Genomic DNA, 111,037 nt, shown 5'->3' with positions numbered 1-111,037 from the left:
GCCAGGTCGAAACCGCGCCGGCAGTCGGCGGCCACCAGCGCGGTGGCCTCGGCCATCCGGGCGTCCTCGCCGTCGATCCCGGTCAGGTCCGTCACCTGGAAGAAATCGCCGAGATCGGGCCGGATCACCAGTTCCGGGCGGCCGTCGTGCTCGGTGACGTTGCTGCGCAGCACCTCGTGCCGGGCGGCCAGATCCTCCCAGGCCATCCGGACGGCGGCCAGGTCGAGCGGCCCGAGGATCCGGTCGGTGACCGGCAGGTTGTAGAGGGTGGTGCCCGGTTCGAGCTGATGGTGGAACCACATCCGCTCCTGGCCGAACGACAGCACCGGATCAGCGCCCGGCACGATCGGCGGCAGTTCTTCCGGCGCCGTCACCGGGCCGGCCAGCTTCTCGATCAGGACCGCCAGCCGGCCGACCTCGGCGTTCTCGTAGATGTCGATCATCTTCGGCCGGCAGCCGTACCGGTCGGCGATCCGGTTCACCAGCTGCACCGCGATGATCGAGTTGCCGCCCAGCGCGAAGAAGTCGGCGTCCTCGGCGACCGTCCCGGCGTGCAGCAGCTCGCCGAGGGTGTCCCGCAGCCACCCCGACACCGACCGCCCCTGGTGGGGTTCCGGCGCCGGCTCGGGACGGGCCGGAGCCGGGAGCGCGGTGGCCGACTGGATCCAACACCTTCCGCCCTGGAAGGGGTAGCCGGGCAGCGACAGCCGGCCGGCGCCGGGCGGGGCCAGGGCGGCCCAGTCCAGGTCGACGCCACGCCGGTACAGCTCGCCGAGCAGCGCGAGCGGCCCGGAACCAGACAGAACGTTCAGTACATCGGTGCCCGGACGGCCGCGCAGCAGGTCGCTGAGTTCGCCCCGGACGCCCAGCTCGACGAAGACCACCGGACCGGCGGCGGCCAGTTCGTCGGCCGCGGCCCGCAGCCGGGCCGGATCAGCGGCCCGATCCAGATCCCCGGTCCCGTCGAAGGATTCCAGCTCGGCGACGTCGGACGGCGACAGTTGCCCGCGGATCAGCCGCACCGCGTAGCGGGCGATGCCGGAGCTGAGCATCGCCTCGATCCGAACCCCGGCGCGGACGAGCAGGTCATGCGCCCGCAACTGTGCGGCGACCAGGCCCGCGGCCGCGCCGGTGAGCGGCAGCCGGGCGTCGGGTTCGGTGGCTTCGGCCGGTTCGGCGTCCCGCGACAGCAGCAGCACCACCTTGGGCGCTGCGGCCGGGGCCGCCCGATCGGAGTCCAGGCGCAGCCAGGTGACCTGCTCGGCGAGGCGCCCGGCCAGCTCGGCGGTGCCGGAGGCGACCATGGCGACGCGCCACGGGCGGTGGTCGCGGCCTTCGGTGAGGGTACGGGCCACGTCCGGGAACGGAGCCGTCCCGTCCCGGAGCCGCACCGCGAGACGTTCGCACAGCGTGATCAGATCCGCCGGGGTCCGCGCCGACACCCCGACCAGCGCGGGTCCGGTGCCGCCCGCCGGGCTCGGGTCCCGCGGCGGCGCCTGCTCCAGCACGCAGTGCGCGTTGACGCCACCGAGGCTGAACGAACTGACCCCGGCCAGCCGGGGCCGGTCTCCCGCCGGCCACTGCCGTCCCGCGACCAGCACCTCCAGCCCGGCGGCGGCCAGGTCCACCCCGTCGGCCGGCGCCACGAAGTGCAGCGACGGGAACAGCTCGCCGTGGTGCACGCTCAGCACCGCCTTGACCAGGCCGGCGATCCCGGCGGCGTGGTCGAGGTGGCCGATGTTGGACTTCACCGACCCGATCGGCAGCCGGCCTGCCGCCGCGGGCCGGGCCAGCGCGAGCCCTTCGACCTCGATAGCGTCGCCGAGGCGGGTCCCGGAGCCGTGCGCCTCCACGTATCCGGCCAGCGCCGGATCCCGTCCCGCCGCCCGCCACGCCGTGGTGATCACGTCGGCCTGGGCCGCCGGGCTGGGGGTGCTGATCGTGGCGGCGTGGAAGCCGTTGTGCAGGACGGCGCTGCCCCGGATCACGGCGTAGACCGGCAGCCCGTCCCGTACGGCGGTGTCCATGCCGGTCAGCAGCAGCACGGCGCCGCCCTCGCCGCCCGCCGCGCCGTCGGCGGACCGGTCGAACGAGCGGCACCGGCCGGTCGCGGCGACCACCTCGGCGAACGCGGCGGCGGATCGCCGGGACGGCGGCACCGGCCGGATGCTCACTCCCCCGGCCAGCGCGTACGCGGCGTCACCGGCCCGGATCTCGCGGCAGGCGTGGTGCACCGCGACGAGCGCGGCGTTGCAGCCGGTGTCGACGCCGTAGCACGGCCCGGTGAGGCCGAACAGGTGCGCGATCCGGGACGGCAGCGCGGCCGGCGCGTTACCGACCGCGGCGAGGGTGTCCAGTTCCGGCAGCAGGGCGGCATAGCCCGGCATGGGTGAGCTGAACACCACGGCGGTACGGGTGCCGCGCAGCGCCGACGGCCGGTACCCGGCGTCCTCGATCGCGCCCTGCGCCAGCTCCAGGGACACCCGGTGCTGCGGATCCATCACCTCGGCCTCGCGCCGGGACAGCCCGAAGAACTCGTGGTCGAACCGGTCGATGTCGTCCAGGTAGCCGAGCGGCCCGTAGTCGCCGTCCGGGTCCAGGCCGGTGGCGGCGATCCGCCCGGCCGGGATGTCCCGGACCGAGTCCCGGCCGGCGCGCAGGTTCGCCAGGAACGCGCCGAGGTCCGCCGCCTGCGGGAACCTGGCCGCGATCCCCACCACGGCGATGTCGTGTGCCGTTCTGCCCGTCATACGCCCCGTACCCCGCTCTCGTCGCGTGTGGATCACAGTTCGTAGCTGGCGCCGCCGCCGGTCGTCTCCACCGGTTCCAGGCCGGTCCGCCGGGTCAGTGCGGCGGCCTGGGCGCGCACCGTGGTCAGGTCGAACAGCTCGCCGACGCGCAGGACGGCGGGCCAGCGCCGCTGGATCCGCTTGTGCAGCGCGATGATCCGGGCCGAGTCGCCGCCGAGGTCGAAGAAGTCGTCCCCGGGCCCGAAGTCGTGATGTTCCAGGACCGCCGACCACATCGCGGCGACGTCCCGCTCGATGCCGGTCCACCCCGCCGGTGGCGTCTCCCCGGCGACGGAGAGCCCGCGCAGCAGCGCGTCCCGGTCGGCTTTCCCGTTGCGGTCCAGCGGCATCGCGGTCACCCCTTCGAAGCGGCGGGGTACGGCGGGGTCCGCGAGCCGGGACCGGCAGTGCCGGCGCAGCTCCTCCGCCGACGGCGCGGCGATGTCCGCCCGGGCCAGCCAGAACGCGACGAGCGTGAGGTCCCCCTGCGCGTCCGGGGCCGCCACGACGACGGCGGACGCGACGGCCGGATGCTGTTCCAGCGCCGCCCGGACCTCGCCCGGCTCGACCCGGGTGCCGCGGATCTTGACCTGGTCGTCGGCCCGGCCGCGGAAGTGCAGCACCCCGTCCGGCTCGGCCACGACCACGTCCCCGGTGCGGTACATCAGGCTTCCCGGCCGCCCGCTGAACGGGTCGGCGACGAACCGCTCGGCGGTCCGCCCCGGCCGGCCGGCGTAACCGTGGGCCAGGGCCCGCCCGCCGATGTACAGCTCACCGGGGGCGCCGGCCGGAGCCGGGCGCAGCCGTTCGTCCAGGACGTGCGCGGTGAAACCGGGCAGCGCCGCGCCGATCGGCACCGAGGCGCCCGGCGGATCCGGGACCGGATGGGCGGTGCTGGCGATCGTCGTCTCGGTGGGCCCGTACGCGTTCACCAGCCGCACCCCCGGCACCCTCCGGTGGTGCGCGGCGGCCAGCTCGGGCGGGCAGGTCTCGCCGCCGACGATCACCTGGTCCAGGGCGTCCGCCCACGGCCCGTCCTGGTCGAGGAGCAGCCGATGAAAGGCCGGCGTGAGCATCAGATGGGTGGCCCGCCACGTGGTGGCCAGTTCGGCCAGCGCGGTCACGTCGCGCAGCCGCCGGGCGTCCGGCAGAACCAGGGTGCCGCCACGGACGAGCGCTTGGCACAGCGGTTCGAGCGCGCCGTCGAAGGAGAGCCGGAACGCGCTGAGATACACCGGGCGGGACGGCGGGTAGAGGCCGGCCCGGGAGGCGATCGACCGGGTCAGGCTGCTCCGCGGCACCGCCACGAGTTTCGGCTCGCCGGTCGAGCCGGAGGTGGACACCAGATAGGCCACCAGGTCCTCGGAGAGCTCCGCCGGCGGCAGTGGCTCCGGGGCGGCCGGGCCGGGGGTGCCGGCGTCGATCAGGGCGACGCCGGGGATCGGATCGTGGTCCCACCGGCCGGAGTGGATCACCGCGGCGCAGTCGGTGACCTCGGCGAGGGCCCGCAGGCGGGCGAACGGCTGATCCGGCTCGACCACGGCCCAGGCCAGGCCGGTGCGCAGGGCCGCGAGCTGCCCGGCCACCGTGGTCGTGCTCTGTTCGAGGTGCAGGCCGACGGTCATGCCGGGCCGGGCGCCGGCCGCCAGCAGCCGGTGCGCCAGGCGCGCCGAGGCGTGATCCAGGTCCCGGTATGTCAGCATCCGCGTCCCGACGACCAGCGCCGGCGCGTCCGGGGTGCGATCCACGTGGCCGCGGAACGCCTCCCACAGCGGCTGCCCCTCCGGCGGGTTCACGGCGTGACCGTCCGGACCGTGACGTGCCCGGCCCGGGGCGCGGCCGGGCGGGCCGGGTCGACGGCCAGCACCAGGAGGTCGCCGTGCCGGCCGGCCGGCTCGAAACCGGCGAACCGGAGGGTGACGAGCATGACGCGGTTGACGGCGTTCGGCAGGAAGTGGGCCACCGGCCGCCGCCCGGCGGCCACCGCGGTCCGGACCAGGTGGTCCAGCAGCACCGCCCCGACCCCGCGGGACATCACCCGGCAGGACATCAGCAGCAGTTCCAGCACCGCGTCGGCGCCCTCGAACCGGCTGACCGCCAGCCCGATCGTGCCGTAGTCGCCGAACCGGTCCCGGAGGCCGGCCACCAGCACCTCGTGGTCCGGGTCGGCGCACCGGTCGCGCAGTTCGCCGAGGGAGAAGGTCCGGCCGGTGGTGTTGAGCTGATGGGTGCGCACGGTCAGCTCGTGGGCTCGCTCCAGGTCGGCCTCGGTCGCCGGGCGTACCGTCAGCTCCAGGTCCAGGGTCGCCAGGAACGCGGCGGCCGGGCCGTCGAACCCGGCCTCGGCGGCCCGGCGGTCCGACTCGGCGCGGTAGAGGTGCCGGCGCCCGCGGGCCTCGGCGGTGACGACGGCGGGCCGGAACTCGGGCCGCCCGGCGAGGGTGGCGGCGAGGTCGGCCGGGTAGCAGCGCACCTGCGGCAGCGCCTGCCCGACCTCGGCCCGTTCCACCTGGTCGTTGTCGAGGAAGGCGACGGTGTCCAGGCCGATGTTGAGGGTTGCGGCGATACGGCGTACCGCGTCGGATTTGGCACCCCAGTTGATCTCCACGGCGCTGAACAGGTCGTCGAGACCCGCCTCGGCCAGGTGCCGCAGCGCCGTCGCGCGGTCCCCGCGGCTGGCCACGGCGTGCAGGATGCCGCGCTGATCCAGGTCGTGCAGGGCCTGGACCGCGGCCGGGAACGGTGGGGGCCGGTCGCCTTCCAGCACCACGCCGTCCCACAGCGTGTCGTCCAGGTCCCACACCAGGCATTTCACGACGTCCGCGGGCCGGCTCACCCGTCCACCTCCGGCAGCCGGCGCAGCAGGGTGCTGCTCCAGGCCGCGACCGGGCTGCTGTTCAGCGCGAGCACCGTCGCGCCGGCGGGCAGGGTGGGCGCCGCGGACTCCAGGTTCAGCAGGATGTCGATGGAGGCGAGGTGGCCGTACTCGGCGAGGTTGGCCGGGCAGACCGGGTGGATCGCCGTCTCCAGCGCCTCGCGCCAGAAGGCGAACGCGCCGGAGGCGAGGTTCTGGGTCAGCACCGTGGCCAGGTCGCCGCGTGTGAGGCCGTTGCGTTCGAGGAGGTCGCGGTTCATCTCGCCGAACCGCTTGCGGCTCTCCACGGCGAGGCGGAACGAGTACGTCATCTCGTCGGTGCACTCCTCGACCCACCGGGCGCGCGGCGTGTCCTGGTAGTCGATGCGGTAGAGGTCGGCATACCGGCCCTCGCTGCGCAGTTCCGTGTCGATCAGCTCGTACCTGGTGCGCCCGTCGCCGTGACCGGCCCGGGTGAGCAGCACGGCGGCCCCGCCGTCGCCGAGGATCGTCATCGGAGGGCGGTACCGGGCGGGGGCGGCCGTCCGGGAGCCCATGGCCACCAGCACGGTGCGGTAATGCGGGTGGGCCCGCAGCAGCGCCGACCCGACGGTGATGGCCGCCGAGACCGACACGCAGCCCAGCTCCCCGACGCCGAGCGTCAGCGCGCGGCTCGCGCCGAGGCGGGCCTGGAGCAGTGTCGCGTCGGAGGCCAGCAGATAGCGGGGGGCCCGGCCCTGCACCAGGATCAGCGCGTCCAGCTCGGCCGCCGGCACCCCGGCCCGGCGCAGCGCCAGCCGGGCCGCCGGCTCGGCCAGATCCACCTCGGACAGGTCACCGGCGTCCCGGACCCGGTCGACGCCCAGGGAGAGGGCGTGCTGCCGGTGGGCGGCCGGGCAGGACGCCAGCTCCGGCAGGTCGGCCACCCGGTCCACCCGTGGCGGGAACCAGGTCGCCACCGGGCCCAGCTCGGCCAGTGCGGTGCTCATGACACCCCTGTCTCCGGCCGGGCCGCGACGGCCCGGCGCAGCGTGTAATCACCGAGGCGGACCTCGGCGACCTCGTCGGCCCCTTCGATGATCTGCATGACCTTGGCGTCCCGGAAGAAGCGCCCGACCACGCTGTCGGCCAAGCAACCGGCCGCGCCGTGCAGCTGCACCGCGTCCCGGCTCACCACGGCGGCGGCCCGGGCGGCGGCGTACTTGGCCAGCACCGTCTCGCCGATGGCGGCCGGATCACGGTCCGCGCGCATCCGGGCCGCGCGCCGGCACAGTTCCCGGGCGGCGGTGGTCTCGGCGTGGGCTCGGCCCAGCATGGCCCGGACGCTCTGGTGCCCGGCGAGCCGGACGCCGCCCTGGTCACGCCCGGCCACGTGCCGCGCGGACAGGTCGACGCAGGCCGACGCGAGCCCGGCACAGCCCCAGGCCACGGTGAACCGCCCGTGGTCCAGTGCGGTGCCGGCCACGTGGGACAGCCCGAACCCCGGGACCGCGACCAGGTTGCGCCCCGGCACCCGGACCCCGTCGAACCGCAGGTGCGCCACCCCGGCGGCCCGCAGCCCGAGCTGGCCGTGCACCGGCTCGATCGCGACACCGGTCCGGGCCGACTCGACCAGCACGGTCGCCGGCTGCCCGTCCAGCAGCCCGAGCACCAGCAGGACGTCGGCCTGCCTGCCGTAGGTGACCCAGCGCTTGCGGCCGTGGACGACCAGGTGGTCGCCCTGCCGTTCGATGCGGGTCCGCACCGCGGCGAGTTCGGTGCCGGCATCGGCCTCGGTCGCGGCGAACCCGGCCACCACGTCCCCGGCGGCCAGCGCGGGCAGCCAGGAGTCGCGCTGCGCCGCGTCACCCCAGCGGGCCAGGGCGGCGGCCACCATGCCCTGCACCGTCAGCAGGCTGCGGACCGCGGTGCACACGGCGCCCACCCGGGCGCACGACTCGCCCAGCCGCATCGGTGTCAGGCCGGCGCCGCCGTAGCGGGCCGGCAGGTCGGCGGCCAGCAGCCCGGCCCGGCCGGCCTCGGTCACCACGGTGCCGGGCAGCGAGCCGTCCCGGTCCCAGCGGGTGGCTTCGGTTCTGACGAAGGCGAGGAAGTCGGCGTCCGGCGTGGATCCGTTACCGGGCGGCATCGCCGGTCCGGCCGGTCGCGGCCAATTTCCCCCGGACGAAATCGGCCATCCGGTCGATCGTCCGGAAATTGTCCAGAGACAGATCCTCGACCTCGACCTCGATGCCGAACCGGCTCTCCACCTGCGTCACCAGCTCCAGGGAACGCAGCGAGTCGATGAGGCCGAGCGCGAAATAGTCGGTGTCGGCGGTGGGCACCTCGACGGCGAGTTCCGACCGCAGCAGTTCCGTGAGCTCATCGATCAGTCTTGCCCGTGTGCCGACCGACATCGCAGAATCCCCATCCCCGTGATTCCCGTTTCGGTAAATAGGAAAATGACTTTCGTCTATTCCAGGACGGAGTTTTCCAGACCCGCTCCGCACCTGTAAACCCCTACCTTCGACCCCCTACGAAAGGAGGAGATCCCTTTACCGCCGGGTTTCGCCATTTCTTATTCGTACGGGATATCGCTCTTGTTCACCGACGGCCGGTCAGAAGGTCAGCAGGTGCAGGTGCAGGTTGCCCGGGCCGGCGCCGGCACTCGTCATCACCGTCACCCAGCCGTCGCCGATGCCGGTCAGCCGGCCGCCGCGGCGGGCCAGCAGGCGGCCGGTCCGGGCGTCGAGAACCAGCACGTACGGCCGATCGCCGGTGGCGCCCATCACCGCGACCAGGTCGCCCGCGACCACCGCGTCCCGGCCGGCCGGTGAGCCGGACGGGCCGGGATCCGGCGCCGTCCAGAGACGCCTGCCGTCGGTGAGGTCGAGCAGTCGCACCCGGCCGGACTCGCCGTTGTCGCGGACCAGCAGGGTCCGGTCGTCACCGGCGACGGGCACGCCGGGCTCCGCCGCCCGCCAGCGGACCGTGCCGGTGCCGAGATCGACGAGCGTGGTGCGGCCGTTCCGGTCGACGGCGGCGGCCGTGCTGCCGCTCCCGAACATGACGGTGCCCGTGAAGGCGCCGCTGAGCCGCCGACGGCACTCGTTGTCGCGGCCGCGGCCGCTGTGGAGCTCGCCCTTCCAGGCCGGTCTCCCGGCCCGGGCGTCGACCGCGTCGATCATCACCGGGCAGTCGCCGGCGCCACCCGGTGGGTTCTGGTCGGTGGTGACGAGGGTGCCGCCGGCGGCGAGCACGTACCAGCCGTGATGGTCGGCCCGGCCGGGCAGCAGCTCGCCGGTGGCGGTGTCCAGCAGCGCGCCCTGCCGCTTCTCCCCCGCCGACGTGGTGACCGGCAGAAACGCCGAGGCGGGCGGGGCCAGGGGCCGCCTGCCGCCGATGACGTCGTCCTGCAGGCTCAGGTCCGGGGCCTTGATCGTCCAGGCCGTGCTGCCGTCGGCGATCCGGCGTTTGGTGACGGCACAGTCGCCGGCGGTGCGGTGCCGGTCCGGGCACGAGTCCAGGTAGAGCGCGTCGTCCCGGGCGATCATCCGCACCGTCCGCGGCTCGGACCAGACGACCCGGCCGGTGCCCGGGTCGACCACGTCGACGTGCCCGTCCACGCCGCCCTGCACGGCCACCATGCCACCGGCCACCGTGAACGTCGTGTCGTGGTCGGGATAGGGCAGCGACCACCGCGGGCTGCCGTCGGCGCTGTTCATCCCGATCAGCCGTTCCCGGTCCAGCGCGACCACCGTGTCGCCGATCAGGTGCGCGTCGCTGATGCCGGGCGCGGTCCGCACCGTCCACGCGATCGTGCCGCCGTCCCCGTCGAGGCGGGCCGGCCCCGGCCCGCCGGCGCTGACGGCGATCAGAACACCGAACGCGAGGAGTGCCCCCACCGCCGCTCCGGCCCGACTGCCCGCCATGCCACGTCCCCCCCGTCACCGCGCGACGCGGAGTCCGCCACCCTATCGCCCCCGGTCAATGACCGGGCCCGCGACGGGCGGCGGGCGCCCACCCTTCGGTGAGCGCCCGCCGGGACGGCCTACTTGTAGGTGATGTCGCTCTTGTTGACCTTGCAGTTGCTGTTGTTCCAGCCCTCGCCGAGGTAGCTGGGCTCACTGCCCTTGGCGACACCCTTGTACTGGCCGCAGACCGTGGCGCTGGAGCTGCTGGTCAGGGTGACCCGGGTGATGGTGGCGGTGTCGCCCCAGTTGGTGTTGATGCCGGCGACCATGTCGATGTCGTTCAGCAGCACGTTGTCGATCTTCACGTGGCGCTGGTACGACGAGGAGCAGTTGCCGCAGGCGCGGTACAGCTTGCCCGAGCCGCTGAGGTAGAAGCCGGAGATGCTGACCGTGCCGTTGCCGTTGTGCTGGAACGTCTTGTCGCTGCCCTTCCGGGCGCCGCCACCGATGACGTAGCTCGTACCGCCGCCGGTGCCCTTGAAGGTCGCGGCGTCCTCGCCGATGTCGTTCCACCACACGTTCTTGATGGTGCAGGTGCCCTCGCAGTGCACGCCGTCACCGGCGGGCGAGCCGATGATGACGTTCTGCAGGGTCCCGCCGTTGGCGATCTTGAACATCGGGTCCTGGGACTCGCTCTGCGAGCCGTCGCCGATGCAGCAGTACGTCTTCATGCCGCCGTCGAAGACGCCGGACACGTTGACCGTGCCGGAGATCGACACGTTGCCCGCCGAGGACGGCCACTGGCCGGTCGGCGTACCGGTGCCGGGGTTCGGGTTGCCGGTCGGGCTGGTCGTCGGGCTCGCGGTGGGGCTGGTGGTCGGGGTGGTTCCACCGGAGCCGTACGTCTCGAACTCGGCGATCCGCGGCGCGCCCGACGCGGCGGTGATCTCGAAGGTGATCTTCTTCAGCGAGGCCGAGCCGAAGGAGATCGTGCTCGGGCTGCCGCTGCCGCTGGCCAGGACACCGCCGGAGTCGGCGTTGAGCAGCCGCCACGAGCTGATCGAGCCGCCGCCGGAGGCCTGCTTGATGACAGCCGAGGAGACCGTCGTCGCGCTGCCCCATTTGACCGACACGTACCCGGTGGCGCTGTTCGGCGCCCAGTAGGTGCCGGTGTTGCCGTCCTTGACGTTGCCGTAGCTGGTGCCACTGGCCTTGCTGGAGCCGTCCGCGCCGGCGTTGAGGCTCAGGTTGTCGGCGGCCATGGCCTGCGCCGTCGGCAGGGCGATCATGATCGCGGCGCCCGCGATCGCGGTGGCGCCGCCGGCTAGCCACCGGAGGGCGACTGGTCGTCTCATTCCTGTCTCGCCTTCATCTGGGGATTTGGTCACGCCTTCAAGCGGGGGGAAAGCGCTTTCCTGCGGACGATAGGCGCTGATCGATGTGAACACAAGGCGTCGCCCGATTTACGGCCTGTCGCGGATCGCCGTCGCCATCCGGCCGGCGGCCCACCCGGCCCGGGAGACCGGCAGGCGGCCGAAACCGAGGACGAGCGCCGGCGGCCGTGGGCGGATCGTGTAACGCGACAACGGGATCGCGGTGACGCCCAGGCCGGCGAGCCGGCTCACCACGGCGTGCTCGTCGGCGTCCGGGGGCAGCGGCAGGGTCAGGTGCAGGCCGGCGGCCATGCCCGGCGGCGCTGCCAGATCATGGTCCCGCAGGGCGCTCAGCAGCGCGTCCCGGCGCAGCCGGTACGCCTTGCGCATCCGGCGCAGGTGCCGGTCGTACGCGCCGGTCTCCACGAAGTGGGCGAAGGCCAGCTGCTCCGGGATGCCGGGACCGGCGCCGGACGACTCCACGGCGGCGAGCAGCGGACCGCGCAGCGCGGGCGGCGGCACCAGCCAGCCGAGCCGGAGCCCCGGATGCAGCGTCTTGCTGGCGGATCCCAGGTAGACCACACGGTCACGGCCGAGGCCGGCCAGCGCGCCGACCGGGCGGCCGTCGTAGCGGAACTCGGCGTCGTAGTCGTCCTCGACGACGGTGGCCGAGACCCGGGACGCCCAGTCCAGCAGGACGCGGCGGCGTTCCGGCGACAGCAGCGCGCCGCTGGGGAACTGGTGTGCCGGGGCACAGATCACCGCGCCGACATCGACTCGGCGGAGCGCCCGGACGTCGATGCCGTGCTCGTCCACCGCGACCGGTTCGGGACGCAACCCGGCCGCGGCCGCCACCTCGCGCAGGCGGAACCAGCCGGGGTCCTCGACCGCGACGCCGCCCCTGCCGCCGGCCAGGACCCGGGCCACCGCCGCCATGCCGTGGGAGGTGCCACAGGTGATGATCACGTCGTCGCCGTCGACCGGGATGCCCCGGGCCCGGCGCAGGTAGGCGGCGACGGTCTGCCGCAGCCGCGGCGATCCGGCCGGGGGCGGGAAGACCGGCGGCGACCAGGCCGGATCGGTCAGCACGTGGTGCAGGGAACGCAACCAGGCCGCGGCGGGGAACCCGTTGACGTCGGGGGCGCCGGGCCGCAGGTCGACATGCGATGCGGGCGGTTCGGGGTCCGCGGTTGCGACGGGCGACGGCACGGTACGGGCGGCGGGGTACGCGGCGACCCGGGTCCCGGACCCCTGGCGGGTCGCCAGATGCCCCTCGGCGGCCAGTTGGGCGTACGCCTCGTTGACCACCCAGCGGGAGCAGCCGAGTTCGCTGGCCAGGACCCGGCTCGACGGCAGCAGGTGACCGGGTTCGAGCCGGCCCTGCGCGATGCCCGCGCGGATGGCGCCGGTGAGCCGCTCGTGCATCGGCCGCCCGTCGCCGGGCAGCTCGAGGAGCAGGGCGGTGACGCGATTGGTCCGGTCGACAGGCACGCAAGTGGACTGTACGCCCGTGCCGGTGCGCCCTAACGTCGGTGTCCGACAGCCCGGCGCTCATGACCGGGCACCGAACGGAAGATCCACACCGATGCCAGAGAACCTGACCGTCCTCGCCCACCTCCGCGCCAAGCCGGGCCGGGAGGCGGCGCTGCGGGAGGCCCTGACCGCCCTCGTCCCGCCGACCCTCCGCTCGCCGGGCTGTCTCGCCTACGACCTGCACGTGGCGGCGGACGACGCGGGGTCGTTCCACTTCTACGAGGTGTGGAGCGGGCCGGAGGAGCACGCCGCCAATCTGGAGCGCCCGCACCTGCGCGGTTTCCTCGCCCGGACAGACGAACTGCTGGACGGCGACATCCAGGTCAGCCTGCTCCACCGCCTCGCGCCGGCGTCCTGAACCGTCCGGCCCGGCGGCGGTCCGGGCCACCCTCACCACCCCGGACCGTCCGGACCGCCCGGACCTCCCTCACCACCCGCGCCTACCCGGCCGCCCCAACCACCCCCGGTTCTCCCTTTCGCCACCCGGGACCCGCCCGGACCGCTCACCACGGCGGACCGCCCTCACCTCCTCGACCGGCCGGTGCGCTCTCACCACCCCGGCCGCACTCGCTACCCCCGGAAGTGGCCGGCGGGCGCATCGTGGCTGTTCCGGGGACGTGGCGACCGCGTACGCTGGGTGACATGAGTACCGGGACTTTGGCGGCGGAACGGCGGAGCCGGCCGGGCCGGCGCGCGTTGGTGGCCGCCGACCTGCGCACGCTGCGCGGCCCGGTGACCGGGGTGGTGGATCTGCCGCACCGGCTGGTGTGGGCGCCGTCGCCGGCGGGCCGGTTCGACCTCGACGACCCGTACGACCGCAAGCGTCTTTATGAGATCGTCCTGCGTGAGGCCGTCCAGTCCGGGGAGCTGCGCACCTGGCTCAACGGAACTCTGCTGGCCGATCTGTGGCCGGAGCTGTACCTTCCCCGGGGTGTCCGGCAGGCGTGGGAGGCCGTGCATCCCGGGCTCGCCGCTTGACCGGCCCGATCGACGCGTTCCACCTGCAGGTCGCCCGGATCGCGTTGTCGGTCGCGGACCGGTTCGGGTTCGCGCTGGGCGGCGGTCTCGCGCTGATCCTGCACGGGATCGTGTCGCGCCCCACCGAGGACGTCGACGTGTTCGGCGACGAGGACTGCAGCGTGCTCGCCGCCACGGACGCGGTGGTGACGGCGCTGCGCGCGGCCGGGATCAGCGTGGAGCGGGTCGACGCCAGCTCGGAGATCATCGACGGGCTGGATTACGTGATGTCGGAGCTGGTCGCGTACCGTCCGGAGCCGGGCGCCGGCGCCGTCCGGCTGAGTCTCGGCCACCTGTCCCGCACACAGGAGCCGGTGCTGCTGGACATCGGCCGGGTGATGGCCCTCGGCGACCTGATCGCCTGGAAGGTCGCCGCCCTGGTCAACCGGGCCGAGGTGCGGGACTTCGTCGACGTCGCGGCGTTCCTGCCGGGCCGGTCCCCCGCCGTGCTGCTGGACCTGGCCCGGACGGTCGATCCGGGCCTGTTCGACGAGGACGTCGCCGCCGCCGGCAGACGCCTCGACGAGACCCCGGACCGTGCGTTCACCGCCTACGGTCTCGACGCCGCCGAGGTGGCCCGGCTGCGGGCCCGGTTCCGCGACTGGCCCCGACACGATGATCGACATGGATCCGAGGCCGCTGACCCCGCGTGAACGCGCCGTTCTCGACGCCCTGGTGGTCTCCGTGGCGGGTCTGCGTCCGCAGGCCGCCGAGGTTCGGGTGGTCAACGCGTGCGGATGCGGCTGCCCGTCCATCGATTTCGAGCACGGCTACGGCGAGGGCATGACGGTCCGCGTGGACGCCGTCGTCCGGGATTCCCACGCCGGCCGTCCTCTATTCGATCAAGGACCCGGAGCGCGGCGAACTGCTCGGCGGCATCGAGTGGGACAGCGTCGAGGACACCGGCCCCGCTGAGTTCCCCTCCCCCGACCTCCTCGACATCAAGCCCCGGCTGAGTTGACTCGCCGCACCCTCGGCAACCCGCCCTGGCATTCCCACCTTCCGCGCCCTCTCGTCAACCGGCCGAGGACCGTTCGGCTGTTATCACCTTCCGCGATCAATACCGGTCGCAACGCGTGCCGGGCATGACCGGGAAGACCGCTCCGTACCTCAGCGGCACTGCCGCGAATGTCACCACGACGGCCCTTTGATCGGCCCACGCGATGATTCGGCCAGGTGAAGCCGATGGCGAGCAGACGGAGTACCCAGCCGAGCCTCTCCCCTTCGTGATCATGCCGCCCTCATGCACGTGGCGCACCGCGACGACGTGAGAACAGTCCACCGCCATGATCAACTCCTTCCTCCGGCATCCGTGATCGGTCGCGGCCAGTTGCTCACCAGCCCGCCGGCGATCGTTCGCACTGGCAGTCCTGTGCGCTGGGCCTCGACATGATCGTCGCCGCCTCCTCTCGGTCGTTGGCCGGCCCGCTCCCGGAACGCCGCAGCGAACGGGACCCGCCGGCTGTCGCCCACCGGGCCCACCGCGGTCCGAGCCAACTGACGGGCCCCTTCGGTCGCGCCTCGGCAGCAAGATCGCTCAACTGGTCGCCCGGCCGGGCGATAGGGCGCGACATGCGGATCGAGCTGTACCAGGCGGAGGTCGTCGACAGCGGGAAACCCCTCGTGATGGCCGTCGACGACGAGGAACAGGTGCTGGAAGCGGTGCGCCTGCAACTGGGGCGTGACTACCGGCTGCTGACCGCCACCAGCGGCGCCCAGGCGCTGACGCTGCTCGCGGAGCACGGGCCGGCGGCCGCGGTGATCAGTGACATGCGGATGCCCGGGATGAACGGCATCGAACTGCTGCACCGGGTCCGGATGGAGCATCCGGCGGCCACCAGGATCCTGCACACCGGGTACGGCGACGTGGCCACCGCGGTCGCCGCGATCAACTCCGGTGGCGTCTACCGATACCTGGTGAAACCGGCGGACACCGAGACGTTGCGGGCGGCGATCCGGGATTCGGTCCGGCAGAACGCCGAGGCCGTCGAGGATCTGCAACGCCTGGACCGGACGTTGCGCACCAGCGTGCGGGCGCTGTTCGGGGTGCTGGAGCTGTCGAACCCGACGGCTTACCAGCGGGCCGGGCGGATCAGCGCCCTGGTCGGCAGACTGTGTCACCTGCTGGAACTCGGCGGGCTGTGGGAGATCGAGGCGGCGGCGATGGCGTCGCAGCTCGGCGCGGTGGCCGTGCCCGGCGACGTGCTGTCCCGGCTGGACCAGGGTCTGCCGCTGAGCCCGGCCGAGCAGGCCTCCGTCGACGACATGCCGGCGATCGGGGTGCGGCTGCTCGGCGACATCCCGGAGATGCGGGACGTGCTGCAGATCCTGCGGGGTCTCGGCGACGGCCCGCCCGCGACGGACGACCGGCCGGCGCACGTCCGGGACGGCATCGCGGTGATCCGCACGGCGATCGGCTTCGAGACCCTGCAGAGCCGCGGCATCGGTGCCGCCGAGGCGATCCGCGCCCTCGAGGAGCGCGCCGGTCATGCCCCGCACGTCCTCGCCGCGCTGCGCCGGCTCATGGGCGTGCGTGCGGCGTCGGACACGATCCGCAGCGTCCGGGTGGTCGAACTCGAGGTCGGCATGCGCCTGCTGGAAGACGTGGTGGCCGTCAACGGCCTCGTGCTGATCGGCCGCGAAACCGTCGTCACCGAGCTGATGCTGGACCGTCTGATCACCTTCTCCCGCGCCATCGAACTGGTCGAGTCGGTGCTCGCCGCCGTCCCCGACCGCCGGGTCGCCCTCAGATCCGGTCGCTGACCTCACCGTCGCCCGTCCTCTCATCCAACACGCCGTCGCCTGCTACACCGTCCTCTCGCCGGGCACCTCCCCCATTGGCTTCCCGCCGGGCACCTCCCCCATTGGCTTCCCGCCGGGCACCTCCTGCGCCGGCTTCTCACCGGCCAGGAGAGCGAAGAACATCAGCAGGGCGCCGACGAGCGCGTTCACCCCGATGACGAACCCGCGCTCCCCTCCGGCAGGCGCCAGCACGAAGCCGGCACCGACGGTGACGACCGCCGCCAGGAACATGCCGGCGCGAGCCGCCCGCTGCGGGCCACCCAGCAGGATGACCAGGGCGCCGGACGCGCCCGCGGCTCCGGCGATGAGCATCGGCACGCCCATCACTCGCGCGGCGGAGGCCAGCGAGGTGACGCCGAGCAACGCCATCAGCCCGAAAGCGACGACCGCGGCGGCATGCAGGACCGCGCTGAGGCCGGAGGGGCGGCGCGCGCTCACGGCCGCGCCTTCACCGTCGCGCCGTGGGCGCTCACATCACCGGTCTCCCGCCGGGCGGCGTGGCCGAGACCGGATCGCAGCAGGTGAAGGGCGGCCTCATCGGCCGATCCGGGCTTCGGCGTATACGTCAACAGCCGGTGTCCGTCGTCCTCCGGCAGGTGCAGGACCTCGCAGTCGAGTTCCAGATCGCCGAGGACCGGATGGTGCAGATATTTGGTGCCGGTCCCGCAGACGTGGATCGGGTGCTCGGCCCAGAACGCCGCGAACTCGGGGCTCTTCACGGTCAGTTCACCGACCAGCGCTGTCAGGGCCGGATCGTCGGCACAGCGGCCCACGGTCACCCGCAGCGACGCCACCGCCCGGCCGGCCTCCTCGTCCCAACGCCGATACAGCTCCCGGGTGTGCGGGTCCAGGAACAGCATCCGCGTCACGTTGGGCCGGTCCGCCGGCCGGGCCGGCGCCGCACTGTCGTAGTGCCCCGCGAACAGCAGGTGGCCGAGCTCGTTCCATGCCAGGACCTCGCTGTGCCGCCCCAGCACGATCGCCGGCACGTCCCGCATCGTTGCGATCAGCCGCTCGACACCTGGTCGCGCCCTTTCCGGCCGGGGCGCGCGGCCTCGCTTCGCCGGCCGTGGCCGGGCCAGCTCGTGCAGATATGCCCGCTCGTCATCGGTCAGGGCGAGCGCCCGGGCGATGGCCTCGATCACCGCCTCGGAGGCGTTGGTGCTCTGCCCCTGCTCCAGCCGGGTGTAGTAGATCGGGCTGACCCCGGCCAGCTGGGCCAGCTCCTCGCGCCGCAGGCCCGGGACCCGGCGCGTCCCATACGAGATCAATCCGATGTCCTCGGGCCGTAACCGGGCCCGCCGGGTCCGGAGGAAGTCCGCCAGCTCGTTCCGCATGGCCCCATCCTGCCCGGCATTCGCCGGTGTCGCCTGTCCCTGTTGGTACCACCATCAGCGGGTACCAGTATCGGCCGCTACCAGCCTGAACAGGGATCTGGTCACGCCCGGCGCGGCGCGCCAGGGTCGTGGCATGACCACCACACATCCGCCGCGGACCGCGATTCCCGGCCGGGAACGCCTCGTCCTCGCGGTGCTGCTGACCACCTCGTTCCCGGAAGGCCCACGGCGCGACCGCGCGCTCGGCCTCAACGGAGCCCTGATGGCCGCCGGTTTCACCACCGGGGCGATCCTCGGCGGGGTCCTCACCGACCTGCTGAGCTGGCGGTGGGCGTTCTTCGTCAACGTCGGCGTCGCGGTCGCGGTGCTGGCCGTCGCCCCGGTGGTGTTCGTCGAGAGCCGGCCCGGCCGTCGTCCCCGGCTGGACGTGGCCGGCGCGGCCACGGTCACCGCCGGGCTTCTGGTGGTGGTCTTCGGCTTCACCAGCGCCGGCGAGCACACCTGGGCCGACCTCCGCGCCTGGGGCGCCCTTCTGGCCGGCGCCGTGCTGCTGGCGATGTTCCTGGCGATCGAGAGCCGGGTCGCCGAGCCGCTGGTGCCGGTGCGGATCCTGCGCCGGCGCACCGTCGCCTGGGGCAATCTCGCCGGTGTCCTCGCGTTCGCGACCGAGACCTCGCTCGTCTTCGTGCTGACCCTCTACCTGCAGGAGGTGCTCGGCTTCACACCGCTCGCCGCTGGCCTGTCGTTCGCGGTCCTCGGGCTCGGCACCCTCCTCGGTGGCGTGCTCGGCCCACGGGTGATCGCCCGGCTCGGCGACCCGGCCTGGGCGCTGGCGCTCGGGCTGACCGTCCAGGCGACGTCGCTCCTGCTGTTCCTCGGCGACTCCCGGGAGGGGCTGGTGCTGCTGTTGATCGCCACGTTCGCCGGTGGCGTCGCCAACCTGGTCGCCATCGTCGGGTTCATGGTCACCGCCACCTCGGGACTGCCCGACCGGGAGCAGGGGCTCGCCTCCGGGCTGGCGATGATGAGCCAGCAGATCGGCATCGCTCTCGGCATCCCGGTCATATCGGCGGTGATCGGAGCTTCGGCGGGTGATGCGGGCACATTGCGCGCCGCGATCGCCGTCAACGCCACGCTGTGCCTGGTCACCGCGATCATCGTGGCGTTCAGCCTGATCCGGCGCGGGCCCGGCCGGCGGTGACGGCGGGGATGGCGGCCCTGCTCGGGGCACCGAACGCGAGCCGGCTGCCGGGGAGCAGGCTGGACACCGCCGAGGGCATGGCCATCGGTGTTGCCGGCCGGCGCGGACCCCGCTGGAAGGGCGGCGCCCTCGGGGAACGGTCAGCGGTCGGCGGTGGTCACGGGGTCGGCCGTGTCGAGGGTTCGGTCGTGGTTCAGGGACGAGCCGGCGGTCTCGCGGGACAGCAGGACGGCGATCACGGTGAGGGCGGAGGCCACGGTCATGTAGATGGCTACGGCGGTGGTGTTCGGGGCGGAGACGTCGCCGAGCAGCTTCAAGGCGATGATCGGGGCGAGCGCGCCGGCCAGGATCGAAGCCAGCTGGTAGCCGACGGAGGCGCCGGTGTAGCGGACGGAGGTGCCGAACAGTTCGGAGAAGAAGGCGGCCTGCGGGGCGTACATCAGGGCGTGCAGGATCAGGCCGACCAGGACCGCGAGGATGATCTTCGGTTCGGAGCGGCTGCCGATCAGGGTGAAGAAGACGTAGGACCAGAGGGCGAGGCCGATGGCGCCGGTGAGGTACAGCGGGCGGCGGCCGACCCGGTCGGAGAGCGCGCCGACCGGGTCGCGGTGCTGCACCACGGCGCGCTGCGGGCCTGCGACACCCCGGCCGCGGTGATGGCCGACCCGTTCGTGCAGCAGGCATACCTCGGGGAGGCCCTGTGAGCACCCCGATCCTGCGGGTCGCCGACCTGTCGGTGCGGCTCGGCGGCTCGCACATCCTGCAGGGCGTCACGTTCGAGGTGGCGCCCACCGGGGTGACGGCGCTGCTCGGCCGCAACGGCGTCGGCAAGACCACCACGCTGCGGGCCGTCCTCGGCGAGGTCCCGGCCGAGGGAACCGTCGAGTTCGGTGGCCGCCCGGTGCTGGGGCGGCGCACCCACCGGCTGATCCGGGACGGCCTCGCCTACGTGCCGGAGGACCGGTGCGTGTTCGCCGGGCTGACCGTCGCGGAGAACCTGCGGCTGGCCGAACGCGTCCCGGACCCGGACTACGCCCTCGTCCACGACCTGTTCCCGGAGCTGAAGGCCCGTGCCGGGCAGCGGGCCGGCACCCTGTCCGGCGGGCAGCAGCAGATGGTCGCGGTGGCGCGGGTGCTGCTCAACCCGAACCGGCTGCTGCTCGTCGACGAACCCACCAAAGGGCTCGCCCCGGCGGTCGTGACAGCGGTCGCCGGTGTGCTGGCCCGGGTCGCGGAACGCGTACCCGTGCTGCTCGTCGAACAGAACCTCGCCGTCGTCCGCAAGCTCGCCGCGGACGCCATGGTGATCGAATCCGGTCGCGTCGCCTGGCAGGGCCGCGCCGCTGAACTGCTCGGTGACGCCGCCGCGACGACCTCGCTGCTCGGTGTCGGATCCACCGCCGGGAGGCGTTGACGTGTCCACCGTGGTCCTGCTGACCCTCACCGGGCTCGGCCTGGCGGCCCTCTACTTCCTGATCGCCTCCGGACTGTCCCTGGTGTTCGGGCTGGCCGGGGTGCTGAACTTCGCGCACGGCCTGTTCCTGTCCGTCGGCGCCTACGCCACCTGGTGGGCCGCCCCGCGCTGGGGCCTGCCCGTGGCGGTGCTGTTCGGGGTCGCCGCCGCGGCCGCCACCGGCGCGCTGGTCGAGGTCGCGCTGATCCGCCCGCTCTACACCCGGCACACCGAGCAGGTCCTCGTGACCGTCGGACTGTCGCTGGCCGGGGTGGCGTTGCTGCAGTCGGTGTGGGGCGCCGACGCCCGGGTGTTCCCCCGCCCGGCGTGGGCGGCCGAGGTGACCGGGGTGCTCGGCGCGCGGGTGCCCGACGACAGGTTCCTGCTGATCGGCGCGGCCGTGCTGGTGCTCCTGGCGCTGCTGGCGTTCCTGCGCTGGACCCGGTACGGCCTGATCATCCGGGCCGGCGTGGAGAACCGGGCCATGGTCAGCGCCCTCGGCATCGACGTCCGCAACGCGTTCACCCTGGTCTTCGCGATCGGCGGGGCGCTCGCCGGGCTGGCCGGGATCCTCGGCGGCATGTACTTCAGCGCGATCTCCCCCGGCCGGGGCGCCTCCCTGCTGATCTTCGCGTTCATCGTCGTGGTGATCGGCGGCCTCGGCTCGGTCGCCGGCTCCGCGGTCGCCGCCGTCGCGGCCGGCCTGCTCCAGCAGTTCGGAAACTATTACGGCGCGGCAGGTGCCGGCGACGTCGGCGTGGTCGCGCTGCTCGCCGTCGTCCTGCTGCTGCGCCCGGCCGGCATCGCCGGAAAGGTGGTGACCGCATGAGGCGTCTCATCGGACCGCTGTCCCTCCTGCTCGTCGCCGTGGCGCTGCCCTGCACGACACTGTCGATCCCGGGGGTGTTCGACGGGGCGCTGAACTCCCCCGGCACCCTGCAACTGCTCGCCGTGTGCCTGGTGTTCGGTGGGCTGGCGCTCGGGTACGACCTGCTGTTCGGGCGGGCCGGGCTGCTGTCGTTCGGGCACGCGCTCTACATCGCGGCCGGCGCGTACGGCGTCGACATCCTGGTCAGCCACTACGGATGGCCGCTGTGGAGCGCCGCACTGGCCACCGTCGCCGCGGCGGCGGGACTGGCGGCGTTGCTCGGGGCGGTCGCGCTGCGTACGTCAGGAATCGCCTTCTCCATGGTCACCCTGGCGTTCGCGCAGGTCGGCCACATCGTGGTGAACCGCGACCCCGGCGGCCTGACCGGCGGCGAGGAAGGCCTGCCGATGCGGACCGCCGGGCTGCCGGACGCCCTGGTCGGCGTCCTGAACACGGTCAACCTGTACTGGCTGGCCCTCGCGTTCCTGACGGTGGTGGTGCTGGTGGTGCACACCATCGACCGGGCGCCGCTCGGCCGCACCCTGATCGGGTTGCGCGACGACGAGCGGCGGATCGCGGTGCTGGGGCTGTCGCCGTACCGGCTCAAGCTCGTCGCTTTCGTCACCGCCGGGGCCCTGGCCGCGCTCGGCGGCGTCACGTACGCCCTGGTGGTGGGCGGGGTGTCGCCGCACGTCGCGTCGTCGGAGCTGACCCTGTCGCTGATCGTGATGGCGGTGCTCGGCGGCGCCGGCAGCAGATGGGGCGCGGTGCTCGGCGGGATCCTGTACGCCTACCTGGACCAGCGGCTGGCCCGGGTCGGCGGCGGGCTGCCGGGACCGTTCAGCGAGCCGCTGTTCGTGCTCGGCTCGCTGTTCATCCTGGCCGTCTACTTCCTGCCCGGCGGCCTCACCGGCCCGCGCGACCGGATGCGGCTGGTGCGGCACGCTCTGGCCCGCTGATCAGGCGGTTCCGCAGGGTCTGCCCCTTGTGCAGGGTCTCGTCGTACTCGGCGGCGGCGTCGGAGTCGTACACGATGCCGCCTCCGACCGAGAACACTGCCGTTCCGGCGGTGAACGTCGCCGTCCGGATCGCGATGGAGAGGTCCATCGTGCCGTCGAATCCGAGGTAGCCGATGCTGCCGGTGTAGACGTGCCGGCGGACCGGCTCCAGCTCGTCGATGATCTCCATGGCCCGGATCTTCGGGCAGCCGGTGATCGAGCCGCCGGGGAAGGTGGCCCGGAGCAGGTCGACGGCGTCCAGGCCCGGGCCGAGTTCCCCGGTCACCGTCGAGACGAGGTGGTGGACGTTGCGGTACGTCTCCAGGCGCTTGTGCTCGCGCACGCGCACCGAGCCGGGACGGCAGACCTTGCCGAGGTCGTTGCGGAGCAGGTCGACGATCATCGACAGCTCGGCGTCCTCCTTGGTGCTGTCGCGCAGCTCGGCGCGCAGGGCCTCGTCCTCGGCCGGGGTCGCGCCGCGGGGCCGGGTGCCCTTGATCGGGCGGGTCTCGACGGCGCCGGCGCGGAGTGCGAGGAACCGCTCCGGGGAGGTCGAGACGATCTGGTGGTCCCCGGCGTTGACGTAGGCGAAGAACGGCGCCGGGTTCTCGCCGAACATGGCGGCGAAGCAGTCGTACGGGTCGCCCGCGAACGGCGCCTGGAAGCGCTGCGACATGTTCACCTGGTAGACGTCGCCCTCGACGATGTACTTGCGGATCGTCTCGACCGCCGCCAGGTATTCGTCACGGGAGAACCCGGACACGCACTCCCCGGTCGCCGCCGGCTCCTGCGCGCGGGGCGCCGGCGGGGCGGCGAGGGCCTCCTTGAAGCGGGCCACGTGCCGGCTCACCGGCGTGCCGTCGCCCGCCACCCGCATCACCAGGAGGGTCGTCTCCGCGGAGACCCGGTCGTGGATCAGCAGGACGGTCGGCGCGACGAGGTACATCAGCGGCAGCCCGAGGTCGTCGGCGCTGGTGGCCGGCAGTTCTTCCAGACGATCCTTGAGGTCGTACGCGAGATAGCCGAGCAGCCCTCCGGCCAGCGGGAGCGACGGCACCGGCGGCAACGCACCGTCCCGGAGGACCTGCCGCAGTGCCGGAAACGGGTCGTCGTCACTGTCGGTCAGCGTGAGCCACGGGTGGACGCCGAGGATGTGGTAACGGGCGCAGTCGAGGGTGCCGCCGCTGAGCAGGGCGACGGTGCCGGGCAGGTGGGCGAAGCGGCGTACGACGTCGGCGAACGGCTCGGTCAGCTCGATCGGCTCGGTGTGCACCCCGGTCACGCTGCGCATCTCTCGGCTCCTTTCAGCGGGCCGGTGCTGAGGAAGTTCTCGATCATGGTGAAGCCGTGGTCGGTGAGGAAGCTCTCCGGGTGGAACTGAACGCCGGACAGCGGGTGCCGGACGTGCTGGACACCCATCGGCACGCCGTCGGCGGACCGGGCGTTGACCCGGAGTTCGGCGCTGATGCCGGTGGTGGCCAGGGAATGGTAGCGGGCCACCGTGACCGGCTCGGGCACGCCCGCGAACAGGCCGGTGCCGTCGTGGTGCACGGGGCTCGTCTTGCCGTGCATCGGCTGGGGCGCGTGGACCGTACGCCCGCCGAAGGCCTCGTTGATGCACTGCATGCCGAGGCACACGCCGAGGATCGGGACGGCGCCGTGCAGGCGGCGGATCAGCTCGGTGGAGATCCCGGCCTCGCGCGGGCTCTTCGGGCCGGGGCTCACCAGCACGTAGTCCGGCCGGTCGCGGGCGACGTCCTCGACGGTGAGAGCGTCGGCGCGGACCACGGAGATGTCCAGGTCGTAGTTCCGGAACATCTGGACCAGGTTGAAGGTGAACGAGTCGTAGTTGTCGATGACCAGGAGCGTGGGACGCATGTGGAAGATCCCTACAGGGTGGTGAAGCCGCCGTCGACCGGCAGGTAGGTGCCGGTCATGAAGCGGGACAGGTCGCTGGCCAGGAAGATCACCGCGCCGGCCATGTCCTCGGGCAGCCCGTTGCGGCGCATGGGGCTGCGGGAGGCGATCGACTCCTTGACGTGACCGGCCATCGGCATCGCGGCATCGGTGAGGGTGAGCCCGGGGGCGACGGTGTTCGCGCGTACGCCGTGCTGCCCTAGTTCGGTGGCGAGCGTCCGCACGAACGCGTCGACGGCGGCCTTGGCGGTGCTCTGCGCGAGGAACCCCTCGTTGCTGCGTTTGGACAGCGTGCTGGAGACCGCGATGATGCTGCCGCTGCGCCGCCGGATCATCTCCGGGGCGACCGCCTGGCACGGGTGGAAGACGGCTTTCAGCTCGTCGCTGACCTTCCGGTCGAGGTCGGCCCAGTCGTATTCGAGGAAGGGCCGGTGCCGGAAGTGCATGTGCGCGTTCGCCACCAGCACGTCGACGCGCTCGAACCGGTCGTGGACGGCGGCCACCATCGCGGCGACCTCGCCGGGGTCGGTCACGTCCGCGCCGAAGATCTCGGCGGTGCCGCCCGCGTTCGTGATCATCTCCTGGGCGCTGCGGGCCTGCGCCTCGCTGTCCCGGTAGTTGATGGCGACGGTGGCGCCCTGCTCGGCGAGCAGCAGCGCGGTGGCCAGGCCGATGCCCCGGCTGCCGCCGGTGACCAGCACGACCTTGTCGTGCAGGAGCCCGGCGCCGGCCGGCGGCTTCGGCCGCCGCGCCGCGGGAGAACGTTCGGTCTCGGTGTCCCGGTCGATGATCGCGGCGAGGTCGGCCAGGCGGGGCGCCGTGAACAGCTGCGACAGGGCGACCTCGACCCGGAACGTGTCCTTGATCCGGGCCAGCACCCGCATGGCGGCGAGGGAGTGCCCGCCGATCTCGAAGAAGTGCGCGCGGCGGCCGATCCGCGCGGCGGGCACGTTGACGACCACGCCCCAGATGCCGGCGAGGGCGCGTTCGGTGGCGGTGGCCGGGGGCTCGTACGCGTCGCTCTGCTGCAGTTCGCCCGAGGACGCGATCAGCGCGCGCCGGTCCAGTTTGCCGTTCGGCAGCTGCGGCATCGCGTCGAGCCGCACGAACGTGTCGGGGACCATGTACGCCGGCAGCCGCTCCCGCAGGAACGCGCGCGGGTCGGTCACCGGCCGGCCGGTGTGGAAGGCGGTCAGCCGGTCCCCGTGGCCCACGACCGCACGGGCGCCGATGCCCTCGATGTCGCCCATCACCTGCTCGACCTGCCGCACGTCGACGCGGAAGCCCCGCACCTTGACCTGGAAGTCGTGGCGGCCGATGTAGTCGAGGGCGCCGTCGGGCAGGCGCCGGACCACGTCCCCGGTGTTGTAGAGGCGGCTGCTCGGCGTCGTCCCGAACGGGTTCGGCAGGAACCGTTCGGCGGTCAGGTCGTCGCGGCCGTGGTAGCCGTCGGGCAGGCCCGCCGAGGCGACGTGCAGCTCCCCGGCGACACCGTCGGGCACCAGCCTGCCGTGCCGGTCGAGCACGTACACCCGGGTGTTCGCGATCGGGGCGCCGATCGGCACGAAGCCGGACCGCCCGTCGAAGCCCGCCGTGTCGAAGTAGGTGATGTCGTTGATCTCGGTGCAGCCGTAGTTGTTGAACAGCCGCGCCTCCGGGAACGACCGGCGGAACGCGAGGACCACGTCGCCGGGCAGCGGCTCACCGGCGGTGACGCACACCCGCAGCGCGGGCAGACCCCGGCCGGTGGCCTTCAGGTGCTCCATGACACCGGCCAGGTGCGACGGGAGGATGTTGAGGCGGCTGACGCGGTGCTCGGCCAGCGCGGCGGTGAAGGCGGCCACGTCCCGGACGGTGGCGTCGTCGACGATCACCTGCGGGCAGCCGTTGAGCAGGCCCGCGAACAGCTCCTTGATGCCGACCGCGAAGACGGACGTGGTCTTCTGCGCGACGACCTCGCCGTCCTGGAACGGCAGGTTCGCCTCCAGCGACGTGAGCCAGTTGCCGAGCTGGCGGTGCGGGATGCGGACGCCCTTGGGCCTGCCGGTGGAGCCGGACGTGTACATGACGTAGGCGAGCGCATCGGGGCGTACGGGCAGGGGTTCCGCCTCGCCGTCGCCGGCCTCGCCGAGTGGCTCGGTGTCGCTGACGACGATGCTCGGGCGCGCGTCGTCGAGGATCTGCCGGGCGTAGGCGGCGGGGTAGGCCGGGTCGATCGGCACGTACGCCGCCCCCGCCTGCCAGACGCCGAGCAGCGTCGCCAGGAGCTCGCCGCCACGGGGCAGGCACACCGCGACGAGATCCCCCGGCCCGGCGCCCCGGGCCGCGAGCGCGTGCGCCACCCGCCGGGCCCGCCGGTCGAGGTCGCGGTAGGTCCAGAAGCCCTGGGAGTCCCAGCAGGCCACCGCCTCCGGGGCGTGCGCCACCCGCTCGGCGAAGCGGTCGGTGAAGGACCGGGCCGGGACCTCGGTGACCGCGCCCTCGCCGCGCCGCAGCAGGGCCGCCACATCGGAGTCCCGCAGCAGCGGGATGTCGAGCACCGGGCGGCCGGCATCGGCGAACATGCCTTCGAGCACGTGCTGGTGGTGGGCGAGCAGGCGCTCGACGGCGGCCCGATCGTAGAGGTCGGCGGCGTACACCACCTCGGCCTCGAGTCCGTCCACACCGTCGGAGTACGACAGTTCGATCTCGCAGCGGGCGGCGGCGTGCTCCCGGTCGAGCAGGGCGAGGACCTCCTGGTCGGTCTCGCCCGGCCCCGGGAACGGCTCGAAGGTCACCCCGCCGGGCAGGGCGCCGCCGAGCGACGTACGCGGGAAGTTCTGTTGCCTCATCACGATCGGGACGAGGGGGTTCCCGCTGTCCCGGCGGGCCACCCCTGCCGTCTGCAGGATCCGCTCGAACGGCGCCGGGTGCTCGAACGCCTCCAGCACCCCGGCGCGCACGCTCTTGAGCAGGTCGGCGACGCTGCGCTGCTCGTCGATGCGCATCCGCAGCGGCAGAATGTTGACGAAGAACCCGATCAGCGGCTCGAACGCGACGTCCGGCCGGTCCGACGTGGTGGTGCCGATGCAGAGATCGTCCTTGTCGGCGTAACGGGCGGCCGTCACGCCCAGCGCCGCGAGCAGGCACATGAACACCGTGCTGTCGTGCTCGCGGGCGAACCGTTCCAGGTTCCGCGCGAACCCGGGCGGGTAGCGGTGCACGAAGCTACCGCTGCGAGAGCCGGACCCCGGCTGCCGCGGGTACGTCGCCGGCAGTTCCAGGCTGTCCTCGTAACCGTCCAGGGTCTGTTCCCAGAACTCGAGGTCGGCGGACATGTCGGTGGTTCGCTGCCGGCGTGCGAAGTCGGCGTACTGGACGGTCAGCGGTGGCGGCACGGACTGCTCGCCCCGCGCGGCCGCGGCGTAACCGCTCTGCAGCTCGGTCAGCAGGATCGCCTTGAGCGACCACGCGTCCGCGGCGATGTGGTGCACGTTGAGCAGCAGCAGGTGCTCGCCGCCGGGCAGGCGCAGCAGCCGCCCGACGAGGACCGGCCCCCGGGTCAGGTCGAAGCGGTGGTCGAGGAACTCGTCCAGGTGCGCGAGCAGCCCGTCCCGGTCGACGTCCTGGACCGGCAGGCGTACGGGCTGCGGCGGCGCGACGAACTGCCGCGGTTCCCCGTCCACCGTCTCGCCGTACGAGGTGCGCAGGATCTCGTGCCGGGCGACGACGGCGCTGACACTGCGCTCCAGGGCCGCGACGTCGAGGTCGCCGCGGACCCGCAGCAGGAGGGGCAGGTTGTAGCCGGTGTCCTCCGGGCTGCGCCGGTGGTGGACCCAGAGCCGCTCCTGATACCAGGACAGCGAACTGCCTTCGACAGCCATGCCTGCTCCCGCGTAGTCGATTACTTACGCGGTTAAGCTAGTAACGTTCACTGATCGATGGTGTCCCCTAACCGACTACAGAGACATTACCCACATCCCAAGTTAACCGTTTCAGTGATCACGGTTTCCACAGCCAGGAGAGCGGCCCGTTCCGGCACGTCCACGCGTGTCCCCGCTCCTTCCCGCCGTCGGTGACCACCGACCGGGAGCACTCCGGGCAGCGCCGCGTCGCCGGCCGGCCGGCGACGATCGGGGTGAACGACACGTCGTCGTAGCGGGGCAGCGGCCGCGGCGTGCCCGTGCCGGCCTCCGGGGCCTGATAGCCGCGCAGGAAACCCCACACCTCCTCCGGCGGGACCACCTGCGGGGACGGCTTGGCCCACTGCGACTCCACGTACTGCGCGAGGAGCCGCTTGGCCGGGGTCTGCGACGGGTGGTGGGAACAGGTGGCGGCGTGGCTGAGCGGCGAGCGGAACGCGATCAGGCGGCCGCACTCCGGGCAGAGCGACGTGTCCAACAGGCTCGTCTGCAGATGCGGGAGCTTCTGCCGGTACCGGGCCGGGCCGGCCGGTGGCGGCAGGAACGTCGTCACCCCGACCGGGCTGGTGACGGCCTGCGCCGTGGAGACCGCGGCCACCGCGTCGCGCCATTCCCGGAGGGTCGGGCACGCCTGCAGGCTCGGGCTGCGCCAGGCCCGGGCGAACATCTGCTCCAGCCGGGCCGAGTACCTGCCGACGGCACGGCGCACCAGGTCGTACTTGGGGCCCTGCCGCCCGAGCTCGCCGACGGCGAAGACGCTGTAGTCCTCGACCGCCGCCCGGACCTTCGGATCGGACCAGGCCAGCATCTCGGTGAGCAGGATCGCCCCGGCGAAACGGTCGCCGTACGGGTTCCGGCAGCCCTTGCCCCTGTTGTGCGGATGGCCGTACCCCGCGGTGCCGTCCGGTGGGTAGGGCATGTCCACGGCGAGCGTCGGGTGGTACATGTCCTCGACGTCGATGAGCTCGATCCGCGGGTCGGTGACCCGGCCCTGGATGATCACGTTGCTGCTGGAGATGTCCGCGTGCACCAGCTGGAGCCTCTCCAGCCCGGCCAGCACCTCCGCGGTCCGCCGGGCCAGGGTCAGGCAGGTCGCGGCGTCGAGCGGTTGTGTCCGGTCGATCACCTCGGCCCAGGCCTGACCGTCGATCCAGGGCATCACCACGGAGAAGGCCAGACCGGTGTGGCCCATGCCGGCCGCCGTCCGCGGGTCGATCACCTCGCGTTCCAGCACCCGCAGGCCGGGCACGTCCTTCCACTGCATCAGGGCGGTCGCCTGGATGATGTTCTCGAACAGGGCGAACCTCTCGTTGAACACCTTCATCGCGACGGTCCGGTTGTTGTAGGTGGCCTTGTAGACCTTGGCCTTGCCGCCGATCAGGGCGTACGCCATGGTGCCGAGCTTGCCCCCCTCGGTGGCGACCAGCTGGAGCCGGCCGCCGGGCAGCTTGAACTGCTGCTTCAGCATGCTGTCCCCGTTGAACTCCCGGAACGTGTTCATGGTGCCCCCATACGTGCTCGCGGCGCATCCGTGTCAGGGGATCCGCACGTCGATGCGCTCACTCCAGTCATCCGCGTTCCGGCGTTCGTCGGCGCGGATGGAGATCAGATAGTGGGCGGGCGCCAGCCGTAACGTGGTGCGGCGCCCCAGGACCCGGAACTGGCGCACCGGCTCCCTGCTCCGCAGATCCTCGACCCGCAGGACGTACGCGTCCCCGCCCGGCCCGCCCTCCCATTCGAGGTAGACCTGCCCGGGCCGTTTCTCGACCCCGGTCCACCGGACGATCGGGCTCCTTCGCACCGGAGGGGGCGGCGCCGCCCGGCCCAGCTGGAGCACCTCGCTCCACTCCCCGTCGTGGCCGTCCACCCGGCACCGCACCCGCGCCCACGGCCGGGAGCCCATCGCCGGCGCCGTGAACGTGGTCCGGGTGACCCGGTAGGCGATCGGGTCGGCGAAGTCCCGGTCCTCGTCGACCTCGACGGTGTACTCACCGGCGCCGGGCACCGGATCCCAGCGCAGCGGGCCACCCTCCCGGTACGGCAGCCACTCCGGCGGGCCCGGTGCGGCACCCGCCGGCTCGCCGTCGTGCGCCGCCGGAGCCGGCGGCGCCGAGACCGGGCGGGCCGGCGGCTGGCCGGCCTTGGCCACCCCGGTCGGCACGGCCCGCGGCTCGCCCCGCACCGGCGGGACCGCGTCGGCGCGTACCGCGATGTCGACGAGCGCGATGTCGTCGCTGTCGGCCCGCCCGGCCAGCGCGGCGAGCCGGACGTCCAGTTCGTCGTCCGGCAGCCGCACCACGGCGGCGAGCTCCGGGAGCAGGCCGTCGGTGCAGGCGATGATCCGCCGTACCCGCTGGACCTGCCCGACCCAGACGTGCAGCTCGCCGCGGACGCCCCGGTCGGTCGACCAGCGTTCGGTGGTGCTGCCGGACAGCCGCAGCTCGCCGCTCTCGGTGAAGACGCGCAGGTGGCAGTCGCCGAGCCAGGCCAGTCCCACCCGGGCCGACCGTTCCGGGCCGGTGTCCATCCGCCCGCACACGAACATCGCCTCGCTGCCGTACTCCCGCTGCTCGGCCAGCACCGACTGCAGGATGCCGGGCACGTCGTCCGGGATCGGATAGCGCCGGACGTCCTGGCGGACCGCCTCGGACAGGTCGTGCAACCCGGCCGCCAGCCGGGCCTCCAGCCGGCGTTCGTCCGGCACGGCGGACAGCCTGGTCAGCGACTCGGCCAGGTACGAGGCCAGCAGTTGCGCGGCGAGCTCCCCACGGAACGAGGAGCCGACACCGTCGGTCACCGCGAAGCTGAGACCGGTCGGCGCGCCCTGGATGACCAGGTAGTCCTGGCTGGGTTCGGCGTGCCCGGCGCTGTCGGCGGACCGGTCCAGCAGGAACCGGACGACGTGCGGCCCGGCGGAGACCCGGGACAGGGACTGCCGGCGGCGCGCGTCCGGCGCGATGCGGGCGAGCTGGGGATCGTCGCGTGACCTCATCGGCGGGCGTCCGCTAGGCGACCGGCGTCATGCCGGACATCATGAAGGCGGCCTCGATCATCTCCGGGGTGTCCCCGGGGAACAGCATCCGGGCGGCGGGATCCACCGCGTAGCCGCGGTCGGTGAACAGCCGCAGATAGCTGGCCGGGACCGGGGAGGACATGTCGAACAGCATCTTGGCGGTGTGGCTGGCGAGCTGCGCGGTGGAGGTGACCCCGGTCCAGCGGCGCGGGTCGGCGACCGGCGGGTCGAGGGCGCTCGCGTCGAAGAAGATGTTCTCCACCAGCACCGCGCCGTCCGGGAAGGTCATCTCCTGGATGCGCCGGGCCACCGGCGCCGGGTCCGCGGTGTTGTACTGGCCGTCGGTGAGGTGGCAGACCAGCGGCGCCGGGCAGTTCCGCAGATTCGCGCGCTCCCGGATGAGCAACTGCTCGGCCTGCTCGAACGCGGCGGCGGTGTCCGTCTGACCGCTCGGTTTCATCTGCGGGACCCCGATCTCCAGCAGCTCGGTGATCGGCCGCGGGCCGCCCAGCAGATCCCGTACCTCGTTGTTGTAGGCGTAGATCGCCACCCGGTAGCGCGGTGACGGCGTGGCGCCCTTGGTCGAGCGGCGGACCATCTCGCGGACCACCGTCATCAGCGCGTCGGTGACCAGATCGATCTTGCGTCGACCCTGCAGCCGGTCGCCCATGGACGAACTCATGTCCAGCAGGTAGACGATGAGCGCGGGTGTCTTCTTGGTCGCCATCGTCTCGTACGGCATGGTCGGAACCTCCTCGGTGTGGTGGTGGTCGGCTCAGTCGAATTCGTCCAGGGGAACGGGCACGCCGGTGGCGAGCTCGAGATGCCGGACCAGCCGCCAGACGTGGTCCAGGACCTCCCACGCCGACGGCGGGGTCAGCTTGAGCATGACCACGTCCTCGTCCTGCAGCGCGACGGCGGCCTCTCTCAGCCAGGCCTCGGCCCGCTTCTGCCAGTCCGGCGGGCGGGCCAGATCCTCGGCCAGCACCCGGTAGTGCCATTCGCCCTCCTCGACGAGCCGGATGATGGTGTTCAGCTCGACGTCGGCGATCTCGGCGGTGACCTTCACCCGTCGCAGCGCCGTACGGAACCGGGTCAGGTCGACCGGCTGACGTGGATTCACGATCATCTTGATCCGCTGAGGAGAGAGGGGATGCAGCCGCGCGGGCACCGCCGGCATGGTCGGCGCCTCGGCCGGTTTCGCCGGCGGCTGGACCACCTTGATCCGCCTGGTGGCCTCCGCGTCGATGATCTCGCCACGCTCGTCGCACCCCCGGGCATGGACCGTCAGCCGACGGCCGCGCGTGCCATACGTGCGCTGGAAGCCGATCCGGTGCTCGGCGCCCGGCGCCAAGTCGAACGGCTCGGCGAGCACGTGCCCCTCCCCGTCGGTCAGCGTGACCTCGCGGATCCGGGTGCCGGCCGGGTTGGTGACGGCGCAGGTCCAGGCGACCGTGCCGTGCGGCGGGATCTTCGACGGCGACGGTGTGATCGAGACCCGGAGCTGTCCGGGCGGGGACTGCGGAGCGGGCGCCGGGGACCGCGGCGCGACGACGGCGACGGTGGCGTCGCCCTGGGCGTGCCCTTCCAGCGCGGTCATCGCGGCACGGGCCACCATCCTGCTGTCGTCGCCGGCGGCCAGTTGCTGGAGCTGGTGGCAGGCCAGGGCCACCAGGTCGGCGTCCCGGTCGTCGAGCAGCTTCGCCAGCTGTTCCGCGGCTATCTTGCGGGCCTGCGCCGACTCGCTGGCCAGCAGGGCGCCGATGATCTCGGGGAGCCGGGGCGTCGCGTACGCCGGATTGGCGAACAGCAGCTCCGTGGCGACGCTGCCCAGCGGCTGCCGTGGTGAGTGGATCTCCGGGAGGACCGCCAGGTCACGGAACTTGTCGACGAGGACGTGCCGGAGCCGTTCGGCCACCTCCTCGAGGCTGAGGTACCGGCCCCGGCCGGAGATGCCGGAGGTGAGCACGTGCATCAGGCATTCGCAGAACATGGTGTGCGGGCGCCCGATCGGGCTGATCGCCGGCTCGTCCTTGGACGACGCGACGAGCAGCGCGATGCCGTGGCGCAGCAGGTGCCCCTCGGCGAGCCGGCCCAGGCCGTCGGACTGGAACTCGCGGACCGCCTCGCCGGCGAAGCAGCAGTCCAGGATGATGTAGGCGCGCCGGTCGCCGAAGTGGTCCGCGACGATGCCGGACAGCGTCTCCGGCCGCAGGCCGGTCATCTCCTCACCGGGGCGCCGGGTGGTGCGCAGCGCCAGGAAGTAGTCGTGCGAGCGGTTGCGCAGGAAGCCGCCGTGCCCGACGTAGTAGACGATCAGGTCGGTCGCCTCGGGATGCCGGCTGAGCAGATCCCGCAGGTGGTCGGCCTGGTCGGCGACCGGTGCCTCGGAGTCGAACAGCGAGTCCACGGTGTACCGGCCGGGGCCCTTGCACTCCTTCTCGAAGTACTGCTGGAGCAGCCGGGCCGAGTTCTCGAACGCCGGGTTGTCCTCGAGCGGAAGCCCTGGGAACCGGCTCGCCCCCAGGATCACCACCAGGAATTCCCGTGGCTCAGGCACCGATGTGGCTCCGCAACGCCTCGGCGGTCCGCGCGACGTCGATGTTGGCGGCCCCGGACCCGGTGGCCACCACCCTCCCGTCGGCAGTCTCGATCACCACCTTGTCGCCGCGTTTGGAGAGGTAGCTGTAGATCGCCTTGGACAGGATGATCACCGCTTCGGTGCCGAGCACCAGCACCAGCGTCGCGCCGAAATCCTGGGTGTCGGCCCGGTCCTTGGCCACCTCGGCGCTGATGGAGTCCCGGGCGGATCGCCGGATCAGGTCCTGCAGCTCGGTGGCCGCACGGTTGGCCTCCGCCACGGACAGATCCTCGAACCGGATCGTGAAGGTGCCTGTGGGCTTCATCGCCTCGTCCTCACCTGGCTTGTCCCCATGGCTGTGAGGGGACACCGTCCAGGGTGTGACCCCGCCGGGCCGGGGTCAATCAGGATTGCGACATGCGGCAACAGGGGCGCCCGGCGGTGTCACCAGCGGCTGAACCGCAGGTGGTCGAAGGTGGCGGTGACGGCGGGCGCGGCGCCGCCGTGGGCGATCAGGCCGATCCGCGGGCGGGTGTCCGCGGGCAGGGTCCAGACGCCACCCCACGTCCAGGTACGGCCGTCGCGGCTCACCCCGGCCCGGTACTCGTGCTCGCCGTTCCCCGGATCGACGCGATGGGCCAGACGCAGCCAGGTCGTGGTCAGGCCGGGGGTTCCGGCGATGGTGCCGCCGTACGACGTCGCTCCGGCGTACGGCATCTCCTTGCCGAACTCCACCTGCCGGGTGTTCCAGATCGCCACCGCCGACAGCCGCGCGAAATGGTCGTCGTCGACGTACGCGATCAGCCCCGCCTGCTGATAGTTGCGCACCGTGTCCTCGCCGAGGTCCAGGGTCAGCTTCGTCTCGGCGATCCAGTTCCCGGCGGGCGCGTCCCGCAGCAGCACCCCGGCGTCGTCGGAGTCACCGGTGAGGTCGGCGCCCTGCACCGGCCACCGCAACCGTCCCCCGGAGACGGTGACCGCCGGGTCGGGCCGCACGAAGTCCCAGGCCGGGGAGAGCCCGCCGCGGAACTCGTCGGAGTACCCGGGCAGCGGACGTCCCGGGTGCGGAACCGGGGCGGGACGGACCGGGCCGTACCGCCGGCCGGGTGCGGTCACCGGTGTCTCGGACGCCCCCGCGCCGGCGTTGACCGCCGGCCAGCCGCCGATCCAGTCGAGACGGTCGAGCAGCATCGGCCGCTCGTTGATCCCGAACGGCTCGTCCAGGTACGGGTCGGCCCGGTCGATCGCGTGGTACACCAGCCAGTCCTGGCCGGCCCGGTCGGTGATCAGGCCGTTGTGGCCGGTGCCGACCCAGCGGTTGCCGTTCGGGGCGATCACCGGGGTGCCGCCGGCCCGGGACACGTTCAGCGACTGGCCGTCACGGTCCAGGAACGGGCCCTGCGGGCTGCGGGACCGGCCCACCGACACCGAGTAGCCGGTGGTGGGGCCGGCGCAGCAGTTGGCGGACGAGGCGAACAGGTGGTACCAGCCGTCACGGCGTACCACGTAAGCGCCCTCGAATTTGTTGTCGATCGCGACCCGGGTGGCCTCGCCGGTGACGTGCAGGCCGTCCGCGGTGAGGCGGCTGACCCAGATTCCACCGAAATAACTGCCGTAGTACAGCCATCGGGTGCCGTCAGGTGCGGTGACCCGGGCCGGGTCGAACGTCCACCACCAGCCGCCACCCGGTGCGGCGCGCGGCGGCACGACCGGTTCCGGGGCGAAGGTCCACGGGCCGGTGGGGCCCGGTGCCGTGGCGACGCCGATCGCGGAGGCGCCGTCGGGTTCGGTCTCGGTGACGGTCACGTACATCAGCCAGCGATCGCCGTCGCGGCGCACGTCCGGCGCCCACAGCGCCGCGGTCGGACGGGCGTATCCGGGCAGCTGATCCGGGGCGAAGGCGTCCCCCACGTAGGTCCAGTGCACGAGGTCGGTGGAGTGCGCCGTCGGGATCCGGTGCGGGGTGCGCTCGCCTTCCCGGAGCGGGTCGCTGGTGCCGTACGCGTACCAGTCATGGTCGTCGCCGGCGACGACCACCGGATCGGCGAAGGTGTCCGCGAACCCGGACGACACGGGGTTCTCATAGCGCGGCGCAGCCGGGCCGAGAAGGGTGACCACCGTCAACAGTGCTGTCAGAGGTGCCGCCAGAACCATGATCAGCCTTTCAGGCCGGAGCGGGAGACGCCTTCGATGATGTAGCGCTGGGCCAGCACGAACAGCAGCAGCGCGGGAACGCTGGCGACGGCGGCGCCGGCCATCACCACCGGATAGTTGATCGTGTATGCGCCCTGCAGGATCCCGAGGCCCGGCGGCAGGGTGAAGCTCTCCGGGCTGAACAGCACGTAGATCGGCCAGATGAAGTCGTTCCAGTTGGTGAGGAAGCTGATCAGGCCGAGGGTGGCCAGCGCCGGTCTGGACAGCGGCAGGATCACCCGGGTGAACACCTGCCAGGCGTTCGCGCCCTCGAGGACGGCCGCCTCCTCCAGCTCGCGCGGCAGGCTCTCGAAGAACTGGCGCAGGAAGAACACGCCGAACGCGCTGGCCGCGCCGGGCACGATCAGCGCCCACAGGGTGTCCAGCCAGCCGAGCCGGTCGATGATCAGGAAGTTCGGGATGATCAGCGTGAAGATCGGCACGAACAGCGTCGCGACGATCAGGCCGAAGAACAGGTTGCGGCCGCGGAAACGCATCCGGGCCAGGGGGTACGCGGCCGTCGACGCCACGGTCAGCACGAGCAGGGCCTGACCGCCGGCGGCGAGCATGCTGTTGACGAACCAGCGCAGCACCGGCGTCTGCGAACCGGCCTGGAACAGGGTCTCGTACGCGCCGGTGGTGACCTCCCGCGGCAGCAGCGCCGGCGGCACCTGTGTGGCCTCACCCGGCGTCTTCACCGAGGTCAGCAGCATCCACACCAGCGGCGCGACGAAGATCAGACTCAGTCCCAGCAGTACGGTGTACCAGGCGATGCCCTTCACGCGGCGCACGTCAGTCCTCCCTGCCGCGGAACAGGCGGAAGATGATCAGGCTGATCGCCAGCAGCGCCACGGTGAGCACATAGCTCATCGCGGCGGCGCTGCCCATCTTGAAGTCCCGCAGGCCGGTCTGCGCGATGTACATGATCGCCGTCCGCGTCTCCACGCCCGGCGCGCCCTGGGTGATCAGGTACGACTGGCCGAACATGTTCGCCGCCTGCAGCACCGTGTTGATCACCACGAACAGCAGCACCGGCCGCAACCCCGGCAGTGTCACGTGCCGGAACTCGGCCCACCTGCCGCCGCCGTCGATGCGGGCCGCCTCGTACAGCTCGCGCGGGATGTCCTGCAGCCCGGCCAGGTAGATCACCGCGTTGAACCCGAGCGTCCACCACACCGTGACCCCGACCAGCGACACCCACGCCCACGGCAGATCGGTGGTCCACGGGGTGGTGGTGCCGAGCAGGGCGTTCACCGCCCCGAGGTTGGGATCGAGCACGAAGCGCCACAGCACCCCGATCACGGCGACCCCCAGGACGTACGGGGCGAAGTAGACGGCCCGGAAGAAGGTCCGCCCCGGGAACCGGCGGTTGAGCAGCAGCGCGACGGCCAGCGGCACGACCAGCAGCAGCGGCACGCTGGCGACGGTGAACACCCCGGTCGCCGACATGGACTGCCAGAAGAACTCGTAGACCGCCGACCCCGGATCGATCAGCGCCCGGTAGTTGTCCAGGCCGACGAACGGCTTCCCGGGCAGCAGATAGTCCCAGTCGTGCAGGCTGATCCAGAGCCCGTAGACCGCCGGGACCAGCATGAACATGCCGAAGATCAGGGCATAGGGCAAGAGGAAGAGGTACGGGGTGGCAGCGGCGTGACGCCTCATGACGGTCAGCCGCCGTACTTCTTGCGGTTCTGCTCCAGGATCTGATCGGCTTTGCCGGCCGCGTCGGACAGCGCCTTCGCCGGCTCCTTGCGCAGCAGCACCGCCTCGTTGACCGCTGTCACCACGGTGTTCAGCGCGTCACCGATGCCCGGCACCGACGGCGGATAGTGCACGTAGTCGATCTGGGTGGCCAGCGCCGCCTGCTCCGGCAGGGCCTTGAACTCGGCGCTCTCCCGCACGTCCTTGCGCGCCGGGACCTGCCCGCCCTTGGCCCACTCCAGGGACTTCTGGCTGATCCAGTTGATGAACACCTTCCCGGCGGTCAGCTTGTCGTCGCTGCGGGCGCCCTGTTTGAACTGGACGAACTGATGCGAGCCGGCCCACACCGCCTTCTGCGTGCCGATCTGCGGGACCGGGGCGGCGCCCCACTTCAGGTTCTTGTCCTGGCTGAGGGTGTTGACGGTCCAGATGCCGTTCCAGTTGAACGCGTTCTTGCCGTTGCGCAGCGCCACCAGGTCGGCGTCCTGGGCCACGTTGCGCGGGCTGTAGCCCTTGCGGACCAGGTCGGTGTACCAGGTGAGCGCCTGCACGCCCGGGTCCTGGGCGAACGTGGCCTTCTGCGCGCCCGTGTCGAACAGGTCGCCGCCGAACTGCCACAGCAGCGACTGGAACCACAGGGCCCCGGTGAACTGGAACGGAGTGGCCCAGCTGCCCTCGATCCCGGAGGACTTGAGCTTGTCCAGCGCGGCCAGGTAGTCGTCACCGGTGGCCGGCGGCTTCTCCGGGTCCAGCCCGGCCCGCTCCAGGACGGTCTTGTTCCAGAACAGGCCGAGCGGGTGCACGTCGAGCGGGATGCCGAACCGCTGATCCTTGTAGACGCCGGCCTGCCAGACCGGCGGGGAGAAGTCGCCCTCGGTCAGGTTCAGCGACGCGGCCAGGTCGTCCAGCGGCAGGATCACCCCGCGGGCGGCGTTGGTGGCGACGCTGTCCACGTGCATGATCCCCAGGTCGGGGCCGTTGCCGCTGGAGACCGCGGCGGGCACCTTCTGGTAGTAGTCCACCCACTGGTAGACGTTCATCGTCACCTTGATGTTGGCGTGCTCGGTGTTGAACTGGTCGACGAGCCGCTTCATGTAGTCGCCGTCGCCGCCGGTGAACCCGTTCCAGAAAGCGAGCGCGACGTTCGGGCCGGTGTAGGCGGTGGCGGCCGGCCCGGCGCTGCGGCCGGCGCCGGTGACCTTCTCGTTCGGGCCACTGTCGCCGCAGGCGCCCAGCAGCACGGCGCCGCCCGCGCCCGCCCCGAGGGCGAGCAGGCCACGGCGGCTCAACGGTGTGTTCACGATGCCTCCTCGGTGGTGAAGCCGATCGCGTGCCACGACACCGGCGGCAGCCGGACCTCGGTGGCGCTGCGGTGGACCCGCGGGGTGACCCGGTCCGGGTGGGCCGCGGTGTTGGTCAGGTGCGCCTCGCCGGCCACCTCGACGTGCTCGCCGGGGGTGTGCCCGCCGAACGCGCGCAGGTCGAGGCGCAGGGTGACCGGCTCGGTGCCGCGGTTGACGGCGAAGACGGTGAGGGTCTCGCCGTCGTGGGTGGCGACCGCGTCGACGGCGGGGACCTCGCCGTACTCCCCGGTGGTCATGAGCGGGCCGGTCAGGGCCGGCCGCAGCACGGTGCCGCGGGCCAGCCGGGCGGTGTGCGCGAACGGGTGGAAGATGGTCTGCCGCCAGGCCGGGCCGCCCGGCTGCGTCCGGATCGGGGCGATGATGTTGACGAGCTGCGCCTGGCAGCCGACGGTCAGCCGGTCGGCGTGCCGCAGCATGCTGATCAGCAGGCTCCCGACGACCATCGCGTCGGTGACGGTGAAGTCGTCCTCGATCAGCGCCGGGGTGTCCTCGATGCCGCGGTCCTCGGGTTCGACCAGTCGCGACTGGTACCAGACGTTCCACTCGTCGAGGGCGAGCCGGATCCGCTTGGTGCGGCGCAGTTTCGCGCGGACGTGGTCGGCGGTGGCGAGCACGGCGTCGACGGCGGCGTCCAGATGGACCGCGGAGGCCCGGAAGCTGGCGCCGTCGTGCCGCTCCGGGTCGTAGTAGGTGTGCAGGGACAGGTAGTCGACCTGGTCGTAGGCGTGCTCCAGGACGGTCGCCTCCCACGCCGCGAACGTCGGCATGCCGGCGCCGGAGCTGCCGCAGGCCACCAGCTCGATGCGCGGGTCGACGCGTTTCATGGCGTGCCCGGCCCGGGCGGCGATCCGCCCGTACTCCTCGGCGGTCCGGCTGCCGATCTGCCACGGGCCGTCCATCTCGTTGCCCAGGCACCAGAGCCGGATGTCGTGCGGCCGGGTCACACCGTGCTTGCGGCGCAGGTCGGCGGCGGCGGTCCCCGCGTCGAGGTTGCAGTACTCCACCAGTTCGGCGGCCTCGGCCGCCCCGCGGGTGCCCAGGTTGACGGCCATCATCGGCTCCGCGCCGGCCAGCGCGGCCCAGCGCATGAACTCGTTGAGGCCGAAGGCGTTGCTCTCGATGCTGCGCCAGGCCAGATCGAGGCGGCGGGGGCGGTCGCCTGCCGGGCCGACGCCGTCCTCCCAGCGGTACGCCGAGACGAAGTTCCCGCCCGGGTAGCGGACCGTGGTGACCCCCAGCTCACGGACCAGGTCGAGGACGTCGGTGCGCAGGCCGTCGGGGTCGGCCCGCGGATGCCCGGGTTCGAAGACGCCGGTGTAGACACACCGGCCCATGTGCTCGACGAAGGAGCCGAAGAGGCGCCGGTCCACCGGGCCCACGGCGAAGGACGGGTCGATAGTGAGCCGCGCCACAGCCATGTTCTCGTTTTACAACGTTGGAAGTCCGGTTGTAAAGACGCCCTTAAATACCCGCGGTGCTCTCCCGGACCACCAGGCGATGATCGACCCGCAGCTCCCGGGGCGGCCCGGTGGCGGCCGGGCCGTCACCCAGGCGCTCGGCCAGCAGGTCCACGGCCAGCTGGGCGATCCGGGCGGTGTCCGGCGCGACGGTGGTCAGCGTCGGCGTGCTGAACCTGCCGTCCTCGATGTCGTCGAAACCGGCCACCGCCACGTCCTGCGGCACCCGCACACCCCGCGCCAGCAGGGTCCGGACCGCGCCCAGGGCGAGCAGGTCGTTGAAGCAGAACACCGCGTCCGGGCGGCGCGGCCGGTCCAGCAGGGCGGCCATCGCGGCGGCGCCGTCCGCACGGTGGAACCGGTCCACCCGGGCGACGAGCCGCGGATCGTACGGCAGGCCGGCCTCCGCCAGGGCCGCCCGGTACCCGGCGAGCCGCTGGTGGGCGGTCACCGCCGACGGCTGATCCTGCGCGCCGATCGCGGCGACGCTGCGGCGGCCCAGCCCGTACAGATGCCGGGTGGCCTGGGCCGCGGCAGCGGTGTTGTCGATCGCCACATGGTCCGCCGGGCCGTGCCACACCCGCTCCCCCAGCAGCACCATCGGGGTGTCGCCGCCGCGCGCCAGGTCCTCCCCGGCCAGCGCGAGCGGACTGAAGATCAGCCCGTCGATGGCGTGCCGGCGCAGGCCCGCCACCAGGTTGCGCTCACGTTCGGCGTGCCCGTCGGTCTGGTCGATCAGCACCGTCCAGGAGCGCCGCTCGGCCGCCTGAACGATCAGCCCGGCGATCTCGGCGAAGTACGGCGACTGCAGCTCCGGAACGGCCAGCGCGATCACCCCGGACCGTTTGCTGCGCAGCTGGCGGGCGGCCGCGTTCGGCACGTACCCGAGCGCGTCGATCGCCTCCTGGACCCGGGCCCGGGTGCGCGCGGAGACGTGCACGTAGCCGTTGACCACGTTCGACACCGTCTTGATCGACACGCCGGCTCGTGCGGCGACGTCCTTGAGGCCCGGGGGCGGCACAGCTGAGCACTATACAACGTTGGCAAAATCGGTTCGCGGCGCTGATCGCGGGTAACCCACCGTCATGACATCCGGCGTTCTGTTCGACGTCGACGGCACCCTGGTCGACTCGACGTACCTGCACACCGTCGCCTGGTGGGAGGCGCTGCGCCAGTTCGGCGCCGACGTTCCGATGGCGAAGATCCACCGCGGCATCGGGATGGGCTCCGACAACCTGCTCGACCACCTGCTCGGCCCGGACCGCGACCGGGACCACGACGAGGCCGCCACCACCGCCCACGACGTGCTGTACGGCGCCTGGTGGGAACGGCTGCGCCCGCTGCCCGGCGCGCCCGGCCTGGTCCGTGCCGTCGCCGGCCGCGGCCTCGCCGTCGTCCTCGCCTCGTCGGCCCGCGCCCTCGAACTGGAACAGCTGCGCCGCGTCCTCGGCGCCGACGACGTGATCACCGCCGCCACCTCGTCGAGCGACGCCGCGCGGAGCAAACCCGCCCCCGACATCCTGGAGGCGGCCCTCGACCAGTCCGGCGTCGACCCCGGTTCCGCCGTCTACGTCGGTGACTCGGTGTGGGACGTCCAGGCCGCCGGCAAACTCGGCATCCCGGTCATCGGCCTGTCCTGCGGCGGCACCTCCGCCGCCGAGCTGACCGACGCCGGCGCCGTCGCGGTCTACGACGACCCCGCCGCCCTGCTCGCGGCCCTCGACGACTCCCCCATCGCCGAACTGCGATAACCCCTTCCCGGTACGGGCACCCTGACTCGCGGCGCCCACGGCAGGCGCCCTCGCACGCCCACCCCGCAGGTGCCGTCACCCCCGGCTGGCTCTCACGGCTGTCTCAGGGCTGTCTCGACCGCCCTGAGACAGCCGTGAGAGCCAGCCGGGGGTGGGGGTCAGGCGGCGCGGCGGGTGTGTTTGGCGGCGTACATCGACTCGTCGGCGGAGGCCAGCAGCGTGGCGGCGTCCAGCCCACGGCCGGCGGCCACGCCCACGCTGCCGCGGATCGGGGTGCCGTCGGCGGCGCGTTCGGCGGCCAGGCGCTGCACGAGATGGTCGGCGATGGTCCGGGCCTCGTCGGGGCCGGCGCCCGGCAGCAGGAGAACGAACTCGTCGCCGGCGAGACGGCACGGCAGGTCGGCGTACCCCGCACGGGTGTGGCCGCGCAGCACCTCGCCCACCGTGACAAGCACCTGATCGCCTGCCGCATGGCCGAGGCGGTCGTTGATCTGTTTGAAGCCGTCCAGGTCGAGGAAGAGCACGGCGACCGGGTCCGGTGACGCGCAGTGCCGGCGCAGGGCCTCGGTGAACACCGCACGGTTCGGCAGTCCGGTCAGCGGGTCGTGGTCGGCCAGCTGCTGGAGGCGGTTCTGCAGGCGGCGCAGCCGTTCGGTGCGCCAGGCGAGCACCTCACCGACCGTGAGGTACAGCGGCATCGTGTAGCTGAGCGAGGACAGGTCGGAGGCGCTCGCCCCGGCCGCGGCCAGCGGCACCAGGTACGCGGCCACCAGGAACGGGCCCATCGCCAGGCTGATGCCGCGCGGCTCGCACAGGCCGAGCCACAGGAAGACCATGAAGAAGAACATGCCGTACCGGAAGCCGTCGGTGCCGGCGGCGATGTTGTGCAACGCGATCAGCACCATCGCCGACGGCGCGATCGCCAGCCGGATCAGGCGTGGGATGACGTTCCAGGGCAGCGCCATCGCGAACAGCCCGAACACCACGGCGGTCAGCGCGATCACCGAGACCCAGCCGGTCCGGAACCCGGGCGGCGTCGGGAAGAGGATCGTCACGAACGTGTACAGCCCGCACAGCGTGAAGAACAGGCCGACGGTGAAGCCGCTGACCACGGCGGTGTCGTCGGCGCGGCCGTTCGCGAGGAGGCGCCGCACATACCAGTTCACTCCGCTGTCTTCGGCAGCGGCGGTCGCGGCCTGAGGTTCTACCGGGTCACCGGAGGACGTGCATCGGCTCACCCCTCGACGGCGGGCCCGCACAGGGCGCGCGGGGCCGCCTCACCGGGCGAGGGCGTCGCGGACCAGGTCGGTGAAGCCGTTGGCGAGCAGCATCACGGCGATGCAGGTCAGCAGGATGCCGGCGATCCGGTCGAGGATGGCGGTGGCGGCCGCGGAGATGCGGCGCTCCACGTGGCCGGACAGGTACAGCGTGACCCCGGTGACGACGGCGTAGGCGAGCGCGGCCAGTGAGAGCCACAACCGCCCGGTAACGCTGCCGGCGTCGGCGGCCGCGGCGACCCCGAAGGCGAACGTCGTGCCGCCGACGGTCAGCGGAAACGTGAGCGGCGTGAACAGCACCTTCCCGGGGCCGGCCAACGCCGCGGCGGCCGGAACAGGTTCGGCCGCGGGGTCGGCCGGGTCTCCGGTGGCCGGGACGGGCCCGGGATCGACAGCGGGGACCGCTCCCCCGGTCCCGCGCATCAGCGGCACCGAGGCGAGGATCAGCGCGATGCCGCCGGTCGCCGTCAGCGCGGCGGTGCTGATCCCGAGCAGTTCCAGCAGCGGCTCACCGACCCAGATCGCCAGCAGCACGAACACCAGCACGTTGACGGCCAGGCCGGACGCCAGGCGCAGCTGCTGGCGGTGGGTGTAGGGGCGGACGATCGGCAGGTACGACGACAGCGCCGCGACCGGGCTGTAGAGGGCGAACAGGGCCAGGAACAGCACCAGCGCCTCGTACGGGAACGTCACCGGAACGTCACCGGGCTCAGAAGTCGACGGCGTCGCGGGCCAGCGGGCAGGTCATGCAGTGGCCACCGCCCCGGCCGCGGCCCAGTTCGGCGCCGACGATGGTGATCACCTCGATGTCGGCACGGCGCAGCAGCGTGTTGGTGGTGGTGTTGCGGTCGTAGGTGAAGACCACGCCGGGTTCGACGGCGACGGCGTTGTTGCCGCTGTCCCACTGCTGGCGTTCGGAGGCGTACACGTCCCCGCCCGTCTCGATGACCCGCAGCTCCTTGAGGCCGAGCGAGTTCGCGACCACCTCGACGAACGGCCGGTCCCCTTCGTCGACCACCTCGACGCCGGGGTCCCGGTCGCTGGGCAGCAGGGAGAACGTGTGAACCGCGTTCATGATCGTCGGGTAGAGGGTGACGACGTCCCGGTCGGCGAAGGTGAACACGGTGTCGAGGTGCATCGCGGCACGCAGTTTCGGCATCCCGGCGACGATCACCCTCTCGGCGGCGCCCCGGGCGAACAGGGCCGCCGCGACCTGGGTGACGGCCTGCCGGGAGGTGCGCTCGCTCATGCCGACCAGCACGACGCCGTTGCCGACCGGCATGACGTCGCCGCCCTCGAAGGTGGACAGCCCCCAGTCCTGTTCCGGGTCGCCCCACCAGACGGTGTCGCCGGTGAAGTCCGGGTGGAACTGGTAGATCGCCTTCATCAGCAGGGTCTCGTCGTGGCGGGCCGGCCAGTAGAGCGGGTTGAGGGTGACCCCGCCGTACAGCCAGCAGGTGGTGTCCCGGGTGTAGAGGGTGTTCGGCAGCGGCGGCATCAGGTATTCGCGGACGCCGGTGGACTCGCGGGCCAGTGACACGTACCCGGAGCGGAAGTCGTTCGGCAGGTCGCTGGTGGCGAGCCCGCCGATCAGGAACTCGGCGAGGTCCCGCGGTCTCAGCTCGTCGAGGAACGCGCGGGTGTCGGTGAGCAGCCCGATCCCCACCTCGTTGGCGATGATCTTGCGGTCCAGCAGCCACGCCCTGGCCTCCGGCAGCGCCATCGTCTCGGCGAGCAGCTCGTGCAGCTCGACCACCTCGACGCCACGGTTGCGCAGCTTGTTGACGAAGTCGAGGTGGTCGCGCTGGGCGTTCTCCACCCACATCACATCGTCGAACAGCAGGTCGTCGGCGTTGGACGGGGTGAGCCGCCGGTGGGCCAGCCCGGGCGAGCACACCAGGACCTTGCGCAGCCGGCCGACTTCCGAGTACACGCCGTGGGTGATGGACATGACGATCCTCCTGGAGGCTCAGATGGTGATCCAGCCGGCCGCGAGAGTGACGACGCCGGCGACGGCGCCGAGGACGGAGACGGCGAGGATGACGAGCTCGCGGCCGCTGAACAGCCGGCGGCCCTGCTCCCGGCGGGCCTTGACGAACAGCAGGGTGGCCGGGGCGTACACGATGAACGAGATCAGCACGAACTTCGGGCCGGCCGCCACCAGCAGGAACAGGGTGTAGACGACGGCCAGCGCGGCGACGATCAGCTCCCGGGGCCGGGCCCGGTCGGTCACCGCGATCTTGAGGGCGTACCCGGCGGCGAGCAGGAACGGGATCAGGCTGAGCGCGCTGGTCAGGTCGAGGGCGAAGTTGAACGCGTCCTCGGAGAAATAGGTGACGGTCAGCACGATCTGGATCAGGATCGAGGTCAGCAGCAGGGCGTTGAACGGCACGTCGCCGCGGGTGGTGCGGCCCAGGAAGCGGGGCATGTCCTCGTCCTTGGCCGCCACGTACAGCACCTCGGCGGCCATCAGCGTCCACGCCAGGTACGCGCCCAGCACCGACACGATCAGGCCGACGCTGACCAGGGCCGTGCCCCAGCCGCCGACCGCGGCCTCGAGGACGCCGCCCATCGACGGCTGGCGCAACTGGGCGATCTCGGCAGCGGGCAGGACCCCGTACGACACGATGGTCACCGAGGCGAACACCGCGAAGACCGACAGGAATCCGAGGATGGTGGCCCGGCCGACGTCCTCGCGCCGTTTCGCGTGCCGGGAGTAGACGCTCGCCCCCTCGACTCCGAGGAACACGAACACGGTCACCAGCATGGTGCCCTTGACCTGCTCGAACAGCGAGCCGTAGCCGACGCCGCCGCGCAGGTTGCCGGCGAACACCGCGGTGTCCAGGGTGAACAGGGCGAGCAGGACGAAGACGAGGATCGGTACGACCTTCGCGATCGTGACGATCCGGTTGAGCACCGCCGCGTCCTTGACCCCGCGCTGCACCAGGTAGAAGAAGACCCACACGCCGATCGTGGAGAGCACGACGGCCAGGATGGTGTCGCCGTCGCCGAGGGCCGGGACCACCGCCCCGACCGTCGACATGATCAGCACCCAGTAGGTCACGTTCCCGACGCAGGCGCTGGCCCAGTACCCGAAGGCGGAGAAGAACCCGAGGTACTCGCCGAAACCGGCTTTGGCGTACGCGTACACGCCCGCGTCCAGCTCCGGCCGCCGTACCGCCAGGGTCTGGAAGACGAACGCGAGCATCAGCATGCCGGTCCCGGCGATCACCCACGCGATCAGCGCGCCGATGACACCGGTCTCCTCGGCGAACCGCCGTGGCAGGGAGAACACCCCGGCGCCCACCATGCCGCCGACCACCATCATCGTCATGGTGGTGAGGGTGAGTTTCTGCGAGGTCGTCGGTGTCTCGGTCGTGGTCACGTGCGCCTCCGCGGGTCGGGTCAGTTGGTGGCGCCGAGTTCCTCGGCCAGTTCCTTCTCCTCGTCGTGGGAGAGCGAGGTCTGCAGGACGTCGCCGCCGAACGGCCGCAGCGCGTCGACGAACTTGTCCTCGGTCCGCTGCCGGCTCATGATCACGACGGCGGCCTTGCCGGGGGCCAGCAGCGCCCGTACCCGGTCCCGGAAGGAGTCGTTGATCCCGGACTTGCCGAGCTTGCCGAAAAGCGCGCCGAGCGCCCCGCCGACGACCGCCCCGGCGACCGGGATCAGGAACAGCAGCCCGAAGATCGCACCCCACAGCGCCCCGCCCGCGGCGCCGGTGGAGACGAGCTTGCCGGGCGTGTCGACGTGGCTGTGCCCCTCGGCGTCCACGGTGACCACGGCCAGCCCGTTGAGTTCGACGATGTGGTCCTTCTGCAGCTCGATGACCTTGTCGTAGGCCTGTTTGGCGGTGGCGTGGTCGTCGTACCCGATGATGATCAGATCGGACATTCCGGTTCCCTTCCGCGTCGGACACAGCCCTGGGAACGTATTCAGCCACCGGTTTCGCGGACATCATCCACCGTGGATGAATCCCTCCGCGGCACGACCGCCCTACATTCGGGGAAACCGGGGCGTGCCGAGGAGGATCAATGTCGACCGAGTCCCAGGAGAACGCGATCCGCACGATGGCGCCGGAGACGCCGTCGTCACCCGGCGCCGCCGCCGGCGAGGCCGGGCAACGGTCCGCGGGCTGCGCCTGCACGCTGACCGCCGCCGTCGAGTCGAACGGGACCCTGGTGCGGGGCTCCGGCGCCGTCTCGGCGCAACGGCTCGGCACCGGCATCTACTTCGTGACCTTCGATCGCGACGTGAGCGACGGCGTCTACGTGGCGACGATCGGGACCCCGGGCAACCTGTTCCTGATGCCGACGGGTCAGACCACCGTCGCCGGGGTGGACGGGTTCCCCGACTCGATCGACGTGACGACGCACGACAGCGCCGGGAACTTCGCCGACCGCGGGTTCCACGTCGCCGTGCACAATCCCGCCTGATCGTCAGGTCAGCGCGTCGACGATCCGGGTCGCCCGGTCCTCGTGGCCGGCGTAGGCGTCCGGGGTCGCGGACCGCTGCACCTCCTGCGCCGCGTCGCCGAGGCTCAGCGACTCCCAGTCGGAGATCTTGAGCAACCTGTCGTAGAAGGCGTCCGCCGCGTACCGCGGGGTCATCAGCTGCTTCACCGTGCCCCAGCCCTGGCTCGGGCGCTGCTGGAAGAGACCGACCGAGTCGAAGTCCTCGCCGACTCCCTCGTGCTTGAGGCCGAGGGAGGACGGCACCGACGAGTTGGCGAGGTTGCGCAGGCTGGACTCCTGGAACGCGGTCATCACGGCGATCAGCATCGCCCGGCGCGGCAGGTCCCGCTCCCGGGCGAGCCGGACGATCGTCGCGGCGTTGTTCATCTGCGTCTGATCGAGGCCGGCCACCGGCTTCGGCGGCCGGGAGACCTTCGGCGCCGGGGCGGACTTCGTGGCCGGCGCGGACTTCGTGACCGGCGCGGATGACGCCGCGGGCAGCGGGGAGGCCGTGGTCACGACGTCCGGGCGCTGGTCGGACGCCGCCTCGACAACGCTGGGGGCGGGCAGTCCCGCGCCGCTGACGGCGACGACTCCCCCGACACCGGCCGAGACGGCGGTCACCGCCATCAGGACGGACATCGCCCGTCCGCGCCGCCGGCGGTGTCTGCGGCGGCGCCGCTGTGGCGACCAGTCGGTCCGGTACATGTCGGGCCGATCGTGTGCCTCGGTGTTCCAGGGCGCATCACCGACGCCGGCATCGATGTACGAGACGCGCGAACCCGGTGCCACGAACGTGACCGTCCTTTCATAACCGACCTGTGGTCCTGGGGTACGGAGCGCGCCGCTCCGCGGATCAACGCGGGCCGGACGAATTCGGGGACCGCGTGATGTCGGCCACCTCGCCGCCGACCTGACGACCGCGCGGACCCGGGTACATCAGCTCGCCGACGGCATGGACAGGCTGGCGGCCGGCGCCGAGAAGATCAGCGCCGGCAACGCCGAGGCGGCGGCCGGCGCGACCACGTTGCGCGGCGGCATCTTCCGGCTCGCCGGCGGCGCCCGGGAGCTGGACGGCGGCCTGGCCGAGGGGGCCGCCGGGATCCCCGGGTACGACGACGCCGCGCACCGGGCCGACGTGCTCGCCGACCCGGTCGCGCTGGACCGGGACGTACGCCATCCGGCCGGCACCTACGGCGTCGGCTTCGCCCCGTACTTCCTGGCCCTGGCCCTCCGGGCCGGTGCGATGATCAACTACATGCTGCTGCGGCCGCTGAACCGCCGCCACCTGATGTCCGGCGCGCCGCCGCTGCGGGTCGCCCTGACCGGGCTGCTCCCCGGGGTCGCGATGGGCGCCGTCCAGGCCGGCCTGCTCTGGACCGTGGTGCACTTCGTGCTCGGGCTCACCCCGGTGCATCCCGCCGTCACGGTCGCGGTGATGACCGGGACAGCCGCCGTCTTCGCCACGATCATGCAGCTGATCGGCGCGGCGCTCGGACCGGCCGGGCGGGTGATCGCGCTGGCGCTGCTGATGCCGCAGCTCACCTCGCCCGGCGGGACCTACCCGGTGCAGACGTCGCCGGACTTCTTCCAGGCGATCCGTTCCGCCGTCGGCGGGGGCACGGCCGCGACCGTCTCGTACGACACCCTGGTCCTCGCCGTCGTCGGCGCCGCCGCGCTGACGCCGACCGTGCTGGTGGCCGCCCGCGAGCGCCGGATGCGCACCGCCGACCTGCACCCCGAACTGGTCCTCTAGGGTGCTGGTCGTGGGAACGGACGGGCGCAGCCGGCGGCGCGAGGACACCCGGCAGCGGCTGTACGAGGCCGCCGTCGCGCTGATCGCCGAGCAGGGTTTCTCGGCCACCACCGTGGACGACATCGCGATGCGGGCCAAGGTGGCGAAGGGCACCGTCTACTACAACTTCTCGTCGAAGGCGGAACTGTTCGAGGAGCTGCTGCGGCACGGGGTGGGCCTGCTCACCGACCGGTTCCGGGCGGCGGTCGAGGGGCTGCCGCCACGCGAGGCGCTGCGCGCGCTGGTCCGGGCCCAGCTGGAGTACATCCGGCGGTACCAGGCCTTCGCCCAGCTGCTGCTGTCGGAGATGTGGCGCACCAACCGGGAGTGGCAGCAGACCCTGGTCCTGCTCCGGGAACAGGCCATCGCGGTGATCGCGGAGACGGTGCGGGAGGGCGTCGAATCCGGCGACCTCCCGCCGGATCTGGACGTGCGGGTGGCGTCGGCCGCGCTGTTCGGGGTGGGCCTCGTGGTGGCCGTCGACTGGCTGGTGTTCCAGCCGGACCGGGCCATCGAGGACGTCGAGGAATCCCTGCTGGCCATCGTGCGCAGGGTGGCCTGAACACCGGATCGACGGAAGTGATCCAGATCAACGGCGCGCGGCGTACGGGTGCCGGTAGCGTGTCGGCGTGGCTTTGAAAGCAAATCTGACCAGCGCCGACCTCGACGAGATCCGGCAGACCGCCCTCGGCACCGCCGACCCGCTCGGACTCGCCGCCGACCTGGCCGCCGCCGCGCAGGGCGGGGGTCTCGCCGACCCGCAGGACGCCGGGCTCGCGCTGACCCTCGCCGCCGAGATCGCCGAGACCCGGTCGAAACTGGACGCCGCCCTGCGGTACGCCGACGCCGCCGTCGCCTCCTACGGTGACCGCGACGACAGCCCGGCCGCCGCCGCCCGCGCGCTGCGGGCCCGGGTGCTGTTCCGCGCCGGCCGTGCCGACGAGGCGAACCCGCTGGTGGAGCCGCTGCGCCCGCTGCTCACCCAGCACCCGGACGCCCCGGCCTACGTCACCGCCGCCCTGGTGGTCGGCGGCCGGGCCCGTGACGCGGAGAAGTGGCTGACCGAGGCCGTGCAGGAGGTCATCGCCGAGCGCGGCGCCCCCGAGCCGGCCGACGTCGACGACGCCGGTGTGCTGTTCTTCCTGCTGCAGCAGCGGCACCGGCTGCGGCACGCCCTGGGCCTGCAGCACGACACGCACGACAACCTCGCCGAGCGGCTGGAGACCCGGCTCGCCAACGCCGGCGCCCCGGAGCAGGCCGCGGCCACCGACCTGGTGTTCTGGCCGCGGGACGAGTTCGACCGGCTGGTCAAGCAGACCGAGGCGTACGGGACGACCTGGGACGAGCACCGCGCCCGCCTGGAACGCGAGCTGGTCCGGCTCGCCGGGTCCGGACGGGCCGACCTGGCGGTGCTGCCCGCGACGGTCGCCGGCCTGACCGCGCAGGCGGGTCCCGGCGGCGACCCGGTGTCCGCGGAGAACCGGACGGCGTACGCGAAGGCGCTGTCCACCGGCGCCACCACGCTGCCGTGGCCGCCGGAGCGCAACGGATCCTGCTGGTGCGGTTCCGGCCTCAAGTACAAGAAGTGCTGCCTGCCCCGGTCCCGGGCCTGACGTGACCGGCCGGCCGCCGGTGCTCCCGGCGGCCGGCCGGCTCCGGTCCTAGAACGACAGCATGCCGCTGACCAGCGCCTGCCAGGTCACCGGCCCGACGATGCCGTCGACGGTCACCGACGGGATGTCGGCGTGCAGCGCGGACTGGAAGGCGCGGACCGCGGCCTCGGTCTCCGGCCCGAAGATCCCGTCCACCTCCGGGGCCAGCGACGGGTCGTTGGACAGGTTGCGGAACTGGAACTCCTCCTGCACCCCGCGGACCGCGTCACCCTGCGCGCCCCGGCGCACCTCGATGATCAGCGCACGCCAGGTCTGCGGCCCGACGATGCCGTCGACGGCCAGCTTCTTCTCCCGCTGGAAGTTGCGGACCGCGGTGTCGGTCCTCGGCCCGAAGATCCCGTCCACGACGACCGACTGCCCGCGGGCGCGGAGCAGGTGCTGCAGGGTCACGACCGGGTGTTCCTTGGCGCCCTGTCCGGTCTGCGGCCATGGGCTCACTGTGGCGGCCATGTGCGTGTCTCCTTTCCGCTTGGCTCGGAGGTACGCCCCTATCCCGCCTCAGGAAGCTCGAAGACCACAAGGGCCGAACGTATCGACGTACGTGCCACGCTCGATGATCTGATCGACATCGATCCGCGTGCCGGACTGAGAGCCATGGCCCCGAAAGATCCGGCCCGTCGCCCGGCCCTGCGCCCGTCTGCCCTGCTGGGCGGCGCCGGCCGCCTGAACGATCGCGGTGGCCTCGGCGACCAGCTGCCGCGCCTCCGCCCGCAGCACGACCGACTCGGCGATCGCTTTCCTGGCTCGCATGTACCACGCGTCGCGCATGACGTCGTAGCCCATCGCACACCCCTCCCCAGTGGCAACGCAGCCATTATTCCGCAGCCGTCCCCCGAGGGAACCGACGGTTTCGCGAGGAGGAGGCCGTTCGGTGGAGCGCGGCGGGGCGGATCAGCCGGGGTCGGACTCGTGACCCGCCGGATGGGTGCGCAGCAGGCCGTCGTACGCCCGGGCGGCGGTGATCTCGCCGGTCACCACCCGGTGGATGGTCCGGGTGATCGGCATCGCCAGCCCGTGCCGGTCGGCCAGCGCCACCGCGGCGTGCACGGTCTTGACGCCTTCGGCGACCTGGCCCATCTCGGCAAGGATGTCATCGAGGCTGCGCCCGCGGCCGAGCTGCTCGCCGACGTGCCGGTTGCGGCTGTGCGGGCTGATGCAGGTGGCCACCAGGTCGCCCATCCCGGCCAGGCCGGCGAGCGTGCCCGGTTCGCCGCCGAGCGCGACGGCGAGGGTGGTCAGCTCGGCCAGTCCACGGGAGATCACCCCGGCCCGGGTGTTGTCGCCGACGCCCAGGCCCTGCGCGATGCCGGTGGCGATCGCGACGACGTTCTTCAGCGCGCCGCCGACCTCGCAGCCGATCACGTCGTGGTTGGTGTAGACACGCAGCAACCCGCGCCGGAACACCCGCTGGATCTCGGTGGCGACGGTCAGGTCCTCGGTGGCGATCACGGTGGCCGCGGCCATCCCGGCCATGATCTCCTTGGCCAGGTTGGGGCCGGTCAGCGCGGCTGCCGGATGACCCGGCAGGACCTCCTTGATCACCTCGGTCATCCGGGCCAGCGAGTCGCGTTCCAGGCCCTTGCTGAGGCTGACCACCGGGATCCACGGGTGCAGGTCCGGCCGGACGCTCTGCAGGGTGTCCCGGAACGCGCCGGTCGGCACCCCGACCACCAGCAGCTCGGCGTGGGCGGCGGCCTCGGCCAGGTCGGCGGTGGCGCGCAGCCGGCCCGGCAGGGTGAACCCGGCGAGATACCGCTCGTTGGTGTGCTTGGCGTTGATCTCGTCGGCGGTGGCGGGGTTGCGGGCCCAGATCAGCGACTCGTGATCCCGCCGGGTGAGAACCGACGCGACGGTCGTGCCCCAAGAACCGGCGCCGAGCACGGTGATCCGCATGCTTTCCCCCTCATTGGACCGAGTCCACCTGCTGAGAGAGGATACGGCGGATCCATCTATTTGATGGTGAGCGCGCCGGAGGTGGCCGACGACGGCTTGCCGTACGCGTCCCCGGCGAACGAGGCAGCGAACCGGAACTGGATCCCCTTCGTCGCCTCCACCAGCGTGAAGTAGTCGGTGCCCGAGTTCGGCAGGGTGAACGTCCTGGTCTGCACGGTCGGCCACGCGGAGCCGTTCTTCCGCTGCAGCCGCAGGGTGATCTTGCGGCCGGCGGCCGGCGCGGCGAGGGTGACCTTGGCGAGGACGTCGGACTTCTTGCGGAAGTACGCCACTTTCTGCACCGTCTTGTACTGCCCGGACAGGGTGATGGCCGTCCGGGTGATCGCCGTGAAGCCGGCCGACGCCGACGACGGGGCGCTGGTGTCGTTCCCGTCGTAGTAGGCGGTGACCTTCCCACCGGACGGCGAGGCGAGCAGGGCGGTGGCCGTACCCGCGGCATCGGTCTTCGCGGTGACGGTGACCGTCGCGCCCGGCCCGGTCCGCACGAACCGGACGGGAACCCCTGGCCGCCCGGCGACCGTCGCCGTGGCGCGGACCTTGTCACCGAACTTCGCCGGCGCCGTGAGCGTCAGCCGCGTCGTCGTCTTCGCCGGAACCGGAACGGTCCCGAACCCTTCCGCCAGCCAGTACCGGCGGGCGCCGTTGTCGTACTCCTCCAGCAGCGTGTACAGCCGGCTGTCATCCGCGGACCAGGTCAGCGTGCCCTTAACCGGATCCGGCTGGTTGTAGGCGGCCTTCGGATGGGCGTCCCCGGACAGCACCGCCCCGCCGGTCGCCAGATCGAAAGCGGTCACGTTTCCGGCGCCGTGCGCGCTGACCCCGCCCCCGAGCCGGGTCCCGTCATGGGAGTAGGCGACCGACACCGGGTACGGCCCGGTGTCGAAGGTCCCCGCGGGCGCCATGGTGTCGGCGGTGAACTGCGACAGGTGGTACGGCGACCCGGCCGCCGTCGCCACCCTGGTCCCGTTCTTGCTGACCGCGATGCCGCCCAGGTTGGAGCCGACCTTCGCGGACGCCATCGCGGTGACCGCCGAGCCCTCGACCCGGTAGGTGCGGACCGTGGCCGGGCTCAACCCCGGCACCGCCACGGCCAGGGTGCTGCCGCCACCGGCCAGCAGCGGCGCCTTGTAGAAGTCGGTGCCGGCCACCGTCTGCTGATCCGTCCCGGTCATCGCGTCGACCGAGCCGAGACCGGTGGCGCCGCCGTCACAGCCGAACCCGTAGAACAGCCGCGCCCCGGCGAACGCCAGATGGGCCGGGCACGGGCTGGTCGCCCAGCGCGCGACCTCGGTCAGGCTGCCGGTGTCCAGGACCGCGATGGCGCCGGCCTGACCGAGCGCCACGTACGCCCGGTCCCCCGACACCTCGATGTCGCCGGCGCCGAACATGCCGGTCAGCGTCTTCACGGTGACCCCGTCGGCGCCCAGCACCACGACATTGTTGCCGTCGGAGACGAACAGCTTCCCGTTCGCCGCCGCCATCGCCGTGGGCGCGGTCAGCGTCGTCGCCGCCGTCGGCACCGGCGTCGTCGCCGCCACGGCGGGGGTGGCGACGAGCAGGCTCGCGGTGATCCCGGCCAGGGCGGCCGCATACCTCAGGGACATGCCGCCAATCCTTCCCCGTCCCCCCGCTGCTGGTCCGGGATATCCACAGGCCCGCGCTGTCACGACCGGAATCCGCTTCGCTGTCCGGATTTCGGGGAACGCATCCCCGTCCGTACCGTCGCCTGGTTGTTGAGGGTCTCCCGACGGCGGTCACCGCGCTGCGCCTCACCGGCCTCTCTGGCCTCTCCGGCTCCGCGAACGGAAGCGGTCACGGCGGGCCGAGGCCCGGGTTTTCAGCCGCGCCACCACACAACCAGCGCACCGGTGCGCGGGCGCGGGCTCTCCTCGTCGCCGTCAGCCCGACGGGCTCTCCTCATCGCCGTCGGACCGGTCGGTGAACGCCCGGAGCCGCAGCCGTGCCGCCACGTGGCCGGTGAACCAGGCGAAGTAGTCACCGGCTGGTTCCGGGCTCGCGCGGACCGCGGCGCACCAGGCCGGCTGGTCGAGCACCGCGAGGTACTGCCGCACGATGCGATCCCGCTGGTCGGCGGTGCAAGCGCTGCGGTGCGGCGGCTCTGCGGTCAGCCGGTCGGCGATGAGAGCGGCGGTCGTGTACCGCTCCACCGTCGGCGTCTGCCGGGCGAGGTGGGCGGCATGCGCGGCCAGGACAGCAGGCGCGGGCGGGTAGGCGTCGAGAGTCATGCCCAAGCCATCGGAGACGCTCATCGTCTGCAGGAGCCTCCCGGTGTGATCGATCAGCTCGTCGTCGGCTTCGGCGGCGGTGATCGCTGCGTGGAGGTGGGCGGCGGTGGCGACCTCACCCACGAAACAGCGGTCGAGGTAGTCGCCGTCGCAGGCGTGCCGCAGCAGCCAGGCCCGGGAAGCCCGGGAGTGGTGGCGGCACAACGCCTCGACGGCGTAGACCCGGCCCCAGCCGCTGACCCGCTCGGCGAGCCACACCAACGCTTCGTCGCCGCCGTGCCGGCGTTGCAGCGCCTCGGCGGCCGGCGCCCCGAACGTGTCCGACAGCAGGCCGACGGTCTGAATCAGGGGGATGTGCTCGCCGGCCGGGTCCGTGGCCAGCAACGCCAGCCCGACCGTGACGGCGTTGCGGTGGGTGCCGTGCCGGACCAGCCACCGGCCGGTCCGTCGTACCCGCGCCCGTTCCGCCCGCAGCGCTGCGGCGGCGATGTGGTCGTTGCGGTGGATGGGGACGTAGACGTCGCGGAGGGCTTCGGCGAGTTCGGCCACGTCCTGCGGTTGGCTGAAGTGCCCGTCGAGAAGGGCGGCGACATCGGCGCCCTCGCGCCGCCGATCGATCCCGGGTAGTGGCCGGAAGCGGTAGGTTCCCTGGTCCGGGTACGGCTTGCCGCCGCGGGGAAGGGCGCCGTCGGGATGCTGCCGGTGGAGGCGCAGCGCATGTGCGAACAGGGTGATCCGGGGTCCGAGCAGTCCGGGCTCGGGCGTCACGCTCACCGGCGGACGGAGGACTCGATTCTCTTGATCATGCCCCCATGATGCCACCCCGCCGGACGGCGTGGCTTCTCCCAGCAGCGGGGAGGCGGGAAGCCGCCACCCCCGCCGTGGGAAGGCCCGGTCACCGGACGAAGTCGATCTCCGGGTAGCGCGGGTCCGGGGCCGCGAGCAGGCGACCGTCCCGGCATCGCAGGTGCTGGTCGAAGAAGGCCCGCAGGTAAGCGCGCTGGATCCCGATGGATCGTTGTGGTGCGAGGGTTCCGACCATCTCCGCCAGCTGTTCCGGGGGAAGGCCGATCTCGGCGGCGGCCTGCGGGTAGAGGGCGACACCGTCGTTGAACGACCCGTGGACCGCGCCGCGCAGGCTCAGCTGGCGTTTCCAGCCGCGCTGGGCCGCCCAGAACGTGTTCCAGGTGGGATCCTCGGCGCCGGGGCCGTGGTCACTGCTGAGCAACAGGAACGGCCGGGCCGAACCGCCGGCCGCGGCGGGGCCGACGAAGGTGCCGTCCAGGTTGACGCCGGCCTTGACGCGGGGGTCGTCGTGCATCACGGCGGCGGCGGTGCTGCCGCCCAGGGAATGGCCGAACATGCCGATCCGGCTCAGGTCGAACGCGCCGCGCAGACCGTCCGGCAGCCGGCGGCGGCCGGCGTCCGGATTGCGGCCGGCGTCGAGGGCGGCCAACTCGTCGAGGACGAACCGGGTGTCGGCGGCCCGGACGGCGGCGACCTGGAGGACGACCTCCTCGGTGAGGTCCGGCGGAAGGGCGGCGACCTCGACCCTGCCGTCGGGGAACTCGACCTCGGAGGCGTCATGGGTGTGATCGATGGTCACGACGATGTATCCGTGGGCGGCCAGCTCCTCCACCAGGACGGTGCCGGTGCCGCGGTCGCCGCCGAGGCCCGGCGAGTAGAGCAGCACCGGGTGACCGCCGGGCCGGCGCAGGACCGGCGCCCCGGTCCTGCCGTGCGTGCGGGTGTTCAGGATCCGGGCGGCGGGCAGGCCGAAGGCCTCGGCGAAATGGGGCACCGCGCCGGGTGACAGCCACGGCTCCGGCAGGTGACCGCGGAGGTCCCGGGCCGGATACCAGATCTGGATCATGATCTCCCGGGCCGGGCGGCCCGGCACCCATGGATCGGTGCGGGTGGTGTCGCGGAGGTGGAGAGCGACGGTGCCGAGCGCGGCGGGGCCGGTCGGCGCGGGCAGCACGTATCCCCCGGCGGCGCGGCGGAGGGCTCCGGCCGGCTCGGAGGCCAGGGCGGCGGGCGCGGCGGCCAGGCCGATACCGGAGGCCAGGGCGGCGGTGAGCAGCGTGCGGCGGCGCAGTGGCCGCACCGCAGCCGTCATGTTCGTGATCGTGGTCGGTTCCAGCATGCCGACAACGCTGCCGGAAGCGGATCGCGTTGTCGGTGGGGCGGGCAGCCGCTTCAGGGTGCGGTTTTCCGCACCCCGGACGGGCGGGTAGCCCTGTCGCCACGGCCCCGGACGGTGTCTACCTTGATCGCATGGCAGCGACCGAAGCGATGAACTCCTGGACCGTGCCGGTGACCCGGGCGCCGGCCGGCACGGCCCGCACCTGGCGGGTCGTCCTCCACACGCTGGTGGGCCTGCCGCTCGGAGTGCTCGGTTTCGCGCTGACCGGCGTGCTGCCGATCGGCGCCGTCTACTGCGCGGGCTGGAGCCTGCTCTACGCCGCACCCGCCGACTGGCCGATGACCGCCGGGTTCGTGCTGCTGGCCGTGGTGGCGCCGGGGCTGGCGCTGATGGCCGCGCGGGGCCTGACCGCGGTGCAGCGGCGGCGGTTCCGGGCGCTGCTCGGCGCCGACATCCCACCGGCGGCCCGGCCGGCCCGCGGGCGGCAGATCGCCTATCACCTGCAGGCGCTGTTCACCGGCGTGGTGTTCGCCGTTCTCATGGTCGCGGCGCCCTGGACGGCCGCCCGGGTGGCCCGCGCCGACACGGCGCTGGCCCGCGCCCTGCTCGGCCCCGGCCGCCGTGCGGAGCTGTCGATGCGGGTGGAGTCGCTGGCCCGGAGCCGGGCCGACGTCGTCGCCGCGACCGACGCCGAGCGCCGCCGGATCGAACGCGACCTGCACGACGGCGCCCAGCAGCGGCTGGTGTCGCTCGCGATGAACCTGGGCATGGCCCGCGCCAACCTCGCCGGGACGCCCGGACCGGCGACGCGGGCGATCGAGGACGCCCACGACGAGGCCGTTCAGGCTCTCGCCGAGATGCGCGAGTTCGTCCGAGGGCTGCATCCCGCCGTGCTCGACGACCGCGGGCTGGACGCGGCCCTGTCCGGTGTCGCCGCCCGCGCCCCACTGCCGGTCCGGCTGCGCGTCGACGTGCCCGCGCGGTGCTCGCCGGTGATCGAGGCGATCGCCTACTTCGTCGTCTCCGAGGCGCTCACCAACGTCAGCAAGCACGCCGGCGCCACCCAGGCCGTGGTGGTCGTCGAACGCGCCGCCGGCCGGCTCCGGGTCGTCGTCACCGACGACGGCCGGGGTGGCGCGACCACCGGCGGCGACGGCACCGGGCTGCTCGGGCTGGCCCGGCGTGCCGCCGCTGTCGACGGGACGTTCGCGCTGCACAGCCCGTCCGGCGGGCCGACGACGATCACCGTGGAGCTGCCGTGCGGATCGTGATCGCCGAGGATTCGGTGCTGCTGCGGGCCGGGCTGACCAAACTGCTGACCGACGGCGGTTTCGACGTCGTCGAGGCGGTCGCCGACGCCGGCGAGCTGCTCCGCGCGGTCGGTGCGCACCGCCCCGACGTGGCGCTCGTCGACGTGCGGATGCCACCGACGCACACCGACGAGGGCATCCGGGCCGCCCTCGTGATCCATCACGAGTTCCCGGCGGTCGCCGTCGTCGTCCTGTCCCAGTTCGTCGAGGAGCGGTATGCCACCGACCTGCTGTCCGAGCGCACCAGCGGCGTCGGCTACCTGCTGAAGGACCGAGTGGCGCACGTGCCGGACTTCCTGGCCGCGGTGCGCCGGGTCGCCGACGGTGGCACCGCGCTCGACCCGGAGGTGATCGCCCAGCTGCTCGTGCGGCATCGGGCCGACCCGCTGGAGCGGCTCACCCCACGGGAGTCGGAGGTGTTGCGGCTGATGGCCGAGGGCCGTTCCAACAACGGCATCACCGCCGAGCTGAAGGTCAGTCACAGCGCGGTGGAGAAGTACATCGGCAGCATCTTCACCAAGCTGGATCTTCCGCATACCGACTCCGACCACCGCCGGGTCCTCGCCGTCCTCAGGTACCTGCGCCCCTGAGGTGACCGCTCACGCGGCCGGCGAGCCGGCGTGGCGCAGCAGGATACGGGCGGTGAGGCGGTCGTCGAGATCGAGGCCGGGGAGGTAGGCGGCGATCGGGACGTCCAGGCCGATCCGGTGCTCAGTCAGCACCTGCCGGACCAGAGTGGCGGTGAACGCCCGGACCACACTGTCGGGGTCAAGGAAGGTGGCGTTGTGCGGGATCATGGCCGGGAGTCTCGGGCCGTCCGCGGGATTCCGACAACGCGTGCCGGGCTACGTGGGACACCGGAACCGGGTCCGGGCAGCGAGAACTCAGGGTGCGGAGCGCTGTCCCGGGACGGGACGGGGCAGGTGGTCCAGGCCGTGCGCGGTGGCGATCTCGCGGGCGGCCCGCAGGTGCGGTTCGGCGGCGGCCGGGTCGCCGGTGGCAAGGCACGCCCGGCCGTACCGGCTGAGGTTGCGGGCGAGCTCACTCGGCTCGCCGGCCCGTTCCAGGGTCCGCACCGCCTCGGTGTGCCGGGCGTCCGCGTCGGCGGTGCGGCCGAGGTGGCGCAGCGCTATCGCGACGTCGGTGAGGGCGGCGGCGTCGAAGATCGCGGCGCGAGCCGGCCGGCTGAGTTCCAGGGCCCGCTCGGCGAAGGTCACCGGGCCGGGTCCCGCCGGCGGACGCGGCGAACAGCCGGGACGCGTCGAGGGGCGGCAGCACGTCCAGGGAGATCGGGTGGACGCCGTCGAGCGCGGTCAGCAGCACCCGCAGCGCCTCCCCGGTGCCGAGGGGTTCCCGGCCGGGCGTGAACCCGTGCAGGTCCAGGTAGAGCTGACCGTCCGGGAAGTCCGCGGTCAGCAGGTGCGCGGCGTGTACGGCCAGCGCGGACTTGCCGATGCCGCCCATCCCGTCGATCGCGACCAGTGTGCCGTCGGCGGCGGCCGCACGCAGCGCCGTCAGCTCCGTGATCCGCCCGACGAACGGGGTGACGTCGTGCGGCAGCTCGTTGCGCACCGGCACGACGGCGGGCACGACAGCCGGGCCCGGCCCGGCCTTGGCGCGTTCCCACAGCTCACGCAGCGGCCGCGGGTCACGGTCGGCGGCCCGGCACAGCGCCACCACGGTCGGCCAGGCCGGGAGCGCCTGTCCGGTGAAATAGCGCGACAACGAGGAGCTGCTGGCGTCGACGTCGCGGGCCAGCTCCCGCAGGCTGCGCCCGGTCAGGTCCCGCAACTGCCGCAGCCGCTCGGCCAGCTCGTCGTACACGGCAAGATCCTAATAGGTCAGCCGAACCAGCCGGGCACGTCGACCGGGAAGCCGGCGTCGGGCACGACGGTGCGCAGCGACGATTCCAGGTCCGTGACGCGGGCGGCGCCGAGCCGGGCGACCCAGCGGTCACGCAGCTCGTCGAAGATCTCCGCGGACTTGACCAGCGCGTCGATGCCGCGGGGGGTGAGCCGGATCAGTTTGCGGCGGGCGTCGTACGGGTCGTCGGCCCGCTCGATGTAGCCGAGCGCCGCCAGCCGGTCGATCGTCTTCCCGGCGGCCTGCTTGGACACGCCGAGACGCCGGCCGACCTCGCTGGCGGACGCGCCGTGCACGCCGATCGCCTGCATCGCGAACCCGTACGCCGGCCGGACGTCGGGGTGACCGCGTTCGGCCAGCTCGGCGTGTAGCTGGTCGATCAGCGACCGGAACCCGGCGAACAGCAGCAGGGGCAGCTCGTACCCGGCCGGTTCGTTCTCAGCCATTGGCAAACTCGACAACCTGGTTTACGGTTTGGACAACCACGTTGACGATTCTACGGGAGTTCTCATGTTCACCGCACACACCCTCGACTCCGCTCCCGCCGCCTCCCGGCCGCTGATGGAGTCCACCGCCGAACACCTCGGCCACCTCCCCCCGCCGGTCGCCCTGATGGCCGAGTCACCCGAGATGCTCGGCGGATTCCTGCAGGCCAGCGGCCTCTTCGAGGCGAGCACCCTGGACCCGCTGGCCCGCGAGGTGGTGGTCATGACGATCGCGGCCCGCAACCAGTGCCGGGTCTGCGTCGCCATGCACACCGGCCGCCTGCGCGCCCTCAAGGCCGACCCGGCCCAGATCACCGCGCTGCGCTCCGGACTCCCCCTCGACGACCCGCGCCTGGAGGCGGTGCGGCAGTTCACGCTGCGGGTGCTCGCCACAGCGGGCGAGGTCCCGGAGGACGAGGTCGGCACGTTCCTCGCGGCCGGCTTCACCACCCGCAACGCCTTGGAGGTGGTGCTGGGCATCGGCACGTACACCATGTCGACGCTGGCGAACCGCCTCGTCCGGGCCTGACCCGTACCCCGTACCCTTGATCATGCCTTTGATCTCGCCGTTCCTGTGGGAACAGCACTGTTGCCTGCCGCTGACGCCCACCGCCGACCTCGGGGAACTCGCCCGTTACCGGCGGCCCGGCGGCAGCTTCGTCTCGGTCAACGCCGGCTACGCGCCGCACGGATACGACGAGGTGACCGCGCTGCTCGCGGACTGGCGGCCGCGGATCGACGGCGACGACCGGTTCCTGATGACCCGCGGCATCGCGGATCTGGACGCCGCCCGCGACACCGGGCGGGTGGCGGTGGCGTTCGACCTGGAGGACTCCGGGCCGCTCGACGGACGCCTGGACCGGGTGCGGGAGTTCTACGACCTGGGCGTACGCACGCTGCTGCCGACCTACAACACCCGCAACGCGGCCGGCGGCGGCTGCCTCGACGCCGACGACGAAGGGCTCACGCCGTACGGCAGGGACCTGATCCTCCAGATGAACGCCGTCGGGATGGTCGCCGACGGCTCGCACTGCGGCGCCCGCACGGCCCTGGACGTCAGCGCCGTCTCGGAGAAACCGATGATCTACAGCCACTCCTGCATGCGCGCGGTGTGGGAGCATCCGCGCAACATCACCGACGAGCAGGCCAAGGCGTGCGCGGAGACCGGCGGCGTCATCGGGATCACCGGCATCGGCATCTTCCTGGGGCCCAACGACGCGTCCGTGGAGGCGTTCGTGCGGCACATCGACCACGCGGTCGAACTGGTCGGGCCCGAGCACGTCGGGTTGTCCACGGACTTCTCGTTCGACTTCGCCGACGCCAACGCCGCGATCACCGACAACCCGGATCTGTTCGACGACTGGTTCACCCGTTGGGGGCCGATCGCGTTCACCCCTCCGGAGGGTCTGGTCGCTGTCGAGGCGGCGCTACGGGCACGCGGCTATCCGGAGGATGCGGTGGTGGCGATCCTGGGCGGCAACTTCCGGCGGGTCGCCGCCGCGTGCTGGGCGGATTGAGCCCCTTCGCCCAGCGGCTCCCGGCTGTGTGACGGCGGATTCGTTCAGCGGCCGCTCAACGGAGGTCCAGTACCGGTACTCGGCCACGGTCCGGAAGCCCATGCCGTGATAGACCGGCAGGCCCGCGGGCGTCGCCTGCAGCACCGCCGTGGCGGCCGCGGGCACGGCACTGATCGCGTGGGCGGTGACGAGCCGGCCGAAACCACGGCGGTTGGCATGCGACGCCTCCACAGACATCGCTCGATTCTCGCCGCACAAACGACCCGTCGCGGCCCGGCCCAGCGCCGATAGCGTGTCGCTCATTCCGCGGGAGGTTCAGGGACGTCGTTGAAGTCGGCCGCCGCTTCCCCCGAGGCCGGGAAGACGGACGCGGCGATGACGGCTGACCAGTGCAGGAAACTGCGCCGGCCGAGAAGCCTCGCCGCCACGTAGTCCCCGAAATCTTGTAGGGGCCGCACGGGGAACGCGTAGTTGGCCCTCCACGAAAGCGACGACGGTCAAGAACCTGTCGTCGCCCACGTACATCCGCCGCCGATGGCGCAGATGGAGGCACGACTCGTCGAGATCCACCGCGTATCCCTGAGAAGCCGACGCCAGGCCGGAGTCGATTCCAGAAGATCGGCCTAGAGTGGTGCTCGTCGCCGGCGATGTGGGGAGTGACAGGTGGGCTTCGAACTCGGCGAGCGGATCGCCGCCGCCGTTACCGAACGGGCGCCGGTCAACGGCATCCGGATCATCGGCGTCGATGGTCCCAGCGGGTCGGGCAAGAGTTTCCTCACGTCGCGCCTGTCGAGCCTCCTGGCGGCGCCCGTCATCGAGATCGACGACTTCGTCTCGTGGGACTGCTTCGCGGGATGGTGGCCGCGCTTCGAGGAACAGGTCCTGTCACCCCTCCTGGCCGGCCGCGACGCGACGTACCAGGCCAGGGACTGGAGCGACTGGTACGGATCGACGCTCGGCGCGTGGAAGACGCAGCCATGGTCGCCCACTGTGATCATCGAGGGCGTCACGTGTACTCGCCGGGACACCATCGGGCGCCTGGCGTACGCGATCTGGGTGGAGGCTCCCGCGGAGCTGAGGCTGGCCCGCGGTCTCGCCCGGGACACCGACTTCTCCGGCAAGGAGGATCGGTGGAAACGGTGGATGCGTGAGGAGGAGGAGTTCTTCCGCGCGGACGGAACACGCGAACGTGCCGACTGCATCGTCGACACGTCCGCCTTCGGCGTGAACCCGCGTCCGTAAGCGCTCATGGTGGACGCTCACGAGCGAATGGTGGCTTCCGGGCCGTTACGGATCTGGACCGAACGAGCCGGGGATCCGGAGCTTCCCGCTGTCCTGATGATCATGGGATCGGCTGCTCAGGGTGTCAGTTGCCCCGATGCGCTGGTGAGCCGGCTGGTCCAGCGTGGGGTCCAGGTGATCCGGTTCGATCATCGGGACACCGGCCGGTCCAGCGTCGTGGACTTCGACGCCCACCCGTACACGATCGCCGACCTGGGCCGCGACTGCCTGGCCGTGCTGGACGCCTATGGCCTGCGGTCCGCTCATGTGGCGGGGGCCTCGCTGGGCGGCATGATCGCGCAGTGGCTGGGAGTGCACGCGCCGGACCGGGTCCGATCCTTGACGATGATCTCCAGCTCGCCGGTCCCGGTGTGGGCCCGCGCGCTGGCCGGAGACCCGGCCGGCCTGGAGCGGCTGCCGCCGCCGTCACCGGCGTACCTCGCGCATCAGGCCGCCGGGCTGCCGCCCGGGGTGGAGTCCGACGTGGCGTTGTTCCGGGTCTTCAACGGGCCGGTGCGCCCGTTCGACGAGCCGGCGGCCCGGGCGATGCTGGAGCTGGCGTTGTCACGGGCCACCGACCCGGCGGCCGCCGCCAACCATGAGCGGGCCGCGTGGCGGCCCGAACCCGACCTGCTCGCCCCGCTGTCGTCGATCACCGCGCCGACCTCGGTCGTGCACGGCGACCAGGATCCGGTCCATCCCCTCGGTCACGGCGAGGCCCTGGCGGCGGCGATCCCGGGCGCGGTGCTGCACGTGGTGCCCGGAATGGGCCATGTCATGACGTCACCCGGCCTGCCCGAGGAGATCGCCGACCTGATCCGGCTGTGACCCGGCCCAGAAAGGCCGGTTCATCGAAGAAGCCGTTCTCGGCGACATCACCCGCCAGCAGGTGGACGCCATCGTGACGGCCGCCAACGAATCCCTGCTCGGCGGCGGTGGGGTCGACGGCGCCATCCACCGCGCCGCCGGACCACGACTGGCACAGGCCGGCGTGGCTGTCGCCTTTCCCGCGATCGCCACCGGTGTCTACGGCTTCCCGCCGGGCGACGCCGCGCGCATCGCGGTCGGCACCATCCGGGCGACTCCTACCGCCGTCGGCGGGATCCTCCTGGTCGCCTTCGACGAAGAGACCCGAGATCTGCTCGCGGCAGCCCTTCAGGAAGCCGGCTCACCCGGTGAATGAGGACGATCGGTGCACGACGACGGTGTCGGCCATCCGGTCGTGCAGCGTGCGGTGCCGGTCCCCGAAGACCATGACGGCGTCGATCAGCGTGTAGACGCCGAGGGTCACCGCGCCGAAGATGTAGGTGCAGACGATCTTCAGGAACAGTTCCCGGTACGCCATCCGGCGCCAGCCCACCGGCCGGGAGGTGCGGGCGTCGGCGACCACGTGTCCCAGGATCTGCCGGGCCGGGGTCTGCCCACGATCGAACAGCCATGAGGCCCACACCAGCCAGCCGATGCCGGCGGTCACGGTGAACAGCACACCGTCGACGATCTGTGCCACCAGCCGGCCGGCCGGGCTCACCAGGCGAGGGGATGCAGGGTTGCCGAGGTGCTGGTCGGTCTGGGGGGAGGTCGCCTGAGTCATTCGGTCCTTCTCGCGTATCACATGGTGGACTCGGCAACCCTATTCGATCATGTCCAGTTCCCCGGGGACCCTCGCTCCCCGTCGGCCCCGGATCCGCCGGCACACCGTCCCGAAGAGCGACCATGCGCACATCCTTCCGGAGCCGATGACAGGTGCGTGTGCAGGCCTTCGGCCCTGAGCAGCAGCATCACCGTCTGCAGGTACATGCCGGCGTCGGCCCACTGCCCGGGACCCATGCCGCGGTCCAGATAGCAGAAGAGGACCGCGGGGGCGCCGAACGCCTGGGAGTTCAGGGCGGCGATCTTCACGGGCCGGCCGGGGTCGTCCCGCTCGATGCCCAAGGCTTCGTAGCGCCGGGCGGCGGCGGAGGAGAAGCGTTCGAGGTACGGGGACAGCAGTGCCACCGGGTACATCGGGTACTCCCGCTCGTCACCCGGATCCCCGGCCAGCGCCCGTGCCGTGGCCCGCCGCTTCAGGGTGGCCAGGTGGCTGCCGGTCACCACGTACACGTGCCACGGCTGGAGGTTGCCGCTCGACGGCGCCCGCGAGGCCGCGGCCAGCACCCGTTCCAGCACGCCCCTCGCCACGGGCCGATCAGCGAAGGCGCGCACCGAGCGACGGGTGCTCACCGCCTCGTACACGTCCAATGTCCGCCTCCTCAGCGATCAGCCGTTCACAACTGCGTGGTAGAGATCAGCACATGAATCTCGGGATTGCGGGCCGGACCGCGCTGATCGTCGGTGGCAGTGGGCTGATCGGGCGGGCGGTCGCCGCCGCCCTGATCCGCGAGCAGGTGCGGGTGGTGCTGGCCGCCCGATCCGCGGACAGGCTGGCGGAGGCGGCGAAGGAGCTCGGCGATCAGGTCGGCACGATCACCCTGGACACCCGGGACCCCGGGTCGGTGCGGGCCGCCGTCGAGGAGCTGATCGGCTCGGAGAGTGGCATCGACATCGTCGTGAACGCCGCCGCGCCGCCCGCCAACACCCTCGACCCGGCGAAGGACCAGGATCCGGCGCAGGTGCTGGACGCGTTCGACGCGAAGGCGATCGGCTACCTGCGGGTGATCGACGCCGTGCTGCCGTACATGCGCCGGGCCGGCTTCGGCCGGATCATCAACGTCAGCGGCCAGAACGCGCTGCTCAGCCGCTCGGTGACCGGTTCGGTCCGGAACGCCGCGGTGATCGTCGCGTCGAAGGCCCTCGCCGACGCGGTGGCCGGCACCGGGATCACCGTCAACGTGGTGAACCCGGGCCTGGTCACCGTGACGCCGAGCCCGGCCCCGCAGCCCGCCGCGCCCGGCGACTCCACGCCGGAGCAGGTCGCCGCCCTGATCACGTTCCTGGCGTCGGCGCAGGCGGCGGCCGTCTCCGGCGAGTCGATCGCGGTCGGGCACCGGGTGCTCGGCGTGCAGTAGGAGCTTGTCACTCGTACCGGTGAATGAGGGCTTCGCGTTCGGTCTGTTCGATCTCGGCGATGGTCAGGCCGGGCATCCGCAGCTGGGCCAGCGTGACCTCGGCCGAGGTCGGCTGGGCGTCGGCGGGCAGCCACTTCGCCGGCTCCCAGGCGCCGGCGCGCAGGAACGATTTCGGGCAGTGCGGGTACACCTCGTCGATCCCGACCACGAGCGCGCTGGCCGGCGGCTTGCCCACGGCGGTCAGCTGGGACAGCAGCTCAGGGCGGGTGGAGACGCAGGCCCGCCCGTTGAGCCGCAGCGTGGTGTTGCGGCCCGGGATCACGAACAGCAGCCCGGCCCGCCCGGTCACGATCACGTTCTGCAGGCTGTCGATGCGTTTGTTTCCGGTCGCGTCGGGGATCGCCACGGTCCGCGCGTCGAGCACGCTGACGAATCCGGCGGGCCCGCCCCGCGGCGAGACGTCACCGTTGCCGTCGGCGTCCACGCTGGCGACCAGCACCAGCGACGCGAGGCCGATCAGCTGCCGGGTCTGCTCGGTGAGTTCGGTCATCTGCTTGCGCACGGCCGCCTCGCTGGGCTGCGCGTACACCCGGCGCAGCGCCTCGATATCGGTCAGGGCGTCCTGCCGCAGCGCGTCGAAGGCGGTTCCGGCATCGACAGTCGTCATACCAAGACCCTAGACCCACCTTTCCGGTACGGGCCAACGACGCTCCCGTGACTCGCGGCGGCCACGGCAGGCGTCCCTCACGGCCGTCCCGCGGGTGCGGGCCATGCATGCACGTCGCGGCTACCCCGCGGCTGGTTCTCAGGGCTGTCTCAGCGGCGCTGAGACAGCCCTGACAACCAGCCGGAGAAAGCGCCTACCGGACGGCGCCGGCGGGGAGGGCGAGTTCGACGCGGTTGCGGCCGGCGGACTTGGCGGCGTAGAGCGCCACGTCGGCGGTGTGGAACAGGGTCGTGACGTCGTGACCGGGGCGGGCCTCGGCGACCCCGGCGCTGACCGTCACCGACACCGCTTCGGCGATCGCCCGGCGTACCTCGTCGACCCGGGCCGCCGCCTCGTGCAGCCCGGCGCCGTCCAGGACGATCGCGAACTCCTCGCCGCCGTGCCGGGCCACCAGGTCCCCGGGCCGGGCCACCGCGGCCAGCCGCTCGGCGACGCGCTTGAGGACCTCGTCGCCGGCGTTGTGCCCGTACTCGTCGTTGATCTTCTTGAAGTGATCGATGTCGATCAGGGCGACGGTCAGGGGCCGGCCGGACGCCAGCATGCCGGTCAGGTTCGTCATCAGGTGCCGGCGGTTGTGCAGGCCGGTCAGGTGGTCGCGGGACGCCTGCTCGGCCAGGTCGCTGCGCAGCTTCTCGATCGTGGCGAGCTGGCTGCGCAGCTGGTCGTTGGCCTGTTCCAGGGCGCGGCGCTGCCGGTTGTGCTCGGTGACGTCCCGGGCGACCAGGACCCGGGCGGTGCCGTGCCGCTGGGCGCCGGTCACGTCGCTGATCTGGATGCTGAGGTCGGTGCCCGTACCCCCGATGTCGTTGATTGTGAACTCCTGGCACCCGCCGGCGGGCAGCTCGCCGAACACGTCCGGCAGCCGGCTGTGACCGGTCTCCACGCCGAGCCCGGCGAGCAGGCGGTCGGCGGCGGGATTGCAGTCCAGGATGCGCCGCCGCGCGTCGATGACGATCACCAGGTCGGACATGATCGTGAACAGGTCACGGTGGGTGACCGGCGCGGACGACGGGCCGGAGTCGGTGCGGACCATCCAGTACATGACCGGCGCGCCGAACGCGAACCCGATCGCGGTCAGGTCGACGAGCCGGCCGCCGGACAGCACCCCGGTCAGGTTGACCGCGACCGTCGGCGCCGAGGTCAGCACGGCCAGCAGGTAGCCGCGGTGCCGGCCGCTGGCCCGGATCACCAGCCGCAGCACCGCCACGCAGCAGACCGTCAGCATCACGTAGCAGTAGAGGGCGTGCACCCAGAACAACGGCCCGAAGATCGCGGCGTACGCCCCACCGACGCTGGTCTGCCGGAACCCGGTCATGAACAGGTGGTGCCACGGGTTCGTGGCCAGCGCGATCGTGCAGAGCACCGGCTCGACGGCCAGCAGCACGGCGGCGCGCGGCCGCAGCGTCCAGAACCGGTCGGCGAACGCGCGGGCCGCCGCCCACCAGCCGGCGACCAGGGTGAACACGCCCGCGTACGCCAGCGACATGGCCCACGCCGCCCCGGCCGGCTCGCGCATGAACAGGTTCAGCATCGACATCGCCGACCACCAGGCCGCCCCGGCGCCGACCACGGCGATCGGGCGGTAACCGGCCGCCTCGTCGCGCCGCTGCCACGCCGACACGGCGACCGCGAGGGAGATGGCGCCGGCGGTCGCGAAGACCGCCGCGAAGATCAGTACCGTCACCGGACCGCGGTCTCCTTCGTCGACACGTACGCCAGCTGCGGGATCTGCTCGGGCGGGACCGGGCGGGAGTACAGGTAACCCTGGCCGCGCTGGGCGCCCAGGTGCAGCAGCTCGGCGGCCTGCGACTCGTCCTCGATGCCCTCGGCGACGGTGGTCAGGCGCAGCACCTGAGCCAGCCGGATGACCGCCTCGGCGATCGCGGAGCCCTCGGCGGTGCCGTCGAGCAGCGCCACGAAACCGCGGTCGATCTTGAGGATGTCGACGGGGAGCCGCGTCAGGTACTGCAGGGAGGAGTAACCCGTACCGAAATCGTCGATGGCGATCCGCACCCCCGCGGACCGCAGGCGTCGCAGCGCGGCGATCTCGATCGCCTCGTTCACCATCGCCGACTCGGTCACCTCGACGACCAGATTGGCGGCGGGCAGGCCGGTGCGGCCGAGCACCGCCAGCACGTCGCGGGCCAGATGCGGCTCCTGCAGCTGCCGGGGCGCCACGTTCACCGTCACCGACAGGTCGAGCCCGGCGTCACGCCAGCGGGCGGCCTGCTCGCAGGCGCGTTCCAGCACCCACTGGCCGATCGGGACGATCTCGCCGGAACGTTCCGCGACCGGGATGAACGACGCCGGCGACACGTCCCCGTGCAGCGGGTGCCGCCAGCGCAGCAGCGCCTCCACGGCCACCGCCCGCCGGGTCCCCAGGTCGATGATCGGCTGGTAGACGACGGTGAACTCGCCCCGCTGCAGCGCGCCTTCCAGGGCTTCGGCGAGCGCGGCGTCGGCGGCCCGCCTGTCGTTCATGGCCGGCTCGTGCACGGTGAACGTCGGAATGCCGGACCGCAGCGCGTGGTTCAGGGCGATCTCGGCGTTGCGCAGCACCGTCCTCGCGGGCTCGTCCAGCCGGGCCACCGCGACCCCGATCCGGACCGGCACGTCGTCCAGGGCGGCCAGGATCCGCTGGGCCACCACCGTCGCCTCGGAGGCGACGGCGGCGTCGGTGAGCAGCACCCCGTACGTGGTGTCGCCGATCCGGGCGACCAGGTCGTCGGCGCGCACACACGAGCGCAGCACGTCCGCGACCCCCGGCCGCTCCGCCGACACCGCCAGCACCGCGAACGTCTCCCGGCCACGGACCAGCCGGGCGAGGGCCTCCTTGAGCGCGGCCCGGTTCGCCAGGCCGGTCTCGGCGTCCCGGCCGGCCTGCGCCTGGCTGGCCCGCAACGCCAGCCACTGCCGGGCCGTCACCGCGCCGATCATCACGACGGTCGCCACCAGCAGGCCGCTCCAGCGCAGCCAGCCCGACGCCTGCACGATCACCACGAGCAGCAGGCTGATCCCGGCGACCAGCGACACCAGCGGTAGGTACGCGACCCAGCGCGGCGGCGAGCTGCGCGGCGCCCGGTCGGTGGAGCTGAACATCCCGGACGCCGACATCATCGGTGACAGGGTGAGCAGCAGGTGCGCCAGGACCGCCACACTGCCGCCGGCCGGGCCGAGCATGTGGTCGACGCCGTCGGACAGGCCGGTCGCCCAGCCGGTGTCGACCAGGATCGCCAGCGTCATCCCGCAGATCAGCACCGTGATCGGGTCCCGCCAGCGGGTGACGACACCCCGCATCAGCATCGCCGTGACGGCCATCGCCAGCATCAGGCTGCCCAGCGGCAGCGCCGCCAGCAGCGGCCAGCCCGGGCCGGACCGCCAGAGCACCGGGTCGAGCCCCACGTACCACATGATCATGACGGTCGGCGCGGCCACGGCGAGCATCTCCGCGACGAACGCCTGCCGGTGCGGCCCACTGAGCCGCAACAGCGACCCGAGCACCGTCGCCAGCCCGAGCAGCGCCATCCCGGCGATGTGCGCGGCCTGCGAGACCCACAGCTGCCAGACCGGCGCGCCCGCGACCACCACGACGGTGAACAGCAGGCTGCCGCCCGCGTCCAGTCCCCGGGCGACCGCCCCGAGCCGGCAGGACAGCGGGTTCAGCCCCAGCCGTGCCACCCGGAGCAGGTAGTGGATGCCGAGCAGGTCCAGCACCACCAGGGACGAGCCCAGCACCAGCGGATACCAGTCGGGGCGTACCCAGCCGGCCACCTGCGCGGCCGCAACCAGCACGAGCAGCACCCACACGGCACGCGGCAGGCGCCGGGACCGGGTGCTGATGCTCTGCGCCATATCCGCACTGTCGGCCCGTACCCCACAAAGTTGAGGACAACCGATAGGGTCGCCGCATGTCCGCGCCCGGAGACGTGCCCCCGGAGATCCTGGCCCGCTTGCGGCCGATCTTCGATCAACTGCCGCAGACGTACGCGGAACCGGCCTGGATCGGCGTCCGCTGGCGGATCCGCGCCCGGACCGTCGCCCACGTCTACACGCCGGACCCGCAGGGTTCCCCGGTCTACGAGCGGTACCTGACCGGCGCCTCGTCGACCGTGATGACCTTCCGCGTACCCGCCGACGACCTGCTCGGCCTGACGGCCGCCGGTTTCCCGTTCTTCCGCGCCCCATGGGGCCACAACGTCGCCGCCGCCATCCTGGGCCCGCACACCGACTGGACCGAGATCACCGAACTCGTCACGGACAGCTACTGCCTGATGGCCCCGAAGTTCCTCGCCGCCCAGGTCCCCGCCCCCGGCTGACACGGACCGGCGCGTGGTCTGCGGCACATCACGAAGAGATGCAGCGCCTGAGCGCGAGGATGCCCTCGTGATCGCGAACTCCGACCGCGGAAAGAACGTTCGTTCTGACCGCGAGGCGCTGCGCGGCCAGCACATCAACGGGGGTGATGCGGGCCGGCCGCGAGGCCTCAGTCCCGAGACCCTCCCAGCGAGGCCCCGCGCCCGATCTTGCGAACCTGATACCGGAGCCGGGCGCACAAGATCGGATTCGCGCCCCTTCTTGTGCGTTGAGCTGCGGAAATCCGGTACCGCCCGCCCAAGATCGCGAGCCGCGCCGATCTTGGGCAGGCGCGACCGGGCCGAACCACACAGGATCGCGAGGCGGCCGATCTTGGGCGGGCGGCGCCGGGCCAAATCCCACCGGATCGCGAGGCGGGCCGATCTTGGGCGGGCGGCGCCGGGCCAAATCCCACAGGATCGCGAGGCGGGCCGATCTCGGACGGGCCATACCGGGTTGAAACGCACGAGAATGCCGGCCGCATCGGGGTCTCGTCGCGGGGCGTGCCGAGCGTCGCAGCCGATGACCGGGCTGCTGGTCAGACGCGGGAGGTGATCAGGCGGTGGAGTTCGTTGAGCAGGGTCTGGGCCTCGAAGGGCTTGCGGATCAGCGGGGCGTCGGCCGGCAACTCCTGACCGCCCGGCGCCGGGCCGCTCGTGTAGCCGGACATGAACAGGACCGGCAGGCCGGGGCGGTCGTTGCGCAGTTCTGCGGCCAGCTGCGTTCCCGACATTCCGGGCATGATGACGTCGGTCAGGAGGACGTCGAAACCCAGCGCGTCCTCCCGGCACATGCGCAGCGCCTCCGCCGGGTGCGGGGCGGCGAACACCTGATAACCGGCCTTGCGCAGCAGACGGCACACGATGTCGCGGACCAGCTCCTCGTCCTCGACGACCAGGACCCGCTGGCCGTCGCCGGCGCGGGCGGGAGCGCCCGGCGCGGCGGGGCTGACCCCGGGGGCTCCGGCGGCGCCGGCGGGCAGGCGGACCCGCAGCGTGGTGCCACGGCCGGGTTCGGATTCCAGGCTGATGGTGCCGCCGGCGTCGGTGACCACGCCGTACGCGGTGGCCAGCCCGAGACCCGTACCGCTGCCCCGGCCCTTGGTGGTGAAGAACGGCTCGAAAGCGCGGGCGAGGACCTCCGGCGGCATCCCGCAGCCGGTGTCGGTGACGGCGAGGCAGACCTGGTCGCTGCCGTCGCCGGGGTGTTCGAGGCTGGTGCCGAGGGTGAGGCGGCCGCCGGACGGCATCGCGGCGCGGGCGTTGAGCACGGCGTTCATGACGACCTGCTCGAGTTTGCTGCGGTCGATGACGACGGGCGGAAGACCGGGTGACAGTACGGTGCCGAGCTCGATGTCCTCACCGAGGGTGCGGCCGAGCATCCGCAGCATGTCGGAGGTGACCGTGTTGAGGTCGAGCAGTTCCGGCTGGGACGGTTCGGAGCGGCTGAACATCAGGAGCTGGCGGGTGAGCGCGGCGCCCCGGGCGGCGGCCTGTTTGATGCCGGCGGCGTCGGGGCGGCTGGGGTGGCCGTCGTCGAGTTCGTCGGCGAGCATGTCGGCGTACCCGGAGATCACGGCGAGGATGTTGTTGAAGTCGTGGGCGATGCCGCCGGCGAGCTGTCCCAGCGAGTCGAGCCGTTCGGCCTGGCGGAGTTGCTGTTCGAGTTCGGCGCGTTCGCGTTCGGCGGCCATCCGTTCGGTGACGTCGCGCAGGATGCCTTCGACGGCGACGATCCGGCCGTCTTCGCGGACGGCGCTGGCCCGCTGCTCGATCCAGACGAGTTCGCCGTCGCGGCGGCGCAGCCGGAACGTGATGGTGCCGGAGCGGGGCGCCCGCCACGACTCCTCGAAGATCGTCCGGTCGCCGGGGTCGATCAGGTCGAGCACCAGGCGCGGGGCGGCGTAGAAGTCCTCGGCCGGGTAGCCGGTGATCTGCTCGACGGCGCGGCTGAGGTATTCCATCGCCGGGTCGGGGGCCACCCGGTACCGGAAGATGATGTCCTGGGCGTGTTCGGCGAGCAGGCGGAACCGTTCCTCGCTGTCGCGCAGGGCGGCCTGGGCCCGGCTGCGTTCGGTGATGTCGGTGGAGATGCCGGCCACCGCGTACGCCACTCCCGCCTCGTTGACCAGCGGGAACTTGACCGTCAGGTAGGTATGGACGCCGTCGTCGCCGGGCGCGTCCTCCTCCAGTTGCAGCGGGACGCCGCGGGCCAGCGCCTGCCTGTCGTTCTCCCGGAACGCGTCGGCGATCTCCCGGGTGAACAGGTCGTGGTCGGTGAGTCCGACGATGTCCTCGCGGCGCAGGTTGAACAGGCGCTCGTACTGCCGGTTGACCAGCATGTACCGACCGTCCGCGTCGCGCATGTAGATCACCGCGGAGGTGTTGTCGATCAGCGCCATCAACTGGTCGCGGCCGACCTCGAGCAGCGGCGGACGGTTGTCCGGCCGCGGTGCGGCTTCCTCGTCTGACGTGCTCATCCGGCCATTTCCACGACGACCGGCGCGGTCGTTCCCTGTCCGGACCGTACCCCCGGATCGGCTGCCGGTTCGGCGTTTTCGGCGATCAGCACCGGGCGCAACGGGGCCAGGGTGTGCTGCTGGCGGGCCCGGGTCAGCCGTTCCAGGAAGCTCTCGGTCATCCCGGTGGTGCCGGCCCGGTTGGACACCAGCAGCCGGTCGCCGAGTCCTTCGTCGTCGCGGCGGCGCTGCGGCTGGAACAGGAACCGCTTGCTGAGCATCAGGTGCGCCCCGGACACCCGGGCGTGCATGGCCAGCAGCCGGTACCAGTCGACCAGCGCCGGGTGGTGCCCGACCAGCCGGCGCAGGTCGCCGTCGTCGCAGAGCCGCACGTCGGAGCTGTCGCAGCCGATCTCGGCGAGCAGCCGCTGCGGCAGGGTCGGCGCGTCCATCAGGGCGGCGATGTCGTCGCGTTCGCGTTCCAGCAGGGCCGGGAACAGCCGCCGGGCCTGCCGGTCGTAGCCGGGTTCGGCGATGCCGAGCAGGAAGTCGCGTTTCAGCGCCTCCGGGTCGAGGGCGCCGCTGGGCGGGATGTCGTCGAGGGTCCAGTGCGCGGCGAACTGCCGGAACACGTCCATGAACATCTCCGGGGCCATCGTCTGCTCCGGCGGCAGGGTCGCGAAGTCGACGAACAGCCGGCGCAGCGCGCCGAGCAGGACGGTGGCCTCCCGTACCCGGTGGCGGGCGTGTTCGCCGATCAGGTCGGCGTGTTCGCAGGTGAGCGGCTCGAGCAGGCAGTTGACCGCCATCTCGATCGCCTCGCCCTGCTTGACCAGCAGGAAGAAACGCCGCTCCCCCGGCGTGCCGGTGTAGCTGCGGACGTCGCCGTCGTCGAAGGCGCCCGGCAGCTCGGCGACGACCTCGTCGTGCAGCCGGACCACGACGGTGCCGACGTTCCAGCGCACCAGCGACGCGTAGCTGTCCCGGTCGTAGTGCCCGGTGCCGGTGTGCGCGGCCAGCATCGCGAAGTAGGGGCGGAAACCACCGTCGGTGAGGCCGTCGAACGCGCGTTCCGGGTGTGCCGTACCACCCTCGGTGTGTTCCTGGTAGTGCCGGGCGACCGAGGCGCCGACGAACCCCAGGTTCACCACCAGCCGCTGCGCCTGCGCGGGCGTCAGCTGGTTGATGTCCGGCAGCCGGTGCAGGACGTGTTCCCGCAATTCGGTGGTCAACAGCTCGGGTGGCGCGTGATCGTGCAGGATCGCCGTGTTCAGGCGGGGAAGTTCGTGCAGGACCCACTCGCCGACCTGTTCCGGAGTCATCCGGACCATCACCTCCGCGGACGCTTCATCTCTCTGTTCGGCGGGGCGGCACGCCGGTGAAGCGCGGCGGGACGTGGCGTGTGGCACCTTTCGCGGGTTCGGTGTTCCGGCCGGTTACCGCCCGGCGCGGCGCTTCCCGCGACACAATGACCGGATGAGGACGCGGTGGCTGTTCGCCGACCAGCTGGGGCCACACTTCCTCGACGAGCCCGGGCAGCCGGTGCTGCTGATCGAGTCGAAGGCGGTGTTCCGGCGGCGGGTCTTCCACCGGCAGAAGGCGCATCTGATCCTGTCCGCGCTGCGGCACCGCGCGCGGGACGAGAAGGTGCGGCTGGTGCGGGCGGACACGTACGCCGCAGCGGTCGATCAACCGGTGACCGTGTGTCATCCGACCTCCCGTGCCGCCCGCGATCTGGTCCGGCGCCTGCCGGGGGTCGAGATGCTGCCGCCGCGAGGATTCGTGACCGCCCCGCAGGATTTCGTCGCCTGGGCCGGCGGGCGGGATCATCTGCGGCTGGAGGATTTCTACCGGCATGCCCGGCGCGCGCACGACGTGCTGATGGACGGCGGTGAGCCGGCCGGCGGGCGGTGGAACCTGGACACCGAGAACCGGGAGCCGCCGCCGCGGGGCGCCGGGCGCCTGGACGTGCCGGCGCCGCCGCCGATCGTGGAGGACGACATCGATCGGGAGGTACGGGCGGAACTGGACCGCTGGCAGCACGACGAGGGCATCGCGTTCGTCGGTGGAGGGGTTCGTCCGGCAGATCCTCGGCTGGCGCGACTTCATCTGGCATCTGTACTGGTATTTCGAGCCGGGCTACCGGGCCGTCGACGAGCTGCACGCCCGGCGGGAGCTGCCGCGATGGTTCGCCGAACTGGACGCGGACGCGGTCGAGGCGCGGTGCCTGTCGGACGTGCTGGCCGGGGTCCGGGACCGCGGCTGGGTGCACCACATCCCGCGGCTGATGGTGCTCGGCAACTACGCGATGCAGCGCGGCTGGCGGCCCGGCGCGGTGTCCGACTGGTTCCACCGGTGCTTCGTCGACGGGTACGAGTGGGTGATGACGGCGAACGTGGTCGGGATGAGCCAGTACGCCGACGGCGGGCGGATGAGCAGCAAACCGTACGCGGCGGGCGGCGCCTACATCCACCGGATGAGTGACTACTGCGGGGGCTGCCGGTACGACCCGAAGGTGCGCGCGGGGGCGGACGCGTGCCCGTACACCGCCGGGTACTGGAGTTTCCTGGCCCGCAACGAGCAGCGGCTGGCCGGCAACCACCGGATGCGGCAGCCGCTGCAGGGCCTGCGCCGGCTGAGCGACCTGGACGCGCTGCTCGATCAGGAGAAGGCCCGCGGGTCCCGCGCCCCGTGATCGGTCCCGGTCAGCACTCGATGACGTTGACGGCCAGGCCGCCGCGTGACGTCTCCTTGTACTTGATCTTCATGTCGGCGCCGGTCTCCTTCATCGTCTTGATCACCTTGTCCAGGGAGACGTGGTGCCTGCCGTCGCCGCGCAACGCCATCCGGGCCGCCGTCACCGCCTTCACCGCGGCCATCCCGTTGCGTTCGATGCACGGGATCTGCACCAGCCCGCCGACCGGATCGCAGGTCAGGCCCAGGTTGTGCTCCATGCCGATCTCGGCGGCGTTCTCCACCTGCTCCGGGCTGCCACCGAGCACCTCGGCCAGCCCCGCCGCCGCCATCGCGCACGCCGAACCGACCTCGCCCTGACAGCCCACCTCGGCGCCGGAGATGCTCGCGTTCTCCTTGAACAGCCCGCCGATCGCACCCGCGGTCAGCAGGAACCGCACGATCCCGTCCGGTCCGGCGCCGGGCACGAAGTCCAGGTAGTAGCGCAGCACCGCCGGGATGATGCCGGCCGCGCCGTTCGTGGGCGCGGTGACGACCCGGCCGCCGGCGGCGTTCTGTTCGTTCACGGACATCGCGTAGACGGTCAGCCACTCCAGCGGGTCACCGTCGGCGGCCAGCTTGCGGGCGGTCTGCGCGGCACGGCGACGGACCTTGAGACCCCCGGGGAGTACGCCCTCCGCGTCCAGCCCGGCGTCGATGCAGCCGGTCATCACCTGCCAGATGCCCAGCAACCCGGCACGCACCTCGGCCGGCGCGCGCCGCACGGATTCGTTCTCCAGCATCAGACGGGAGATCGACAGGCCGGTGGCACGGGTCAGCGCCAGCAGCTCGGCGCCCGAGGAGAACGGGTGGGGCAGGGGCGTGTCGTCCGGGCGTACCGCCGCAAGGGTGTCCCCCACGACGAACCCGCCACCGACGGAGAAATAGGTCTTCCGCAGCAGTTCGGCGCCATCGGCGCCCAGCGCCGTGAAGATCATGCCGTTGGGGTGCTCGGGCAGCGACCGCCGCCGGTGCAGCACCAGGTCCAGCGCGAACCCGAGATCGTGCACCGACGGCTCCAGGCCGGTGTCGACCGTCTCCGGGTCGTGGCCCATCAGCCCGAGCAGCACCGCCCGCGGCGTGCCGTGCCCGTGACCGGTCGCGCCGAGGGACCCGAACAGCTCGGCCCGCACCCCGGTCACCGGCGCGTCCAGGTGCCGGGCGAACAGGCGGGCGGCACGCATCGGCCCGACGGTGTGCGAGCTGGACGGCCCGATCCCGATCGAGAACAGGTCAAAAACGGACACAGCCACGGGAGGCTCCTCGGAGGTCGGCCTCCCTCGCTCTGTCATGTCTGCCTGAGAGGTTCGCCGCGGAGAGCGGCTTGCACCGTGGGCGCAGCCCGGGTGGGCTGTCTTTCCAGAGTCGCCGGACCGCTGCGGTACGTGGGCCTGAGAGATTCTGAGGGAGAAGTTGCTCCTTCGGCGACCCGCTGTTTCCGGCGGATGCTCTCCCGCGGCGGCGTCACGGCGAAAGTGTTCGGTTGTGGGCTCGAACCTTACTACGCAGATCTGCGTACGGCGGGGCCGCCCGTGGACGGACGCCGGATCCGCCGCGATGATCCAGAGTCGAGCCCATGTCCGCTCGCCTCCGCACCGTGCTCTGGGCCCTGATCGTCGTGGCTTGCCTGGTTCTCATCGCTCCCTACCTGCGCTTCGACACCCGCGTCGAGGTACGGGACCCGCTGCACTACGCCGTGCTGGTGGCGCACGTGCTGACCGCGGCCGTGGCGCTGGTGCTGGGCCCGCTGCAGTTCATGCCCGCGGTACGGGCACGCCGCGCCCGGCACCGCCTGATCGGCCGGGTGTACCTGCTCGGCGGGGTGCTGCCGGCGGCCGTCACCGCGGTGCCGGTCGCGATCTGGTCGGCGAGCCCGCTGACCCGGGTCAGCCTCACAATCGCTGCCGTGTCCTGGCTGGTCACGGCCTGGCTCGCCGATGCGGCCGCCCGCCGCCGTGACATCACCACCCACCGCGAGTGGATGACCCGCAACTACGCGCTGACGTTGCTGGCCATCACCGCGCGTCTGATCGTTCCCGTGGTCCTGCTGTTCCGGGTGACGGTCGCCGGGGACAGCGGGGCCTCGATCGCCGACACCGCCACTTCGCTGATCCCGATCGGCCAGACCGCCGGCTGGATCGTCAACCTGGCGATCGCCGAGACCCTGATCCGCCGCCGCCGATCTCGTGCCGAGCCCACTTCGTGCACTCCGCGCCGTACCGTGACTCGCGGTACTCGCTGCCGGGGGTGAGCGAGGAGAAGAGCCAGCGGGATTGCCCGTCGCTGGTTTCGACGCGTTTCATCTCGTACGACTCCAGGTGCGCCCGCTCCTCGCCGTCCTTGCGCATGGCACCGCGCCAGTGGCCGCGGTCGGTGCAGAACGTCACCGTCATCTCGGGGCCACCGTAGTCGTCGACGCCCATGAGCTTGACCCAGAGCGGACCTGTCGTCCGGTCGGCGTCGGTGACATCGGCGATGCCCTCGAAGATCACCTCGTAGGCGATCTCGGTGACGAGCATCCGCCCGACCGGGATGATCGGACGGTAGTCGGCCGAACCCCACCTCCAGTAGTTGAAGACGAGAGCCCGCCGGGCGGCGAGGATTCTGTCGGTCTCCGGCGCCTGCGTCAGGTCCCAGGTGATCGGCACCTCCTTGGTCCCGTCGATCGGCAGCCGCCGGTACGCCTCCTCGTACGTCATCGGCAACGCCGTTCCGCTCGGCGCCGGCGAGGGCGAGGGGTCCACGGTGCCGGTGCAACCAGCCGTCATCAGACCCACCATCACGGCGGCGACCGCCGCGGCGCGTACCTTCACTTCTGTCCCCTCGTCTTCGGACCTTCGCCCCGTCGGCCTCAGCGGTGGCCTCACCGGAACGATCGTCAGGACGCTATCAAGGCGATGAATGGACTCGGTGCCGTCACGGCTCTCCGCCGCGGCCGTGACGGACTTGCGGCCAATTTACTAAGTGCGCATACTATTCGCCATGAAGACGATCGCTGCCGCTCGGATCACCTCCGATGTCCGGCCCGAGGCCTTCTTCGAGCGCTGGGCCGACGTGACCGTCACCCTCGCCGGGCCGCTGGCCTTCTTCTGGAACGCGGTGCTCGGCAAGGACATCGGGCGCGGCCTCAGCGGCGACCTGGCCCGGCTCGAGAAGGCCGCCCGCGCGGTCGAGGTGCGGGCATGAGGCACTGGCTCGGGGTGGTGTGCCGCGATCACGTCCAGCGCGGCACCCGGCTGGGTATCGCCCAGCTCGGGCACGGCAAACGGGACGGGCTGGCCCGGCTCGCCGCCGGGGACTGGCTGGTCTACTACTCGCCGCGGACCAGTCTGCGGGGCGGTGTGCCGTTGCAGGCGTTCACGGCCCTCGGCACGGTCCGCGACGACGAGATCTGGCAGGCCGACGAGGGCGACTTCCGGCCGTGGCGGCGCCGGGTCGGCTATCTGCCGGACGTCGCCGAGACACCGATCCGGTCGCTGCGGCTGGAGCTGACCGCTCAGCCGGGCTGGGGTGTGCAGCTGCGCCGAGGGCTCGTGCCGCTCACCGAGGGCGACTTCGCCACGATCCACGCGGCCATGACCCGTTCCGAAGCGGCGGGTTCCCGGCCGGAGGGATCGCGGGAGGCGGCGTGAGTGCGGGATCGCGGGGTGACAGCATGGGCGGGATCAACCGGAGCGAGGTGGGGACGTGAGCCTGGCGACCCGGCATGACAGTGCCGATGACAGCCCGGGCTTGCTGCTGTGGCAGGTGAGCAACCGGTGGCAGGCCGCGCAGCGGGCCGCGCTGAAACCGTTCGATCTCACCCATGTGCAGTTCGTGCTGCTGGCAACACTCACCTATCTGCAGGAGTCCGGGACGGTCACGCAGAAGGCGCTCGCCGACATGGCCGTCACCGACCCGATGATGACCTCGCAGGTGCTGCGCGCCCTGGAGAGCCGCGACCTGGTGCACCGCCCGCCGCATCCGACCGACCGGCGGGCCCGGGCGGTCGCCGTCACCGCGGCCGGGCGTGACCTGGCGAACCGGGCCGTGGTGGCGGTGGAGGCGTGCGACACGGCGTTCTTCGCCGCCCTCGGCAGCGGCCTGCCCGCCTTCACCGGCGCCTTGCGGGCTCTGCGCGCCTGATCGCCTCGCTCGTCTCCAGCATCTGTGGTGGGCTCGGTCTGGGCACGATCCTCGGCATGGGGTTCGGCATCGCCGCCCTGGTGCAGCTCAAGCGGAACCCTCAGAAGGGCCGCGGCCTGGCCATCGCCGGAATCGTCGTCTCCACCCTGACCCTTCTCGCCACGATCGCGCTGGCGGTCGCCGTGATCACTGACGAAGCACGGGACAAAGCAGCCGGCATCACCGACGTCGAGGCGATCGCGCTCAAGCCGGGTGACTGCATCCGCGAGTTCGACGAGTCGTCGATGGTGTACGACCTGCCGGTGGTGCCGTGCACGCAACCGCACACGGCCGAGGTGTACCACGTGTTCACGTTGCCGTCCGGGCCGTACCCGGGTGAGAGCGCGGTGGAGGACCAGAGCGGCGACAGGTGCGGGGAGGCGTACGAGCCGTACGACACCGTGCAGAACGACGAGCTGGAGATCTACTACCTGCACCCGCTGAGCAGCACCTGGAGTCAGGACCAGGGCGTCACCTGCGTCCTCGTGGACCCGAACGGAACCCGTACCACCTCGATCGTGAAGTAAGAGAGTCAGGAGGACCGGCCGGTGGCGGCCTCCGCGAGCGCGGCCAGCACCGACCGGTTCGTCTCGTCGATCGGGAGGCCGGCGAGGGCGGTCAGGGACCGTTCCAGCAGCTCGCTGATCATCGTCTCGACGGCGGCGAGCGCCCCGGTCCCGGTGATGATCGCGCGGAGGGCCTCGACACCGTCGGCGCCGAGGCCCGGGTCGCCGAGCAGGGATCGCAGGGTCTCCCGGCCGGCGGGCCCGGCGGCGTCGAGGGCCAGGGCGATGAGGACCGTACGTTTGCCCTCACGCAGGTCGTCCCCGGCGGGTTTGCCGGTCCGCGCGGTGTCGCCGAACACGCCGAGGACGTCGTCGCGCAGCTGGAACGCCTCGCCGAGCGGCAGCCCGAAGGCGGAGAGCCCGGCCAGGAGGTCGTCGCCGGCGCCGGCGAGCCGCGCGCCGAGCAGCAGCGGCTGTTCGACGCTGTACCTGGCGCTCTTGTACCGCACGACCCGGCGGGCCCGGTCCAGCGCGCCGTCCGGGCGGCGGCCGGCGATGGCCTGTTCCAGCAGGTCCAGGTATTGCCCGCCCATCAGCTGGGTGCGCATCCGGTCGAAGACTGCCCGCCCGCGGACGATGGCGGCCGGGTGCAGGCCGCTGCCGGTGTAGAGCTCGTCGCTCCAGGTCAGGCACAGGTCGCCGGCGAGGATGGCGGTGGACGTGCCGAAGCGGTCGGGGTCGCCGCTCCAGTCGTTGCCGCGGTGCAGGGCGGCGAACCGGCGGTGCATGGCGGGCGCGCCGCGGCGGGTGTCGGAGCCGTCCATGATGTCGTCGTGGATCAGGGCGGCGGCCTGGAAGAACTCCAGCGCGGCTGCCGCGGCGACGATGCCGGGCTCGTCGGGGCCGCCGGCGGCCCGCCACGCCCAGTAGCAGAACGCGGCGCGCAGGCGTTTGCCGCCGTCCATCAGGCCGGCCACGTACCGCACCAGCGGCAGGCAGTCGTCGCTCACCTCGGCGAGCACCTGTTCCTGTGCGCTGAGGAAGTCCGTGATCGTCTCGTGGACCCGGGTACGGAGGTCTTCGAGCTTGAGGGGGTTCGGATTCCTCTCCATGGCGATGAATCTTGGCAGAAGAGTAGTTAGATTGTCTTGCTACCCGTGGGGTTTATGATCTTTCCGTGACCGAACTCGCCCTCGCCGTCCGGGACCTGCTGCGCGCCAACGGGGAGGCCACCCACGGCCTGGCCCGGCGCCTCGGCGTCGGCGTCACCGACGCGATAGCGCTCGATCACCTGCTCAGCAGTCCGGACGGGCTCGGCCCGACCGAGCTCGGCCACCGCCTCGGCATCCGGTCCGCCTCCGCGACCACCCTCGTCGACCGCCTGGAGGCCGCCGGGCACGCCGAGCGCGTACGCCACCCCTCCGATCGCCGCCGGCAGACCGTGGTCGCCGGCACGCACACCCGGCAGCAGGCCGCCGAGGCCCTGCACCCGCTGATCCAGCGGATCGAGGCAGCCGCCGCCCGGCTGGCGCCCGGCGAGGTCACCGCCGCGACGGCGTTCCTGCGCGAGGTCACCGAGGCGATGCGCGACTACGCGGACCAGCGATGATGGCGACGTTGCGGCGGTTGCTGGTCCTCCCCCGGGTGATCTGGTACGCGGCCCGCGCGCCCCGCGACCGCGTGTGGGACACCTACTGGCGCGACATCGGCACCGGCGGCGCGCACGGCGACGTGCTGTGGGACGGCGCCACCGACCGCGGCACCCGATGGTGCCTGGACCAGGCGCAGCGCCATTTCGACCCGGCGCTGCCGGTGGCGGACGTGGCGTGCGGCAACGGCACCCAGGCGGTCCTTCTGGCGGACCACTTCGACAGGGTGCTGGGCGTCGACGTGTCCGGCGAGGCGGTGGCGCACGCCCGGCAGCGGGCGGCGGGACGGCCCGGGCTGTCGTTCCGGGTCGCCGACATCACCCGGCCCGGCGCCGGCCGGGAGCTGGCCGCGGACCTCGGGCCGGCGAACGTGCACATCCGCGGCCTGCTGCACATCCTGGACGAGCGGCAGCGCCGGGCCACCGCCGAGAGCCTCGCCGACCTGGCCGGCGAACGCGGGGTGGTGCTGCTGGTGGAGACCGCCGGGGCCGGCGGGGCGCTGCGCTATCTGGAACAGCTGGGGGTACGCCTGACCGCGTTCCCGCAGACCGTGGCCCGCTGCCTGCGGGCCGGCCTGCCGATCCCCCGCGACTTCGGCGAACGCGAGCTGGCCCGGGCGTTCCCGGCCGATCGCTGGCAGGTGCTGACCAGCGGCACCACAGACCTGGACGTGGTGGTGACCGGCGGCCCCGCGGCGGTCCCCGCCTTCTACGCGGTGCTCAAGCGCCGCGATCAGCTGTCACGTCCGCCATGACCACCACAACGACCATCGATCGGGTCGGACGCGGGCTGGCGCGCCGCACCCGGTAGCTGGAACGCTCGGGCAGCAGCACCTCTGGTTAGCATGCCGGGATGGCCAAGCGCGACGAGATGTCGGCATTCATCCCCTCCGCGGTAGGACCGCTCAGCCCAGCCCCGAAGAATCTTGGGTGGTATCGAGGCGACTGTCATGTGCACTCGCAGCGGTCGCACGCCGCCGAGTTGACGCCGGAACAGCTCGCGTCAGCGGCTCGTCTGGCGCTGGGCATCGCATCCGGACAGGTGATCGACTGGAGGTATGCGCTGCGCGACAACCGCATCAGCCAGGCCTTGGCCCAGGTTCATCGCGTCGAAGGTCTGTGCGTTGCGGCTCACCCCCACGCCCCGTACCCCACCGGCACCTTCGCGTATCCGTTCGAAGGCATCGACGCGGTTGAGGTGTGGAACGGGCTGTGGACCTCCGACCTGCCCTGGAACGCCGACAACGAGGCGGCTTTGGCCGAATGGGGCCGCGGTCTGGCAGCCGATATCCACCGTGGCCGGTGGCGTCCAGCGGTCGGCAACAGCGACGTTCATCTGCGTGGGCAGATCGGCACACCACTCACGGTGGTACGGGCACCGGAACTCGAGTCCGGTGCCATCCTCGCCGGCATTCGCGCCGGGCGTTGCTGGATCGGCGAGTCGGCTACGGTTCAACTCTCCTTCACTGCCGAAGCCGGTGACCGCGTTGCCGAGATCGGTGATCAGCTCAAGACCGACGGTCAGACCGTCGTGGTGCGGGTGCAGATCAGCGGCGTGCCGTCCGGGAGGGTCTCTTTCCACACCGACCGTGGCCGCTCCTACGAGGAGGCCTTGTCCCACGAGGGAGCGGGTTCGATCACATGGTCCACCGACATGCGGGAGTCGATGTTCGTCCGTGTCCAGGTGCGTCACGCCGACGGGCGCATGGCAGCCCTCACCAATCCGATCCTCTTGAGCTGACCACGTGACCCTCGCTGAGACGTCGCATGATCACGGAGGGCGGCGTGGGGCCCGGGTGTCCTCCTTCGAGGGCTGCAGCACGAGTTCGGTTCGGCCGCACGCGCAGGCCCGGAGACCGGGACTGTGGCAGGGTAGGTGCGGTGACGTTCCAGCGCTGCACCGACCTGTCCGCCGCCGACTGGCTCGTCCAGTCGGCCACCGACGCCGAGCAGCTGATCCTCTTCGGGCCGGCGGAGTTCGAGGCGTACGCGCGACTGCGCTACATCCCGGACCCCGCCTGGCCCGGTCAGCGCGAGACCGACATCCTCGTGGCCGAGGATCACCCGTCCGACCGGGAACAGGCGCTGGCGGCACTACGGCTGCTGGCCGGATTCACGTCCACCCCACAGGACGGCTGTTTCGCGGTGTGGGACGGCTACCCGGGCGTGACAGTGCCGCCGGGCCCACTGCTGACCGGGCTGCCGTACCGGCACTTCCACCTGCTGCGCGGGCCGCTCTCCGCACTGTCCGGCTGGGAGGCGGAGATCAGCGACATGCCGCCCGCGATGGTGTGGCCCGCCGACCGGGCCTGGTTCTTCGCCAGCGACGTCGACCCGACCTGGGCCGGCATCGGCGCCACCCGCGCGGCCATCGACGCCCTGATCGCCGCCCCTGACCTCGACGTGGTGCCGGCCGACCCTCGTCTACCCCTGGCGCAGTAGCTGCTTCGCGACCTCGGCGGTGAGCGTCGTCCGCGTCAGCGTGTGATGCGTGCCGTCGGCCCGGACGGGAGCCTCACCGTACGCCGTCGTCCTGGTGCTCACCCGCAGCGAGCCGGCCGGCTTGCGGGCACCTCGGAGGCGGTCCGGGGCGGCTGCGAACCGGTGTGACGAAGCGATCTCGCTCGCAGCGGCGTCGGGGTGGAGCGGGAGGTCGAACGGCAAGCTCAGAAGCTGTAGTGCGAGTAGCTGTAGGGGCGGCCTCGTTCGTAGACGGCACGCAACCGTGGCTGCCGCACCTCGGGCAGCCGGGCCAGAACGCTGAGGAAGATCCGGCCGTCGGGCTCGAAGCGGTAGCCCGGGTGGAGCGCCGGCAGGGCCTCCGGCGGGATCGGGACCGACCGCCCGACCGGCTTCGGGTCGCGATGGAACGCGAGGTGCCGCCAGGCGTCCCAGGCCAGCGGGACCGGCTTCACCGGCGGGGCCACCGGCCAGAGCTCGCCGGTCTGCGGATGGTCCGGGACGAGGGCGAAGTCGCCGCCGGCGTCCGGGAGACCGGGCCCGGCCAGGACCAGGGTGCGATGTGACCCCGTGCCGGCCGGGCCGACGAGACGGTCGAGAGTGGGCCGGAGAACCTCGGCGACCCGGTGATCCCGGATCGTCACCGGGTCGCCGCCGGAGACGGCCAGCAGGTGTGCCAGCGCAGAGCCTGTGGCGGCCGCCCACATCGGGTTCCAGCCGCCGTCCGGTTCGGACGGCGGGACACCGGGCCGCAGGCTGATCAGGTCCGCCCAGTCGAGTGCCGGGTGCGGGCCGGGACCGTCCTCGATCACGCGGGTGGTCAGCGGGTCCAGCCAGATCGCCTGGCGCAGGCCACAATCGTCGATCCGGATGGCCACCGGGGTGCCGCAGCCGACGCAGACCATGTTGGGTTCGCCGCCGTCGAGGCCACAGCACGCCGTGTCACCGGCGAGCGCCGGGTCGATGACGACGCCGCGGACGTCCCCCGGTGTGAGCAACACCTGGCCGGCCGGCCCGGTGGAGATGCCGAACCTCGGCGCGTACCAGCCGAGCGCCTCCGCCTCATCGGGTTCGAGTTCCGCCCAGGGGCGCCATGGCGAACCGGAGGGCAGTGGATCCAGCGCGAACGTGCCGGGCTCCAGTGCCGGTTCGAGCGACCCCGGCCCGTTCCCGTACTTCTGGTTCGCGTGGACGGGCAGAGCCACCTTCGACACCGCAACCGTGACAGGTGCGCCGCAGTTCCTGCAGCCGAAAATCGTCATGTATCTCCCGCGCGTCGACTGACGCCAATCTACGACGGGGGGTCAGACCCGTACGTCGCGGGTGATCAGGTCGTCGATGGCGGCTGCTGTCATCGGGCGGCCCAGGTGCCAGCCCTGCGCGGCGTCGCAGTCCAGGCGCCGCAGCCGGGCCAGCTGTTCCGGGGTCTCCACGCCCTCGGCGATCACCGACAGGTCGAGGACGTGCGCGAGGTCGATCAGGGTGGCCACGATGTGCGCGTCGGCGGGGCTGCCGCCGTCCTTGAGCCCGTCGACGAACTGGCGGGCCAGCTTGAGCACCCGGACCGGCAGGGTCCGCAGGTAGACCAGGTTGGAGTAGCCGGTGCCGAAGTCGTCGATGGCGATCCGGATGTCGTGCCCGGCGAGGGTCCGCAGCGCCTCCATCGGCTCGCCGGAGGACTCCATCATCGCGCTCTCGGTGAGTTCGAGCTGCAGTGACTCCGCCGGCAGGCCGGTGTCGGCGAGGACCGTCAGCACGTCGCCGACCAGGCGCGGATCGTACGTCTGGGCGGTGGCCAGGTTGACGCTGACCACGAACGGCGTGAACCGGCGGCGCCAGGCGGCGGCCCGCGCGCACGCCTCCCGCAACACCCACCGGCCGATCGGCCCGATCGCGCCGCTCTCCTCGGCCAGGTCGATGAACACGTCCGGGGACAGCGTGCCGAGGCGGGGGTGGTGCCAGCGCAGCAGCGCCTCCACACCGAGCAGCCGGCCGGTGCCCACGTCGACGAGCGGCTGGTAGACCAGGCCGAACTCGCCGCGGTCCAGGGCGGTCGGCAGTTCCTCGGCGAGGGTGTAGCGGGCCACCTGCACGGCGTTGAGTTCGGCGTCGTAGCAGAGCCAGCGGCCCCGCCCGGCGGCCTTGGCCCGGTACAGGGTGAGGTCGGCGGCCCGCAGGATCTCCGCCGGGCCGCTGTCGCGGGCCTGCTGGGCGACGATGCCGATGCTGGCCGACACCCGGAACTGGTGGGTGCCGGCCTGCACCGGGTGTTCCAGGCTGGCGAGGATCCGGTCGGCGACCGCGATCAGGTCGTCCTGGGTGGCGCCGGTGGCCAGGACGACGAACTCGTCGCCGCCCATCCGGGCGACCAGGTGGCCGGACTCGTCGGCGCAGCGGTGCAGCCGGCCCGCGATCGCGACGAGGAGCCGGTCGCCGACGTCGTGGCCGAGGCTGTCGTTGATCCGTTTGAAGCCGTCCAGGTCCAGGTAGCAGAGCCCGACCCGTTCGTCCGGCCGCTGGAACGCCGCGGCCAGCCGCTCGGTGAAGCAGGCCCGGTTCGGCAGGCCGGTGAGCAGGTCGTGGGTGGCCTCGTACCGCAGGCGTTCCTGCAGCCGGTGGTGTTCGGTGACGTCCTCCATCATCGCCACCGTGTACCGCGGGGTCCCGGTGTCGTCGCGCAGCAGCGAGATGGTCACGGTGGTCCACACCTCGGTGCCGTCCTTGCGGGGGTACGCCTTCTCCATCCGCACGTAGTCCCGCGCCCCGCTGATCACCTCGTCGTAGCGGGCCCACATGTCCGGCACGTCGCTCGGGTGGACCAGGTCGTGGACGGTGAGCGCCCGCAGTTCGTCCTCGGTGTAGCGCAGCAGCCGGGCCAGCGCCGGGTTGGCCCGGACGATCCTGCCGTCCACGTCGGCGATCCCGATGCCGATCGCCGCGTCCCGGAACAGGGTGCCGAACCGGGCCTCGCTCTCCCACAGCGCCCGTTCGGTCTCCTTGTGGGCGCGCAGCACCGCCTGCCCGATGCGTTCCTGCTCGACCAGGGTGCGGCCGCGCAGGGCGGCGGCGTACCCGGTGGCGAGGTCGGCCTGCACCTCGGTGATCCGGTCGGTGACCTGCTCCGGGTCCGTGCCGAGGGCGGTCAGCAGGGTGCGCAGCGGCGCGCCGAACGCGGTGAGCGAGGCGCCGATCGCGCCGGGGTCGGTGAGCCCGGCGTGCACCAGGGACTCGCCGATGTCGGCGCCGATCCGCGGGTCGCGGGCGCCGCCGGCCAGCGCCGCCAGGAGGCGGTGCGTGTGGCCGTGCAGCATCGCCTTCAGTTCGGCGGGGCTCAGCGGCTGGAATCCGGCCTGCCGCACGGCCCGCGCCCACTGGCGGACGAACCGCGCGACGGCGGTGTCACGCTCGGACATCACCCGCGAGGATCCCCACACCCGCGTACGCGGCGGTGCGCTGCGGATCGGGGTCGGGCTCCTCCCCGGGCTCGGGCCGCCAGGTGGTGAGGAGCACCAGGCCGGGGTCGACCAGGGTGAACCCGTCGAAGTACCGCAGCAGCTCGTCGTGGCTGCGCAGCCGCAGCGCCGAGTCGGTCTGGTCGGACAGGTCGTAGGCGGCGAGCACCTCGGGCGGCTGGCCGTCGCTGGTGACGTGCGAGAGCAGCAGGTAGCTGCCCGGGCCGACGGCGTCCCGCAGCTGCTTGATGATGCCGGCGGGGTCGTCGGAGTCCGGCAGGAAGTGCACCACCCCGGCGAGCAGGATCGCCACCGGCTGATCGAAGTCGAGGAGACCGGTGGCGCGGGCCTGATCGAGCAGGTCGGCGGGCTCCCGCAGGTCGGCGCAGACCACGACGGTGTACGGGTCGTCGCGCAGGATGGTCCGGCTGTGTGCCACCGCGACCGGGTCGATGTCCACATAGATCACCCGGCTGCCCGGGGCGGCCGCCTGCGCGATCTCGTGCACGTTGCCGGCCGTCGGGATGCCGGAGCCGATGTCGAGGAACTGCCGGACGCCCTGGCCCACCAGGTAGCGCACGGCCCGCCGCAGGAAGACCCGGTTGGCCCGCATGGTGTCGCCGACGTTCGGGGTCATCCGGATGATCTGCTCGGCGAGCTGCCGGTCGACCTCGAAGTTGTGCGCGCCGCCCAGGAAGTAGTCGTAGACCCGGGCGTTGCTGGGACGGTCCACATCGATGTCGGCGGGAACCCAGTCCAGTTGATCCGGCACCTGTACCTCCACGGAGGGTCGCGAATCCGGTTCGCGGAGTGTACCGGTGCGATCAACCCCGGCAGCGATCGGGTTCGATCTCTGCCGGGCTCTCAGGACGCCGAACGGCCGCGGCGGGCGAGGGTGAGGCCGCCGAGCAGGCCGGCGATCGCCAGCACGGCGACGGTGGCGATCAGGTTCCAGGGCGGCCCGGTACGGGTCGCCGTGGTGCCGGCGATCCAGTCGGCGAGGTTGTCGACCCGGGCGCTCATGTCCGGTCCCGGGTGCGGGCAGCCGGGGCCGGTGCTGACGATCGCGACCAGGACGGGTTCGTGGCCGGGGGTCTCCCGGAAGTACGGGCCGCCGGAGTCGTGCGGGCACGGGCTGGTGTCCGGGCGCGGGGCGTGCCCGGACGCTTCCACGAGGGTGTCGCCGACGGCGCCGACCAGGAACCGGCCGGTCTGCAGCCGCTGCGGCGGAGCCGTCCCGCCCGGGCCGGTGACCAGTCCGAAACCGGTCAGCCGCAGCACCTCGCCGCGCTCCGGGGCGGTGGTGGCGAGCCGGATCGGGGTGATGCCGGGGACGTCGGCGGCGAGTTCGGCGAGGGCCACGTCGGTGTGGCCGGCCTGATGCACGGCGACGACGTCGGCCTCGTACCCCGCAACACTGTTGATCTCGGTCCGCCCGATGACGGCGGTGGTCCGCTCGGCGACGGTGCGGCTCACCCGCTGCCCCGAGGAGTCGCGGAAGCAATGCCCGGCGGTGATCACCCAGCGTGACGCGATCAGGGCGCCGGAGCAGGAGCTGTCCCGGGTGCCGCCGTCGTCGGCGGGCAGGCCGGTCATGGTGAGCAGGACCGCGAAGGGGTACGCCCCGGGCCGCGCGTCCTCACCGTTGGCGATCGCGGCGGCCGGCTGAGCGCCCGGCAGGACAGCGGCGGCGGCCGCCACGGCGACCAGGAGACAGTTACGGAGCGTGCCTGACAAGGGTGATCATCCATCCGTTCGGCGGTGGGGTCACCGATGTTCGCGCCGGGACCGTCGCGCGAGCGTCATCGCCGTCTTTATCAGCGGCTTATCTTCGATGTGAGAGCCTGTGCCGCGGTCGGGGCGGGCGGATCGGGGGCGGGGCATGCGGGTGCTGGTGGCGGACGACGAGCGGCTGCTGGCGGACACCGTCGCCCAGGGGCTGCGCCGGCTGTCCATGGCCGTCGACGTGGTCTACGACGGCGACACCGCCCTGGAGCGCCTCGGCGTGAACCGCTACGACGTGGCCGTCCTGGACCGGGACATGCCCGGGCGGACCGGTGACGACCTGTGCCGGTGGATCACCGGCTCCGGCGACAACACCAAGATCCTGCTGCTGACCGCTGCCGCCGGGATCCGGGACCGGGTCGAGGGGCTCGGGCTGGGCGCCGACGACTACCTGACGAAGCCGTTCGCGTTCGCCGAGCTGGCCGCCCGGGTGCAGGCGCTGTCCCGCCGGTCCGCGCCCGCGCTGCCGCCGGTGCTGGAGCAGGACGGCATCGTCCTGGACAGCACCCGGCACACCGCGTCCCGTGACGGGGAGCTGCTGACCCTGTCGTCGAAGGAGTTCGCCGTCCTGCACGTGCTGATGCGCTCCGGCGGGCGGGTGGTCAGCGCCGAGGAGCTGCTCGAGCAGGCGTGGGACGAGAACGCCGACCCGTTCACCAACACGGTCCGGATGACGGTGATGACGTTGCGCCGCAAACTCGGCGATCCGCCGGTGCTGCACACGGTCCGCCGCGCCGGGTACCGGCTGGGCCGATGAGGACCCGCTCCCCGGCGCGGCGGATGCTGGCGCTGTGCCTGCTGGTGCTGCTCGCCTCCCAGGCGGCGGACATCGCCGCGCCGCTGCTGGTCCTGCTCTGGGACGAGTTCGTGCCGCCGATCTGCGGGGTGCCGAGCGAGACCTCGTCGTACGCCTGCGACATGGTGTTCCGGCATCCCAGCATGATCGACGCCGGCACGTTGCTGCTGGTCCTCGGCGTCATCCTGGCCGCCTGCTTCCCGGCGGTCCGGTGGTGCCTGCGGCCGCTGCGGGACCTGGTCGCGGTGATCGCCGACGTCGGGCCGCAGAACCTCGGGTACCGGCTGCGGCCCGGGCCGGGCCGCGACGAGCTGGCGGTGCTCGGCCGGACCGTCGACGAGATGATGGACCGGATCGCCGTCGGGTACGAGGCCCAGCGCCGGTTCGCCGCCGACGCCTCGCACGAGCTGCGCACTCCCCTCGCCGTCCAGCGGACCCTGATCGAGGTGAGCATGGACGGTGACCTGACGCCCGAGCAGCTGGACCTGCTCACCACCCAGCTGCTGGCCACCAACGAGCGCAACGAACGGCTGATCGAGGGCCTGCTGGTGCTCAGCGAGAGCGACCGGGGCCTGATGAGCCGGTCCCCGCTGCGCCTGGACGAGATCGCCGCCGACGTGCTGGCCGCGCACCGGGCCCGGGCCGCCGACGCCGACGTGAAGATCACCCGGGACCTGCAGCCGCGGATCGTGCTCGGCGAGCGGGTGCTGCTGGAACGCCTGATCACCAACCTGGTGCAGAACGCGATCAAGTACAACCGGCCCGGCGGCACCGTGGACGTGCGGGTCGGCGGCGATCCGGCGCTGGTCGTGGTGAACACCGGCGAGGACGTGCCGCCGGAGGAGGTGACCGCCCTGTTCGAGCCGTTCCGGCGGCGGGCGGCCACCCGCATCGACCACAGCGGCGGCGCCGGGCTGGGCCTGGCGATCGCCCGGTCGATCACGCAGGCCCACGACGGCCTGATCACCGCCTCCTCCACCGGCCGCGACGGCCTCACCGTGGAGGTGGCGCTGCCCCCGGCCCGGAACGGCTGACCGTGGTGCTCTCCCGGACGACGAGGCGGGTGGCCAGCTCGATGCCGGTCTGGGTGGCGGCCCCGCCGCGGCCCAGGGCGAGGGCCAGCTCGGTCGCGGCCATAGCCATCTCGGTGAGCGGCTGCCGGACCGTGGTCAGCGGCGGGTCGATCAGGGTGGCGATCGGCAGGTCGTCGAAACCGACCACGCTCAGGTCGTCCGGCACCCGCAGGCCGAGGGTGCGGGCCGCCTGGTAGACGCCGACGGCCTGCAGGTCGTTGCCGGCCACGATCGCGGTCGGCCGGTCCGCGCGCTGCAGCAGCCGCATCGCCGCGTCCCGGCCGCCGTCGCTGGTCAGGGCGGCGGTGATCACGTCGGCGTCGCGGACCGGCAGCCCGGCCGACTGCAGCGCCGAGCGGTGCCCGTCGACCCGGGCCTGGCAGAACAGGTGGCCCGGCCCGCTGATCACGGCGATGTCGCGGTGACCGAGTCCGATCAGGTGGCGGGTGGCCGAGCGGCCGCCGTTCCAGTTGGTGGCGCCGACGTACGGGACGTCCTCGGCGAGTTCGCCGGCCGGGTCCAGGACGACGAACGGGATGCCGCGGGCCCGCAGCTGGTCCTGCTCGGCGGCGGACAGCTGGGCGACGGTGACGATGCAGTCCGGGCGGCGGGCGATGGTGTCGTCGATCCAGTACCGGATGGAGCTGCGGTCCGGGCCGAACTCGGTGAGCACCAGGCCGACCCGGTGCTCCCGGACCACCTGCTGCACCCCGCGGATGATCTCCACGCCCCACTGGTGTTCCAGCTCGTCGACGACCAGTTCCATCAGGTTGCTGCGCTGGACCGGGCTGGACTTGCGGTACCCGTGCTGGCTGATCAGCGCCTCGACCCGGGCCCGGGTGTCCGCGGCGACCCCGGCCCGCCCGTTGATCACCTTGGACACGGTCGGGACGGAGACGCCCGCGGTCTCGGCGATGTACGAGATGGTCACGGGTTTGACCGGGTCGCCCGGCCGGAGGTCACGCGGGCTCATGGTCGAACCAGTCGAAACGCATCGTGCCCTCGGCGGCGTACATGCCCAGGACCCGGCCGGTGAACCCGCCCGCGACCTCGGTGGACAGGTAGCGGCCGTCCAGTGCGGCGAGCACCCGGAACCCGCCGTCCGGGTCCTCGACGCCCAGGCGCAGCGTGTCCGGCTCCTGACGTGGATGGCCCTCGCCGGGGCGGGCGGCCACGATGTCGATGCGCAGGAGGACCGGGCCGGCCGGCACCGGCAGCACCGGCGTGGTGTGCCGGACCGAACCGAGCCGGGCGATGACCCGTACCCCGCCGTCGCCCGCCTCCACCTCGTAGTGGTGGCCCTCGTCGAGCCGGACGGCCAGGCCGCCGCGGCCCGCCGACGTGTCGGCCAGGGCACGGATGCGGCAGGACCGGTGCTGCTGGCGGCGGCCGGTGAAGGTGACCGACGGGTCGTCCAGGGAACGGTCGCGAGCGTGCAAAGTGAGCCAGCCGGGGCGGTCGGTCAGGGACCAGCAGCTGTCCGGGCGGGAACGCGGCGAGATCCAGCGCGGGTGCAGGGCAGGCCCGTCGAAGTCGTCGCGGACGGGGTCCGGAGCCGGCGGTTCAGCGGGCCACGGGGCGGTCATCTCCGGTTCCAGGGCGCCGACGACCGGCCAGCCGTCGTGCCAGGTGACCGGAGTCAGGAAGGTCTCCCGGCCGAGCACGTGCCAGCCCGGGGTGCCGCCGCCCGGGCGTACCCCCAGCAGCACCATCCACCAGGAGCCGTCCGGCGCCTGCACCAGGTCGGCATGCCCGGTGTTCTGGATCGGCCTGCCGCTGCCACGATGGCTCAGGATCGGGTTGGCCGGGCACGGCTCGAACGGCCCGTCCGGGCTGGTCCCGCGGGCGATCGAGACGGCGTGGCCGCGTTCGGTGCCGCCCTCGGCGATCAGCAGGTACCAGTAGCGGCCGATCCGGTACAGGTGCGGGGCCTCCGGGGCCTGCGCGCCCGGGCTGCCGGACCACAGCTTGCGCGGCTCGTCGAGCACCCGGCCCGCGACCGGGTCGACGCGGACCTGCCAGATCCCGGCGTACGTGCACCAGCAGTTCCCCTCCTCGTCCCAGGCCAGGTCGGGGTCGATGCCGTGGACCGCCAGCCGGACCGGGTCGGACCAGGGCCCGGCCGGGTCGTCCGCGGTGCAGATCAGGGTGCCGCCGCCGGGCGCGACGTTCGTGGTGATCAGCCAGAACCGGCCGTCGTGGTGGCGCAGCGTCGGCGCGTAGATCCCGCCGGACGACGGGGTGGCCGGCGGCAGCTCCAGCTGGCCGGGCCGGTCCAGCGCGTTGCCGATCTGCTGCCAGTGCATCAGGTCGCGGCTGTGGAGGATCGGCACGCCCGGGAAGTACTCGAAGCTGGAGCAGGCCAGGTAGTAGTCCTCGCCCACGCGGCAGACGCTGGGGTCCGGATGCATGCCGGCGATCACCGGGTTGGTGAAGGTACGGGTGGTGGCCGCGGTCATCCGGGCCCCTTCTGTCGAAAGAAAGTTTCAGGCCGATTCAAGCACGACTGACGTGGTGACCGTCGTGCTGCAGGCTTGGGTGACCCCTCCATTCTCGCCCATGCACGGACTTCTCTTCGTGGAAACATTCGCGTCACTGACGGAAAATTTCTGCGGGAAGACAGCAGGGCCCGCTTCGATCGCGGGTTTGGTCGGCCATGAGAACCAGCCGGAGGTGGCGCTGTTACGGTGCTGGATCACATATTCATCATCGTCACGGGGAGGAACCTTGCGTTCACTCAAGGTTGTTGTTGCTGCTGTCCTGTTCGCTGCGATGGGGGCCGGCTGCTCCGGCGGGGATTCGGCCGCGTGTGAGGCGATCACGGCGGAGCTGAAGACGATCGCCGGCAAGGGCATGGGGCAGATCGACGACCGGGCGGGGCTGGCCAAGACGTACACGGACGGCGCGGCGAAGGTCCGCGACGAGGGCAAGAAGGCCGGTGGCGACGTGGAGACCGCCGCGAACGAGCTGGCGGCGTCGATGGACGACTTCGGGCGGATTCTCAGCTCGGACGCGGGCGAGATCCCGGACGCGGGCGCGTTCAGCAAGGCGAGCGTCAAGGTCGCCGAGGCCTGCAAGTAGTTTCGCGAGTGCGCTCGTGGCCGCCGCTGAGGGCGCGGCTGATGAACGGCTTCCCGGGGTTGCTGCTGTGGTTCCCGGCGCTCGCGGTGGTCGCCGCGGAGACGCCGCTGCCGGACTGGTCAGGGCTGATCCTCGTGGCCGGTGGAGCGGTGCCGGGCCGGCGCGGGTTCCGGATACGGGCGGACTGCGCGGACCGGAGGGTCACCGTGCACGGGTACTTCCGGAACCGGACGATCCCCTGCGCCGACATCGACCGGGTCCACCGGGGGATGGAGCGACGAACAGGGGCGGGACCGGTCGACGCAGCTCGCGGCGTACCGGCTGAGCCCGTACCGGTCGTCGCTCCAGCCCGCGCAGGACGAGAACCTGCGGCGGCTCGACCGCTACGTCAGGAGAAACGGACCGCGGCGAGGCCGGCGGTGATCAGCAGGCCGAGACCGTTGGTGGCCCAGTGCAGGGCCGCCGCGGCGAGCAGGCTGCCGGACCGGCGGCGCAGCTCGCACAGCAGCAGCCCGGCCAGGGCGGTGAACCCGACAGCGCCGGCGACGGCCAGGAACTGACCGGTGCCGCCGGTGCCGAGGACCGAGCCGACCGCCTCGTTGGCGCTGTTCAGCCGCAGTGACGGCAGGATGTGCCACAGGCCGAACAGGACCGACGAGGTGACGCTGGCCCACACCGCGCCGCGGTGCCGGTTGACCAGGCCCATCAGCACGCCACGGAACGCCACCTCCTCGAGCAGGACGGTGCCGAGCGGGACCATCACGAACGCGGTCAGCAGGGCGGCGCTCAGGTGCAGGTGGTAGCGGACGTCCTGGAAGGCGGGCCGGGTGAACGGGATCGCCGCCCCGATCGCGTAGACGACGGCGACCACCGCGACCGAGCCGATCGCCCATTTCAGGCCGGGCACGAGGGTACGCCGGGAGAGTCCCAGGTCGTGCCAGGTGAGGCCGGCGCGGCGGCCGAGCAGCACCAGCGCGAGGGCGACCAGCGGGCCGGCGACCAGGCCGGTGCCGGAGGGGCCGTACTTGTTCGCGACATTGACCGCGGCCAGTATGACCACGACCGCTCCGAGGACGAGAGCGAGCCGGCGGCGGGAGAGGTGGAGGTGACGGGAGGGCACGAGGAAAAGAGCCTATCCTGCGCCGGCACAATCCGCTCGTTACGCAACGAAACGTGTAAGTCGCTCCGCGTTGGCACGGCGGAGTCCGGGCAGGTCGAGGGCGGTCAGCCGGCCGTCACGTTTGACGATTTCCCCGTCCACTATGACGGTGTGCACATCGGATGTGCCCAGGCAGGTGACGATCGCGCCGGCCAGGTCGGCGCCCGGTGACAGGTGCGACAGGCCGTCGAACAGGACCAGGTCGGCCCGCTTGCCGGGTTCCAGCGTACCGATCCGGTCGCCCAGGCCGATCGCGTGCGCGCTGTCGGAGGTGACGGCGGCCAGGAACTCGGCGGCCCGGCGCGGCCGGTTGAACCGGAGCGTGTCGCGCAGCGGCTCGAACAGGTCCGGCGGGGCGTCGACCGGGACGTCGGTGCCGAGCCCGGCCCGGCCCCCGGCGGCGGCGAACGTGCCCCAGGCGGATAGGCCGTGCCCCATCGTCGCCTCGACCACGGGCGTGACGGTGACGCGGGTGCCGGTGTCCACGAGCAACCGGGCCTCCTCCGGTGTCATGCCGTTGACGTGGACCAGGTGCAGGTGGGGGCCGAGCGCGCGGGCCTCGTACAGCCGCAGCAGTTGATCCTGACCGCCTCCGGCGTGCATCGTCGCGATCAGGCCGCGCCGCCGCGCCTCGCCGATCTGGCGCAGCGCGTCGCCGAACGAGCCGAAGGCGGTGGCGAAGACCGCGACCGCGCCGGTGATCCGGCCGCGCGGCGCGACGATCCGGGCGGGATCGGTGCCGACGACAGCGCGGATGCCGGCGGTGGCGTAGGCGTCGAGGACTGCGGCGGTGTGCTCGGGCGTGCGGGCGATGTTGGCGAAGTCGAGGACCGTGGTGATGCCGGCGTCCAGGGCTTCGGCGGCGCCGAGCAGGGTGGCGAGCCGGGCCGCTTCCGGGTCCATCGCGGCGGCGGCCCGGTCGAGGACGGCCCCGAGGTATTCCGGGAGGGTCATGTCGGGCCCGAGCCCGCGCAGCGGCGCCTGCCAGACGTGCCGGTGACCGTCGACCAGGCCGGGCGCCACGACGAGCCCGGTCGCGTCGATCGTCGCGGCGGCTGCCACGTGCGGGAACGTGCCGATGCCGGCGATCACGCCGCCGTCGACGAGGACGTCGGCGGCGGTGCCGTCGGCGAGCCGTCCCCCGGTGATGAGCAGATCCATGTCTCCTCCTGAAAAGCTTTTTAAAAAGCTAACTCAAAAGCTTTCTGAGCGCAACTAGGATGGCCGGGTGGGCAGGGACGTGGTGGATGAGATCGCCGGGGCGTGGGGCAGCGAGCTGCCCGGCGCGGTCGGTGCGGAGTTCGAGATCAGCAAGCGGGCCGCCCGGCTGTCCGCCCTGCTCAGCACGCCGGTCGAGGCGCGGCTCGGGCGGCTCGGGCTGACCAAGGCGGAGTACGAGATGCTGGCCGTGCTGCGGGCCGCCGGTCACCCTTACCGGCTGCGGCCGTCCGCGCTCACCCAGCGGCTCGCGCTCACGTCCGGCGGCACCAGCAACGTGCTGCGCCGCCTGGAGAGCGCCGGGCTGGTCGAGCGGGAACCCGACCCGGCCGACGCGCGCGGCTCCTGGGTGCGGCTCTCCCCCGCCGGGATCGACAAGGCCGAGGAGGCGGTACGGGCCGCGAGCGCCGCCCAGGCCGCCCTGCTGCGCGACGTGCCGCCGGAGACGAGCCGGGCCGCGATCGAGGCGTTGCGGGGGATCTTGATCGCGCTCGGTGACACCCCCTGACCCCTGACGGCGGGCCGCTGCACACCGTCAGTGGTTGATCCGTCGCCCTTTGAACCGTCGACCCTGCGTGTCCGTACCTTGCACGGGGAATCACATCGACGGTCCTGGGGGACGGCGTGGTGAAGCGGAACGGTGCGGACGACGAGCCGCGCCCGCAACTGCGGATAGCGGGGTACGTGCCGGGGCACGCGGAACCGGTCGCCGGACCGGAGCCGTACTCGCGGCCACCGGCCGACCTGCCGCTCAACGTTCCGAACATCTCCGACTACTGGCCGGACACCACGCAACAGCCCGCGCCGGCCCCGGCCGAACACTCGACCGCGGCTCCCGCGCGGACCCGCCGCCCTGCCGCCCTCGCCACCCTGCTGGCGGCCGTGGTCGCGGTCGGCACGTTCCTGCTGTCCCGACCGCTGACCCGGCCCGAACCTCAGCCCGTGGCGGCCGCCCCGACGACGACCACCGTCACCACCCCTCCCGCGGCGCCGGTCAGTGTCGCCCCCAGTGAGTCCCCGGCCCCGCCGCCGTCCTCGTCCGCTCCCTCGCCCTCATCGCCGGCGCCCACCACCCCGCCCGCGATGACCGCCGCCCGCTTCGAGCTGACCACCGGCGTCACCGAACTCTCCGTACGCACCGCCGACCTGGACGGCGACACCTTCCGCGTCACCACCCCGAAGGACTCCGGCCTCGACGTCGACACGACGTTCACCGACGGCGCCCTCAAGGTCCGCGCCGAACCGGACGGCTCCGACTCCGGCTCCGGACGGGTCGACGTGCTGCTCAGCGAGGACGTCGTGTGGCGGCTGCGGATGGGCGCGGGCGTGCACACCGCCTCGTTCGACATGGCGAGCGGCACGGTCCGCGACATCGACCTGATCGGCGGCGCGCAGACCGTCGACATCGAACTCGGCCGCCTCGACCGGACCCTGCCGATCCTGATGGCCGGCGGCGTCCACACCTGGCGGATCAGCACCACCCAGAAGGTGCCGGTCAGGATTGCGATGGGCAGCGGAACCGGCGGGCTCACCGTCTACGGCGACGACGAGGGTGGCGTACGGGGTGGCGAGACGATCCGAGCCGGCGACCTGGACGAGCGGCCCGGGCTCGACATCGACGCGGAGGCCGGCATCGGCTCCCTGAAGATCAGCCGCGATTGACGTACGGTCCGGACATGACCGCTCCCCTGGACGGCCTCCTGGTCGCCGACTTCAGCCGCGTCCTCGCCGGTCCGCTGGCCACCATGACCCTGGCCGACCTGGGCGCCACGGTGGTGAAGGTGGAACGTCCCGGTGGCGGCGACGACACCCGCGGCTGGGGGCCGCCGTGGACGTCCGGTTCGTCGGCCTACTTCGACGGGCTGAACCGCGGCAAGTACAGCCTCGCCCTGGACCTGACCGTGCCGGGCGACCGGTCGGCGGCCCGGGAACTGGCCGCCCGCGCCGACGTGCTGATCCACAACCTGCGGCCGGCCGGGATGGACGGTTTCGGGCTCGGCTACGAGACGGTGTCGGAGTTCAACCCGGCCGTCGTCTACTGCACGGTCACCGGCTTCGGCCCGGACACCGACCTGCCCGGCTACGACTTCCTGGTGCAGGCGGTCGGCGGGCTGATGAGCATCACCGGCGAGGCCGCCGGCGAACCCACGAAGGCCGGGGTGGCGCTGGTCGACGTGCTCACCGCCAAGGACGCGACGATCGGCATCCTGGCGGCGCTGCAGCGGCGGGCGCGCACCGGCCAGGGCGACCACGTCCAGGTCGACCTGCTGTCGAGTCTGCTCGGTGGCCTCGTCAACCAGGCCGCCAACTACCTCACCACGGGCGCCGCCCCGGCCCGGATGGGCAACCGGCACCCGTCGATCGCCCCGTACGAGACACTGCGCTGCGCCGACGCCCCGATCGCCGTGGCCTGCGGCAACGACCGCCAGTTCACCCGCCTCTGCGCCTCGCTCGGCATCCCTGAACTGGCCTCCGACCCCCGGTTCGCCACCAACCCGTTCCGCGTCGCCCACCGGGACGCCCTGGTCGCCGCATTGGAGGAGGCCCTCGCCGCCGACACCGCCGCGGCGTGGGAGCAGCGGCTGACCGCGGCCGGGGTGCCGGCCGGCCAGGTCGGCGACATCGGCGACGCTCTCGCCCGCGCCACCGCCTACGGCCTGAACCCGCTGGTCACCCTGCCGTCCGGCACCACCCAGATCCGCCATCCGGTCACGTACGCCCGCGCGTCCACGGCCCCGCCGTCGTCCCCGCCCGCTCTCGGCGAACACACCCCGGCGCTGCGCGCCTGGCTCGCCCAGCCGTCCGAGACGCCGCTGCCCCACCCCGGTCACTGATGCGGCGCGGCTGCCCAACTCGCCAGCAGGGGCAGCACCCGCGCCGTGGGCGAGTCGGGTTCGACGGTGTAGACGACCAGGCGCTGCTCCGGATCGTGTGGCCCGACGACGGACTCGATGCCGAAACTGAGCGGCCCGGCGGTGGGGTGGGCCAGGTGCTTGGTCACCGAGGTGCGGAAGGTGACCCGCTGGTCGTCCCACCACCGGGCGACGTCGGGATCGCCGCGGCGCAGGTCCTCCACCAGGTCGGCCAGGCGGCGATCGCCGGGGTGGCGTCCCACCTCGTAGCGCAGCGCTCCGACGGCGGCGGGGGCGAAGTCGGCCCAGTTCACGATCCGCACCCGCGCGCCGTGGTCCAGGAACAGCCAGCGCGCGAACGACGACCCCGGCTCCAGACCCGGCCCCAGCACCGCACGCAACATCCCGTTGCCGGCCAGCACCTGCGTACGCCGCCCCAGCAGCAGCACCGGCACATGGCTCAGTGCTCCCATCAGGCGCAGCATCCCCGGGTCGGGCCGTTGCGCGGCCTCCGGTCCCGCCCACCGCCGATGTGAGGCGGGGGCGGCCAGGTCCCGCAGGTGTGCGTGTTCGATCTCGTCGAGCTGCAGCGCCCGGGACAGCGCCTGCACCACCTCGTCGGTGACGGTGTGCTGGCGTCCCTGCTCCAGGCGGCTGTAGTGGTCCGGGCTCAGCCCGGCGAGCACGGCGAGCTCCTCCTTGCGCAGACCCGGAACCCGCCGGGGGCCGGGGAAGGCCGCGATGCCGGCCTGGGCAGGCGTCAGGCGGTCACGCCGAGACCGCAGGAACGCCCCGAGAGCAGCACGATCAGCAGGCACCCACCCAGCATAGGAGCCTGCGGCGGCACGAACCTGGTCATGGCATGCCCAGGCAGGACGCGCCCTGGCGCGTGCCGCGCGTCCCGGCTGAGGTAGTGATCATGACCTCCACCGGGACTCCTTCCGACCAGCGCCGCACCGTTCTGATCACCGGCTCCACCAGCGGCATCGGTGCCGCCGCCGCCCGCACCCTCGCCGCGCAGGGATGGCACGTCGTGGTCACCGGCCGCGATCAGGCCCGCGGCGCGGCAGTCGTCGCCGACATCGAGGGCAGCGGCGGACGAGCCGTCTTCGTCGCCTCCGACCTGACCGGCCCGCCCGAGGCGCTGCGGGACTTCGCCCGCGTCGCCACCGAGGCAGCCGGCGGGCGACTGGACGCGGTGGTCCACAACGCCGCCCTGTGCCCGGCCGTCGACACGGTGCGCCTCACCGACACCGACCTCGAGGCCACCCTCGCGGTCAACATTCGCGCCCCGCACGTGCTGACCGCGGCGCTGGCCCCCGGGATGGCCGCACGCGGCGACGGCGCGATCGTCGTCATCGGTTCCTGGATGGCTCACGTCGGGCACCCCTTCGTCGGGCTGTACTCCGCGACCAAAGCCGCCGAGATCCAGCTCGCCCGCAGCTGGGCCGCGGAGTTCGGTCCCCGTGGTGTACGGGTCAACACCGTCTCGCCCGGGGCGACCCGTACCCCGATCAACGCAGCCGACGGCGACGTCATCGCCCACATGACGGCCGGCACGCCCGCCGGGCGCCCCGGAACCCCCGAGGAGATCGCCGGCGCGGTGGCCTGGCTGCTCTCCGAGCACGCCGGTTACCTCCACGGCGCGGAGATCGCCGTCGACGGCGGCATCACGACGGCCCGCGCCGCCTAGACACGCGGACGAGCCGCCCCTCCGGGATCGGAGAGGCGGCTCGTCGGCGAAGGTCAGCGCTGGCGGGTCAGCAGACCCGGCCGGTACGGCCACTGGCCGTAGTCGCCGCCGGAGCCGGGCGCACGGCCCTGGTACAGCAGTTGCAGGTTGCAGGGGTCGATGGTCATGGTCTGGTCGGCGCTGGTGCGCAGCAGCTCACCGTGGCTGATGTCGTTGGTCCAGGTGGCGCCGCTGTTGGCCTTGCCGGCGAACGGGTTGCTGACGGTGGCCGCGTTCGGCGTCCACGAGCCGTTCAGGCTGGTCGCGGTGAACGAGCGGAAGTAGCGGCCGTTGGAGCTCTGGGCCTCGACGATCATCAGGTACTGGTTCTGGCCCTGCACCTTGTAGACCTGCGGCGCCTCGAACAGGTTCTCCGCGGTGTCGCTCATGATCGTCGTGTACGAGGAGCCGAAGTTGCCCGGGAAGTTCCCGATCGGCATGCTCGCCCGGTAGATCTTGCCGTTGTCACCGGCGAAGAACAGGTACATGTTCTGGCTGTCACCGATGACCGTCTGGTCGATCGGGCCGGTGCCGGAGCCGGTGATCGATCCGGTGAACAGGGGCTGTGCCGCGGACCAGCCGTTCGGGTTGGTCGGGTTGGTCGACGTGCGGTACATGAACGGCGCCGCACCCCACTGGTAGGTCAGCACCCAGATGTTCTTCGGCGCGAAGTAGAACAGGGACGGCGCGACCGCCCGCTGGCTCATCGCGTTCTGCGACGCCGAGCCCATCTGCGACCAGTTGGTGAACAGGCCGAAGTTCATCGAGCCCCAGTCGCTGCCGGCGCCGACACCGTGGGTGGTGGCGTACACGAGCTGCTGGCCGTTGTACGGCGCGACGGTGAAGTCCTTGAGCGACGCCCAGCCCGACCGGGGCTGCGCCAGCACACCGGTCGACGACCAGCGGTAGCTCGACGGCAGCGTGCAGGTGCCGCCCGGGTTGGACGGTGACGGCGACGTGCCGCCGACCCGCACCAGCTGCCACTGCTGATTGGCGCCGTTCCAGTCGCTGTACTGGACGATGTTGGCGTTGTCGGCGGTCGATGCGCCCTGCACTTCGACGGCCTTGCCGCTGTTGCGGTTGATCAGCTGGATGTAGCCGTCGATGTCCTGGATGCTGAATTGCTGGTTCGTGGTGTTGTTGTCGGTCCACTGCACGATCGAGCCGCCGTCGGCGGTCGAGAAGTTGTAGACCTCGAGGACCTTGCCGGAGTGCCGCGACTTCAGCCGGTAGAAGCCGCCACCGGAGTCGACGAACTGCCACTGCTGCTGGGCCTGGTCGTTGCGGGTCCACTGGGTGATGCGGGCGCCGTCGTTGGTGGCCAGGTTGTAGACGTCGAGGGCCTTGCCGCTCGTGCGGTTGACCAGCACATACGACGCGCTGGTGTCGATCGTGGCGGCGGACGCGGCGGTCGCGGTCACCGCGACGGCGCCGCCTCCGGCGAGCAGGACGAACGCGGCGAGAGCAGTGCGCCAGGGCCGCCGCTTCTGTGACGGTACGGGTGTGAGCTCACCCATCGACATGGGGTTCTCCCGGGGACTAGTGATGAAGGGAACGGGTGACCGCAGGACCGGGGGAATGATCCGGCAATCGAATTGAGAACGCTAACAATCGTGGATGCGATATTGCCAGAAGGTTTCGAGCGCATCAAGCTGTCGATATCCCTAAGTCGTGCGACTTTCTCGGGGCAGCGCACATAACGCTTTTCTTGAAAATTGTCGTCCAACAGTTCGGCACCTTTCTCGTGAGGGACCTGGCCGGCGACCGGGACGAGTCCCCGCCGTAGGCCGGCCGCGGGAGCCGGGCGCCGGGGTCCCGGTGCACGCGCTGGTGAGCCGTTGGTGGCGAAGGTTCCGAAGCCCGCCCCGCACGCGGGGCGAGCCGGCCACCCTCCTGCCATGACCGCGCTCCGGGCATCCGCGGCACCAGAACCATTCGGCCTACGCTCCGCGGACAGAGACGGGGCCAACCGCGCGTTGTCTGCGGCTGTCCACCGCGGTTTGGTGTGACTCTCTCCTGGCGTGCGGTATGCCGGTCACCGCGGCGCGGAGTGGCTCAAGAGGGGTATGCCCGGCTCGAAGTAGCGTTGCCCTCCCGCCGACGCATCCGTCGGAACCGGGAAGGAAACGACATGGCCGAGTCGTCATCGGCGTGGACCCGCACAAACGCTCCGCCCGGCTGCATATCCGGACGCTAATGAAGCGCGGATGCGGGATCGGTTCGGACAACTTCGCCGGCGCCGAGGCAGGCCGAGCCCGGGTCAGCCGAGCAGGGCTTGTGCCACGGAGCGGCCGGACAGCCAGGCGGTCTGGACCCGCGGGCGGCCAAACGCGTCGCCACAGAGCCATACCCGGCCGTCCACCGCATACGGGGCCTCGCCAGGTTCGGGCTGGGCAAACGTCCAGCGGTGCACGCTCACCTCCGGCTTCGCCGACAGGCCGAGCAACTCCCCAACCGCCCCGGCGAGGATCGACCCGGCCGCATCGGGGGAATTCAGGTGCCGAGCGGCCAGCTGTGCGGTGGAGTGGGCGACCAGAACCGGTGCGCCGTCGCCACGCCGGTCGCCGTCGTCGCAGACGGTGGCGAGTACGGGATGGTCGTTGACGAAGGCGCCTCGCAGGTCGCGCCACTCACGCAGCGGGTAGCGCAGAACGGCCACGATCACCGGATGCCAGGCCTGCGCGGCGGCCGCCGCCGCGATCCCCGGCGGCGGGGCCAGCCGCAGAGCCTGCGGGCCGGGCATGGCCAGCACCACCGCGTCAGCGTCCGCCGGCACTGCGTCGAGCGGAGTTGACAGACGTACGTCGAGCCCGGCGGCGAGGTTAGCGGCCAGCGATCGCAGGCCGCCGGGAGCCGCCCAGCGGACCGGGCCCGCGGCATCCCGGCCGCCCGGGTAGACCCGGAAGGACTCGGTCCACGGCCGGGCGAGTCCAGCGGCCTCCCAATCGGCGACCTGTGCGGCGAAATCCGGGTCGTCGGCGACGAGGTAGGCGGCCCCGATGTCGGCATACCGGCCGTCGTAGCGCCTACTGGCCAACCGTCCGCCGACGACCCGGCCGCGTTCGACGACACGCACACTGACCCCAGCGTCCGCCAACACGCGCGCACACGACAGCCCGGCGATCCCGGCACCGATCACGACAACGTCCACGCTCGAGACCTTACCGAGCACCCGCGCTTGGCGGCTCGGGGACCGAGTCGCCCCGCCGAGGAGGTGGGCGGCGCTCGCCGGCCTGGCGGTCATCTCGCTCTTCGGCTGCAGCGGCAAGGACAGGCCAGTCATTGCGCCTACGGCGAACTCACCTTTGCCATCGCTGTCGCCGTCCGTGCAGATCACGGCTGAACCGCTCGCCACGCCTATCCTCGCTCGTCTTGTCGGCCGCACGGGTCAGCGGCAGGTCTCGTTCGGACTGACAAGCGGACAGCGCAGTCTTACGGTCCGATACCGATGCACTGGTGGCGGAGAGATGACCGTCAGAACCTCGGATGGCGTCGAAAGTGCCGAGGTCAAGAACACCCGCGATGGTGTCACCAAGCTTCACAGTGGCAAATCGTTCAGAGCGCCGGCGGCCGTCGTAACCATCACGGTCGAGCCCACCGAGGTCGACTGGCCGGAACGCGCCGCGGAGATCGAACCTACAGGCCAAGACCAGGGCGGATTCCTTCATGCCGGATCCCCACCCGCTCAGGAGGGCGCCTGCGGAGCCGAGCGGCCCATCAATTCGGGCACGCTCAGCGGCATGTGAGCGCGCTGGAGAGCGACCCTGTCAAGACCGCCTTGACTTCAATCGCACTTCAACTGCCAGCCTGAAGGCGCGGGCAGTGTTGGGTGGGCAGAAAGGGGAGGTCAGTGCGGGCTCGAGGCATCTCGTGGGTCGGCGTGAAGACAGATTCGTACCAGCAGATGAGGGATTTCTTCGCTGACGTGGCAGGGTTGGCGATCGACCACGAGCAGCCGGACTTCGCCGTCTTCCGTTTTCCCGACGGCGACAAGCTGGAGATCTTCGGTCCCGAAGCGGACGATCCTCCCGACCAATTCGCCCGGGAGAAGGTCGTGGCAAGCCTCCTCGTGGATGACATGGACGAGGCCGTTGATGCACTGGTTCAGGCTGGTATCAACCTGATCGGGACGAAGCAGATCGGCGGCAACGGCTACTCCTGGCAGCACTTTCGGGCTCCCGACGGAAAGGTCTTCGAGCTCGTATGCGATCCCAGCCATCCATGGTCATGATCCTTTGACGACACGGCCTGGTCGCCGGCGTCGGCGTGGGTGAGCAGGCGAGCGGCCAGCGCCCGCACTTCGGCTCTGAGTTCGGCGGGCTGTTCGATGGTGAAGGGCCAGCCGAGCCCGGCCAGCATCTGCGCGGCGCCGTCGAGATTCTCGGCTCGGGCGGTCAGCCGTACGCCGCCGACGACCTCGGTGAGGGTGCCGACCGAGGGCGGGATCCGCTGCCGGGCCTGTGCCAGGCCGGTGTGCAGCAGGACCGAGACCTCGTGGGCGTACGGCACCGAGGCCAGTCCGGCGAGGACATGGCCGGTGGGGTCGAACCCGGCGGGTACCTCGAACGCCCCGTCGGTGGCCCGGATGGCGCTGATGCGGTCGAGCCGGAATGTCCGCGTGGATCCGCTGGCGTGGTCGTGACCGGTGACGTACCAGCGGCCGTTGTGGAAGACCAGGCCGTACGGGTCGAGGCCACGCTCGCCGGAGTGACCGTGCCAGGTGGTGTAGGTGAGCTGTACCGGGTGCCGGTGGCGGGCCGCCTCGGCGAGCACCAGCAGCACCTCGGTGCCGGGCGGGGCGGGTTGCCGGACGGGCCCGGTGACGTCCATGGTGGCCAGGAGGGCGTCGATGCGCCGGGCGAGGGCGGCCGGCAGTACCCGGCGCAGCTTGGCGGTGGCGCTCTCGGTGGCCGCGTGTTCGGCGGTGACCATGCCGGTGCGGCGTCCCGCGGCGAGGCCGAGGGCGATGGCGACCGCCTCGTCGTCGGTGAGCATGAGTGGCGGCAGCTTGTATCCGGGCGCGAGCCGGTACCCGCCGTAGCGGCCACGGCGCGCTTCGACCGGGATGCCCAGGTCGAGCAGGTGGGTCGCGTAGCGGCGGACGGTGCGCTCGTCGACGTCCAGCCGGCCGGCCAGGTCGCCGACGGTGAATGTGCCGCCGGACTGGAGGATCTCGAGCAGGGCCAGCACGCGTGCTGTCGGCCTGGGCAAAAGACGTCCTCTCCATCCGGGCGGAAACTGTCCGGTAATGACCGTAGCGTGCCGGGCATGACGACATTCGTACTGGTCCCCGGGTTCTGGCTCGGCGCGTGGGCCTGGCAATCGACGGCCGCGGAACTGCGCCGGCACGGCCACGACGTGTACCCGATCAGCCTGACCGGCCTCGGGGAGCGCGCTCACCTGGCCCGTCCCGACACCGACCTCGAGGTCCACGTCACCGACGTGGTCAACCTCCTGCGCTACGAGGACCTGCGCGACGTGGTCCTCGTCGGGCACAGCTACGCCGGTAGCGTCGTCACCGCGGCCGCCGACCGCGTCACCGACCGCGTCGCCCGGTTGGTCTATGTCGACACCGGCCCGCTGCCCGACGGCGTGGCCCAGTTCGAGTTCACCCCACCGGCCGAGCGCGAGCGCAACGCGGCATCGGTCGACGAGCACGGTGACGGGTGGCGGCTGCCGTCGCCGCACTGGGCCGACCTGGCTGCCGGCGCGCCGGACGTGGACGACTCGATCGTCACGCTGCTGCGCGAGCGGTCGGTCGGCCAGCCATGGGCGACCGCGACCACCCCGGTCCGGCTGACCGGGGCGTGGGAGAAGCTGCCCCGGCTCGGCGTGCTGTCGAGCTTCACCGCCGCGCAGACGCAGGAGATGGCCGCGGCGCTGCCGCTGTGCCGCCACATGGCCGGCCCCACGTGGCGCTACGAGGAACTGCCGACCTGGCATTGGCCGATGCTCAGCCGGCCGGTCGAGCTGGCCGCGATCCTGCACCGGGCATGACCGCCGCTGCCGGGTGACCACACCAGGCCACCCGGCAGCGGTACGCGTCAACGACGGGAACCGCCCACGATCCGGCGGACGTCGCTCCGTCACTCGGAGCGCTTGCGCCGTGCCCAGATCACGTAGGTGACACAGAGGATCAGCAGCACGGCAGTGATGGCGATCCACACCCAGCGGGTGAACGGGTCATCGGTCAGGAACGCCCGGACCCCCGCCAGCACGGCGAGCGTCAGCGGGCCCAGCCCGAACCATTCGGAGTGCTCCGTGAAGGCGAGGGCCTTGAGCGACTGAAGCATCCTGCCACCCTATGCGGTCGGCTCAGGGTTTGGTCGATAGGTTCGGCGGATGGATATCGAGCGGCATCTTGCTGGGGACGGGTGCCTGAACGTACGGGATCTCGGTGGGCTGCCGGCTGCCGACGGGGCGGTCACCCGGCGGGGGGCCGTCGTCCGGGCGGACAGTCTGGATCGGCTCAGCGGGGCGGGATGGGCGGCGCTGTATGCGCACGGGGTCCGGACCGTCGTGGATCTGCGGGAGGCCGACGAGCGGGAGGCCGAGGTCGTGCGGCCGGACGGGGTACGCGTCGTGGAAGTGCCGCTGGACGACAACGACGACGGCGATTTCTGGTACGGGATCATCGACGACGACTCGGACGGTACGCCGCTCTACTACCGGCGGTTCGTCGAGCACAAGGCGGACCGGTGTGTGGCCGCGCTGAAAGCGGTCGCCGACGCCCCGCCGGGTGGGGTCGTCGTGCACTGCGGGATCGGGCGGGACCGGACCGGGCTGGTGTCGTTGCTGCTGCTTGCTCTGGCCGGGGTGACGACGGAGGCGATCGTCGAGGACTACGCGCTGAGCGGGGAACGGCTGCGACGGCACTTCGGCGAGGACCGCCCGGGCGGGTGGGATCCGGTGGTGGAACGGCTCACCGGGCACGGCACGACGATCGCGGAGGTGCTCGGGGAGCTGCTCGGCGGTTCGGAAGTCCTGGACCGGCTGAAGCAGGCGGGACTGACGGACGCCGACGTCGAGCGGATCAGGGCCCGGCTGCTGTGAAAACGGGATGCGGCAGGGGACGGCTGCGGACATCATGGCGCGGTGTGGCGGATGCCGTTCTTCGAGGCGCTCGGTGACGCGCGGCGGATCCTGATCGCGGGGGCCGGTGGCGGGTTCGACGTGTACGCGGGCCTGCCGCTCGGGCTGTCGCTGACGGCCGATGGGCGGACCGTACATTTCGGCAGCCTGTCGCTCGTCAACCTGTACGGGCTGGACCGTTCGGTCTGGCGGGAGCCGGGCGTCGCGGCGGTCACCGCGGAGACCGCGTCGCACGAGGACTACTTCCCGGAGCGGACCCTCGCCCGCTGGCTGGACCGGCACGGACTGCCGTCGACGGTGTACGCGTTCCCGCGCACCGGGGTGCGGCCGTTGCGGGCCGCGTACCGGCGGCTCGCGAAACGGCTCGACCTGGACGCGATCGTGCTGGTCGACGGGGGCACCGACATCCTGATGCGCGGTGACGAGGCGGCCCTCGGCACCCCGGTCGAGGACGCGACCAGTCTCGCCGCGGTGGCCGCCACACCGGTGCCGGTCAAGCTGGTGGCGTCGATCGGGTTCGGGGTCGACGCGTATCACGGGGTCAACCACGTGCAGGTGCTGGAGAACATCGCGGCGCTCGACCGGGACGGCGCCTACCTGGGCGCGTTCAGTGTGCCGTCGCACGGGCGGGAGGCGGCGCTGTACCGGGACGCGGTCGAGCACGCGCGGGTCAATACGCCGGGACGGGCGAGCATCGTCAACGGGCAGATCGCGGCGGCGCTGACCGGGGCGGCCGGGGACGTGCC

Annotated in this window: 111 protein-coding genes, 1 pseudogene and 2 riboswitches (2 of these 114 cut by a window edge); of the genes and pseudogenes, 46 read left to right on the top strand and 66 right to left on the bottom strand. The window is 72.2% G+C overall.

All coding sequences use genetic code 11. The annotated features are described in order from the left end of the window. The 9 genes from ACZ3II_RS28755 to pdxR form a co-directional block, all read right to left on the bottom strand. Window positions 1-2,750: the 5' portion of a condensation domain-containing protein gene (locus ACZ3II_RS28755; RefSeq protein ID WP_465521008.1), read on the bottom strand. It extends 1,477 nt beyond the left edge of the window; the window shows 2,750 of its 4,227 coding nt (coding positions 1-2,750); the start codon lies at window positions 2,748-2,750; the stop codon falls past the left edge of the window. Window positions 2,751-2,782: 32 nt separating this feature from the next. After that, entirely contained in the window at window positions 2,783-4,585 is a 1,803-nt protein-coding gene (locus tag ACZ3II_RS28750) for a non-ribosomal peptide synthetase (RefSeq protein ID WP_465521006.1), read from the bottom strand. After that, window positions 4,582-5,625, bottom strand: coding sequence for an HAD-IIIC family phosphatase (locus ACZ3II_RS28745; RefSeq protein WP_465521004.1), 1,044 nt, complete (start codon window positions 5,623-5,625; stop codon window positions 4,582-4,584). The genes ACZ3II_RS28750 and ACZ3II_RS28745 overlap by 4 nt, the downstream gene beginning before the upstream one ends. Next, a complete protein-coding gene (locus ACZ3II_RS28740) occupies window positions 5,622-6,632 on the bottom strand; it encodes a hypothetical protein (RefSeq protein ID WP_465521002.1) in 1,011 nt (336 codons plus the stop codon). Before ACZ3II_RS28740 ends, ACZ3II_RS28745 begins: the two co-directional genes overlap by 4 nt. Further along, window positions 6,629-7,771 carry an acyl-CoA dehydrogenase family protein gene (locus ACZ3II_RS28735; RefSeq protein ID WP_465521000.1) on the bottom strand — a complete coding sequence of 381 codons (1,143 nt, stop codon included), beginning with the start codon at window positions 7,769-7,771 and terminating at the stop codon, window positions 6,629-6,631. The genes ACZ3II_RS28740 and ACZ3II_RS28735 overlap by 4 nt, the downstream gene beginning before the upstream one ends. Further along, entirely contained in the window at window positions 7,758-8,039 is a 282-nt protein-coding gene (locus tag ACZ3II_RS28730) for an acyl carrier protein (protein ID WP_465520998.1), read from the bottom strand. Before ACZ3II_RS28730 ends, ACZ3II_RS28735 begins: the two co-directional genes overlap by 14 nt. A 201-nt stretch (window positions 8,040-8,240) precedes the next feature. Further along, window positions 8,241-9,554 (bottom strand): outer membrane protein assembly factor BamB family protein, encoded by a 1,314-nt coding sequence (locus ACZ3II_RS28725; RefSeq protein WP_465520996.1) that lies wholly within the window; start codon window positions 9,552-9,554, stop codon window positions 8,241-8,243. Window positions 9,555-9,673: 119 nt separating this feature from the next. Beyond that, window positions 9,674-10,891 (bottom strand): pectate lyase, encoded by a 1,218-nt coding sequence (locus ACZ3II_RS28720; RefSeq protein WP_465520994.1) that lies wholly within the window; start codon window positions 10,889-10,891, stop codon window positions 9,674-9,676. 108 nt (window positions 10,892-10,999) lie between these two features. Then, entirely contained in the window at window positions 11,000-12,400 is a 1,401-nt protein-coding gene (gene pdxR, locus ACZ3II_RS28715) for a MocR-like pyridoxine biosynthesis transcription factor PdxR (protein WP_465520992.1), read from the bottom strand. Between the two features lie 94 nt (window positions 12,401-12,494). On the opposite strand from pdxR, the gene ACZ3II_RS28710 reads away from it, so the two are divergent. The 4 genes from ACZ3II_RS28710 to ACZ3II_RS28695 all read left to right on the top strand — a co-directional run bounded on the left by ACZ3II_RS28710 (window position 12,495) and on the right by ACZ3II_RS28695 (window position 16,222). Next, window positions 12,495-12,800 (top strand): putative quinol monooxygenase, encoded by a 306-nt coding sequence (locus ACZ3II_RS28710; RefSeq protein ID WP_465520990.1) that lies wholly within the window; start codon window positions 12,495-12,497, stop codon window positions 12,798-12,800. A gap of 284 nt (window positions 12,801-13,084) precedes the next feature. After that, entirely contained in the window at window positions 13,085-13,420 is a 336-nt protein-coding gene (locus ACZ3II_RS28705) for a hypothetical protein (RefSeq protein WP_465520988.1), read from the top strand. Beyond that, window positions 13,417-14,112, top strand: a complete 696-nt coding sequence (locus tag ACZ3II_RS28700; RefSeq protein ID WP_465520986.1) for a nucleotidyl transferase AbiEii/AbiGii toxin family protein — start codon at window positions 13,417-13,419, stop codon at window positions 14,110-14,112. Before ACZ3II_RS28705 ends, ACZ3II_RS28700 begins: the two co-directional genes overlap by 4 nt. Window positions 14,113-15,031: 919 nt before the next feature. Next, on the top strand, window positions 15,032-16,222 hold the full coding sequence (locus ACZ3II_RS28695) for a response regulator (protein WP_465520984.1): 1,191 nt from the start codon (window positions 15,032-15,034) through the stop codon (window positions 16,220-16,222). A 42-nt stretch (window positions 16,223-16,264) separates the two neighbouring features. Here ACZ3II_RS28695 and ACZ3II_RS28690 read toward each other — a convergent pair whose 3' ends face one another. Both ACZ3II_RS28690 and ACZ3II_RS28685 read right to left on the bottom strand, forming a co-directional pair. After that, window positions 16,265-16,699: a hypothetical protein gene (locus tag ACZ3II_RS28690; protein ID WP_465520982.1), complete on the bottom strand. Its 435-nt coding sequence runs from the start codon at window positions 16,697-16,699 to the stop codon at window positions 16,265-16,267. After that, entirely contained in the window at window positions 16,696-17,598 is a 903-nt protein-coding gene (locus ACZ3II_RS28685; protein ID WP_465520980.1) for a helix-turn-helix transcriptional regulator, read from the bottom strand. The genes ACZ3II_RS28690 and ACZ3II_RS28685 overlap by 4 nt, the downstream gene beginning before the upstream one ends. A 133-nt stretch (window positions 17,599-17,731) precedes the next feature. Between ACZ3II_RS28685 and ACZ3II_RS28680 the strand changes: the two genes are divergently transcribed. Further along, window positions 17,732-18,799 (top strand): MFS transporter, encoded by a 1,068-nt coding sequence (locus ACZ3II_RS28680; protein WP_465520978.1) that lies wholly within the window; start codon window positions 17,732-17,734, stop codon window positions 18,797-18,799. A 140-nt stretch (window positions 18,800-18,939) separates the two neighbouring features. Here the strand turns inward: ACZ3II_RS28680 and ACZ3II_RS28675 are convergent, their stop codons facing one another. Further along, complete coding sequence (locus ACZ3II_RS28675) at window positions 18,940-19,419, bottom strand: MFS transporter (RefSeq protein ID WP_465520976.1); 480 nt, start codon at window positions 19,417-19,419, stop codon at window positions 18,940-18,942. Between ACZ3II_RS28675 and ACZ3II_RS28670 the strand changes: the two genes are divergently transcribed. From ACZ3II_RS28670 to ACZ3II_RS28655, 4 genes are read left to right on the top strand one after another with little or no spacing between them, the layout of a single operon-like run. Beyond that, complete coding sequence (locus tag ACZ3II_RS28670; RefSeq protein ID WP_465520974.1) at window positions 19,408-19,503, top strand: ABC transporter ATP-binding protein C-terminal domain-containing protein; 96 nt, start codon at window positions 19,408-19,410, stop codon at window positions 19,501-19,503. The genes ACZ3II_RS28675 and ACZ3II_RS28670 overlap by 12 nt on opposite strands. Continuing rightward, window positions 19,500-20,213, top strand: coding sequence for an ABC transporter ATP-binding protein (locus ACZ3II_RS28665; protein WP_465520972.1), 714 nt, complete (start codon window positions 19,500-19,502; stop codon window positions 20,211-20,213). Before ACZ3II_RS28670 ends, ACZ3II_RS28665 begins: the two co-directional genes overlap by 4 nt. Before the next feature lies 1 nt (window position 20,214). Beyond that, window positions 20,215-21,081 (top strand): branched-chain amino acid ABC transporter permease, encoded by an 867-nt coding sequence (locus tag ACZ3II_RS28660; RefSeq protein ID WP_465520970.1) that lies wholly within the window; start codon window positions 20,215-20,217, stop codon window positions 21,079-21,081. Beyond that, window positions 21,078-22,079, top strand: a complete 1,002-nt coding sequence (locus ACZ3II_RS28655; RefSeq protein ID WP_465520968.1) for a branched-chain amino acid ABC transporter permease — start codon at window positions 21,078-21,080, stop codon at window positions 22,077-22,079. The genes ACZ3II_RS28660 and ACZ3II_RS28655 overlap by 4 nt, the downstream gene beginning before the upstream one ends. Here the strand turns inward: ACZ3II_RS28655 and pabB are convergent. The 14 genes from pabB to ACZ3II_RS28585 form a co-directional block, all read right to left on the bottom strand. Then, window positions 22,027-23,409 carry an aminodeoxychorismate synthase component I gene (gene pabB, locus ACZ3II_RS28650; RefSeq protein ID WP_465520966.1) on the bottom strand — a complete coding sequence of 461 codons (1,383 nt, stop codon included), beginning with the start codon at window positions 23,407-23,409 and terminating at the stop codon, window positions 22,027-22,029. The genes ACZ3II_RS28655 and pabB overlap by 53 nt on opposite strands. Next, window positions 23,397-23,996 carry an anthranilate synthase component II gene (locus ACZ3II_RS28645; RefSeq protein ID WP_465520964.1) on the bottom strand — a complete coding sequence of 200 codons (600 nt, stop codon included), beginning with the start codon at window positions 23,994-23,996 and terminating at the stop codon, window positions 23,397-23,399. Before ACZ3II_RS28645 ends, pabB begins: the two co-directional genes overlap by 13 nt. 11 nt (window positions 23,997-24,007) lie before the next feature. Continuing rightward, window positions 24,008-27,898, bottom strand: coding sequence for an amino acid adenylation domain-containing protein (locus ACZ3II_RS28640; protein WP_465520962.1), 3,891 nt, complete (start codon window positions 27,896-27,898; stop codon window positions 24,008-24,010). Between the two features lie 118 nt (window positions 27,899-28,016). Then, complete coding sequence (locus ACZ3II_RS28635) at window positions 28,017-29,438, bottom strand: protein kinase family protein (protein ID WP_465520960.1); 1,422 nt, start codon at window positions 29,436-29,438, stop codon at window positions 28,017-28,019. Between the two features lie 33 nt (window positions 29,439-29,471). Beyond that, on the bottom strand, window positions 29,472-30,929 hold the full coding sequence (locus tag ACZ3II_RS28630) for a protein phosphatase 2C domain-containing protein (protein ID WP_465520958.1): 1,458 nt from the start codon (window positions 30,927-30,929) through the stop codon (window positions 29,472-29,474). A gap of 13 nt (window positions 30,930-30,942) precedes the next feature. Next, on the bottom strand, window positions 30,943-31,692 hold the full coding sequence (locus ACZ3II_RS28625; RefSeq protein WP_465520956.1) for a vWA domain-containing protein: 750 nt from the start codon (window positions 31,690-31,692) through the stop codon (window positions 30,943-30,945). A 33-nt stretch (window positions 31,693-31,725) separates the two neighbouring features. Beyond that, window positions 31,726-33,510, bottom strand: coding sequence for a hypothetical protein (locus ACZ3II_RS28620; RefSeq protein WP_465520954.1), 1,785 nt, complete (start codon window positions 33,508-33,510; stop codon window positions 31,726-31,728). Beyond that, complete coding sequence (locus ACZ3II_RS28615; protein ID WP_465520952.1) at window positions 33,503-33,856, bottom strand: hypothetical protein; 354 nt, start codon at window positions 33,854-33,856, stop codon at window positions 33,503-33,505. The genes ACZ3II_RS28620 and ACZ3II_RS28615 overlap by 8 nt, the downstream gene beginning before the upstream one ends. A gap of 119 nt (window positions 33,857-33,975) precedes the next feature. Continuing rightward, the gene (locus ACZ3II_RS28610) at window positions 33,976-35,604 is read right to left on the bottom strand and encodes a glycoside hydrolase family 43 protein (RefSeq protein WP_465520950.1); all 1,629 of its coding nucleotides are present in this window, start codon (window positions 35,602-35,604) and stop codon (window positions 33,976-33,978) included. An 83-nt stretch (window positions 35,605-35,687) separates the two neighbouring features. Next, complete coding sequence (locus ACZ3II_RS28605; protein WP_465520948.1) at window positions 35,688-36,515, bottom strand: carbohydrate ABC transporter permease; 828 nt, start codon at window positions 36,513-36,515, stop codon at window positions 35,688-35,690. 1 nt (window position 36,516) lies between these two features. After that, a complete protein-coding gene (locus ACZ3II_RS28600; RefSeq protein WP_465520946.1) occupies window positions 36,517-37,386 on the bottom strand; it encodes a carbohydrate ABC transporter permease in 870 nt (289 codons plus the stop codon). 5 nt (window positions 37,387-37,391) lie between these two features. Further along, window positions 37,392-38,726, bottom strand: coding sequence for an ABC transporter substrate-binding protein (locus tag ACZ3II_RS28595; RefSeq protein WP_465520944.1), 1,335 nt, complete (start codon window positions 38,724-38,726; stop codon window positions 37,392-37,394). Then, window positions 38,723-40,207, bottom strand: a complete 1,485-nt coding sequence (gene arfA, locus ACZ3II_RS28590; RefSeq protein ID WP_465520942.1) for an arabinosylfuranosidase ArfA — start codon at window positions 40,205-40,207, stop codon at window positions 38,723-38,725. Before arfA ends, ACZ3II_RS28595 begins: the two co-directional genes overlap by 4 nt. 43 nt (window positions 40,208-40,250) lie before the next feature. Next, on the bottom strand, window positions 40,251-41,267 hold the full coding sequence (locus ACZ3II_RS28585) for a LacI family DNA-binding transcriptional regulator (RefSeq protein WP_465520940.1): 1,017 nt from the start codon (window positions 41,265-41,267) through the stop codon (window positions 40,251-40,253). Window positions 41,268-41,331: 64 nt separating this feature from the next. On the opposite strand from ACZ3II_RS28585, the gene ACZ3II_RS28580 reads away from it, so the two are divergent. After that, on the top strand, window positions 41,332-41,997 hold the full coding sequence (locus ACZ3II_RS28580; RefSeq protein WP_465520938.1) for an HAD family hydrolase: 666 nt from the start codon (window positions 41,332-41,334) through the stop codon (window positions 41,995-41,997). 158 nt (window positions 41,998-42,155) lie between these two features. Here the strand turns inward: ACZ3II_RS28580 and ACZ3II_RS28575 are convergent, their stop codons facing one another. The 5 genes from ACZ3II_RS28575 to ACZ3II_RS28555 form a co-directional block, all read right to left on the bottom strand. Next, on the bottom strand, window positions 42,156-43,163 hold the full coding sequence (locus tag ACZ3II_RS28575) for a GGDEF domain-containing protein (RefSeq protein ID WP_465520936.1): 1,008 nt from the start codon (window positions 43,161-43,163) through the stop codon (window positions 42,156-42,158). A gap of 111 nt (window positions 43,164-43,274) precedes the next feature. Further along, entirely contained in the window at window positions 43,275-43,967 is a 693-nt protein-coding gene (locus ACZ3II_RS28570) for a MarC family protein (protein WP_465520934.1), read from the bottom strand. A gap of 16 nt (window positions 43,968-43,983) precedes the next feature. Next, window positions 43,984-45,225: an arginine deiminase gene (locus ACZ3II_RS28565; protein ID WP_465520932.1), complete on the bottom strand. Its 1,242-nt coding sequence runs from the start codon at window positions 45,223-45,225 to the stop codon at window positions 43,984-43,986. 18 nt (window positions 45,226-45,243) lie between these two features. Continuing rightward, on the bottom strand, window positions 45,244-46,659 hold the full coding sequence (locus ACZ3II_RS28560; protein ID WP_465520930.1) for a basic amino acid/polyamine antiporter: 1,416 nt from the start codon (window positions 46,657-46,659) through the stop codon (window positions 45,244-45,246). Between the two features lie 20 nt (window positions 46,660-46,679). Beyond that, on the bottom strand, window positions 46,680-47,168 hold the full coding sequence (locus ACZ3II_RS28555) for a DUF1269 domain-containing protein (protein WP_465520928.1): 489 nt from the start codon (window positions 47,166-47,168) through the stop codon (window positions 46,680-46,682). Window positions 47,169-47,308: 140 nt separating this feature from the next. Here ACZ3II_RS28555 and ACZ3II_RS28550 point away from each other — a divergent pair, with 140 nt between their 5' ends. After that, window positions 47,309-47,710 carry a hypothetical protein gene (locus ACZ3II_RS28550; RefSeq protein WP_465520926.1) on the top strand — a complete coding sequence of 134 codons (402 nt, stop codon included), beginning with the start codon at window positions 47,309-47,311 and terminating at the stop codon, window positions 47,708-47,710. 3 nt (window positions 47,711-47,713) lie between these two features. On the opposite strand, the gene ACZ3II_RS28545 is transcribed toward ACZ3II_RS28550, so the two are convergent. Then, complete coding sequence (locus tag ACZ3II_RS28545; RefSeq protein ID WP_465520924.1) at window positions 47,714-48,370, bottom strand: peptidase M23; 657 nt, start codon at window positions 48,368-48,370, stop codon at window positions 47,714-47,716. 232 nt (window positions 48,371-48,602) lie between these two features. Between ACZ3II_RS28545 and ACZ3II_RS28540 the strand changes: the two genes are divergently transcribed. The 3 genes from ACZ3II_RS28540 to ACZ3II_RS28530 all read left to right on the top strand — a co-directional run bounded on the left by ACZ3II_RS28540 (window position 48,603) and on the right by ACZ3II_RS28530 (window position 51,136). After that, entirely contained in the window at window positions 48,603-49,484 is an 882-nt protein-coding gene (locus tag ACZ3II_RS28540; RefSeq protein ID WP_465521296.1) for a YhgE/Pip family protein, read from the top strand. Between the two features lie 4 nt (window positions 49,485-49,488). After that, window positions 49,489-50,085, top strand: a complete 597-nt coding sequence (locus tag ACZ3II_RS28535) for a TetR/AcrR family transcriptional regulator (RefSeq protein ID WP_465521294.1) — start codon at window positions 49,489-49,491, stop codon at window positions 50,083-50,085. A gap of 67 nt (window positions 50,086-50,152) precedes the next feature. Further along, complete coding sequence (locus tag ACZ3II_RS28530) at window positions 50,153-51,136, top strand: SEC-C metal-binding domain-containing protein (RefSeq protein ID WP_465520922.1); 984 nt, start codon at window positions 50,153-50,155, stop codon at window positions 51,134-51,136. Window positions 51,137-51,184: 48 nt separating this feature from the next. On the opposite strand, the gene ACZ3II_RS28525 is transcribed toward ACZ3II_RS28530, so the two are convergent. From ACZ3II_RS28525 to ACZ3II_RS28500, 6 genes are all read right to left on the bottom strand, one after another. Next, window positions 51,185-51,646, bottom strand: a complete 462-nt coding sequence (locus tag ACZ3II_RS28525; RefSeq protein ID WP_465520920.1) for a peptidoglycan-binding domain-containing protein — start codon at window positions 51,644-51,646, stop codon at window positions 51,185-51,187. Between the two features lie 48 nt (window positions 51,647-51,694). Continuing rightward, window positions 51,695-51,979, bottom strand: coding sequence for a hypothetical protein (locus tag ACZ3II_RS28520; RefSeq protein ID WP_465520918.1), 285 nt, complete (start codon window positions 51,977-51,979; stop codon window positions 51,695-51,697). A 108-nt stretch (window positions 51,980-52,087) separates the two neighbouring features. Beyond that, window positions 52,088-53,089, bottom strand: a complete 1,002-nt coding sequence (locus tag ACZ3II_RS28515; RefSeq protein WP_465520916.1) for an NAD(P)H-dependent glycerol-3-phosphate dehydrogenase — start codon at window positions 53,087-53,089, stop codon at window positions 52,088-52,090. A gap of 56 nt (window positions 53,090-53,145) precedes the next feature. Beyond that, the gene (locus tag ACZ3II_RS28510) at window positions 53,146-54,753 is read right to left on the bottom strand and encodes a YncE family protein (protein ID WP_465520914.1); all 1,608 of its coding nucleotides are present in this window, start codon (window positions 54,751-54,753) and stop codon (window positions 53,146-53,148) included. A gap of 294 nt (window positions 54,754-55,047) precedes the next feature. Beyond that, window positions 55,048-56,169 (bottom strand): hypothetical protein, encoded by a 1,122-nt coding sequence (locus tag ACZ3II_RS28505; RefSeq protein ID WP_465520912.1) that lies wholly within the window; start codon window positions 56,167-56,169, stop codon window positions 55,048-55,050. 121 nt (window positions 56,170-56,290) lie between these two features. Continuing rightward, on the bottom strand, window positions 56,291-57,541 hold the full coding sequence (locus tag ACZ3II_RS28500) for an alpha/beta hydrolase family protein (RefSeq protein ID WP_465520910.1): 1,251 nt from the start codon (window positions 57,539-57,541) through the stop codon (window positions 56,291-56,293). A gap of 131 nt (window positions 57,542-57,672) precedes the next feature. Between ACZ3II_RS28500 and ACZ3II_RS28495 the strand changes: the two genes are divergently transcribed. Both ACZ3II_RS28495 and ACZ3II_RS28490 read left to right on the top strand, forming a co-directional pair. Continuing rightward, window positions 57,673-58,812, top strand: coding sequence for a sensor histidine kinase (locus ACZ3II_RS28495; RefSeq protein WP_465520908.1), 1,140 nt, complete (start codon window positions 57,673-57,675; stop codon window positions 58,810-58,812). Further along, complete coding sequence (locus ACZ3II_RS28490) at window positions 58,800-59,441, top strand: response regulator transcription factor (protein ID WP_465520906.1); 642 nt, start codon at window positions 58,800-58,802, stop codon at window positions 59,439-59,441. Before ACZ3II_RS28495 ends, ACZ3II_RS28490 begins: the two co-directional genes overlap by 13 nt. Before the next feature lie 9 nt (window positions 59,442-59,450). Here ACZ3II_RS28490 and ACZ3II_RS28485 read toward each other — a convergent pair whose 3' ends face one another. The 4 genes from ACZ3II_RS28485 to ACZ3II_RS28470 all read right to left on the bottom strand — a co-directional run bounded on the left by ACZ3II_RS28485 (window position 59,451) and on the right by ACZ3II_RS28470 (window position 61,160). Beyond that, the gene (locus tag ACZ3II_RS28485) at window positions 59,451-59,648 is read right to left on the bottom strand and encodes a hypothetical protein (RefSeq protein WP_465520904.1); all 198 of its coding nucleotides are present in this window, start codon (window positions 59,646-59,648) and stop codon (window positions 59,451-59,453) included. An 87-nt stretch (window positions 59,649-59,735) separates the two neighbouring features. Then, window positions 59,736-59,978: a tetratricopeptide repeat protein gene (locus ACZ3II_RS28480; protein WP_465521292.1), complete on the bottom strand. Its 243-nt coding sequence runs from the start codon at window positions 59,976-59,978 to the stop codon at window positions 59,736-59,738. Continuing rightward, the gene (locus ACZ3II_RS28475; protein ID WP_465520902.1) at window positions 59,893-60,675 is read right to left on the bottom strand and encodes a helix-turn-helix domain-containing protein; all 783 of its coding nucleotides are present in this window, start codon (window positions 60,673-60,675) and stop codon (window positions 59,893-59,895) included. Before ACZ3II_RS28475 ends, ACZ3II_RS28480 begins: the two co-directional genes overlap by 86 nt. Before the next feature lie 17 nt (window positions 60,676-60,692). Continuing rightward, complete coding sequence (locus tag ACZ3II_RS28470; RefSeq protein WP_465520900.1) at window positions 60,693-61,160, bottom strand: MarR family winged helix-turn-helix transcriptional regulator; 468 nt, start codon at window positions 61,158-61,160, stop codon at window positions 60,693-60,695. A 64-nt stretch (window positions 61,161-61,224) separates the two neighbouring features. Here ACZ3II_RS28470 and ACZ3II_RS28465 point away from each other — a divergent pair, with 64 nt between their 5' ends. From ACZ3II_RS28465 to ACZ3II_RS28445, 5 genes are all read left to right on the top strand, one after another. Next, window positions 61,225-61,728 carry a carboxymuconolactone decarboxylase family protein gene (locus tag ACZ3II_RS28465; protein ID WP_465520898.1) on the top strand — a complete coding sequence of 168 codons (504 nt, stop codon included), beginning with the start codon at window positions 61,225-61,227 and terminating at the stop codon, window positions 61,726-61,728. Window positions 61,729-61,750: 22 nt separating this feature from the next. Next, window positions 61,751-62,716 carry a dipeptidase gene (locus tag ACZ3II_RS28460; RefSeq protein ID WP_465520896.1) on the top strand — a complete coding sequence of 322 codons (966 nt, stop codon included), beginning with the start codon at window positions 61,751-61,753 and terminating at the stop codon, window positions 62,714-62,716. Between the two features lie 663 nt (window positions 62,717-63,379). Further along, window positions 63,380-63,958 (top strand): uridine kinase family protein, encoded by a 579-nt coding sequence (locus ACZ3II_RS28455; protein WP_465520894.1) that lies wholly within the window; start codon window positions 63,380-63,382, stop codon window positions 63,956-63,958. 6 nt (window positions 63,959-63,964) lie between these two features. After that, window positions 63,965-64,825, top strand: coding sequence for an alpha/beta fold hydrolase (locus ACZ3II_RS28450; RefSeq protein WP_465520892.1), 861 nt, complete (start codon window positions 63,965-63,967; stop codon window positions 64,823-64,825). Between the two features lie 22 nt (window positions 64,826-64,847). After that, complete coding sequence (locus ACZ3II_RS28445) at window positions 64,848-65,180, top strand: macro domain-containing protein (RefSeq protein WP_465521290.1); 333 nt, start codon at window positions 64,848-64,850, stop codon at window positions 65,178-65,180. On the opposite strand, the gene ACZ3II_RS28440 is transcribed toward ACZ3II_RS28445, so the two are convergent. Together ACZ3II_RS28440 and ACZ3II_RS28435 are read right to left on the bottom strand one after the other, a co-directional pair. Further along, complete coding sequence (locus ACZ3II_RS28440) at window positions 65,166-65,588, bottom strand: RDD family protein (RefSeq protein WP_465520890.1); 423 nt, start codon at window positions 65,586-65,588, stop codon at window positions 65,166-65,168. The two genes, ACZ3II_RS28445 and ACZ3II_RS28440, sit on opposite strands and share 15 nt — an antisense overlap. Window positions 65,589-65,635: 47 nt before the next feature. Further along, window positions 65,636-66,229 carry a nitroreductase family protein gene (locus ACZ3II_RS28435; RefSeq protein WP_465521289.1) on the bottom strand — a complete coding sequence of 198 codons (594 nt, stop codon included), beginning with the start codon at window positions 66,227-66,229 and terminating at the stop codon, window positions 65,636-65,638. 59 nt (window positions 66,230-66,288) lie between these two features. Between ACZ3II_RS28435 and ACZ3II_RS28430 the strand changes: the two genes are divergently transcribed. Beyond that, on the top strand, window positions 66,289-67,002 hold the full coding sequence (locus ACZ3II_RS28430; RefSeq protein WP_465520888.1) for an SDR family NAD(P)-dependent oxidoreductase: 714 nt from the start codon (window positions 66,289-66,291) through the stop codon (window positions 67,000-67,002). Between the two features lie 7 nt (window positions 67,003-67,009). Here ACZ3II_RS28430 and ACZ3II_RS28425 read toward each other — a convergent pair whose 3' ends face one another. The 3 genes from ACZ3II_RS28425 to ACZ3II_RS28415 all read right to left on the bottom strand — a co-directional run bounded on the left by ACZ3II_RS28425 (window position 67,010) and on the right by ACZ3II_RS28415 (window position 71,581). After that, complete coding sequence (locus tag ACZ3II_RS28425; protein WP_465520886.1) at window positions 67,010-67,669, bottom strand: MSMEG_1061 family FMN-dependent PPOX-type flavoprotein; 660 nt, start codon at window positions 67,667-67,669, stop codon at window positions 67,010-67,012. A gap of 193 nt (window positions 67,670-67,862) precedes the next feature. Continuing rightward, window positions 67,863-69,413 (bottom strand): diguanylate cyclase, encoded by a 1,551-nt coding sequence (locus ACZ3II_RS28420; RefSeq protein ID WP_465520884.1) that lies wholly within the window; start codon window positions 69,411-69,413, stop codon window positions 67,863-67,865. Continuing rightward, on the bottom strand, window positions 69,410-71,581 hold the full coding sequence (locus tag ACZ3II_RS28415) for a putative bifunctional diguanylate cyclase/phosphodiesterase (RefSeq protein WP_465520882.1): 2,172 nt from the start codon (window positions 71,579-71,581) through the stop codon (window positions 69,410-69,412). Before ACZ3II_RS28415 ends, ACZ3II_RS28420 begins: the two co-directional genes overlap by 4 nt. 56 nt (window positions 71,582-71,637) lie before the next feature. On the opposite strand from ACZ3II_RS28415, the gene ACZ3II_RS28410 reads away from it, so the two are divergent. Beyond that, window positions 71,638-72,045, top strand: a complete 408-nt coding sequence (locus ACZ3II_RS28410; protein WP_465520880.1) for an MmcQ/YjbR family DNA-binding protein — start codon at window positions 71,638-71,640, stop codon at window positions 72,043-72,045. A 575-nt stretch (window positions 72,046-72,620) separates the two neighbouring features. Here ACZ3II_RS28410 and ACZ3II_RS28405 read toward each other — a convergent pair. Together ACZ3II_RS28405 and ACZ3II_RS28400 are read right to left on the bottom strand one after the other, a co-directional pair. Then, window positions 72,621-74,561 (bottom strand): hybrid sensor histidine kinase/response regulator, encoded by a 1,941-nt coding sequence (locus ACZ3II_RS28405; protein WP_465520878.1) that lies wholly within the window; start codon window positions 74,559-74,561, stop codon window positions 72,621-72,623. Next, window positions 74,558-75,862 (bottom strand): hypothetical protein, encoded by a 1,305-nt coding sequence (locus ACZ3II_RS28400; protein WP_465520876.1) that lies wholly within the window; start codon window positions 75,860-75,862, stop codon window positions 74,558-74,560. The genes ACZ3II_RS28405 and ACZ3II_RS28400 overlap by 4 nt, the downstream gene beginning before the upstream one ends. Window positions 75,863-76,016: 154 nt before the next feature. On the opposite strand from ACZ3II_RS28400, the pseudogene ACZ3II_RS28395 reads away from it, so the two are divergent. After that, window positions 76,017-76,520, top strand: a pseudogene (locus ACZ3II_RS28395) (cryptochrome/photolyase family protein); the annotation flags it as partial. Between the two features lie 85 nt (window positions 76,521-76,605). Next, window positions 76,606-77,235 carry a cryptochrome/photolyase family protein gene (locus tag ACZ3II_RS28390; protein WP_465521310.1) on the top strand — a complete coding sequence of 210 codons (630 nt, stop codon included), beginning with the start codon at window positions 76,606-76,608 and terminating at the stop codon, window positions 77,233-77,235. A 10-nt stretch (window positions 77,236-77,245) separates the two neighbouring features. Here ACZ3II_RS28390 and ACZ3II_RS28385 read toward each other — a convergent pair whose 3' ends face one another. Further along, window positions 77,246-78,565, bottom strand: coding sequence for an L-serine ammonia-lyase (locus tag ACZ3II_RS28385; protein ID WP_465520874.1), 1,320 nt, complete (start codon window positions 78,563-78,565; stop codon window positions 77,246-77,248). Beyond that, a riboswitch (glycine riboswitch) is annotated at window positions 78,557-78,638 on the bottom strand. (Overlaps the previous gene by 9 nt.) A 4-nt stretch (window positions 78,639-78,642) precedes the next feature. Further along, window positions 78,643-78,739: riboswitch (glycine riboswitch) on the bottom strand. 110 nt (window positions 78,740-78,849) lie between these two features. On the opposite strand from ACZ3II_RS28385, the gene ACZ3II_RS28380 reads away from it, so the two are divergent. Continuing rightward, a complete protein-coding gene (locus tag ACZ3II_RS28380) occupies window positions 78,850-79,524 on the top strand; it encodes a DUF2306 domain-containing protein (protein WP_465520872.1) in 675 nt (224 codons plus the stop codon). Here the strand turns inward: ACZ3II_RS28380 and ACZ3II_RS28375 are convergent. Beyond that, window positions 79,415-80,086, bottom strand: a complete 672-nt coding sequence (locus tag ACZ3II_RS28375) for a hypothetical protein (protein WP_465520870.1) — start codon at window positions 80,084-80,086, stop codon at window positions 79,415-79,417. The two genes, ACZ3II_RS28380 and ACZ3II_RS28375, sit on opposite strands and share 110 nt — an antisense overlap. 169 nt (window positions 80,087-80,255) lie before the next feature. Between ACZ3II_RS28375 and ACZ3II_RS28370 the strand changes: the two genes are divergently transcribed. The 4 genes from ACZ3II_RS28370 to ACZ3II_RS28355 are packed head-to-tail and all read left to right on the top strand — an operon-like array spanning window position 80,256 to window position 81,964. Continuing rightward, entirely contained in the window at window positions 80,256-80,459 is a 204-nt protein-coding gene (locus ACZ3II_RS28370) for a hypothetical protein (RefSeq protein ID WP_465520868.1), read from the top strand. After that, a complete protein-coding gene (locus ACZ3II_RS28365; RefSeq protein ID WP_465520866.1) occupies window positions 80,456-80,905 on the top strand; it encodes an EVE domain-containing protein in 450 nt (149 codons plus the stop codon). The genes ACZ3II_RS28370 and ACZ3II_RS28365 overlap by 4 nt, the downstream gene beginning before the upstream one ends. A 55-nt stretch (window positions 80,906-80,960) precedes the next feature. After that, window positions 80,961-81,398 carry a MarR family winged helix-turn-helix transcriptional regulator gene (locus ACZ3II_RS28360; protein ID WP_465520864.1) on the top strand — a complete coding sequence of 146 codons (438 nt, stop codon included), beginning with the start codon at window positions 80,961-80,963 and terminating at the stop codon, window positions 81,396-81,398. Further along, complete coding sequence (locus ACZ3II_RS28355; RefSeq protein WP_465520862.1) at window positions 81,320-81,964, top strand: DUF4190 domain-containing protein; 645 nt, start codon at window positions 81,320-81,322, stop codon at window positions 81,962-81,964. Before ACZ3II_RS28360 ends, ACZ3II_RS28355 begins: the two co-directional genes overlap by 79 nt. A gap of 5 nt (window positions 81,965-81,969) precedes the next feature. Here the strand turns inward: ACZ3II_RS28355 and ACZ3II_RS28350 are convergent, their stop codons facing one another. Then, window positions 81,970-83,055, bottom strand: a complete 1,086-nt coding sequence (locus ACZ3II_RS28350; protein WP_465520860.1) for a polyprenyl synthetase family protein — start codon at window positions 83,053-83,055, stop codon at window positions 81,970-81,972. Window positions 83,056-83,120: 65 nt separating this feature from the next. Between ACZ3II_RS28350 and ACZ3II_RS28345 the strand changes: the two genes are divergently transcribed. The 4 genes from ACZ3II_RS28345 to ACZ3II_RS28330 all read left to right on the top strand — a co-directional run bounded on the left by ACZ3II_RS28345 (window position 83,121) and on the right by ACZ3II_RS28330 (window position 86,033). Further along, entirely contained in the window at window positions 83,121-83,552 is a 432-nt protein-coding gene (locus ACZ3II_RS28345) for a MarR family winged helix-turn-helix transcriptional regulator (protein ID WP_465520858.1), read from the top strand. Next, complete coding sequence (locus ACZ3II_RS28340) at window positions 83,549-84,346, top strand: class I SAM-dependent methyltransferase (RefSeq protein ID WP_465520856.1); 798 nt, start codon at window positions 83,549-83,551, stop codon at window positions 84,344-84,346. The genes ACZ3II_RS28345 and ACZ3II_RS28340 overlap by 4 nt, the downstream gene beginning before the upstream one ends. A gap of 98 nt (window positions 84,347-84,444) precedes the next feature. After that, window positions 84,445-85,332, top strand: a complete 888-nt coding sequence (locus ACZ3II_RS28335) for a CehA/McbA family metallohydrolase (RefSeq protein ID WP_465520854.1) — start codon at window positions 84,445-84,447, stop codon at window positions 85,330-85,332. Between the two features lie 140 nt (window positions 85,333-85,472). Further along, window positions 85,473-86,033, top strand: a complete 561-nt coding sequence (locus tag ACZ3II_RS28330) for a hypothetical protein (protein ID WP_465520852.1) — start codon at window positions 85,473-85,475, stop codon at window positions 86,031-86,033. Here the strand turns inward: ACZ3II_RS28330 and ACZ3II_RS28325 are convergent. The 5 genes from ACZ3II_RS28325 to ACZ3II_RS28305 form a co-directional block, all read right to left on the bottom strand. Then, window positions 86,016-86,255, bottom strand: a complete 240-nt coding sequence (locus tag ACZ3II_RS28325) for a hypothetical protein (RefSeq protein ID WP_465520850.1) — start codon at window positions 86,253-86,255, stop codon at window positions 86,016-86,018. The two genes, ACZ3II_RS28330 and ACZ3II_RS28325, sit on opposite strands and share 18 nt — an antisense overlap. A 2-nt stretch (window positions 86,256-86,257) precedes the next feature. Further along, window positions 86,258-87,313: a hypothetical protein gene (locus tag ACZ3II_RS28320; protein WP_465520848.1), complete on the bottom strand. Its 1,056-nt coding sequence runs from the start codon at window positions 87,311-87,313 to the stop codon at window positions 86,258-86,260. Between the two features lie 42 nt (window positions 87,314-87,355). Then, on the bottom strand, window positions 87,356-89,464 hold the full coding sequence (locus tag ACZ3II_RS28315) for a putative bifunctional diguanylate cyclase/phosphodiesterase (protein ID WP_465520846.1): 2,109 nt from the start codon (window positions 89,462-89,464) through the stop codon (window positions 87,356-87,358). Then, entirely contained in the window at window positions 89,451-90,275 is an 825-nt protein-coding gene (locus ACZ3II_RS28310; RefSeq protein WP_465520844.1) for an SAM-dependent methyltransferase, read from the bottom strand. The genes ACZ3II_RS28315 and ACZ3II_RS28310 overlap by 14 nt, the downstream gene beginning before the upstream one ends. A 92-nt stretch (window positions 90,276-90,367) precedes the next feature. Further along, on the bottom strand, window positions 90,368-91,240 hold the full coding sequence (locus ACZ3II_RS28305) for a S1 family peptidase (RefSeq protein ID WP_465520842.1): 873 nt from the start codon (window positions 91,238-91,240) through the stop codon (window positions 90,368-90,370). Window positions 91,241-91,385: 145 nt separating this feature from the next. Here ACZ3II_RS28305 and ACZ3II_RS28300 point away from each other — a divergent pair, with 145 nt between their 5' ends. Then, window positions 91,386-92,045, top strand: a complete 660-nt coding sequence (locus tag ACZ3II_RS28300; RefSeq protein ID WP_465520840.1) for a response regulator transcription factor — start codon at window positions 91,386-91,388, stop codon at window positions 92,043-92,045. Beyond that, window positions 92,042-93,118: a HAMP domain-containing sensor histidine kinase gene (locus ACZ3II_RS28295; protein ID WP_465520838.1), complete on the top strand. Its 1,077-nt coding sequence runs from the start codon at window positions 92,042-92,044 to the stop codon at window positions 93,116-93,118. Before ACZ3II_RS28300 ends, ACZ3II_RS28295 begins: the two co-directional genes overlap by 4 nt. Here ACZ3II_RS28295 and ACZ3II_RS28290 read toward each other — a convergent pair. Together ACZ3II_RS28290 and ACZ3II_RS28285 are read right to left on the bottom strand one after the other, a co-directional pair. Then, window positions 93,078-94,130: a LacI family DNA-binding transcriptional regulator gene (locus ACZ3II_RS28290; RefSeq protein WP_465520836.1), complete on the bottom strand. Its 1,053-nt coding sequence runs from the start codon at window positions 94,128-94,130 to the stop codon at window positions 93,078-93,080. The two genes, ACZ3II_RS28295 and ACZ3II_RS28290, sit on opposite strands and share 41 nt — an antisense overlap. Beyond that, window positions 94,117-95,616 (bottom strand): glycoside hydrolase family 43 protein, encoded by a 1,500-nt coding sequence (locus tag ACZ3II_RS28285; RefSeq protein WP_465520834.1) that lies wholly within the window; start codon window positions 95,614-95,616, stop codon window positions 94,117-94,119. The genes ACZ3II_RS28290 and ACZ3II_RS28285 overlap by 14 nt, the downstream gene beginning before the upstream one ends. A 268-nt stretch (window positions 95,617-95,884) precedes the next feature. Here ACZ3II_RS28285 and ACZ3II_RS28280 point away from each other — a divergent pair, with 268 nt between their 5' ends. Beyond that, the gene (locus ACZ3II_RS28280) at window positions 95,885-96,238 is read left to right on the top strand and encodes a hypothetical protein (RefSeq protein WP_465520832.1); all 354 of its coding nucleotides are present in this window, start codon (window positions 95,885-95,887) and stop codon (window positions 96,236-96,238) included. Window positions 96,239-96,626: 388 nt separating this feature from the next. On the opposite strand, the gene ACZ3II_RS28275 is transcribed toward ACZ3II_RS28280, so the two are convergent. Continuing rightward, on the bottom strand, window positions 96,627-97,358 hold the full coding sequence (locus ACZ3II_RS28275; protein WP_465520830.1) for a lysostaphin resistance A-like protein: 732 nt from the start codon (window positions 97,356-97,358) through the stop codon (window positions 96,627-96,629). Between the two features lie 39 nt (window positions 97,359-97,397). After that, on the bottom strand, window positions 97,398-98,558 hold the full coding sequence (locus tag ACZ3II_RS28270) for an amidohydrolase family protein (RefSeq protein WP_465520828.1): 1,161 nt from the start codon (window positions 98,556-98,558) through the stop codon (window positions 97,398-97,400). Between the two features lie 67 nt (window positions 98,559-98,625). Here ACZ3II_RS28270 and ACZ3II_RS28265 point away from each other — a divergent pair, with 67 nt between their 5' ends. The 3 genes from ACZ3II_RS28265 to ACZ3II_RS28255 all read left to right on the top strand — a co-directional run bounded on the left by ACZ3II_RS28265 (window position 98,626) and on the right by ACZ3II_RS28255 (window position 101,449). Then, entirely contained in the window at window positions 98,626-99,123 is a 498-nt protein-coding gene (locus ACZ3II_RS28265; protein ID WP_465520826.1) for a MarR family winged helix-turn-helix transcriptional regulator, read from the top strand. Between the two features lie 119 nt (window positions 99,124-99,242). Further along, the gene (locus ACZ3II_RS28260; RefSeq protein ID WP_465520824.1) at window positions 99,243-100,277 is read left to right on the top strand and encodes a hypothetical protein; all 1,035 of its coding nucleotides are present in this window, start codon (window positions 99,243-99,245) and stop codon (window positions 100,275-100,277) included. A 14-nt stretch (window positions 100,278-100,291) separates the two neighbouring features. After that, on the top strand, window positions 100,292-101,449 hold the full coding sequence (locus ACZ3II_RS28255; RefSeq protein ID WP_465520822.1) for a CaiB/BaiF CoA transferase family protein: 1,158 nt from the start codon (window positions 100,292-100,294) through the stop codon (window positions 101,447-101,449). Here ACZ3II_RS28255 and ACZ3II_RS28250 read toward each other — a convergent pair. Continuing rightward, window positions 101,443-102,285 (bottom strand): helix-turn-helix transcriptional regulator, encoded by an 843-nt coding sequence (locus ACZ3II_RS28250; RefSeq protein ID WP_465520820.1) that lies wholly within the window; start codon window positions 102,283-102,285, stop codon window positions 101,443-101,445. The two genes, ACZ3II_RS28255 and ACZ3II_RS28250, sit on opposite strands and share 7 nt — an antisense overlap. A 101-nt stretch (window positions 102,286-102,386) precedes the next feature. On the opposite strand from ACZ3II_RS28250, the gene ACZ3II_RS28245 reads away from it, so the two are divergent. Beyond that, on the top strand, window positions 102,387-103,160 hold the full coding sequence (locus tag ACZ3II_RS28245; protein ID WP_465520818.1) for an SDR family NAD(P)-dependent oxidoreductase: 774 nt from the start codon (window positions 102,387-102,389) through the stop codon (window positions 103,158-103,160). Between the two features lie 53 nt (window positions 103,161-103,213). Here ACZ3II_RS28245 and ACZ3II_RS28240 read toward each other — a convergent pair whose 3' ends face one another. Together ACZ3II_RS28240 and ACZ3II_RS28235 are read right to left on the bottom strand one after the other, a co-directional pair. Continuing rightward, complete coding sequence (locus ACZ3II_RS28240) at window positions 103,214-104,722, bottom strand: non-reducing end alpha-L-arabinofuranosidase family hydrolase (protein WP_465520816.1); 1,509 nt, start codon at window positions 104,720-104,722, stop codon at window positions 103,214-103,216. 737 nt (window positions 104,723-105,459) lie between these two features. Next, window positions 105,460-106,371 carry an NAD(P)/FAD-dependent oxidoreductase gene (locus tag ACZ3II_RS28235; protein WP_465521288.1) on the bottom strand — a complete coding sequence of 304 codons (912 nt, stop codon included), beginning with the start codon at window positions 106,369-106,371 and terminating at the stop codon, window positions 105,460-105,462. A gap of 295 nt (window positions 106,372-106,666) precedes the next feature. On the opposite strand from ACZ3II_RS28235, the gene ACZ3II_RS28230 reads away from it, so the two are divergent. Beyond that, on the top strand, window positions 106,667-106,945 hold the full coding sequence (locus ACZ3II_RS28230) for a hypothetical protein (RefSeq protein WP_465520814.1): 279 nt from the start codon (window positions 106,667-106,669) through the stop codon (window positions 106,943-106,945). A gap of 134 nt (window positions 106,946-107,079) precedes the next feature. After that, complete coding sequence (locus ACZ3II_RS28225; protein WP_465520812.1) at window positions 107,080-107,430, top strand: VOC family protein; 351 nt, start codon at window positions 107,080-107,082, stop codon at window positions 107,428-107,430. On the opposite strand, the gene ACZ3II_RS28220 is transcribed toward ACZ3II_RS28225, so the two are convergent. Further along, window positions 107,352-108,410, bottom strand: coding sequence for a helix-turn-helix transcriptional regulator (locus ACZ3II_RS28220; RefSeq protein ID WP_465520810.1), 1,059 nt, complete (start codon window positions 108,408-108,410; stop codon window positions 107,352-107,354). The genes ACZ3II_RS28225 and ACZ3II_RS28220 overlap by 79 nt on opposite strands. 57 nt (window positions 108,411-108,467) lie before the next feature. Here ACZ3II_RS28220 and ACZ3II_RS28215 point away from each other — a divergent pair, with 57 nt between their 5' ends. Then, window positions 108,468-109,196 (top strand): alpha/beta fold hydrolase, encoded by a 729-nt coding sequence (locus ACZ3II_RS28215; RefSeq protein WP_465520808.1) that lies wholly within the window; start codon window positions 108,468-108,470, stop codon window positions 109,194-109,196. Between the two features lie 89 nt (window positions 109,197-109,285). On the opposite strand, the gene ACZ3II_RS28210 is transcribed toward ACZ3II_RS28215, so the two are convergent. Further along, window positions 109,286-109,492 (bottom strand): hypothetical protein, encoded by a 207-nt coding sequence (locus ACZ3II_RS28210; protein ID WP_465520806.1) that lies wholly within the window; start codon window positions 109,490-109,492, stop codon window positions 109,286-109,288. Window positions 109,493-109,541: 49 nt separating this feature from the next. On the opposite strand from ACZ3II_RS28210, the gene ACZ3II_RS28205 reads away from it, so the two are divergent. Continuing rightward, on the top strand, window positions 109,542-110,252 hold the full coding sequence (locus tag ACZ3II_RS28205) for a tyrosine-protein phosphatase (RefSeq protein ID WP_465520804.1): 711 nt from the start codon (window positions 109,542-109,544) through the stop codon (window positions 110,250-110,252). Window positions 110,253-110,303: 51 nt separating this feature from the next. Continuing rightward, window positions 110,304-111,037: the 5' portion of a DUF1152 domain-containing protein gene (locus ACZ3II_RS28200; protein ID WP_465520802.1), read on the top strand. 205 nt of this gene lie beyond the right edge of the window; 734 of the gene's 939 nt are visible here — the first part of the coding sequence; it begins with the start codon at window positions 110,304-110,306; the stop codon falls past the right edge of the window.

Source organism: Actinoplanes sp. NPDC019969, assembly GCF_055562375.1.
This window is presented reverse-complemented; position numbering and strand designations above follow the sequence as displayed.

What these genes read in the sequence shown, in the direction of transcription:
- ACZ3II_RS28740 (WP_465521002.1), bottom strand. Translation starts at nt 6,632, where the DNA reads ATGAGCACCGCACTGGCCGAGCTGGGCCCGGTGGCGACCTGGTTCCCG.
- ACZ3II_RS28735 (WP_465521000.1), bottom strand. Translation starts at nt 7,771, where the DNA reads ATGCCGCCCGGTAACGGATCCACGCCGGACGCCGACTTCCTCGCCTTC.
- ACZ3II_RS28730 (WP_465520998.1), bottom strand. Translation starts at nt 8,039, where the DNA reads ATGTCGGTCGGCACACGGGCAAGACTGATCGATGAGCTCACGGAACTG.
- ACZ3II_RS28725 (WP_465520996.1), bottom strand. Translation starts at nt 9,554, where the DNA reads ATGGCGGGCAGTCGGGCCGGAGCGGCGGTGGGGGCACTCCTCGCGTTC.
- ACZ3II_RS28720 (WP_465520994.1), bottom strand. Translation starts at nt 10,891, where the DNA reads ATGAGACGACCAGTCGCCCTCCGGTGGCTAGCCGGCGGCGCCACCGCG.
- ACZ3II_RS28710 (WP_465520990.1), top strand. Translation starts at nt 12,495, where the DNA reads ATGCCAGAGAACCTGACCGTCCTCGCCCACCTCCGCGCCAAGCCGGGC.
- ACZ3II_RS28705 (WP_465520988.1), top strand. Translation starts at nt 13,085, where the DNA reads ATGAGTACCGGGACTTTGGCGGCGGAACGGCGGAGCCGGCCGGGCCGG.
- ACZ3II_RS28695 (WP_465520984.1), top strand. Translation starts at nt 15,032, where the DNA reads ATGCGGATCGAGCTGTACCAGGCGGAGGTCGTCGACAGCGGGAAACCC.
- ACZ3II_RS28685 (WP_465520980.1), bottom strand. Translation starts at nt 17,598, where the DNA reads ATGCGGAACGAGCTGGCGGACTTCCTCCGGACCCGGCGGGCCCGGTTA.
- ACZ3II_RS28680 (WP_465520978.1), top strand. Translation starts at nt 17,732, where the DNA reads ATGACCACCACACATCCGCCGCGGACCGCGATTCCCGGCCGGGAACGC.
- ACZ3II_RS28655 (WP_465520968.1), top strand. Translation starts at nt 21,078, where the DNA reads ATGAGGCGTCTCATCGGACCGCTGTCCCTCCTGCTCGTCGCCGTGGCG.
- pabB (WP_465520966.1), bottom strand. Translation starts at nt 23,409, where the DNA reads ATGCGCAGCGTGACCGGGGTGCACACCGAGCCGATCGAGCTGACCGAG.
- ACZ3II_RS28645 (WP_465520964.1), bottom strand. Translation starts at nt 23,996, where the DNA reads ATGCGTCCCACGCTCCTGGTCATCGACAACTACGACTCGTTCACCTTC.
- ACZ3II_RS28640 (WP_465520962.1), bottom strand. Translation starts at nt 27,898, where the DNA reads ATGGCTGTCGAAGGCAGTTCGCTGTCCTGGTATCAGGAGCGGCTCTGG.
- ACZ3II_RS28635 (WP_465520960.1), bottom strand. Translation starts at nt 29,438, where the DNA reads ATGAACACGTTCCGGGAGTTCAACGGGGACAGCATGCTGAAGCAGCAG.
- ACZ3II_RS28630 (WP_465520958.1), bottom strand. Translation starts at nt 30,929, where the DNA reads ATGAGGTCACGCGACGATCCCCAGCTCGCCCGCATCGCGCCGGACGCG.
- ACZ3II_RS28625 (WP_465520956.1), bottom strand. Translation starts at nt 31,692, where the DNA reads ATGCCGTACGAGACGATGGCGACCAAGAAGACACCCGCGCTCATCGTC.
- ACZ3II_RS28615 (WP_465520952.1), bottom strand. Translation starts at nt 33,856, where the DNA reads ATGAAGCCCACAGGCACCTTCACGATCCGGTTCGAGGATCTGTCCGTG.
- ACZ3II_RS28600 (WP_465520946.1), bottom strand. Translation starts at nt 37,386, where the DNA reads ATGAGGCGTCACGCCGCTGCCACCCCGTACCTCTTCCTCTTGCCCTAT.
- arfA (WP_465520942.1), bottom strand. Translation starts at nt 40,207, where the DNA reads ATGGCTGTGGCGCGGCTCACTATCGACCCGTCCTTCGCCGTGGGCCCG.
- ACZ3II_RS28580 (WP_465520938.1), top strand. Translation starts at nt 41,332, where the DNA reads ATGACATCCGGCGTTCTGTTCGACGTCGACGGCACCCTGGTCGACTCG.
- ACZ3II_RS28565 (WP_465520932.1), bottom strand. Translation starts at nt 45,225, where the DNA reads ATGTCCATCACCCACGGCGTGTACTCGGAAGTCGGCCGGCTGCGCAAG.
- ACZ3II_RS28555 (WP_465520928.1), bottom strand. Translation starts at nt 47,168, where the DNA reads ATGTCCGATCTGATCATCATCGGGTACGACGACCACGCCACCGCCAAA.
- ACZ3II_RS28550 (WP_465520926.1), top strand. Translation starts at nt 47,309, where the DNA reads ATGTCGACCGAGTCCCAGGAGAACGCGATCCGCACGATGGCGCCGGAG.
- ACZ3II_RS28545 (WP_465520924.1), bottom strand. Translation starts at nt 48,370, where the DNA reads ATGTCCGTCCTGATGGCGGTGACCGCCGTCTCGGCCGGTGTCGGGGGA.
- ACZ3II_RS28525 (WP_465520920.1), bottom strand. Translation starts at nt 51,646, where the DNA reads ATGGCCGCCACAGTGAGCCCATGGCCGCAGACCGGACAGGGCGCCAAG.
- ACZ3II_RS28520 (WP_465520918.1), bottom strand. Translation starts at nt 51,979, where the DNA reads ATGGGCTACGACGTCATGCGCGACGCGTGGTACATGCGAGCCAGGAAA.
- ACZ3II_RS28515 (WP_465520916.1), bottom strand. Translation starts at nt 53,089, where the DNA reads ATGCGGATCACCGTGCTCGGCGCCGGTTCTTGGGGCACGACCGTCGCG.
- ACZ3II_RS28510 (WP_465520914.1), bottom strand. Translation starts at nt 54,753, where the DNA reads ATGTCCCTGAGGTATGCGGCCGCCCTGGCCGGGATCACCGCGAGCCTG.
- ACZ3II_RS28500 (WP_465520910.1), bottom strand. Translation starts at nt 57,541, where the DNA reads ATGCTGGAACCGACCACGATCACGAACATGACGGCTGCGGTGCGGCCA.
- ACZ3II_RS28495 (WP_465520908.1), top strand. Translation starts at nt 57,673, where the DNA reads ATGGCAGCGACCGAAGCGATGAACTCCTGGACCGTGCCGGTGACCCGG.
- ACZ3II_RS28485 (WP_465520904.1), bottom strand. Translation starts at nt 59,648, where the DNA reads ATGATCCCGCACAACGCCACCTTCCTTGACCCCGACAGTGTGGTCCGG.
- ACZ3II_RS28470 (WP_465520900.1), bottom strand. Translation starts at nt 61,160, where the DNA reads ATGGCTGAGAACGAACCGGCCGGGTACGAGCTGCCCCTGCTGCTGTTC.
- ACZ3II_RS28465 (WP_465520898.1), top strand. Translation starts at nt 61,225, where the DNA reads ATGTTCACCGCACACACCCTCGACTCCGCTCCCGCCGCCTCCCGGCCG.
- ACZ3II_RS28460 (WP_465520896.1), top strand. Translation starts at nt 61,751, where the DNA reads ATGCCTTTGATCTCGCCGTTCCTGTGGGAACAGCACTGTTGCCTGCCG.
- ACZ3II_RS28450 (WP_465520892.1), top strand. Translation starts at nt 63,965, where the DNA reads ATGGTGGACGCTCACGAGCGAATGGTGGCTTCCGGGCCGTTACGGATC.
- ACZ3II_RS28440 (WP_465520890.1), bottom strand. Translation starts at nt 65,588, where the DNA reads ATGACTCAGGCGACCTCCCCCCAGACCGACCAGCACCTCGGCAACCCT.
- ACZ3II_RS28430 (WP_465520888.1), top strand. Translation starts at nt 66,289, where the DNA reads ATGAATCTCGGGATTGCGGGCCGGACCGCGCTGATCGTCGGTGGCAGT.
- ACZ3II_RS28425 (WP_465520886.1), bottom strand. Translation starts at nt 67,669, where the DNA reads ATGACGACTGTCGATGCCGGAACCGCCTTCGACGCGCTGCGGCAGGAC.
- ACZ3II_RS28415 (WP_465520882.1), bottom strand. Translation starts at nt 71,581, where the DNA reads ATGGCGCAGAGCATCAGCACCCGGTCCCGGCGCCTGCCGCGTGCCGTG.
- ACZ3II_RS28410 (WP_465520880.1), top strand. Translation starts at nt 71,638, where the DNA reads ATGTCCGCGCCCGGAGACGTGCCCCCGGAGATCCTGGCCCGCTTGCGG.
- ACZ3II_RS28405 (WP_465520878.1), bottom strand. Translation starts at nt 74,561, where the DNA reads ATGAGCACGTCAGACGAGGAAGCCGCACCGCGGCCGGACAACCGTCCG.
- ACZ3II_RS28400 (WP_465520876.1), bottom strand. Translation starts at nt 75,862, where the DNA reads ATGACTCCGGAACAGGTCGGCGAGTGGGTCCTGCACGAACTTCCCCGC.
- ACZ3II_RS28385 (WP_465520874.1), bottom strand. Translation starts at nt 78,565, where the DNA reads ATGACAGAGCGAGGGAGGCCGACCTCCGAGGAGCCTCCCGTGGCTGTG.
- ACZ3II_RS28380 (WP_465520872.1), top strand. Translation starts at nt 78,850, where the DNA reads ATGTCCGCTCGCCTCCGCACCGTGCTCTGGGCCCTGATCGTCGTGGCT.
- ACZ3II_RS28370 (WP_465520868.1), top strand. Translation starts at nt 80,256, where the DNA reads ATGAAGACGATCGCTGCCGCTCGGATCACCTCCGATGTCCGGCCCGAG.
- ACZ3II_RS28365 (WP_465520866.1), top strand. Translation starts at nt 80,456, where the DNA reads ATGAGGCACTGGCTCGGGGTGGTGTGCCGCGATCACGTCCAGCGCGGC.
- ACZ3II_RS28350 (WP_465520860.1), bottom strand. Translation starts at nt 83,055, where the DNA reads ATGGAGAGGAATCCGAACCCCCTCAAGCTCGAAGACCTCCGTACCCGG.
- ACZ3II_RS28340 (WP_465520856.1), top strand. Translation starts at nt 83,549, where the DNA reads ATGATGGCGACGTTGCGGCGGTTGCTGGTCCTCCCCCGGGTGATCTGG.
- ACZ3II_RS28335 (WP_465520854.1), top strand. Translation starts at nt 84,445, where the DNA reads ATGGCCAAGCGCGACGAGATGTCGGCATTCATCCCCTCCGCGGTAGGA.
- ACZ3II_RS28320 (WP_465520848.1), bottom strand. Translation starts at nt 87,313, where the DNA reads ATGACGATTTTCGGCTGCAGGAACTGCGGCGCACCTGTCACGGTTGCG.
- ACZ3II_RS28315 (WP_465520846.1), bottom strand. Translation starts at nt 89,464, where the DNA reads ATGTCCGAGCGTGACACCGCCGTCGCGCGGTTCGTCCGCCAGTGGGCG.
- ACZ3II_RS28300 (WP_465520840.1), top strand. Translation starts at nt 91,386, where the DNA reads ATGCGGGTGCTGGTGGCGGACGACGAGCGGCTGCTGGCGGACACCGTC.
- ACZ3II_RS28295 (WP_465520838.1), top strand. Translation starts at nt 92,042, where the DNA reads ATGAGGACCCGCTCCCCGGCGCGGCGGATGCTGGCGCTGTGCCTGCTG.
- ACZ3II_RS28290 (WP_465520836.1), bottom strand. Translation starts at nt 94,130, where the DNA reads ATGAGCCCGCGTGACCTCCGGCCGGGCGACCCGGTCAAACCCGTGACC.
- ACZ3II_RS28285 (WP_465520834.1), bottom strand. Translation starts at nt 95,616, where the DNA reads ATGACCGCGGCCACCACCCGTACCTTCACCAACCCGGTGATCGCCGGC.
- ACZ3II_RS28270 (WP_465520828.1), bottom strand. Translation starts at nt 98,558, where the DNA reads ATGGATCTGCTCATCACCGGGGGACGGCTCGCCGACGGCACCGCCGCC.
- ACZ3II_RS28255 (WP_465520822.1), top strand. Translation starts at nt 100,292, where the DNA reads ATGACCGCTCCCCTGGACGGCCTCCTGGTCGCCGACTTCAGCCGCGTC.
- ACZ3II_RS28245 (WP_465520818.1), top strand. Translation starts at nt 102,387, where the DNA reads ATGACCTCCACCGGGACTCCTTCCGACCAGCGCCGCACCGTTCTGATC.
- ACZ3II_RS28240 (WP_465520816.1), bottom strand. Translation starts at nt 104,722, where the DNA reads ATGTCGATGGGTGAGCTCACACCCGTACCGTCACAGAAGCGGCGGCCC.
- ACZ3II_RS28230 (WP_465520814.1), top strand. Translation starts at nt 106,667, where the DNA reads ATGACCGTCAGAACCTCGGATGGCGTCGAAAGTGCCGAGGTCAAGAAC.
- ACZ3II_RS28215 (WP_465520808.1), top strand. Translation starts at nt 108,468, where the DNA reads ATGACGACATTCGTACTGGTCCCCGGGTTCTGGCTCGGCGCGTGGGCC.
- ACZ3II_RS28210 (WP_465520806.1), bottom strand. Translation starts at nt 109,492, where the DNA reads ATGCTTCAGTCGCTCAAGGCCCTCGCCTTCACGGAGCACTCCGAATGG.
- ACZ3II_RS28205 (WP_465520804.1), top strand. Translation starts at nt 109,542, where the DNA reads ATGGATATCGAGCGGCATCTTGCTGGGGACGGGTGCCTGAACGTACGG.